Origin of the sequence: Prescottella subtropica (genome assembly GCF_005434945.1) — a bacterium.
Taxonomy (GTDB): domain Bacteria; phylum Actinomycetota; class Actinomycetes; order Mycobacteriales; family Mycobacteriaceae; genus Prescottella; species Prescottella subtropica.
The window spans coordinates 229,916-343,459 of sequence record NZ_SKCH01000002.1 but is presented as its reverse complement, the minus strand read 5'-3'; the positions used below and the strand labels follow the sequence as shown (position 1 = coordinate 343,459).

Here is a 113,544-nt window from a genome sequence, read left to right as displayed (position 1 = left end):
CCGCGACCTGCACGACAACGTCATCCAGCAGCTGTTCGCGACGGGGATGAGCCTGCAGTCCCTGCTGCTCGACGAATCCTGCCCCGTCCCCGAATCCGCGGCGGCCACACTCTCCCAGACGGTGACACAGCTGGATCGGACGATCAGCGAGATCCGCACCACGATCTTCGATCTGCACACCGCCGGTTCGGAGGCGTCGACGAGCCTGCGCCGACGCCTCCTCGACGCGATCGGCGACCTCACCACCCGCTCCACACTGACCCCGAACGTGCAGTTCACCGGCGCGATCGACACCCTGGTCCCGGCCCGGATCCATCCGCACGCCGAGGCGGTGCTGCGGGAAGGACTGAGCAATGCACTACGGCACGCCGGCGCCACCACGATCACCGTCGCAATCGACGCCGACGACCACCTCACCCTCCGTATCTGCGACGACGGCATCGGCGGCGTCCCCGACAATCCGCGCCGCAGCGGCCTCGCCAACCTGGCCCGCCGCGCCGAACAGTGCGGCGGCAGCTGCACCGTTCTACCGTCCGACACCGGTGGCACGGAACTGACCTGGCGGGTGCCGTTGCGATAGGTGCTGTGCGCCTTTTTGGTAGTAGCTACTACCAAAAAGGCGCACAGGTGCGTCAGCGCCTCGTGTTCTTCAGTTCCGTCGCGAGGACCGCGGCCTGGGTGCGGCGTTGCATGCCGAGTTTGGCGAGCAGGCGGGAGACGTAGTTCTTGATGGTCTTCTCGGCGAGGAAGAGGCGTTCGGCGATCTCACGGTTGGTGAGGCCCTCACCAATCAGTTCGAACACGGCCCGTTCCTGGTCGGACAGGTCGGCGAGCGGGTCGACGGTGCGTTCGGAGCGGATGCGCTGCATGAGGGCGGCGGTGGCGCGGCTGTCGAGGAGCGACCCGCCGGCGCCGACGGTGCGGACCGCGGAGATCAGGTCGGTACCGAGGATCTGCTTGAGCACGAACCCGGACGCCCCGGCCATGACGGCGTCGAACAGGGCTTCGTCGTCGGCGTACGACGTGAGCATGAGGCACCGCAGATCCGGGAGCACGGCCCGCAGGTCGCGGCACAGTTCGACGCCGTTGCCGTCGGGAAGCCGCACATCGAGGACGGCGACGTCGGCGCCGCTCCCGGGGATCCGGGCCATCGCCTCCCCCACCGATGCGGCCTCGCCGACCACCGTCAGGTCGGGGGCACTGCCCAGGAGATCGACCAGTCCGCGTCGGACGATCTCGTGATCGTCGACCAGAAAGACCCGTGTCATCGGTGCCACCTTCCGTGAACGCTCGGCACTCTCGACGAAAACGCTACCGTGCCTGTTTCGGCCGGTCGGCCCCGGTCTCTCCCACTACGTGGAATCGGCCGCGGGCGATGTGCGGACGCCGGCTCTGCGGCACAGTTTCGTCACGATCGGAGCATCGCTGCTCACCGCCGGGTGACCTACGATTTTCGGTATGACCACGGGTATCGAACAGCACGAGTTCCAGACGGAGACACGCCAGATCCTGGATCTGATGATCCATTCGGTGTACTCCAACAAGGACACCTTCCTGCGCGAGTTGGTCTCCAACTCGTCCGACGCACTCGACAAGCTCAAGCTCGAGGCGTTCCGCGACAAGGACCTCGAGGCCGACGTCTCGGATCTGCACATCGAACTGGTTCCGGACACCGAGGCGCGCACACTCACGGTGCGCGACAACGGGATCGGCATGTCCCGCGACGAGGTGATCGATCTGATCGGCACGCTCGCCAAGTCCGGGACGAACGAGCTACGGCACAAGCTGCGCGAAGCGCAGGATGCCGCAGCCTCGGAAGCCTTGATCGGGCAGTTCGGTATCGGCTTCTACTCGACGTTCATGGTCGCCGACAGGGTGACGCTGTTGACCCGCAAGGCCGGCGAGAAGCATGCGACGCGATGGGAGTCGTCCGGCGACGCCACCTACACGATCGAGACCGTCGACGACGCCCCGCAGGGCACGTCGGTGACACTGCACCTCAAGCCCGTCGACACCGACGACCACATGCACGACTACACGGCCGCGTCGACACTGCGCGAGATCGTCAAGCGCTACTCGGATTTCATCTCGTACCCGGTGCGGATGCAGGTCGAGGACGCCACCGAGGCGCTGAACTCGATGAAGGCGCTGTGGGCCCGCCCGCGCAGCGAGGTCACCGACGAGGAGTACAACGAGTTCTACAAGCACGTCAGCCATTCGTGGGACGATCCGCTCGAGATCGTCCCGATGAAGGCCGAGGGCACGTTCGAGTACCAGGCGCTGCTGTTCGTGCCGTCGCACGCGCCGTTCGACTTGTTCTCCCGCGAGCACCGGTCCGGTATCCACCTGTACGTCAAGCGGGTGTTCATCATGGACGACTGCGCGGAACTCATGCCCGAGTACCTGCGTTTCGTCACCGGTGTCGTCGACGCGCAGGACCTGTCGCTCAACGTGTCCCGCGAAATCCTGCAGCAGGATCGGCAGATCCGGGCGATCCGCCGCCGGCTCACCAAGAAGGTGCTCACCACGATCCGGGATCTGCAGTCGTCCGACGACAAGCAGACCCGCGACAAGTACACGACGCTGTGGTCGCAGTTCGGTCGGGTCCTCAAGGAGGGCCTGCTGTCGGACTTCGACAATCGTGAACTGCTGCTGGAGATCTCGTCGTTCCCGTCGACACACAGCGAGGACGAGCAGACCACGCTCGCACAGTACGTCGAGCGCATGCCCGACGGACAGGATCAGATCTACTTCCTCACCGGCGAGTCCCGCCAGCAGCTCGAGTCGTCGCCGCACATGGAGGCGTTCCGGGCCCGCGGACTCGAGGTGCTGCTGCTCACCGACCCGGTCGACGAGATGTGGGTGACATCGGTCCCCGAGTTCGACGGCCGGCCGCTGCAGTCGATCGCGCAGGGTGAGGTGGAGTTGGGTACCGACGAGGAGAAGAAGGAGGCCGAAGCCCAGCGCGAGGAGCAGGGCAAGGAATTCGCCGACGTCCTGGCGTGGCTGACGACGACCCTCGACGACCACGTCAAGCAGGTGCGGCTGTCGACGCGACTGACCGATTCCCCCGCGTGCATCGTCGGCGACGAGTTCGGCATGACCCCGGCCCTCGAACGCATGTATCGGGCGTCGGGACAGCAGGTTCCGCACTTCAAGCGGATCCTCGAACTGAACCCGACGCACCCGCTGGTCGAGGGCCTGCGGGCCGCGCACGCCGACCGCAGCGACGATCCGAGCCTCGCCGAGACCGCCGAACTGCTGTACGGCACCGCGCTTCTCGCGGAAGGCGGCGAACTCGAGGATCCGGCGCACTTCGCGAAGCTGCTCGCGAACCGGTTGGCGCGCACCGTCTGACGGAGCGTGCCCGGACCTGCACCGCTACCGGTGCGGGTCCGGGCACGGCCGGTCATCGGCTCAGCAGTCCCGGCGACGCGTCCACGCCGCACCCGCGCCCGCCGCAACGGTAAGGGCCAGCGCGGCACCGACGAGTACCCCCTCGATGTCGGCCGGGCCGCGTGTCACCGGCCCGCCACCGGCTTCGACCGCACCGGCCGGGACGACCGCGACCTGGCCGCCGCCGCGCGGAACATTCGGTGCCACTTCCTCACCGGGGCCGCCCTCGCCACCGGGGCCCTCGCCACCGGGGCCCTCGCCACCGGGGCCCTCGCCACCGGGACCGGGTGCGCCGGGGCCGCCCGGTCCGGGAATACCGGGTCCGCCGGAACCACCCGATCCGCCGGAGCCGCCGGAGCCGAGTGCCCCGCTCCCGAGGAGTGCACTGCCGAGCAGTGCGCTGCCGCCGCCCCCGTTGACGCTGCCGACACTACCGAGACTGCCACCACTGCCGACGCTACCGAGACTCCCGAGCAACGGCAGCGAACCGATCAACCCGAGGCTCCCGTCGTCGAGGCTCCCGACACCGCCGCTCCCGGTCACGCTCCCATCGCTCCCGGTCAAACTTCCGTCGCTCCCGGTCACGCTCCCGTCGCTCCCGGTCAAACTTCCGTCGCTCCCGGTCACGCTCCCGTCGCTCCCGGTGGAGGACACCGAATCGGCGTGTCCGACGGCCGGCGAGACGATCGCGAGTGCGGCGACAGCCGTTGCCGCACACATGATGCGGCTCTTCTTCTTCCGAGCGCAGGGGCTTTCCTTCGTGTACGTCGACATCGTGATAAGACCTCCTCGATCGTCCTGCATCGATGATGTGTTGACGCTGCGCCCACATCGCATGAAGTCGAGGAAATCGAAAGGCTGCCCTCGTTCGCACGAAACCCGCCGCCCCGACCGAACGGATGACGCTCCCCCACACGTACAGGCGACGTCACCGTAACATTCAGACCGGTCAATTTTGTGGAGTTGTCCATGCACACAACAATATTGACGGATATAGCGGATTCGAGCAGGAGTTCGGGAATGTACCGGCTGCCGGGTCCGGTCAGTTCTCCCGGGAGTCCGTCGACGGCACGATCATCACCGGGCAGTCGGCGGTGTGCAGCATGGCGCGACTGGTGGAGCCGAGCAGCATGCCGGTGAAGCCGCCGCGGCCGCGGGTGCCGACGACGATCAGCTGGGCCTGTTCGGCATATTCGCTGAGCACCCGCACCGGACGGTCCCGGGCCACGACCCGTTCGATGTCGACGTCCGGGTAGCGCTCCTGCCAGCCGGCCAGCCGTTCGGCGAGCACCACTTCCTCCCCGGACTGGATCCGGCTCCAGTGCGGGTCGTCGGGGGTGGCGCCGAGTGACGGCTGGACGCTCACATCGCTCCACACGTTGACGGCGACGAGGCCGGCGCTGCGTGTCGACGCCTCCTCGAACGCGGCCGCGACCGCGGGCCGGCACGATTCGGATCCGTCGACGCCGACGACGATCGGGCCCTCGGTCGGCGGGAGTCCGTCGAGGGTGCGGCCGCGGACCACCACGACCGGGCATGCGGCGTGGGCGGCGACGGCGGCGGTGACGGAACCGACGATCAGGCCGGCGATCTCGCCGTGCCCGTGCGAGCCGAGCACCAGTCGCCATGCCCGCGCCGACATCTCGATCAGTGTCGGTGCGGGACGCCCGTCGACCGCCTCGGTGGTGACGTCGATCGGTCCGACCGGCTCGGCGGACTGCCGGGCCAGTACCTGGGCGCTGTCGAGCCGTGCACGGGCGGTGTCGCGCAGCTCGTCCTGGAAGCTGCGCGCCAGGTACGGCTCGGAGTAGTAGAACGCCGGAATGTGGACGGCGGTGACGATGTGCAGGCGACGCCGGTGGAGTGCGGCGGAGCGCGCCGCCCACACCACCGCGTTCGACGCCGCCTCGGATCCGTCGACGGCGACGACGATCGCCTCGGTTGCGCTCGCTTCGGTTGCGCTCATGGGTGCGGGTTTCTCCTTCTCCGGTCGCGGCCGTCAGTCGGCGATCGCGCGCAGTTTCTCGATCTGGGCGACACGGCCCGCACGGTCGGCGGCGAGCGGGGTCACGTTGAGGGTGGTGACCCCGGCGGCCGCGAACGCCGCGACGCGTTCCTTCACGAAATCCTCGGTGCCGATGAGGGAGATGGCGCGCACCAGTTCGTCCGGGACGGCGGCCGCGGCCTCGTCCTTCTTGCCGGCGAGGTAGAGGTCCTGGATCTTCTCGGCCTCCGCCTCGTAGCCGTATCGGCAGGCGAGGTCGTTGTAGAAGTTCTTGCCCTTGGCGCCCATGCCGCCGATGTACAGCGCCAGATGCGGTTTGATCCACTGCAGCATCGGTTCGACGTCGTCGCCGATCGCGAGGGTGGGGCTCGCGTAGACCTGCAGGTCACCGAGGCTCGGATCGCGTTTGGCCTTACCGGCAGCGAGGGCCTCACCCCACACCGCGTCCGCCTTCTCCGGATGGAAGAAGATCGGCTCCCAGCCCTCGGCGATCTCCGCGGTCATCGCGACGTTCTTCGGACCGAGGGACGCGATGACGACCGGGATACGTTCGCGCACCGGGTGATTGATGAGCTTGAGCGGCTTGCCCAGCCCCGTGCCCTGCTCGGCGGGCAGCGGGATCTGGTAGTAGCGCCCCTGGTGCTCGACCTTCTCGCGGCGCCACACCTGGCGGCAGATGTCGACCAGTTCGCGGGTGCGACCGAGGGGGGCGTCGTACTTGACGCCGTGGAAGCCCTCGATCACCTGCGGCCCGGACGCGCCGATGCCCATGACGAAGCGGCCGTTCGAGACGTAGTCCAGTCCGGCCGCGGTCATCGCCGTCAGGCTCGGGGTGCGGGTGTAGATCTGGAAGATGCCCGACGCGAGCTCCACCGTCGACGTCTTCGCCGCGAGGAATCCGATCTGGCTGACCGCGTCGAACGAGTACGCCTCGGGGACGAACACGATGTCCAGCCCGGCTCGTTCCAGATCGGCGACCTCGTCGGCGGTCTCGGTGAATCCACCGCTGTAGTTCAAGCCCATACCGATACGCATCGGCGACCCCATTCCGTGATTCCTGTGACGGACGTTACAACCGGTTCGAACTCTACGACCGTGCGGGACGAACCACCATCACCGGGCACTGCGCCTTCTGGACCAGTTCGTTGCTGGTGGAACCGAGCAGCAGTCCCCGGAATCCGCCGCGGCCACGGCTGCCGACGACCACCAGCTGCGCCTTCTGCGACCACGCGAGCAGGTGGGTGCGCGGGCCGTCGACGTACAACTCCCGCCGGATCTCGACGTCCGGGTAGCGATCGGACCAGCCGGCGAGTCGCTCGGAGAGCACCTCGTGTTCGGCGTCCTCGAACCCCCGCGGATCGCGGATCGCACTGCGCTCGCCGGCGAGGGTGCCGTGCGGGGTGTCGCTCCACGCATGGATCGCGACGAGCGGCACCCCGCGCCGCGCGGCCTCCTCGAACGCGACGGCGGTGGCCCGCTCGCTGGTGGGGCTGCCGTCGATACCGACGACGACCGGCCCGCTGTCCGGGACCGCGCCGTCCCGCTGGTGCACCACCACCACCGGGCACACGCCGTGGCTGGCCGCATTGACGGCCGTCGACCCGATACCGCCGGCAGCGCCGCGGCCGGACGCCCCGAGCACGAGGGCCCGCGAGTCCTCGGACAGCGACACCAGCCAGCGGGCGCCGCCCATCGTGGAGATCTCGGTGGAGATGTCGAGGTCGGCGGACACCTGCCGCGCGGATTCGGCTGCCGCAGTGACGATGTCCTTGCCCTGCACCTCCATCCAGTCGTAGATACCGGCGACGTCGAGGTACGGGGCACCGTAGGTGTACGGCGAGAAGTTCAGGGCGTGGATGATCCGCAGTGACAGCTTCCGGGCGGCGCACATGCGGGCAGCCCACACGACAGCGGCCTGTGCGGCGGCCGAGCCGTCGACACCCACCACCACCGAATTCGCGTCCCGCGCGGTCGACGGTTCGTCGACGCCGTACTGAATCCCCTCGGCGGCCATCCCGCTCACCCACTTCCGTTGCGACGATCCGGTGTCGTCTCCGACGTTAGTCACTCACCCGGGCCCGCGGGTGGATGCGCAGGTCCCGGGCGGTTCGGGACCAAGGTCCCGGCCGCCTGGGGCCAAGGTCGGAACATGATCACCGGCGCCGCGACGCGCGTCACATTTAATTGTCATCCGACATGACAATTTTCTACGGTCGTGTCATGCAGTTGACGCAGTTCACCGATCTGGGCTTGCGGATCGTGATGCGCCTGGCGGCCGAACCGGTCGCCGGCGCACCCGCCGAGCCCGGTACCCGCGTGATCGCGCAGCAACTCGCAGTGTCGTACAGCCACGCCACGAAAGTGGTTGCCCGGCTGGGTGAACTCGAGGTCCTCACCACGCGCAGGGGGCGTGGTGGTGGCCTCGCGATCACCGATCTGGGACGGAGTGCGTCCCTCGGCTGGCTCACCCGTCAACTCGAGGGCGACGCCGAGGTCGTGACGTGCGAAGGCGACAATCCTTGCCCGTTTCGACACGCTTGTCGGCTACGCTCCGCCCTGCGTGACGCCCAGAACGCGTTCTACGACGCACTGGACACCCTGACGGTCCGCGACCTCACCGCCGCCGGATCGTCCACCGAGAACCTGCTGTTGACACTCACCGTGCCGGCAGCGAAGTAGAACCCCACCACAACCCGACCGAACAGGAGAATCCGATGCTCTCGGAGGCCTCGAAGGAAACCGTCCGCGCCACCCTGCCCGCCGTGGGTGCGGCGATCGGCGACATCACGACACTCTTCTACCAGAAGCTGTTCACCGCCAACCCGACCCTCGAGACCGATCTGTTCAACCGCGGCAACCAGCAGCAGGGCGAGCAGCAGAAGGCTCTCGCCGGCGCCATCGCCGCGTTCGCGACGCTGCAACTCGACCCCGACGAGGAACGCGTGCAGACCATCCTGTCGCGCATCGCACACAAGCACGCGTCGCTCGGCATCACCGCCGACCAGTACTGGGTCGTCCACAAGCACCTGTTCGAGGCGATCGTCGAGGTCCTCGGCGAGGCCGTGACGCCGGAGGTCGCCTCCGCCTGGGACGAGGTGTACTGGCTGATGGCCAACACCCTCATCGCGATGGAGAAGGACCTGTACGCGGGTGCCGGTGTCGAGGCGGGCGACGTGTGGCGGACCGTGAAGGTGGCGCTGCGTACCCACCAGTCGGCCGACACCGTGTCGTTCACGCTGGCCTCCCTCGACGGTTCGGCCCTGCCGACCTTCGCTCCCGGCCAGTACATCTCGGTGCAGGTGGAGTTGCCGGACGGCGCCCACCAGATCCGCCAGTACAGCCTGGCGTGCGAGCCGACGGACGCCGAGTGGCGGATCACCGTCAAGCGGATCAGCGCCCTGACCCGGGCCGACGGATCCACCGTCCCGGCCGGCGAGGTGTCGAACTTCCTGTACGACAACCTCTTCGAGGGCGACGAGCTGAAGGTATCGCTGCCGTTCGGTGACCTGACGCTGCCCGAGGACGACGCACCGCTGCTGCTCATCTCTGCCGGCATCGGCTGCACCCCGATGATCGGCATGCTCGAGCACCTCGCGTCGACGGACGACACGCGCGCCGTCTCGGTGCTGCACGCCGACCGTTCGGCCGCGCAGCACGCCCACCGCGCCGAGCTCGCCGAGCTCGTCGACCGCCTGCCCTCGGGTGTCGTGCACCGCTGGTACGAGGATCTGGGTGCGCGTGAGGCGTTCGCCGGAACCCGTCTGGGCCGTGCGGATCTGACCGACATCGTCATCGAGCCCGGTACCCGCGCGTTCCTGTGCGGCCCGCTGCCGTTCATGCTCGCGATGAAGGAGTCGCTCATCGCCCGCAACGTCCCGGCCGAGAACATCCACTACGAGGTGTTCGGCCCGGACAGCTGGTCCGGCGCGAGCGCGTAGCCCCCAGCCCGACCCGCGACCGCCGGCGACATGATGTCGCCGGCGGTCGCGGCTTTTCCGGCGTCCGGGGCCGGGGTGATCTACGGTGAGGTGTGGCCCGATCACAGTTGATCCTGACGCCGCTCACCCCCGCGGCGATCTTCCTCGTGTTCACCGTCGACGAGGGCGGCGAGGGCACTGTCCGTGATCTGCTCGCCGATGTGGACGGGCTCCGCAAGTCCGTCGGATTCCGGGTTCCCGGATCGGGATTGGTGTGCGTCACCTCGATCGGCTCGTCCGCGTGGGACCGGCTGTTCGACGGGCCCCGTCCCGCCCAGCTGCACGAGTTCGTCGCGCTCGACGGGGGACGCCACCGCGCACCGTCGACGCCCGGCGACCTGATGTTCCACATCCGCGCGGTATCGACGGACCTGTGCTTCGAGCTCGCGTCGAAGATCGTGGACCGGTTGCGCGGTGCGGCCACCGTCGTCGACGAGACCCACGGTTTCCGCTACTTCGAACAGCGCGACCTGCTCGGCTTCGTCGACGGCACCGAGAACCCCGAGGACATCGAGGCCGCGGAGGCAGCCCTGGTCGGCGACGAGGATCCCGGCTTCACCGGGGGCAGTTACGTGATCGTGCAGAAGTATCTGCACGACATGGACTCCTGGAACGCGATCTCCACCGAGGAGCAGGAACGCGTCATCGGCCGCACCAAACTCGACGACATCGAACTCGACGACGACGTGAAACCGTCGAATTCCCATGTCGCCCTGAACACGATCACCGACGACGCCGGCGGCGAGCGTCGGATCCTGCGTGTCAACATGCCGTTCGGCAGCCTCGGCGCCGGCGAGTTCGGCACCTACTTCATCGGATACGCGGCCACCCCGGCGGTGACGGAGGAGATGCTGCGCAACATGTTCGTCGGCGTACCCGTGGGCAACACCGACCGCATCCTCGACTTCTCCACGGCCGTCACCGGCGGCCTGTTCTTCTCCCCCACCCTCGAGTTCCTCGACGACCTCCCGTCCGCGCCGAACGTCCGGCCCGCCGTCACCGACGACACGAGCCCGTCCCCCGCCACGGACGGATCACTCGGAATCGGCAGCCTGAGAAGGAGTTCCACACGATGAACAATCTCTATCGCGGTCTCGCCCCCGTCACCGACGCCGCGTGGGCGTCGATCGAGGAGGAAGCTGCCCGCACCTTCAAACGACACATCGCCGGCCGCACCGTCGTCGACGTCTCCGGCCCGCACGGCACCGACTTCTCCGCGGTCGGCCTGGGCCGCACCACGGCGATCGACGCACCCGCGTCCGGTGTGCTGGCCCGGCAGCGGACGGTGGCCCCGCTCGTGGAGTTGCGGGTGCCGTTCACCCTGTCCCGCGAAGAGATCGACAACGTCGAACGCGGCGCACAGGACGCCGACTGGGATGCGGTGAAGGAAGCCGCGAAGAAGATCGCGTTCGCCGAGGACCGGGCGATCTTCGAGGGCTACACGGCCGCCGGGATCGTCGGCATCCGCGCGAACTCGTCGAACCCGCCGCTGCGGCTGCCCGACGACGTGCGCGACGTCCCCGAAGCGATCAGCCAGGCCCTGTCCGAGTTGCGGCTCGCCGGTGTCGACGGCCCCTACTCGGTGCTGCTGAGCGCCGACGCGTACACCCAGGTCAGCGAGACGTCCGATCACGGCTACCCGATCCGGGAGCACATCCGACGGCTCGTCGACGGCGACATCATCTGGGCGCCGGCGATCGACGGGGCGTTCGTGCTCAGTACCCGGGGCGGCGACTTCGACCTGCAGATCGGGCAGGACCTGTCGATCGGCTACCTGTCGCACGATTCGGAGACCGTCGAGCTGTACTTCCAGGAGTCGCTGACGTTCCTGAACTACACCGCGGAAGCCTCGGTCGCCCTGGCCCGCGGCTGACGTTCGACGGGTCCGTCACATGGTGGTGGAGGCGCCGCGCCACGTGACCGCGACACCGCGCTCCTCGAGCCACGACGACGGATCGGCCTTGGTGCCGGAGCTGTCCCACACCTCGAAGTGCAGGTGCGGTCCGGTGGACTGGCCGCGGTTGCCGACCGTGGCGATCTGCTGACCCGCGGTCACCCGCTGGCCGGCACTCACCTGGTAGTCGTTGACGTGGCCGTAGACGGTGGTGGTGCCGTCGTCGTGCAGGACCCGCACCCACAGGCCGAAGCCCGACGCCGGACCGGCGTCGACGACGACACCGTCGGCGGCCGCGAACACGGGAGTGCCGATCGGGGCGGCGATGTCGAGGCCGCTGTGCCGGACACCCCAGCGCGGACCGAAGTCGGAAGTGAGGGTGCCGGAGACGGGCTTGACGGCGCGCGGCGCGAGGCTGCCGGCGGAGCCGGTGGACCCCAACTGGGCCTCGGCGGTGGCGACGGCGGCGCGGATCGCGTCCTGCACCTGCGGCAGTTCGGCGGGAATCGGGGCGGCCTTGACGCTGTCGACGATCTGCTGCGCAGTCGGCAGCGCGGGCAGCACCGGCAGGGCCGGAAGTTCGGGCAGGGCCGGAAGTTCCGGCAGCTGGATCTGGGTGCCGGGAATCGTGGCGGCAGCGGCCGAGCCGGCACCGAGCTGCGCACCCGCGGTCAGGATCGCGCCGGTAGCGGCGGCGACGGTAGCGGCCTTGACACCCGCGCTGGGGCCCGGGGTTGCAAGGCGATGGCGTCCCACAGTTACTACCTCGTCAATCGTTTCTTCGGCCGCGCACTGCGCCAGTGCACTCGATCTTGCTGACGAGCCAAGGTAACAAATTCATATAGTCCGTGACCAGCGTTACTCGTTCTTTATTTTCGGCGAACCGAATCGCGGACCCGGCGACCTCGTCCGATTCATCGCCGGGCCACGCGGACCGCTACACTCACTGACTGCGGCAGGCGCACCGAATCGCGTCCACCCCGCCCCCGCCCTCGTAGCTCAGGGGATAGAGCACGGCTCTCCTAAAGCCGGTGTCGCAGGTTCGAATCCTGCCGAGGGCACAACAGCTCAGCCGGCCGCGCGACTCCGCATCGCGTCGACGAACACGCCGGGGATCTCCGCGGGGTTGCGGGCGATGTGGCTGGTGCCGCCGGTGGCGGCGGAAATCTTCTGCAGGACGGCGGCGTCGGCGTCCTCGGTGACACCGATGGTGACGATGATGACGGGGCGGGCCGGGTCCTGTTCCTTCTTCAGCGTCGCGAGCAGTTCGTCGAGCGTGATGCTCGACGGGTCCTCGTCGGCGCCGTCGGTGAGCAGGATGACGCTGTTGACCGCGGCCGGGTCGTAGCCCTCCTTGACCCTCCGGAACGCGGCGAGCGTCGTGTCGTAGAGTCCGGTGCCGCCCTTGACGAGGGTGGGGAGGGTGCGGACCGCGTCGGTCAGTTCCTGCCGTTGGGTGACGCCGTCGACGGTCTCGTCGAGCCGACGGATCGGGACGAGTTCGCGGTAGTCCTTGCCGCCACCCCCGAGGCCGATCGAGAACGCCCACAGCCCGAGTTGGGCGTTGTCGGGGAACAGTTTCGCACCGGTCTCGCTGGCCTGCACCGTGAGCGCGATCCGGGTGTCCGGGCCGGCCTTCTCGGCCATCGACCCGGACACGTCCTCGACGACGAGCGCCCGCGACGGCAACGCGAGCACCGCATAGCGTTTCAGTGCCTGCGCGGCCGCGACCGGATCCGACGGGGTCAGCACCGGAATGTCGCCGACACCACGCCCGCCGTCCAGAGAGGAACGCCCCGGGCTGCGGAAACCGGTGCGGGACAGCGCACTACGTCCGGTCTCGGACGCCATCACCGTAGCGAGGGCGACCCCGGCGTCCTTCACTGCGGTGTGGTCGGTGCCGGACGTGGTCACCACCACCGGGTAGTCGAGGAACACCGCACCCGAGTCGGGCACCGTCGTCGTCACTGCCGTGTCGCCGACCACCTGCTGTTCGGTGACGATCGCGATGCCGCCGTCGGATGCCACGGCTGCCAGTCGCTGCGCGGCGTCGGCCTGGTGCATGTTCGCGGCCTGCGCCTGCGCGAGCGGCACGAGTGCCGCCGGAACCGCGTCGGCAGCAACAATTCCCGCGCCGGCCTCGGCGAGCGCACCGACGATCGGGGCGTTCGAGACACTGCTGGTGAGCGGGTCACCGATCCGCAGTCCGTGCAGTCGCAACACGTCGAGCCAGGTCGCGAACGACGGCATCTCACCGGCGCGGGACGCGATCACCACCGGAGTGGTGGCGATCGACGGGAAGGCCACGTCGAACGGGGTGCCCGACCCGGCGGTGGCCTTCGCGACCCACTGCGTCGAATCGGGAATCCACAGGTCGGGTCGGTTGGGGTCGCCGGGGGCACCGAGTCCGTCGGCGCCGGGTGCCGCGGTGATCGTGAACGACCGGCAGCCGAGATCCTCGGCCGACGCCGACGCCGTGACCTCGGTGAGGATCGGTGCGATCGACGGGTCCGTCGCCACCCGGTACTCGCTCACCGTGTCGCAGCCGCCACTGCGGTCGACAAACACGTAGGCGCCGGTACCGACGGCCGCCGCGGCGACGAGACCGATCGCGCCGTACGCGACGGCGGGCCGGCGCGAGCGCGGTGCAGTGTGACGACCGGGCATCTTCCCGAGACCTCCCCGGATCAGGTGTAGAGGGTGACGAACTTCTGCAGGGAACTCTCGATGTCACCGCGCAGGGCCCGCGCGACACCGGACCCGATCGGCCCGAACAGCGGCGCGCCGCCGAGTTCGATGTCGAGGATCACCTTCGCGCCCGCGGCCACCTGTTCGACACCGAGGATCAGTCCGAGTTTGATGCCGCCCTTGCCGTCGCCCTTCAGCACGAGGCTGCGCGGCGGATCGTATTTCTTCAGGGTCCAGGTGACCCGGTTCCGCAACCCCTTGACGGACACGATCGAGCTGACGGTGGTGCCGGCCCGCAGTTCGGTGGGCAGTTCGCTGCGCCACGCCTCGTGGATGCTGAGCCACTCGTCGAAACCCGTCAGATCCGACGCTCGTTTCCACGCGTCCTCGGGACTCATGGGGACGTCGACGGACACCTTCAGCTTGGCCATCGTCGGATCGTAGCCGCCGAGAAACGCGACGTACAGGACCGTACGGGACGCCGCTGCGCCCCGCGTCGGGGGACGCGGGGCGCAGCGGGACCGGGTTTGCTAGTGCGCGACGGCCTTCTCCACACCGACACCGGTGAGCGAGCGGACCTCCATCTCGGCCTGCTTGGCCGGGTCCTCGAGCTTGCGTCGGCCCACGTAGGTGCCGACGATGCCGAGCAGGAAGGCCAGCGGGATGGACACGATGCCCGGGTTGGACAGCGGGAACCAGGCGAAGTCGGCGTTCGGGAACATCGAACTCTTCGCACCGGAGACGGCCGGCGAGAACACGATCAGCACGAGGCAGCTGATCAGGCCGCCGTAGATGCTCCACAGGGCGCCGGTGGTGTTGAAGTCCTTCCAGAACAGCGAGTACAGCAGCGTCGGCAGGTTCGCCGACGCGGCCACCGCGAACGCCAGGGCGACGAGGAACGCGATGTTCTGGCCCATCGCCAGGATGCCGAGCACGATCGACGCGAGACCGATCACCACGACGGTGATCCGGGAGACCCGCACCTGCTCCTCCTCGGATACCTTGCCGCGCTTGATGACACTGGCGTAGATGTCGTGGGCGAACGAGGCCGACGCGGTGATCGCGAGGCCGGCGACGACCGCGAGGATCGTCGCGAACGCGACCGCGGAGATGATCGACAGGAACAGGGTGCCGCCGAGTTCGAAGGCGAGCAGCGGGGCGGCCGCGTTCTCCTTGCCGGGGGCGCCGAGGATCTTGTCGGGGCCGACCATCCGGGCGGCGCCGTAGCCGAGGACCAGGGTGAACAGGTAGAACGCACCGATCAGGCCGATCGCCCACGTCACCGAGCGGCGGGCCTCCTTCGCGGTGGGCACCGTGTAGAAGCGCATGAGCACGTGCGGCAGGCCCGCGGTGCCGAGGACCAGGGCGATGCCGAGAGAGATGAAGTCCAGCCGGGTCATCCCACTGATGCCGTACTTGGCACCCGGCGCGAGGATGTCGCGGCTCGCGACGGCGTCGTTCGTGGACTGGGAGACGGTGTTCTGGGCGTCGGCGAGCAACTGGGAGAAGTTGCCGCGCACCGCGAGCAGCACGAGCACGAACATGATGGCGGCCCCGGCGATGAGCAGGACGGCCTTGACCATCTGCACGTACGTGGTGCCCTTCATGCCGCCGACGAGGACGTACACGATCATCAGCACACCGACGACGGCGACGACGATCGCCTGACCGGCCTTGTCGTGGATGTCGAGCAGCAGCGCGACCAGTCCGCCGGCACCGGCCATCTGGGCGAGCAGGTAGAACAGCGACACGACGAGCGTGGACAGTGCCGCAGCCATGCGGACCGGACGCTGTTTCAGCCGGAAGCTGAGCACGTCGGCCATCGTGAATCGTCCGGTGTTGCGCAGGAGTTCGGCCACCAGCAGCAGCGCGACGAGCCACGCGACGAGGAAGCCGATCGAGTACAGGAAGCCGTCGTAGCCGTACACGGCGATCGCCCCGGCGATACCGAGGAACGACGCCGCCGACAGGTAGTCGCCGGCGATCGCGACACCGTTCTGCGGGCCGGAGAACTGGCCGCCGCCGGTGTAGAAGTCGGACGCCTTCTTGGTGGTGCGGCTCGCCCGGATCACGATGCCCATCGTGATCACCACGAACGCCACGAAGATGGCGATGTTGAGGACCGGGTTGCCGACCTGGGAACCCTCCGCCGCGAGAATCGTCGTCACTTGACCGGTCCTTCCAACTCGTCGCGGATCGCCGCGGCACGGGGATCGAGTTCACGGTTCGCGAACTTCACGTACAGCGCGGTGATCACGAACGTCGACACGAACTGGCCGAGCCCGAGGACGATGCCGATGTTGACGTGACCGATCACCTCGGTGGCCATGAAGCCCGACGCGTACGTCGCGAGCAGCACGTAGATCGCGTACCACGCGAGGAAGAACGCGGCCATCGGGAACACGAAGCGCCGCAAGCGAGTCCGCAACTCCTGGAACTGCGGACTGGCCTGCATGTCGAGGAAGGCCTGCGCGTCGGGGGCACTGCGCTGCGGCGGTACCCCCGAACCGAGGTCGGTGGTGGTCATGGTCGGCTCCTGGGACGTGGCGACCGCATCGCGAACGCTGGTGCGGTGGTTGCGATGCGACGTTAGTGAGAGCCAGGTCACAACCGAAGGGTGTGCTGCCGCTCACACGCCGAATTGCCCGACTGTGCGCCGAACGGTCGTCCGGCGACGACGAACGGTCGGCGATCAGTCCTCGTGCGGCAGTCGCCGCGGGCCGGGCCCGTCCGCGCCGAGCCGGTCCCCCGGGTTGAGGACCGCGCACCGCTGCAGCGACAGGCAGCCGCAGCCGATGCAACCGGTGATCTCGCGTTCGAGCTGCTCGAGTTCCCGTCGCCGCGCCTCGAGGTGCGCGGCCCACCGCCGGGAGATCCGCTCCCAGTCCTGCTGGCCGGGCATCCGGTCGTGCGGCAGATCCGCGAACACGTCCGCGACCTCCGACAGCGGGATACCGAGCCGTTTCGCGACGAGGATCAACGACAACCGTCGCAGCACGTGCCGCCGATAGCGGCGCTGATTCCCGGACGTGCGCTCCGACTCGATCAGCCCCTGATCCTCGTAGAACCGGATCGCCGACGACGCGATCCCGGCACGCTCGGCGACCTGGCCGATCGTCAGGAGGTCAGTTGCCGCGGGCATCCGGGCCCCTCCGAACCCCTGCCGGCGCCGGCACCCCACCGAACCATTCGGCCGGCCCCGAACGGGTGGCGCGTCCGTAGGCCCGGGTCTCGGGGGCCCGCACGTACACCTGTCCGTCGCGTTCTTCGGTGGGCCACACCCGCAGCGGTGTCGGTTTCGGGGAGCCGCCGACGCACTTCCCGGCCCCGTTCCACCGCCACTGGTGTGCCGGACAGTCGAGGTGGTCACCGACGACGCGGCCACGGCTCAGGTCGGCGCCCATGTGCGGGCAGCGGGCGTCGAAGATGTGGACGGCGCCGGCCCGGTCGGCGAACGCCACCAGGTCGGTGTCGAACGCGCGGACCGCGTGCGCGGCGCCGTCCCGGAAGTCGTCGGCCGCCCCGACACACTGCCATTCGGTCACGAGTTCTCCTTCGGTGGAAGCGGATCCGTCAGCTCGACCGCAGGTCCCGCTCCCGGTCGCGGCCCATGCCGAGCCGTTCCGGGGCGTGCATGCGGGTGAAGATCCGGCCCACGTCGCGCGGCACCTGCCGGCGGGTGAGGAGGCTGACGACGACCATCGTCGCGAACGCGAGCGGCACGCTCACCGCGGCCGGGTAGCCGAGAAGCACCGCCGGCCAGCCGTGCCACGCGTCGACGGGCACCACGTCGGCGACGGCGATCAGTGCCGCCCCGCCGGCTGCGACGATCCCGGCGATCAGGCCGGCCGCGGCCCCGGCCGGGGTGAGGCGACGCCACCAGATGCCGAGCACCAGCAGCGGGCACAGGGTGGATGCGGCGACCGCGAGGACGAGGCCCACCGATCGGGACAGGTCGAACGACGACGCCGCGAGCGCGAGAGCCATCGGCACGATGCTCGCGAGCAGCACCGCGACCCGGAAGTCGCGGACCCGGCCGCGCAGCACGTCGGTGCTCAGGACGCCGGCGATGCTCACCAGCAGACCCGACGACGTCGACAGGAACGCCGCGATCGCGCCCGCGGCGACCACCCCGGCGAGCAACTGCCCGGCCCACCCGGACAGCACCGACCCGGGCAGCAGCAGGACCGCGGCGTCGGAGGTGCCGGTGATGAGCAGCTGCGGCACGTACATGCGGGCGAACACCCCGAGCAGCACCGGGAACAGATAGAACCCGCCGACGAGCGCGATCACGACGAGCGACGTCATGCGGGCCGCCCGCCCGTCCGGGTTGGTGTAGAAGCGGACCAGCACGTGCGGCAGCCCCATCGCACCGAGGAACGTCGCCAGGATCAGCGAATACACCTGGTAGCGCGGGTGCGGGTCACCGAATCCGCCTCCGGGCAGCAGCCACTCGGCGCCGTCGGCGGGGGCGCCCGCGACGACGGGGACGTGGGATCCGGCGGGCAGGACGAGGGTGGTGCCGGCGCCGAGTTCGTGGCGTCCGGTGCCCAGGTGCACGGTCCCGACGGTGGGGCGTCCGTCGAGGGTGCCGTCGAGGGCCGCGTCGATCGGGGTGGCGACCTGCACGACGACGTCGGTGGTGACGTCGACGGTGGTCTGCTCGGCGACGGTCGGGGGTGCGGGCTGGCCGACGGGCTGTCGGTCGGCGGCGTAGTGGACGGTGAGGACGAGGGCGGGGATCGCGACCGCGGACAGTTTGAGCCAGTACTGGAACGCCTGCACGAACGTGATCGACCGCATGCCGCCGCCGACGACGTTGCCGATGACGATGGCACCCACCACCACGACGCCCACCCAGCCGGGGACGCCGAGCAGGATGTTCAGGGTCAGTCCGGCGCCCTGGAACTGCGGCACCATGTACAGCGTGCACACGAGCGCGACCACGACCATCGACAGTCGTCGCACCGGGACCGAGCCGAGCCGGAACTCCGCGAAGTCCGGGACCGTGTACGCGCCCGATCGACGCAGCGGTGCCGCCACGAACAGCAGCAGCCCCAGATAGCCGGCGGTGAACCCGATCGGATACCACAGGGCGTCCGCCCCGTACTTGGCGATCAGTCCGGCGACACCGAGAAACGATGCGGCCGAAAGGTATTCACCGGAGATCGCGGCGGCGTTCCAGCCGGGCCCGACGCTGCGGGACGCGACGAGGAAGTCGGAGGTGGTACGCGCCATCCGCACCCCGTAGAAGCCGATGCCGACGGTCGCGACGGCCGCGGCGACCAACGCCAGCAGAGTCATCACGGGTAGGGGTTGTCCGAGCACGCGGGCGTACCTCAGTCCTCGACCAGGTCGGTGAAGTCCTGCTCGTTGCGTTCGGCGGCGCGCACGTAGAACCAGCCGGCGCCGGTGAGGACCGGGACCGCCAGCACTGCGGTGAGCAGCCACGGCAACCGGATGCCGGCGACCGACAGGTCCGCGAACCCGGGGAACGCGATGCCGAGCAGCGGCACTGCCCCGAACAGCAGCACCACGACGGCGGCGACCCGCACCGCGAGCCCGAGCTGCGCCCGGACGAGGCCGCGGATCAGCGCGTCCCCGACCTCGGTCTGCTCCTCCACCTCGACGCGGGTGCGGACCATGCGGGCGCCGCGCCGGGTGGCGAGCACCACCCGCTCGCGCGGCGGCGGTGCCGCCCCGTGTCTCGGCGGCGGTGCCGGGGTCGTCATCTCGACGTCCAGGCCTGACGTGGGCCGCGGATGAGCCGGTCCTTGAGTTCGCGGGTGTGCCGGCGGCTGACGGGCAGTTCCACGGCGGGGGCGTCGCCCTGCGGTCGCAGGCACACCACCAGCCCGGAGCCGACGCTGCGGATGCCGGTGACCTCGGCGAGTGACACCAGGTATGAGCGGTGCACCCGCAGGAAACCGGCGTCGGCCCAGCGGTTCTCCAGCGACGAGATCGGGATCCGCACCAGGTGCGATCCGGTGGCGGTGTGCAGGCGCGCGTAGTCACCGTCGGCCTCGACCCATTTGACGGTCGATCGTGGCACCAGCGTGGTGACACCACCGAGTTCGACGGGGATCACCTCGTCGGCCGACGCGTCGTCGGTGCTCTCCTCGCGGGCACGGCGTCGGCGTTCGACGATCCGCCGCACCGCCTCGGCGAGGCGTTCCTCGCGCAGCGGTTTGAGCAGGTAGTCGACGGCCCCGAGGTCGAACGCCGCGACGGCCCGGTCCTCGTGCGCGGTCACGAACACCACCGACGGTGGGCTCGCGAACTGGCCGAGGATCCCGGCCAGCTCGAGACCGTCGAGTCCGGGCATGTTGATGTCGAGGAACACCGCGTCGACGCCGCCGTCACGCAGGATCCGCAGCGCCGTCGTCGCATCGCCGGCGGTGCGGGTCTCCCCGATCTCGTCGCGGGCACGCAGCAGGAAGGCGAGTTCGTCGAGGGCGGGCCGCTCGTCGTCGACCGCCAGCACCGTCAGGGGGCCGTCCACGGGCCCGTCAGAAGTTTCTTTCACAACGGATCCATCGTGCCATGCCCACTGTTCGGGCCGGAGCGGTCACGCCCGGATCCCCGGCCGGAACTTCGGCACCCGCATGCTCACCTTGGTGCCGGCGCCGGGCGCCGTCTCCACGACCAGGCCGTAGTCGTTGCCGAACGCGGCCCGCAGCCGGTCGTCGACGTTCGCCAGACCCACGTGCGCGGCCTCGGAAATGTTCGAGTCGTGGCTTCCTTCAGCACCCGGGACGACCGCGTCCAACTCCCCGGAACGCAGCAGTTCCGGGTCCATGCCGACGCCGTCGTCCTCGACGCTGATGACGGCGTCCGGTCCCGCGTCGGCGGCGACGATCGTGACGGTGCCGCCGTCCGCTCGGCCGGACAGCCCGTGCCGGACGGCGTTCTCGACGAGCGGCTGCAACGCCAGGAACGGCAGCACCACGCTGAGCACCTCGGGCGCCACCTGCAGTCGCACCTCCAGCTGGTCTCCGAACCGGGCCCGCTCGAGCGTGAGATAGCGGTCGATGTTGCGCAGTTCGTCGGCGAGGACGGTGTATTCGCCGGCCGCCCGGAACGAGTAGCGGGTGAAGTCGGCGAACTCGAGCACCAGTTCCCGGGCCCGGTCCGGGTCGGTCCGCACGAACGACGCGATCGTGCCGAGCGCGTTGTAGATGAAGTGCGGGCTGATCTGGGCGCGCAGGGCCCGCACCTCGGCGCGATCCAGGCGGGCGCGGGACGCGTCCAGCTCCGCCAGCGCGAGCTGCCCGCACACGTACCGGGCCACCTCGGTGAGCGCACCGAGCATCGCCGGGCCGGGTTCGCTCGTGGTCACCACCGCGAGAACCCCGACGACGTCGGTGTCGTCGACCAGCAGCGGCTGCGCGACGACGGCCCGCACCACCTGATCGGCGGGGTCGCGCACCAGGTCGCCGTGCGCCACCAGCACCCGGCGGCGGCCGTCGATCGCCCGCACCGCCGCAGCGGACACCTGCCCGGCCAGCGCCTCGTGCGGGCCCGTCCAGGCGAGCACGTCGCCGTCGGGGCCGAGGATCGCGAGCGCCTGGGTACCGGTCAGCAGCCGCAGATGCGGGGCCGCCTCGGCCGCCGAGTCCGCGTCGAGCCCGCCGCGCAGCGGCCGGGCCGCGAGGGACGCGGTGTGCAGGGTGTCGTGGACGGCACGTTCGGCGGGGGTGGTGAGGACGCGGCGGGTCCGCACGACGACGGCGGTCGCGACCACCGCGACCGCCACCAGCAGCACCCCCCACGCGACCGCGCTCACGGCGCCGCCTCCCCCGCACACGTGTTCACCACGGGCGCCCCGGTGAACCGGCCGGTGAGCCAGTCGACCGCGCCGGGCATCGCGCGGGAGTCGGCGTGCACGTCGTCGGCGCGGTACCGCATCTCGATCACGTCCCCGATCCCGCACGCCCGGCCGACCGCAGCGATCGTCCAGTCGGCGCGAATGAGGTTGTCGCGTCCGGCGATCACCACCAGCATCGGCGCCGACGCCGGTTGCTGCGGCAGCGCGTCCCGGGCCAGCCACTCCCGCATCCGGGCGACGTCGTCGTCGCTGCGCGGCAGCGTGTCCGCCGGGGTGAGACTCAGTGCCACCGACAGTTTCCGGGCCTTGAGCGGTCCGGTGCACGCGCGCAGCACGTCCCGGTTCTCGGTGAGCGGGCCCCGAATGTAGGCGCTCGCATCGAGGTCGGGATGCGACATCTCCAGCCCGTCGAGCAGGATCGGCAGGAACATCTGTTGCGGCAGATCCAGATTCGGTGGACCGTCGGAGACGATGGGGCTCAGGTCGGCGGGCGGCGACAGTGCGGCGGAACCGACCAGTTCGAGACCGTCACCGTAGTCGGCCGCCTGCTCGGCCGCCGCCCACGCCGCCTGCCCGCCCTGCGACACCCCGATCGCCGCCCACCGCGGCGAGACGTCCGGGATCAGGAACCGGGCGGCCCGCACCGCGTCGATCACGTTGCGGGCGGCGGTGATCGGCTCGAGATACGGGTGCGGCCCGTCGGTGCCGAGACCCTCGTAATCGGTGACGGCGACGACGAAACCACGGCCCAGCAGGTCCCGCACCAACCCGGCCTCGCCCAGCAGGTTCGGGTGCCGCGACGGCGCGCACTCGTCGAGCAGGCCCGTCGTCGGATGCCCGACGCTCACCACCGGCCACCCACCCGCCGGCGGCGTGCCCGCCGGGGCGAACACCGTCCCGGACACCTCGGTGCCGCGGCCGTCGATCCCCGACGTCGACCGGTAGAGGATCTTCTGCCCCACCAGACCGTCCGTGCCGGTGAACGGCTCCGCCGCAGTGACGATCCCCCGCTCGGTGGGGTCCGGGAGCGGGGCGGCCGAGGTCGTTTCGGACGGCGACACCGTCGTGTCGGGGGCGGCCGACGGGGTGGCCGGGCCGCCGCAACCGGCGGTCACCGCAGCCGCGGCGAGCAGGGCAAGGGCCGTCCGGGATCGGGTCACGGGTCGATTGTGCCCGGAGGGGGCGGCGGTACGCATCCGACGGAGGTGTCCGGTGGGCGGGAGAAGGTGGTTATTTTTCCGATTCGCACTGTCTACCGTCCGATCCCAGTCCGCTACCCCAACCGGAAGGATCGACCGTGACCCGACATCGCCCCAGGATCGCCGCCGCCGTACTCGCAGGGAGTCTGTTGTGGACGGGCCTCGGTGTCGCCGCCGCAGGTACCACCGGAGCTGCTTCTGCAGAATCACCTTCCATTGCTTCCCTTTTCGGAACCGGTTCACTCGATGTCGGCAGCCTCGACGCCCCGGCACCGGATGCTCCACGGCTGCCGAGCGTGGCGAACTTCCGCGACGTGTCCGGCACCGGCGCGGGATACACCGGCGCCGGTGGCGCCCACCTGAACAAGGGGCTCTTCTACCGGTCCGACGCGATCGTGCCGGACGATGCGGACCTGGCGACGCTCGGGAAGTTGGGGCTGTCGACGATCTACGACCTGCGCAGCGACGACGAGGTCGCGGACAAGCCGAACCGACTGCCCGACGGCGTCGACTACGTCCGCATCCCGATCCTCTCCGGCAACGTCGGCGAGATGGTCGACCAGATCCGGGTGCCCGAGGATGCGCGAAACATGATGCGCGGGATGAACCGTGACTTCGTCACGGGCGCCGCCGAGCGCGCCGGATTCGCAACGCTGCTCACCGCGATGGCGGACACCGACGGCGGCCAGGTCTTCCACTGCACGGCCGGCAAGGACCGCACCGGCTGGACCGCGATGCTGCTGCAGCACATCGCCGGTGTCGACGACGCCACGATCATGCAGGACTACCTGCTCACCAACGAGTACAACAAGGAGTGGGTGGCCAAGACCCGCGCCTACCTCGTCGCCACCCAGGGCGAGGCGGCCGCCGCACTGCTCGAGCCGCTGTTCGGTGTCGAGGCGAGCTACCTGCAGGCCGGTCTGGACGAACTCGCCGCCACCTACGGCACCGTCGACGCCTACCTCACCGAGGGCCTCGGGCTGAGCGCCGACATGATCGGCACGCTCCGGACCAAACTGCTCGGCTGACCGTCCCGCTCTCACACGAAAGCAGAACCATGACCCGCACCTATCTCGTCACCGGCAGCGCCTCCGGAATCGGCGCCGCCACCACGTCCCACCTGCGCGCCCAGGGGGCCCGTGTCATCGGCGCCGACCTGCGCGACGCCGACATCACCGCCGACCTCGCCACCGCTCACGGGCGCGCCGCACTGGTCGAACAGGCCTACGAGTTGTCCGGCGGCTCCCTCGACGGCGTGATCGCGTGCGCCGGTGTCGCCCTGTTCGACCCGCTCACGATCAAGGTCAACTACTTCGGTGCGGTCGCCACCCTGGAGGGGATGCGACCGCTACTCGCAGCATCGGAACATCCTCGTGCCGTAGTCATCTCGTCGGTCGCATCGGTGCACCCGAACGACCCGGCGATCGTCGACGCCGCCCTCGCCGGCGACGAAGACGCGGCCACCACCGCCGCGCAGGCCGCCGTGCAGCGCGGTGACGGCGCGCTCGTGTACGCGTCGTCGAAAACCGCGATCGCCCGCTGGGTCCGGCACACCGCGATCACTCCCGAGTGGGCCGGCGCCGGTATCCCACTCAACGCCATCGCCCCCGGCACGATCGTCACCCCGATGATCCAGGCGATGCTCGACTCCCCCGAAGCCTGCGCCGTCATCGACAGCGCCGTGCCCATGCCGCTCGCCGGTCACGCCCGCCCCGAACAGGTCGCACCCCTCCTGTCCTGGCTCACATCCGAACAGAACTCGCACGTCACCGGACAGGTCGTCTTCGTCGACGGCGGAGCCGACGCGGTCCTGCGCGGCGACGGCGTCTGGTAGGCGTCTCACCTGCTCACCCGCCCCGTCGCCGCAGCACTCGTTGTTCGGCGGCGGCTTCCTCGATGTCGCGGGCCTCGAGTTCGGCGCGTAGGACTTCGTCGTCGAGTCGGCCGTCGTCGCGGGCTGTGATGAGGGCGCGGCGTTGTTCTTCGAGGACGAGGCGGCGGATTCCGTCGAACAGTAGTCCGGCGCGTCGTGCGGTGATGCGGCTGTCGTCCTCTTCGGCCTCCTCGACCTGGGCTTGGGCGCGTACCGAGATGCGGACCCGGTTCATGACGCGGACGAACTCGTCGGGGTCGGTGCCGGCCGGTGGGGTCGCGGCGACGTCTGCGAGGGCCCGGTCGGCGGCGTCGGCGCTGATGCGTCGGGCGAGTTCGGTCTGGTTCCGTCCGCGTTCGGCCTCGGCCGGGTCGGCGATGTCGAGGCGCCGGATCAGCAGTGGAATGGTGGCGCCCTGGATCAGCAGGGTGCCGGTCGCGACGACGAACGCGACGGCCTGGATGACGCCGCGGCCGGGGAACGGGTCACCGGCCGCGGTCAGCACCGGGATACCGCCGGCGGCTGCGAGGGTGACGACACCGCGCATCCCGGCCCACGACACCACGAGTTTCTGCCGCCAGTTCAGTGCGGTGCGTTCAGGTTTCAGGCGGAGCCGACCCCAGTTGAGGAACACCCACAGCGGCCGCACCGCGATCACCACCGCCAGGATCGCGAACGCGTACGCGAACACGTGATGCACCGGGAGGCCGTCGGCAGCGACGTCGTCGATGACGAATTTCAGCTGCAATCCCATGTACGCGAACACGAACATCTCGAGCAGCAGGTCGAGGGTCGTCCACAGCGACCGCTCCTGGATGCGGGTGGGGACGGACGCGTTGGTGGCGTGATGCCCCATGACGAATCCGGCGACCACGACGGCCAGGACCCCGGAGGTGCCGATCTCTTCGGCCGCCAGGTAGGCCGCGAACGGAAGTACCAGTCCCAGCACGGTTTCCAGTGGGGAGTCGAACATGCGGTCGCGGACGAGTCGGACGACGGTGGCCAGGACGAAACCGATCGCGACACCGCCGGCGACCTCGTAGAAGAAGAACAGCACCGGCTGCTCGACCACCACCCGGGTGCCGGCGACGGCCGCGACACCGACCGTGAACAGGGTGAGCGCGGTGGCGTCGTTGACCAGCCCCTCACCGGTGAGGATCGCCAGCACCCGTTTGGGCAGACCGAGTTTGCGGCCGACGCTCACGGCACTGACCGCGTCGGTCGGCGAGACGACGGCCCCGAGCACCAGGGCGGCCCCCAACGTCAGTTCGGGAACCAGCCAGTCGGAGAAGAATCCGACCGCGAACGCGGTCACCAGGACCAGCCCGACCCCGAGTCGCAGAATGGGGGCGATGTTGCGGCGCAGGCTCGCGATCGAAAAATCCAACGCGGCCGAATACAGCAGGGGCGGAAGAACCACCCCGAGAATGACCTCGGGGGCGAGTTCGAGCCGCGGCATCCCCGGAACGAACGATGCCGCGGACCCGAACGCGACGAGCACGAGCGGCACCTGCAGGTCCCGCCGTTTCGCCAGACCCGTCACCGCGACGGCCGCGATCATGACGAGCAGTACGAGTGTCGGAGTCACCCGTCGATTGTGCCGCTCACGCGGTCACGACTCACTCCTTCGGCGGCACAACCTTCTTCGCGGCCTCCGCAGCCTTGTCGATGTGCTCGCTGTACTTGCCGCCGGTCTTCTCGTCCGCGATGTCCGCGGCCTTGTCGATGACGTCCTCGACCTTGTCGGCGTGCTCGGCGGCGAGCTCCTGACCCTTTTCGACGAGGCCCTTGACGTTGTCCATGAATCCCATGACGTCATTCTCCCCTATCCGGACCGGGAATCACTCACCACCGGCGTCGGTCGCACCCGCACCGGTCACGGACCCGCGGGCCCACTTGGGCAGGATGAAGACGCCCTCGGCCTCCACACAGACCCCGTCCGCGTCGGAGAGTCGGCCCGCGACGAACGTCTTGACGCCTTCGACGCGGTCGACGCACGCCTCGAGGTGCAGCGCACCGAGGGGTGTCGGCTTGCGGTACCGCAGACTCAGGGTGCCGGTCATGCCGGGTGCGCCACCGTGCTCGGCGGCCTCCCCGAGCACCTGGTCGAGCAGCAGCGCCGAGATACCGCCGTGGGTCAGGCCCGCCGGACCTTCGTACTGCATGCCCACGGTGACGTCCGCCCATACCCGGCCGTCGTCCTCGCGGTGGATCTTCAACGGCGGGGCGACCGCGTTGCGGAGTCCGACGACCGCATTGCCCCACGCCCGCCGACTCCCCGACGCGTTGAACCGCACGCCGTACGGGTGCGGCCGGGTGCGGCGGGCCAGCAGCTCCTTGGCCGCCTCGAGGTGCTCGTGGGCGCGGCGGATGTCGTCGTCGTCGGATTCCGTCGCCAGGGCGAGTTCCACCAGGTCCCGGACGGTGTCCGTCACTCCCCCGTAGAGATCCGCTTCCCGCGCGATCTGCTCCTCGCTCACGTCCTCGAACACGTAGAGGGACTTCTGCTCGCCCGGTCCGGTCACTGTTCCTCGCTCACGCCGATCGTCCGGTGTGCACCACACACCTGATGTGCACCCTACATATTGCTCAGTGCACGCCCGGCAGGTCGTCGCTCGACGCGAACAGTCGACGGTGCTCGCCGTGGATGCGCCCGGTGACCCACCACGAGACCTCCACCAGCACCACACCCACCGCGCCGATCACGAACGCGACGGTGGTGGCCGCGACGTTCGACGGATCGAGCTTGAAGAACTCGCGGGCCAGCGGCACCGAGAACAGCACCACGTAGCCGAGCACCGAACCGGCCAGCAGCACGAGCTTCCACCACACGTACGGGCGGGCGACCACCGCGAGCACCCACAACGCGATCATGATGAGCGTGATCAGCGCGGTGGTGCCGGCCTGCTCGACCTGCTGCGGCGTGGCGTCCGGGCCGGCGTAGACGAGCAGGTACGACACGTACGTCGCGACGCCGATGATGACGCCGGACGGCACCGCGAGCCGCATCACGCGGGCCACGAACCCGGTGCGGGCCCGCTCGTTGTTGGGGGCCAACGACAGGATGAACGCCGGGATGCCGATCGTGAACCACGCCGCGATCGTCACGTGCCGCGGCAGGAACGGGTACGGCAGCGGATCGAAACCGAAGAGTTGCGCGGCCACCCCGGAGACACCGATGAGGAACGCCAGCAGCACCGAGTACACGGTCTTCGTCAGGAACAGGTTCGAGACACGTTCGATGTTGCCGATCACCCGGCGGCCCTCGCCGACCACGTACGGCAGGGTTGCGAACTTGTTGTCCAGCAGCACGATCTGCGCGACCGCACGGGTCGCGGGACTGCCCGACCCCATCGCGACCCCGATGTCGGCGTCCTTGAGGGCGAGGACGTCGTTGACGCCGTCGCCGGTCATCGCGACCGTGTGGCCGCGGGACTGCAGGGCCCCGACCATCGCCCGTTTCTGGTCGGGACGGACCCGGCCGAACGTGGTGGCGGTGTCGAGGGTGTCGGCGAGCTTCTCCGGGTCCTCCGGCAGCTCGCGGGCGTCGATCGCGTTGTCGCCGCCGGGCAGGCCCAGCGACGTGGCGACCGCACCGACCGAGACCGCGTTGTCGCCGGAGATGACCTTGACGTCGACCTTCTGGCTCGCGAAGTACTCGAGCGTCTCGCGGGCGTCGGGCCGCACCTTCTGATCCAGGATCACCAGTGCCCGCGGGGTGACCTCGCCGGGCGCGTCGGGGGCGTTGACGGGCCGGTCGCTGCTGCCGAGCAGCAGCACCCGCAGCCCCTGCGCGCCGATCTCCTCGGCCTGCCGGGCCATGTCGCTGCCCGGGTCGAGCAGGACGTCGGGGGCGCCGAGCAGCCAGTTGCCGTGCTCGCCGTACGACTGCCCGCTCCACTTCTTCGCCGACGAGAACGGGGCCACCGCGGTGGCCGTCCAGCCGGGGGCGTCGGTGAGGGCGTCGCGGATCGCGAGCATGCTCGCGTTGGGGCGCGGATCGTCGGCGGCCAGCGCGGCCAGCGCGTCCGACGCCTGCGCGTCGTCGGGTCGCGCGGTGCGCAGCTCGACGAGCTTCATACCGTTCTCGGTGAGGGTGCCGGTCTTGTCGGCGCACACGACGTCGACGCGGGCCAGGCCCTCGATCGCGGGCAGCTCCTGCACCAGGCACTGGCGGCGGCCGAGCCGGACGACACCGACCGCGAACGCGATCGACGTCATGAGCACCAGGCCCTCGGGAACCATCGGGACGAGAGCGGCGACCATGCCGTTGAGCGCGGGGCCGAGAGCCTGCCCGCTCGAGAACAACTGGTTGTAGATGATGAGCAGACCCGCCGGGATCATCAGGTAGGTGATGAACTTGAGGATCTTGTCGATGCCGGAACGCAGCTCCGAATGCACCAGCGTGAACTTGCTGGCCTCCTCGGCGAGCTTCGCGGCGTACGCCTCCTGCCCGACCCGGGTGGCCCGGTAGGCGCCGCTGCCGGCGACGACGTAACTGCCCGAGAGCACCTGCGCGCCGACCGGCTTGTGCACGGCGTCGGCCTCACCGGTGAGCAGCGACTCGTCGACCTCGAGCGCCGACGCGGTGACGACGATGCCGTCGACGACGATCTGGTCGCCGGGCCCGAGTTCGATGATGTCGTCGAGGACGACGTCATTGGGGGCCAGCGGCGCGGCGGACCCGTCGCGGCGGACCACCGGTTTGGCCTGACTGACGATCGCCAACTGGTCGAGCGTTCGTTTGGCGCGGATCTCCTGGATGATGCCGATCGCACTGTTCGCCACGATCAGCAGACCGAACATGCCGTCGACGATCGACCCCGTCGACAGCACGATGACCAGCAGCACGCCGAGGATCGCGTTGATCCGGGTGAACACGTTCGCGCGGACGATGTCCTTCACCGAGCGACTCGCCCGGTCGGGGACATCGTTGGTCTGCCCACCGGCGACGCGTTGCGCCACCTGATCGGCAGTCAGTCCGTACTCGATGTGCCGAGGATCGGTGTCCAGGGTGCCGACTGCGCCGCCGTCGTCGGTCGGCTCGTCCGTTGCCATGTCAGCAAGAATAGGGCGGCAGGCCCGAACAGGACGTCACCGCCACCAGTACATCGTCTCCGGTGGCCGCAGTCCGTCGATCCGCTGACCGGCCATCGGCACCGCCACCCGGACCCCGACGGACCGGGCCGCGTCGAGCAACCGGTCGACCGGTTCGCCCCACGGATGGAACGCGAGATTGAACGTGGCCCAGTGGATCGGAACCAGCAGCCCGCCATCGACATCGACGTGGGTGCGGACCGCCTCCTCCGGCGTCATGTGGATGTCGGGCCAGCGTGCGTCGTACGCGCCGATCGGCAGCAGGGTGACGTCGAACGGCCCGTACCGGCGACCGAGGTCGGCGAACCGCGGTGTGTACCCGGAATCGCCGCCGAAGAACACCGTCCGGCGCGGTCCGGCGATCACCCACGACGCCCACAGTGTCGTGTCGCGGGCCAGGCCGCGTCCGGAGAAGTGCCGGGCCTCGGTGCACGTGAGGGTCAGTCCGGCCACGTCGACGCTCTCGTCCCAGTCCAGTTCGACGATCCGCTCGCCCGGGACGTGCCAGCGTCGCAGGTGCGCACCCACCCCGAGGGGGACGACGAACGTCGTGTCGCGGGTGCGGGCCAGGGCGGTGATCGTGGCCCGGTCCAGGTGGTCGTAGTGGTCGTGGGAGATCACGACCGCGTCGACGTCCGGCAGGCCCGACAGCGTCATCGGCATCGGATGCAGGCGGGCCGGTCCGACGACGTCCGACGGTGACACCCGCTCGCTCCACACCGGGTCGGTGAGCACCCGGCGGCCGTCGATCTCGAGCAGCACACTCGCGTGCCCCAGCCACGTGACGGCGAGGTCCCCCGCCTCGGTGGGGGCGAGCAGGGTGGCGAGCGGGACCGGCCGCTGCGGCCGGCCGAGTCCGCCGCGGGTGAGGAACGCCTTCGTCAACCCGGACTGGGATCCCTCCGGCAGCGACGACCCGGAATCGGAATTGTGGAATCGGTTGTCGCGGTAGTGCGGTGACGCCGCCGCGTACGGCCGGATCGCGGACCGGGACGCACCGATCGCGGGCACGACGCCCCACGCGGCGCGGGCCACCCAGCCGGCGACGACGGCCGCCGCCGCGGCCAGCAGTTTCTTCCCGCGCATCACCGCCCCCGGAATTGCGGTGCCCGCTTCTCGGCCCGCGCGGCCCGCGCCTCCTGCGCGTCCTCGCTGCCCCACGCCGCGAACAGGGCCGCCAACTGCTCCTCGGACTGCGGTTCGGTGGTGTTGTCGTCGTTGAAGACGAGTTTGAGGTGCCGCAGTGACAGCGGTGCGAGTTCGGCGATGCTGCGCGCCCACTCCTGCGCGACCGCGAGATCACCGACCTTGTTTGCCAGTCCGCGCGCGAAAGCCTCGTCTGCGGATAGTATTTCGGCACCGAGCAGCATCGTGCGCGCCGGGCCGCCACCGATGAGCGACACCAGCCGGCGCACCGTCCACTTGTCGACGGTGATACCGAGTTTCGCGGCCGGGATCCCGAACCGCGCCTCGGGTGCGACGACCCGCAGATCCGACGCCAGCGCCAGTTGTGTGCCGGCACCGACCGCCGGCCCGTTGATCGCGGCGATCACCGGGATCGGAATCGAGTCGATCGTGTGCAGCATCGCGAGCAGGTGATCGGTGAAGCCCTCGGCGTACACGTCACCGGACAGGTCGGCGCCCGCGCAGAACGCGGTGCCCTGCCCGGTCAGCACGATCACTCGGGCATCGTCCGCGACGGCCTGCTCGAGCGCCTCCCGCAACGCGATACACAGTGCGGCGCTGAGGGCGTTGCGCCGGTCCGGGCGCTGCAATTCGAGGGTGACCACATGGCCGTCACGGCTGGTCCCGATCATCCGACTCACTCGCTTTCTCGGTGTGCGGGACGTCCCGGATGGACGGTCCGCGGCGGGTGCACCGAGAAGACTATCTGTGACACTGCATGCACAGGAACGGCGGCGTCAGTTCAGCTGGCGGCCTTCATGATCGACACGATGCGGGTCGAGCAGTGCACCGCGACGGCGTCGGCGGGCAGTACGCCCGGCCAGCCCGGCGGAACCAGCACGTAGCGTCGCCGCACATGCCGGTCCAGGTAGGTGACGTCGTCGGTCCACGCGTCGGCGCAGCGCACCACGATGTCGTCGTCGGACACGTCCGGTACGTCGAGCATCATGGGTCCGACACCGAGGTCGTAAACACGCGCCCCGACAAGCGATTCGGCGCCTTCGACCGAATCCGTACCAACGTCCGAATCTCCACTCGGGTGGGTCATGTGGACCATTCCACCATCACCTCCGCTGCTTCGCTCGCGATACGCACACTTTGCCGTCAACATGGTCTCGTGACAGACATTCCGGCGTGGGCCGAATCCCTGGAACTCGCACCGCACCCCGAGGGCGGTTGGTACCGAGAGACGTGGCGCAGCGACATCGAACTGCCGGGCGTCGCGCTGCCGAACATGTTCGCCGGCTCCCGCGCCGCGGGCACGGCGATCCTGTTCCTGCTCGGGGCCGGGCAGCGGTCGGCGTGGCACGCGGTCCGCGGCACCGAACTGTGGCTGTACCACCGCGGCAGCCCACTGCTGCTCGAACTCGGCGGCAGCGGCAGCGAGCCCGGCGACGTCACCCGGCACGTCCTCGGCGCGGACGTGTCCGCCGGGCAGAGTCCGCAGGTGGTCGTGCCCCCGTGCACGTGGCAGCGGGCCCGCCCCATCGACGACGACGCCACCCTGGCGAGCTGCGTCGTCGTCCCCGGTTTCGACTTCGCCGACTTCCGGCTCGACGGCCAGGACTATCCGATGCCGGCGCCGGCGCGGTTCTGACGGGCATCGTCCCGACGCGCCGCGGGCGGTTGCTGTGAACTCCTCTCGGTGTTCTGCACAGCAACCGCCCGCGTCGGGGGGTCAGCGCCCGTCCGTGTCAGCTCCGCGCCGTGACGGCCTCGGTGTCGCCGTCCGGAGTCGTCGACGCTTCGGGCGCCGCGGATCCGGCGCGCGGATTGACGAAGAACAGCACCACCGCGAAGCCGAGCATGAGCACGGCCGCCGGCAGCATCGCCGACTGCGCCATCGCCTGGGAGAACGGTTCGCGCACCATCTCCGGGAGCTGACCGTGGAAGCCCTCGCTGATCTTCGAGCCGGCCGAGACGCCGACCGTGGACAGTTCGGCGGTGATCCGGGACGTCATGAGCGCACCCATCGCGGCGCTGCCGAGCACGGCGCCGATCTGCCGGGTGGTGTTGTAGACGCCGGACCCGGCGCCGGCCCGCTCCGGCGGCAGGTTGCGGGTCGCGGTCGCCGCGAGCGGCGCCCAGATGAACGCGTTGGACGCACCGATCAGTGCCATCGCCAGCAGGATCTCCCAGATCGCAGTCGACGGGGTGAGCCGCGTCGCCAGCCAGGCGGTGGCGAGCGCGAACACCAGGAAACCCGGTCCGGCGATCATCCGCGGATGCGCCCGGTCCACCAGCCGTCCGACGAACGGGGCGATCACCCCGGTCACCACCGCCATCGGCGCCATCAGCAGCGCCGACCGCGTCGGGGACAGCCCGGTGACGGACTGCGCGTAGAACATGAACGGCAGCATCACGCCGGTGATCGAGAAACCCATCGTCGCGATGCCGATGTTGGCGACCGAGAAGTTGCGGTCCTTGAACAGGCCCAACGGCACCAGCGGCTCGCTGCGGTTGACGCTCTGCCACCACACGAACACACCCATGACGACGACACCGGCGGCGATCAGCCCCCACGTGCGGCCGTCCCAGTCGTACGAATTGCCTTCCTGCAGGCCGAACACGATGCAGAACAGGCCGATCGCGCTGAGTGCGACACCGACCATGTCGAACTTGTGGTTGCTGGTCGGCAGCGCCGGCACCAGCTTCCACGCGAGCACGAACGCGACGACACCGACCGGGACGTTGACGAAGAAGATCCACTCCCAGCCGAGATTGTCGACGAGGACACCGCCGAGGATCGGGCCGACGAGCATCGCGACACCGGCCACCGACCCCCACAGGCCCATCGCCGTGCCGCGCTTGTCGGGCGGGAAGATCCGGGTGATGACGGACATCGTCTGCGGCGTCATCAGCGCGGCACCGAGCCCCTGGAACACGCGGGCCACGATGAGCATCTCGATGCCGCCGGCCAGGCCACACCACAGCGAGGCCAGCGTGAACACGGTCAGGCCGATCAGGTACATGTTCTTCGGGCCGAACCGGTCGCCGAGCCGTCCGGTCACCAGCAGCGGCACCGCGTACGCGAGCAGGTACGCGCTCGTCACCCAGATGACCGCGTTGACGTCGGCGCCCAGGTCCGCGGTGATGACCGGGTTCGCGACGGCGACGATCGTGCTGTCGACGAGGATCATGAAGAAGCCCAGGCACAGGGCCCAGAGGGCCGGCCACGGCCTGCTTACGGTAGTCATCGAGTGCCCTTCAGATCGGTGAACTCCAGTGATGCGAGATGGGGGTCGGTGACCCACGGCACGTCGCCGGCGCGGACACGTTCGACGAACGTACGCAGCCAGTCCGACTCGGCCCGGACCATCGCCCGGGTGTACGCGAACGGGACGGTGAACAGTTCCGGGACGTCCCGAGAGAGCGCCGCCAACTCCTCGAAGTCGGCGAGCTGCGCGGCCAGTGCGGCGATGCGCTCGTCGAGCAGCGTGAGCGCCTCCCCCGACGGCAGGTTGTGCAGTTCGGACAGCCCGAGCGTGAACCGCGGGTACTCGAGCGCGGGAACCCGCACGGTGTCCGCCACCCACTGCCGGACGGCATCCCTGCCGGACGCGGTGATCTCGTAGACCGTCCGCTCCGGACGATTGCCCTGCCGGTCGACACCCGTGACGGCGACGAGTTCGTCCCGTTCGAGTCGTTCGACCGCGTGGTAGAGCGACCCCGGCCGCACCTTGACGATCCGATCCTTGCTGCGGTCGCGGAGGACCTGCCACATCTCGTACGGATGCATGGGCCGCTCGAACAGCAGCGCGAGCACCGAGACGCCGAGCGAGGTGACCGATCGCGGCAGCATCGCCACCCCCACTTTCTCGTCGAATATTCGGTGTGGAATATACGAGCGGGGTCCGACACGGGCAATGCCGTTCACCGCATGTGACCAGAGACACCGGCGGCCGGGGTCGGTGTCGACCTGGGATGATCTGCGGGTGACTGCCACTCTGCGAATCTCCGGCCTCTCCGCATCCCGCGGCGAACGCACCCTCTTCACCGACCTCGATCTGACGGTCGCCCCCGGCGACGTGATCGGTCTGGTCGGCGCGAACGGGGCCGGCAAGTCGACGCTGCTCACGGCCCTCGCGGGGGTCGGGGACGCCGACGTCGACGGCACGATCACCCTGAGCCCGCCGGACGCGACCGTCGGCTACCTTGCGCAGGAGCCCGACCGGATTCCCGGTGAGACGATCCTCGGGTTCCTCGGCCGCCGCACCGGCGTCGCCGCGGCGGAGGAGACGATGAACGCGGCCGCCGAATCCCTCGCCGACGGCGGCGACGACCTCTACTCCCCCGCCCTCGACCGGTGGCTCGCGCTCGGCGGCGCGGACCTGGCCGAGCGGGCCGAACAGGTCCTCGCCGACCTGGGCCTGGGTGTCACCGGCGACGCCCTGATGACAGACCTGTCCGGTGGGCAGGCCGCCCGCGCCGGTCTGGCGTCGCTACTGCTGTCCCGCTACGACGTGCTGCTGCTCGACGAGCCGACCAACGACCTCGACCTGCCCGGACTCGAGCAGCTCGAACAGTTCGTCGCCGAGACCCGCACCGCACTGGTCGTCGTCAGTCACGACCGGGAGTTCCTGGCCCGCACCGTGACCGGGATCGTCGAACTCGATCTCGTGCAGCAGCAGATCGCCGTGTACGACGGCGGCTACGAGGCGTACCTCGTCGAACGCGAAGTGTCCCGGCGACATGCCCGCGAGGCGTACGACGAGTACGCCGGGAACCTGTCGTCGCTGCAGGATCGTGCTCAGATGCAACGCAACTGGCTCGAGCACGGGGTCCGCAACACCCGCCGCAAGGCCAAGAACGGCGATTCCGACAAGATGGGCCGCAAGGCCCGCGCCGAATCCACCGAGAAGCAGGCCGCGAAGGCCCGGCAGACGCAGCGTCGCATCGAACGCCTCGAAGCGGTCGAGGAGCCGCGCAAGGAGTGGGAGCTGCGGATGGAGATCGCGCCCGCACCGCGCAGCGGGGCCGTGGTCGCCACCCTGAGCGGTGCCGTCGTGCACCGGGATTCGTTCACGTTCGGGCCGGTCAGCACCCAGGTCGACTGGGGTGACCGGATCCTCGTCACCGGCCCCAACGGATCCGGGAAGTCGACGCTACTGAAGGTGCTGCTCGGCAAACTCACCCCCGACGAGGGCACCGCCACCCTCGGGTCCGGTGTCGCCGTCGGTGAAATCGACCAGGCGCGTGGACTGTTCGAGGGCGACGACGCCCTCTCCGACGCGTTCGCCGCGCAGGTCCCCGACTGGCCCGACGCCGACGTCCGCACCCTGCTCGCCAAGTACGGCCTCAAGGGCCACCACGTGCTGCGGCCCGCGTCGTCGCTGTCGCCGGGCGAACGCACCCGCGCCGCCCTGGCCCTGCTGCAGGCCCGCGGCGTCAACCTGCTGGTCCTCGACGAACCCACCAACCATCTCGACCTGCCCGCCATCGAACAGCTCGAACAGGCGATGGAATCGTTCACCGGCACCCTGCTGCTCGTCACCCACGACCGCCGCATGCTCGGCACCATGCGCCACACCCGGCACTGGCGGATGGAGGCAGGGCAGCTGCGCTGCCTGTGAGCCTTTTTGGTAGCTGCTACTACCAAAAAGGCGCACAGGTGCGGAGCGCCTACCCGAGAACCCCCTGCCCCAGGTACTCGCCGTCGCGGCAGCCGGGTGGGATCGCGAACACCGCGGAGCCGACGGGGATCGACCAGCGGTTGAACATGTCGCCGTCGGCGAGGCGTTGTTGGACGGGCAGGTACTGGCGGGTGACGTCGGCCTGATAGGTGACGAAGATCAGGCCGGAGTCGGAGATGCCGGCGGCGTCGGGGTGCTCGTCGTAGTTGTAGCCGCGGCGTAGGAACCGTTCATCGGATGCCATCGGCCGGGCCCGCGCGACGTGCGAGAACTCGGGGATGATCGGCAGTCCGCCGGCGTTGACGGCCTCGAAATCCGGTGCGTCGAACTCGGATTCACCTGTCAGGGGTGCGCCGGTGGATTGGCGGCGTCCCATCACCTCGTCGCGGACAGGGGTGTCGAGTTCGTCCCAGCCGTCGAGGTCGAGGTGGATGCGACGGATGACGATCGATGTGCCGCCCGCCAGCCACGGCTGTTCGGTGCCGTCGTTCCACACGACCCGGTCGAAGTCGTCGGTCCCGGCTTCCGGGTTGATCGTGCCGTCGACCTGCCCCATGAGGTTGCGCATCGTGGTGCCGGCGGCTTCGCTGCCGCGGGCCCGGCGGAAGCCGCGCTGCGTCCAGCGGACGGTGGCGGTACCCCGGGACGCCTTGAGCAGCACCCGCAGCGTGTGCGCGATCGTGACGGGGTCGTCGGACCCGATCTGCAGCAGCAGGTCGCCGTCGCTCCATCGCGGTTCGAGCCGGTCGATCTCGAACGGCGGCAACGGGGTACACCACGACGGCCGACGGCCGTCGAGGCCGGCGACTCGGAACAGGCCGGGGCCGAACCCGACGGTGACGGTGAGTCGGGCCGGCACGACCGCCAGGTCCGGTTCGGTGTCGGCGAGGGCGCCCCGGCCGGCGGTGAGGCGGGCGGCGTCGTCGGTCCACACCCGCATGAGCCGGACCAGGGCGGCCCGGTCGATGCCGGGCCGCAGGTCGAGGCCGACGAACGTGGTGTGTGCGGGCGGTGGCGTCTCGATACCGGCCTGATGGTCGCCGCGGAACGGCACCGTCGCCGGTACCGGCCCGGCCTGGGCGGGCCGCCCCGTGAGCACGCCCGCGCCGAGGCCGAGGCCGGCACCGCCGACCGCGGCGGCGGCCCCGACCCCGAACAGCCGGCGTCGGCTCAGGTCAGCCATCGTGCGACTCGCCGTGCGTGCCGTAGTCCTCGCGGGCTCCGGTGAAATCCCGTACCTGGGAGGTGAACTCGGTGGTGGCACCGTCGGCGAACTCGAACGTGAACGTCACGTCGGCGCCGGCCTGCACGGGCGCCGGCAGGTCGAACAGCATGATGTGGTCGCCGCCGGGGGCGAGTTCGTAGCTGTCGTGGGCGGCAACAGTGACGCCGCCGTCCTTCTGCCGCATCTTCATGGCACCGGTGCCGTCGGGTGCGGTCTCGTGCAGTTCGACGCGCGGCGAGACGGTCGTCGTCACCGAGGTGAGGGTGACGGCGTCGTCGGAGTCGTTGACGATCGTGCCGAACATCGCGGTGACGCCGCTGTCGGCGGCCTTGACCCACGAGTCCTGCAGCGAGATCGCCGCGGTGTCGGTCGTGTTCGGGGTGTCACTGCTACAACCGGTGAGGGCGAGTCCGACGGCGGCGGCCGCACCGACGGCGACGGCGACGATGCGGGTACGGGCGAACCGTGTCATGTGTGTTGCCTTTCGAGGCATAGGGGAATGCGCGTCGACGGCAGCCGGGCCGGACGCGGTGAGGTACAGAGGGATGTCAGACGACGGCGGGTGGGCCGCGGCGGGCGATCGATCCGACCCCGAGGTGCACGACCACCGGACGTACGTCGGCGATCACGTGCGGCCGGGACGGTTCGAGCCGGACCGGCAGTGCGGCGAGCAGTCGCGGCAGGATCCGGTGCAGGGCCGCGAGCGCGCGGGGGCCGATCCGTTCGGCGGCCGCGATGAGCGACGCGCACAGCAGCACGGCCACGGTGTGGGTGAGCAGCATCGGCACGCTCGCATGCGTGCCGGTGTGCGATCCGTGCGCGTCCCCGAGTGTCAGCGCGAGGTGTGAGAGGACCTGCCCGGTCGCCAGGACCGGGACGAGTCCGGCCGGCCGGGTGGCGAGTGAGGGGATCGCCGTGACGACCGCCGCCAGGATCGCGGCGACACCGCCGAGCATCAGCAGGGTCACGCCGTGGGGGAGGCTGCCACCGGCCAGTCCGTGCGCCCCCACGCCGAGGGCGACGACGGATCCGGCGACGGCGAGGCCACGCACATGACGTGCAAGCTCCTCACCTGGCCCGGACCGCATGAACGAAGATTACTACAGGGCGTCGTACCGGCCCGGTCACGACTGTCCTGGACCGCCGTTCAACTTGACAACTTGTTGGGTTTTCCCAACACTCCGATGCGTGAGTCCGGTGCGACGGGGAGCAGGCCTCCCCATCTTCAATCGCATCGCCGTGCTGCGTGCGGAACGGAAGATGAGCCGCGCCCAGCTCGCCGAGGCGATCGACGTGAACCCGCAGACCGTCGGCGCCCTCGAACGGGGGGACCACTACCCCAGCCTCGACCTCGCCCTGCGGATCTGCACGGTGTTCGAGCTTCCCGTCGAGGCGGTGTTCTCCCGCACCGAGTTCGGGCCGCTGAGCACCGAGTTGTACCGATCCGACACAGACGACCGACAGGAGATGGAATGACCGGTCAGACACTCGCTTTCGACGGCATCGCGAAACGGTACGGCGACGTCGTCGCACTCGAGGGCCTGAGTTTCGAGGTCCGCCCCGGCGAGATCTTCGGGTTCGTCGGTAGCAACGGCGCCGGCAAGACGACGACGATGCGGATCGCGCTCGGTGTGCTCGCCGCGGACGCCGGTGAAGTGCGGCTCGGCGGCCGGCCCGTCGACCTCGAGGTGCGCCGTTCGATCGGCTACATGCCCGAGGAACGCGGCCTGTACCCGAAGATGAAGGTCGGCGAGCAGCTCACCTATTTCGCGGAGCTGCACGGGCTTTCACGGAAAGAGGCCGCCGACGCCACCCACCGGTGGACGGAACGCCTCGGCATCGCCGCCCGCACGAACGACACCGTCGACGCCCTGAGCCTGGGCAACCAGCAACGGGTACAGCTCGCCGCCGCCCTGGTGCACGATCCGGCGGTCCTCATCCTCGACGAGCCGTTCTCGGGCCTGGACCCGGTCGCCGTCGACGTCATGAGCGACGTGCTGGTGGAGAAGGCGAACACCGGTGTCCCGGTGATCTTCTCGAGCCATCAGCTGGATCTGGTGCAGCGCCTGTGCGACCGTGTCGGCATCATCTCGAAGGGCCGGATGACCTCGATCGGCACCGTCGACGAACTGCGCGGCAGCGGCGACGTCCTCCTGGAAGTGCATGCACCGAACGCGCCGGCCGGCTGGGCCGACCATCTGTTCGGGGTGACGGTCGTCAGCCACGACACCGGCCGCACCGTGCTGTCGATGAGCGGCGCCGCCGACGACCAGGCGGTCCTGCAGGCCGCACTGAAGACCGGGCCCGTGCACGAGTTCGCGGTCCGTAAACCGTCCCTGACCGAACTGTTCCGAGAGGTGGTCTCCGCATGAGCGACCGGACCGGCCTGAGCCCGATCCGGGCGATCGCACTCGTCGCGCGCCGCGAGTTCCTGACCCAGGTGCGCAAGAAGAGCTTCCTGATCAGCAACGTGATCGTGCTGATCGCGATCGTCGGCGGCCTGATCGCCGTCTCGATCTTCTCCGGCAGCGACGACGAGTCCCGCGCGAAGGTCGGCCTGGTCGGCGACCAGTCGCTCAGCGCCGTTCTCGTCGCGACCGGCGACGCGGCCGGCAACCCGGTCGAGGTCACCGAGGTGAGCGACGAGGAGACCGCCCGCACCCGCGTCGAGGACGGCGACCTCGACGTCGCGCTCGTACCGAACGCCGACGGTGGCGCCACCGCGATCACGAAGTCGGAGATCGCCGGCGGGCTGCGGGTGGTGCTCGACGGCGCGGTCGCCGCGCAGGCCCAGTCGGCAGCGCTGGCCGCCCGCGGCGTCGACGCCGCGAAGCTCGCTGCGTCCACGTCCGCGGCGGTCGTCACCGTCGACCCCATCGACCCGCCGGATCCGGAGAAGGGGCAGCGGGTGGCGCTGTCGATGGCCGTCGTCGTGCTGCTGTACATGCAGATCCTGGCGTTCGGCATGTACGTCGCGATGGGTGTGGTCGAGGAGAAGTCGTCGCGGGTGGTCGAGCTGCTGCTGTCGACGCTGCGCCCCCTGCAGCTGTTGTGGGGCAAGGTGATCGGTATCGGCGCGGTCGGACTCGCGCAGCTGACCGCGTACGGCGCCGTCGGTGTCGGTACCGGTGTCGCGACCGGTGTCCTCACCCTCGGCGGCACCGCGTGGGGCACCCTCGCCGGCACGCTGGGCTGGTTCGTCCTCGGCTTCGCGTTCTTCGCGGTGCTGTACGCGGCGACCGGGTCGATGGTCTCCCGGCAGGAGGACGTGAACTCCACCGCGATGCCGTTGACGATCCTGATCATGGCGATGTTCTTCGCGTCGTTCAGCGCGGTGCAGAGCCCCGACGGAACCCTGTCGAACGTGCTCAGCTGGATTCCGCCGTTCTCGGCGATCCTCATGCCGTTGCGTATCGCCGCGGGTGTCGCGAGCGGCACCCAGATCGTGGCGACCGTCGCCCTGATGCTCGTCGTCACCGTCGGCATGTCGGCGGTCGCGGCCCGCATCTACCAGCGGTCGATCCTGCGGATCGGCAAGACCGTGTCGTGGCGCGAAGCCCTGTCCCGGTAGCCCGCACCCGGTAACGTCGACAACCCACGAGGGAAGGAAAGCCCATGGCCCACACCCGGATCTCGGCCCGATACCTGATCACACGGGTGTTCGACGCGGGCAGCTTCGTCTCGTGGGACGCGACCCCGGTCGACGTCGCACCGGATCCGCGGTACCGGGCCGAACTCGACACCGCCACAACCACATCCGGGGTCGACGAGTCGGTCCTCACCGGTACCGCGCTGCTCGGCGGGCGTCGGGTCGCGGTGATCGCGTGCGAGTTCTCCTTCCTCGCCGGCTCGATCGGGGTGGCCGCCGCCGAACGGATCACCGCCGCGATCGAGCGGGCCACCACGGAAGGGCTGCCGCTGTTGGCGTCACCGACGTCGGGTGGCACCCGCATGCAGGAGGGCACCGTCGCCTTCGTACAGATGGTGAAGATCGCGGCGGCCGTCGCCGCACACAAGGCGGCGCACCTGCCGTACCTGGTGTACCTGCGCGACCCCACGACCGGCGGAGTCTTCGCGTCGTGGGGGTCGCTCGGGCACGTGACGATCGCCGAACCCGGCGCCCTCGTCGGCTTCCTCGGGCCGCGCGTCTACCGGGCGCTGTACGGCACCGACTTCCCGGCCGGGGTGCAGACGTCGGAGAACCTGTACGGCAAGGGCGTCATCGACGGGGTCGCGTCCGTCGAGCAACTCCGTGACCTCGTCGACCGGGCACTGCACGTCCTCGTCGATCCCGCCGACGACCTCGATCCGGCCGCCGACAGCGCCGACACCCCGGAGATCCCGGACGCCCCGGCGTGGCAGTCGGTGTTGGTGTCCCGGCACGACGACCGGCCGGGCGTCCGGGAGGTGGTGCGGCACGCCACCTCCACCCGGGTACCGCTCAGCGGCACCGGGCAGGGCGAGGCGGATTCGACGGTCCTGTTGTCGCTCACCAGGTTCGACGGTCAGCCGTGCGTGCTGTTCGGACAGGACCGGGCCGGCCAGTCCGCGCTGACCACGATGGGACCGGGGGCGCTGAGGGAGGCGCGCCGCGGCATGCGGATGGCCGCCGAACTGCGTCTGCCGCTGGTGCTGGTGATCGACACGCTCGGGGCGGCCCTGTCCCAGGAGGCGGAGGAACGGGGCATGGCCCCCGAGATCGCCCGCTGCATCTCCGACCTCGTCACCCTCGACACCCCGACGGTGTCGGTGTTGCTCGGCCAGGGCACCGGCGGCGGCGCCCTGGCGTTGCTGCCCGCGGACCGCGTCCTCGCCGCCCGGAACGGTTGGCTCGCGCCACTTCCCCCGGAGGGGGCGAGTGCGATCGTGCACCGCGACACCGCGCACGCCCCGCAGATGGCGTCCGCGCAGGGCATCCGGTCGATCGACCTGCTGCGCGACGGCGTCGTCGACGTGGTCGTCCCGGAACTGCCCGACGCGGCCCTCGAACCCGTCGAGTTCTCCCGCCGGATCGGGTCGGCGATCGCCCGGGAACTCGCGGCACTGCGGCAACTACCGGCCGGCGACCGACTCGACGCCCGGCTCACGCGATACCGGACCCTGGGGCTGCCGTCGCGGTGAGCGCTTCGACAAAACCGTCCACACCTCGCATCGCAGGCTGCTAGCGTTCCCTCAGCGCCCGTACCGCCGCAACGAAAGAGGCGGCAGTGCAGGCCCGTTCGGCTCGACCGCAGTTTCGATCCGCTGTTTCCGCTGTTTCCGTCGGCTCCGCCGACCCACGGACAAGGACCTCCGAATGCGTCTGGCTCTCACCCCTACTCGTCCCCGCCTGCTCACCGCCGCCGGAGCGCTGGCCGCGGCCGTGGCCGCGTTCGCACCGGCAACGGCCGCGGCCGACACCGTCACGGCGACGATCCCGGTCGGCCTCGCACCGAGCGCCGTCGCCGTCAGCCCGGACAGTTCCCGCGCCTACGTCGCCAACGAGGGCAGCGACTCGGTGTCGGTGATCGACACCGCGAACGACACCGTCACCGGGTCGGTCACCGTCGGTGACGCCCCGCTCGGTATCGCGGTGGCCCCGAACGGTGCCCGCGCGTACGTCACCAACAGCGCCGACGGCACCGTCTCGGTGGTCGCCACCGCGTCGGGCACGGTCGTCGCGACGGTTCCGGTCGGATCGTCACCGGCCGGGGTGGCGGTATCCCCCGACGGGACCCGCGTCTACGTCGTCAACCAGAGCAGCAACACGGTGACGGTCCTCGACGCCACCTCGAACGCGAACGTCGGCACGATCCCGGTCGGGTCGTCGCCGTACGGCGTCACGGTGTCCCCGGACAGTTCCCGCGCCTACGTCACGAACGTCGCCGACGGCACGGTCAGCGTGATCGCGACCGCCGCGAACACCGTCGTCGGGACGATCTCCATCGGCCCGGACACGACCGGGATCGCCGTCACCCCGGACGGCGGCCGCCTGTACGTCACCCGGTACTACTCGGACGGGCTGAGCATCGTCGACCTCGCCACCACGATCGTGGCCGGTGTTCCCAGCGGCGGCGATCTGCCGTTCCTCGTCGCGCTGAGCCCGGACGGGACCCGCCTGTACGTCACCAACCAGGGCAGCAACACGGTGTCGATCGTCGGGACCGGGACCGGTGTCGTGAGCGAGAACATTCCCGTCGGCCAGTTCCCGTCCGGGGTGGCGGTCGCCCCCGACGGCCGGCACGCGTACGTGGCCAACGCGGACTCGAACACCGTGTCGGTCCTCGAGGTCGACGACAACGGCGGCGGCACCGGTTCCCTGGGTTCCCTGGGCACCGGGTCGCTCGGCGGCGGGTCCACCGGGTCGCACGTCGGCGCCGGGTCACACGCCGGAACCGGGTCGCAGTCCGGCAGCTGAACCCCCATGTTGACTCGCCGGTAACAACGTCGCTGCCGTTCGTCGACCGTTCGGTGCCGCCGGTCGCAGAATCCGCACGCCCGGACCTCGAGTCGAGTTGTGGTGGCGCACACGTCCCCTAGGGTGTCAGGTGCATCACAGATGCACGGTAGGAACCCGAGAGGACACGAATCGATGAGCATCGTCGAGCAGTCGACCGGCGCAGCCACAGGCGCCTACGCCGCAGCATTCCGCGAGAGCGTGGAGAGCCCGGACACCTTCTGGCTCGCGGCCGCGAAGGCCGTCGACTGGGACGTGGCCCCGGTACGCGCCCTGGACGACTCGAACGCGCCGATGTACCGCTGGTTCCCCGACGCCACCCTCAACACGTGCTTCAACGCGCTCGACCGGCACGTGCGGGACGGGCGCGGCGATCAGGCGGCGCTGATCTGGGATTCGGCGATGGTGCCGGCCCAGCGGACCTACACGTACCACGAACTGCTCGCCGAGGTCTCCCGGTTCGCGGGGGTGCTGTCCGCGCAGGGTGTCGTCGCCGGCGACCGGGTCGTGATCTACATGCCGATGATCCCCGAGGCCGCGATCGCGATGCTCGCGTGCGCCCGTATCGGCGCGGTGCATTCGGTGGTGTTCGGCGGGTTCGCCGCCAAGGAACTCGCCACCCGCATCGACGACGCCCAGCCGGTGGTGCTGGTGACCACGTCCGGTGGTCTCGAGCCGGGACGCACCATCGAGTATCTGCCGATGGTCGATCAGGCGCTCGACATGTCGGCGCATCCGCCGCACACGGTGATCGTGAAGAACCGCGACGCCGTCCCCGGCAGCGCCGCCGACTACCGCGACCGTGGTGCCGCCTGGTTCGACTGGGACGAGTTGGTCGCCGACGCCGTCGACGCCGATCCGGTGCCGGTGGCGGCCACCGATCCGCTGTACATCCTGTACACGTCGGGCACCACCGGGAAGCCCAAGGGTGTGGTCCGCGACAACGGCGGTCACGCGGTCGCGCTGACGTGGTCGATGCGCAACATCTACGACATCGGTCCCGGCCAGGTGTGGTGGACGGCGTCGGATGTCGGCTGGGTCGTCGGCCACTCGTACATCGTGTACGCGCCGCTGCTCGTCGGTGCGACCACGGTCATGTACGAGGGCAAGCCGGTCGGCACACCGGACGCGGGCGCGTTCTGGCGGATCGTCGAGGAGCACAGGGTGTCGGCACTGTTCACGGCGCCGACCGCGATCCGGGCGATCCGCAAGGCCGACCCGGAGGCCACCGAACTCGACAAGTACGACGTGTCGTCGATGGTGACACTGTTCGCGGCCGGTGAGCGCCTGGACCCGGACACGTACGTGTGGGCGTCGGAGAAGCTCGGTGTCCCGGTGATCGACCACTGGTGGCAGACCGAGACGGGCTGGGCGATCTGCGGCAACCTGCGTGGTCTTGAGCCGATGCCGGTCAAGGCGGGCTCCCCCACCGTCGCCGTCCCCGGCTACCGCGTCGACATCGTCGACGGCACCGGCGCACCGGTCCCGGCGGGCACCGAGGGCAACATCGTGATCGGGCTGCCGCTGCCTCCCGGCACACTCTCCGGCCTGTGGCGGGACGAGGACCGGTACGTCAAGTCGTATCTGGACACGTTCGACGGCTACTATCTGACAGGGGACTCCGGCTACATCGACGAGGACGGCTACGTGTTCGTCCTGGGCCGCAGCGACGACGTCATCAACGTGGCCGGTCACCGGTTGTCGACGGGCAGCATGGAGGCGATCGTGGCGTCGCATCCGGCGGTCGCCGAGTGCGCGGTGATCGGTATCCACGACGCCCTCAAGGGGCAGCGTCCCAGCGGCTACGTGGTCCTCAAGGCCGGCGCGGACATCGCCGAGGAGGTGCTGCGCAAGGAGTTGGTCGCGATGGTCCGCGAGCAGATCGGCGCGGTCGCCACGTTCCGGGACGTCACCGTCGTGCAGGCGCTGCCGAAGACCCGTTCGGGCAAGATCCTGCGCAAGACGATGCGGCAGATCGCCGACAACGACGAGTACACGGTGCCGTCGACGATCGAGGATCCGTCGGTGCTCGACGACCTCGAGAAGGTCATGCGCGGCTGACCTGCACCGCCCGATATGTAAAGACCCCGCATCCCTCGGATGCGGGGTCTTTCCCATTTCGAACAATGCGAACAAAACCGATATTCACCCCAAATTTCTCAAACGAACAATTAAGTTAAACGGACATACCTGCTGGTCAACGACATTTTCGACGTTGACGGTCACAGTGTGGTCACGGTATGTTCACGTCAGTACGTCAGCGGTGCGTGAACGGAGCACCAGCGGAATACCATCTGCACACCACCGAAGAGTCAACGGATCCACAATTCGGTCTCCATTCTTCACGTCACCCCGAGGGGGAGCATTGTCCGTCGTCGCCACACCGTCGGCCCACACCCTGATCCGCGACCTCGTCGCGAACAGCGAACGCCGCCACTTCCTCGACGACCCCGAGGGCATCGAGATGTCGAACCAGGCGGCGCTCATGCGCGAGGTCGTCGTCACGGTGCAGGCCTGCCTCGCGTCGGACCTCGACGCCACCCGCGCCGCCGAACGGCAGGCCCGGTCCGCGGACCTGTTCTGGTCCGACGGCCCCGGACTGCGCCTGACCGCCGCGATCGCGCAGTACGACGAGATCCTCGCAACACTGCTCGACGCGTCCGGCATGCTCGAGAACGGCCGCACCACCACGACCTGGACGCTGCTCGGTTCCGCCGCCGACCGCCTGCGCATCCTGCTCGACCTCGAGTCGCCGTCCGGCCCGGAAACGGCCCGGCGGGTGGCGCTCGCGTCGGCCCACGCCCGGGACCGACTCACCGCCGCGGCGTCGGACGACTACCTCGACCTCGGCCTGCCGGATGCCTTCGTACCGTCGGACGTGGTTGCCGCGGAACAGGTTCCGCTGTCACTGCCGCGCCCGGCCGCCGAACTCGACGAGGCCGCGACACTGATCGACCTCGTCGCACTCGGTGCCGCGACGTGCCGCGACGGCGGACCGCTGGGCGTGCTGTCGCTGCACGGACCCGACGCCGCCGGCTACGACCACCTCGCCACCATCGGCGGCTACCAGTTCCACCTGGTACTCGACATCGTCCGGACCGCAACCGATTCACTGTGCGCGACCGCCGGACTGCTCACCGGCGAAGACGTGTGGGCCGGGTGGTCCGACGACGTCCGGGCGGCCGTCGAGTTCGCGTGGGACTGCATCTGAGCCGTCCGACGACGCTCAGGACCGTGGTGCCAGCGACCCGGTGCCCCCACCGGACCCCGTCACGGGCGGCACTTCGGGAACGGCCGCCTCGACGGCCAGCGAATGGGCGGTGCCCGCCGCGACGGCACGGTAACCGGAACCGGTCGGGGCACCCTCGAGCTGACCGTGGTCGTTCTTGCCCCACACGGTGATCCGGCCGTCCTTGCCGAGCGCGACGGAGTACGTCTCACCGCCGTCGACCGCGGTGAATCCCGTTCCGGGCGGAACGCCACGATCCATCCCGTCGCCCCAGGCCACGACCCGACCGTCCTTCGTCAACGCCAGGCCGTGGTACTCGCCCGCCGCGATCGCGGTGAACTCGCCGGACGGTACCGAGCTGGTCTGCCCGAACTCGTCGCTGCCGCCCCAGGCCACGATGCGGCCGGTCTTCGTCAACGCCAGCGAGAAGTCGAAGCCGGCTGCGACGGCGATGAATCCACTTTCCTTCGGCGCGTCGCCGACCTGGCCGAACTCGTCGTCGCCCCAGGCCACGACATGCCCGTCACGGGTGAGGGCCAGCGAGTGGAATCCTCCGGCGGAGACCGCGGCGAAGCCACCGCCCACCGGCGTGTCGGTCACCTGCCCGTAGCCGTCGTCACCCCACGACACGACCCGGCCGTCGCCGCGCAGCGCCGCCGAGTGCCAGCGTCCGGCGGAAACCGCCGTGAACCCGTCCTCGGTCGGGGTGCCGCTCACCTGCCGATCGCCATCCGATCCCCACGACACGACATGCCCGTCCCTGGTCAGGGCTACCGAATGGGCGTCCCCCGCAGAAACTTTCACGAAGTCACCGGCGGGGACTCCACTCACCTGCCCGTCCGTGTCCTCACCCCACGCGACCACACGCGACACGTCCGGCGCCGGCGCGGCGACCGCCACAGAGGTTGCCGCGGAGACCGCCACCACCCCGATCGCCAACATTGCGCAGAATCGCCGGACACCACGGGCGCGGAGACCGCGAGTTACCTTCATTCGTCCTCGAACTTTCTCGTCGGGGTGACATGATCGGTGCCGTCCTCGCTCCGGCGACGCACGATCCGCACCGCCGTCGCGGCGAACGCCACCAGAACCAAGATCAGGAGCACCGTAGCGTCGGACAGGGTCCGCGCCCACTCCCCGAGGGTGACCTGCAGGGAGAACTGGTCGTCGACGCCCATCGCGCCGCCGAGGTTCGCGGTGCCGTCGGTGGCCAGGAACAGCACACCGATCGCGACGAACAGCAGGCCCGACACCAGTGACGTGGTGTGGGTGCGCAGCGGCCCGAGGGTGATCTCCCGGCCGCGCAGCCAACTGCGCCGGCCCAGGTCGAACCGGTCCCACAGCAGTGCGAGCAGGAACAGCGGAATCGTCATGCCCAGCGCGTACACCGCCATGAGCAGGCCACCGTACGCGGCGCCGCCCCCGGCGATCGCGATCGTCAGGACACTGCCGAGCAGTGGGCCGGAACAGAATCCGGCGAACCCGTACACCGCGCCGAGCGCGAACACCGACAGCGTGCCGGAGATGCGGATCGATCCGGCGGCCCGCTGGGCGGGGGTGACCGTGAACCCGCGTCCGAGCACCGTCGCGACACCGAACACGACGAGCACCAGCCCGCTGACGGTGGTGACCGTCGAACGGTATTGCGTCAGCAGCGATCCCATCGCGCCGAGCCCGGCACCGAGCGGGATCAGCACCACCGCGAGACCCGCGTAGAACACCGCGGTGCGGGCGGCGAGCCGACCGGCACCGTCGAACGCGTACGCGAAGAACGACGGCAACAGTAGCGCCGAGCACGGGCTCACCAGCGACAGCAGTCCGCCCAGGAACGCGCCGAGCAGTCCGATGTCGGTCACGGCTGCCGCCCGGCCGCCTTCTCGATCGTCGTGGTGAACGCGTCGAACGGTTGCGCGCCCAGGATCGGGTAACCGTTGACGACGAACGCCGGCGTGCTCGACACGCCGAGCATCTTCGCCTCGAGGAGGTCGGAGCCGACGGCGCGGTCGAAGTCGGCACTTGCGGCGTCCCGATCAAACCGGTCCAGATCCGGGACACCGGCCCGCTCCGCGAACCCACGGAGGGTCGCGGTGTCGAACTCCGGATGACCGCGGTCGGGGGCGGCCGCGTAGAGCGCCGAGTTGAACTCCCAGAACTTGCCCTGCGCGCCGGCCGCGCGACCGGCGACGGCGGCGGCCCGTGACTGCTCGCCGAACAGCGGCAGGTCGCGCCACTCGATCCGCAGCTGTCCCGAGTTCACGTACTTCTCGACGAGCTGCGGTTCGGTGTCGCGGCTGAACTTCGCGCAGAACGGGCAGCGGTAGTCGGAGAAGACCACCATCGTCACGGGCGCGTCGATCGTGCCGCGCGCGAGCGGGTCGCCGTCGATCCGGCGCGCCAGGTCACCGACCGGGCCGAACGTCGGCTCGGTCGACTGTCCCGACTCCGGCCCCGATGCGGCCGGTGCGGTGTCGGACCCGCGGCCCACCACGAGGAATCCTGCCAGCACTATCGCGGCGACGCCCAGCACGGCGAGGAGCCACACGTCTCGCCTGATCCCGAACAGTCTGCCCCGCGCCGCCATGATCTCCCCGCATCCAATCCGGTCAATTCACCCACAAACCCAACGATCGGCCATGGTACCCGGCGCCGACGGCGCCCCCGGAGCGTTCGTGTCCGGCATTCCCGATGAATTAGCATCGCCTCCGTGCCCGCACCCTCCGACTGTCACGCCCACCTGGAGGTGTGACGACAATGCACGGATCCACCGCCGCGGGCGGGCACAATGCTCGGATGACCGTGACCCCCACCGTCCTGGTCGTGGATGACGACGCCGACGTGCTCGCCTCCCTCGAGCGCGGACTGCGTCTGTCCGGATTCGACGTCCTCACCGCCGCCGACGGCGCCGCGGCCCTGCGCGTGGTGGCGGACGCCGCCCCGGACGCCGTGGTCCTCGACATGAACATGCCCGTCCTCGACGGGACCGGTGTGGTCACCACCCTGCGGTCGCAGGGCAACGAGATCCCGATCTGTGTCCTCAGTGCGCGCAGTTCGGTCGACGACCGCATCGCCGGGCTCGAATCCGGCGCCGACGACTACCTCGTCAAACCGTTCGTCCTCGCCGAACTGGTGGCCCGGATCCGCGCGATGCTGCGCCGCCGATCGACACCGGCCGCCACGAACAGCGCCGACGGCATCGACCCCCCGATCACGGTCGGCCCCCTGTCCGTCGACGTCGACGGCAGGCGGGTGCTCGTCGACGGCACCGAGATCTCCCTCACCAAAAGAGAATTCGAGCTCATCGAGGTGCTGGCCCGCAACGCCGGGGTGGTCCTGAGCCGCGAGCGGCTACTGGATCTGGTGTGGGGCTACGATTTTGCGGATTTCGCGCCCGACACCAACGTCGTCGACGTGTTCGTCGGCTACCTGCGCCGCAAGTTCGAGGCCGGCGGCACCCCCCGGATCGTGCACACCGTCCGCGGCGTGGGTTTCGTCGTGCGGGAACCCGCATGATGCGGCCGCATTCGCTGCGGGCCCGCGTCGCCGCTGCGACCGCGCTCGGCGCGACCATCGTCGTCGCCGCGGTCGGCGTCTACCTGGCGCTCGCGATCGCGCGCAACAACCTCCAGCAGCTCGACCAGCGGCTCGAGACCGCGTCCCGGGTCCTGGTCGTCAATGCCGGTGCGGCAGCACCGTTCCTGAACATCCTCGGTGACGCGGGCGCGTTCGCCGTGACCATCCGCGCCGGCGGCGACGTCGTCGCGAGCACGTCCAGCCGGCTACCCGAACTCGGCGCCGGATCACGCACCGTCGACGTGGCCGGCACCCCGTTCCGCACGTTCACCGCCCCCGTCGGCCCGGGCGCACCCGAGATGCTGTCGGTGGCGGTCCCGCTCGCCGAAGCGAAGGACCCCACCACCGACCAGCAGCGACAGGTCGCGCTCGTCGGGGTCCTCGCGATCGTCGCGGCCAGCGGGCTCGGCTGGCTGTTCGGCGGGCACGCCGTCCGACCACTGGTCGAGTTGACGCGACGGGTCACCCGCCGGGAACCCGACCTGACGCCGGCCGCGTCCGGGGTCCGGGAGGCCGACGCGCTCGCCGGTGCCGTCGAAGCCATGTTGCAGGACGTCTCCGATGCGCAGGCCCGCACCGCCGCCGCCCTCGAGACGGCCCGCGACTTCGCAGCCGCGTCCGCCCACGAACTGCGCACCCCGCTGACCGCGATGCGCACCGACCTCGAGGTCGTCACCACCCTCGAGCTGTCCGACGAACAGCGCCGCGAGGTCCTCTCCGACATCGCGCGCACGCAGGGACGGCTCGAGGCCACCCTCACGGCGCTCGAACGGCTGGCGTCCGGGGAACTGTCGAGCGAGAGCGACCACGTCGACGTCGATCTGACGGAACTGTGCGACCTGGCCGCGTCCGACGCGCAGCGTCAGTACCGCGGGCTGACCGTGACCGTCGACGCCCCACCCGGACTGGTGGTCCACGGGCTACCGGCCGGGTTGCGGCTCGCAGTCGACAACGCGATCACCAACGCCGTCCGGCACGGCCGTGCCCGGCACGTGACGATCGGCGTGCACCGCGGCACCGACGACGGCGTCACCCTGACCGTCGACGACGACGGCATCGGCATCCCCGAACCCGAGCGGGCCGCGGTGTTCGAGCGGTTCCGTCGGGGCAGCAGCGCCGCCCGGACCGGGTCCGGCCTGGGACTGGCGCTGGTGGCACAGCAGGCCGGACTGCACGGCGGCAGCGCCCGCTTCGAGGACAGCGCTCTCGGCGGCGCACGGCTGGTGGTGACCCTTGAAAGTTGACGGACGAGACATCCCGGTCACCGGCAGCCTGCTGCAGCCGCTGACCCGGCGGACCAGCGACATCCTGCGGGTGGTGTTCGCGCTCGTGGGCCTCGGCGCGGTCATCGCCGGATCGGTGATCACCCGCAGCGAATGGGACGCCCTCGAGACGTCGGTGTCCGACATCGTCGGCATCCTGTCACCGGGCGTCGCCGACACCGTCTACCTGCTGTACGGCATCGCGATCCTGGCGTTGCCGTTCGCGATCCTCATCCAACTGGTCGTCGGACGCCGGTGGAAACTGCTCGCCGGCTACGCGGCGGCCGCGTTCATCGCCGGTATCGCACTGTCGATCACCGGATCCGGGTTCGCGGCCCCCCAATGGCACCTCGACGTCTCCGACCGTGCCGACACTTTCCTGTCCCAGTTCCTCGACGATCCCCGCTGGATCGCGATGCTCGCCGCGGTCCTGACCGTGTCGGGGCCGTGGCTGCCGAAACGCTGGCGCCGGCTGTGGTGGGTCCTGCTGCTGCTGTTCGCGCCGATCCACCTGGTGGTCAGCTCGATCGTGCCGGCCCGGTCGATGCTGGGCCTGGCCGTCGGCTACCTGGTGGGCGCGGTCATCGTGCTCGTCGTGGGCACCCCCGCACTCGAGGTTCCGCTCGACTCCGCCGTCGAGACACTGGGCCGACTGGGGCACCGCGTCACCGCGTTCCGGGTGATCGCCCCGGCCGGCAGCGGCCCACTCGTCCTGGCCGCCGACCGTGACGGCGAACCCGAGACGATCGTCGAACTGTACGGCCAGAACCAGCGCAGCCGCGGCGCGATCCGCCAGTTCGCGAACTGGTTGACGCTACGCAGCAGCGAGAGCACGCCGGCGCACGCGTCACTCGCCCGCGCCGTCGAACATCGCGCGCTCATGGGGATCGCCGTCGGCGACACCCGCCGGGCCGCGTCCAAGCCGATCGCGGTGAGCGCCCTCGACCGCGGCTGGCAGCTCATCGTCCGCCCCGTGTCCCGCGGTGTCCCGATCGCGTCCCTCACCCCGGCCGACGCCGCACCGCGCGATCGACTGCTCGCGATGGCGTGGGCGGGTCTCGGCGACCTGCACGCCCGCCAGATCACGCACGGCGACCTACGCGCGTCGGAGATCCGGATCGACGACGACCGGGCCCTGTTCGACGGCTTCGGCTACGCCGAACTCGGCGTGTCCGAGGCGCAGATCCAATCCGACACCGCGCAACTGCTCCTCACGACGGCGGCCCTGTTCGGGGTCGAGCCGGCGGTACGGGCCGCGCTCGACGCACACGGACGCGACCGGGTGCTCGCCGCGTCCGGGCGACTCACGAAGACCGCGATGCCGTCCCGGCTGCGCCGCCCGATCCACGACTCCGCAGCCCTGCTCGGACGGATCCGCGACGAGGTCGGCCGGCAGACCGACATCGACAAGATCGCCCCCGAACAGGTCACCCGCTTCACCCGCAACCAGGCCATCCAGCTCGTGCTGCTGATCGGCCTGGTCTACGTGGCGTACCCGTTCATCAGCCAGGTACCGGCGTTCCTCACCGAGCTGCGGACCGCGAACTGGTGGTGGGCGCTCGCCGGCCTCGTCGTCTCCGCGCTCACCTACGTCGGGGCCGCGGCCGCCCTGTGGGCGTGCGCGTCCGAACTGGTGCGCTACCGGCACCTGGTGGTCATGCAGGTGGCCAACACGTTCGCGGCCACCACCACCCCGGCCGGGGTCGGCGGACTCGCCCTGAGCGTGCGGTTCCTGCAGAAGGGCGGACTCGGCACCGTCCGTGCGACCGCCGCCGTCGCACTGCAGCAGACGGTGCAGGTGGTCACCCACGTCGCACTGCTCATCTTCTTCAGCGTCGCGGCCGGACGCGACGCCGACCTGTCGCACTTCGTACCCCGCGGCACCATGCTCTACCTCATCGCCGGCATCGCGCTCGGCGCCGTCGGCACGTTCATGTTCATCCCCAAGGCCCGCCGCTGGCTGCGCACCGAGGTGCGCCCCCAGCTGACCGAGGTGATGGCGTCCCTCTCCCAGTTGGCCCGCAACCCGGGCCGCTTCCTGCTCATCGTGCTCGGCAGCGCCGGCACCACCCTCGGCGCCGCACTCGCGCTGTGGGCGAGTGTGGAGGCGTTCGGCGGCGGCACCACCTTCGTGACCGTGACGATCGTGACGATGATCGGCGGCACCCTCGCGTCGGCCGCCCCCACCCCCGGCGGTGTGGGCGCCGTCGAGGCCGCCCTCATCGGCGGCCTGACCGCATTCGGTCTTCCCGTCGGCATCGCGGTACCGTCCGTGCTGCTCTACCGGGTACTCACCTGCTGGCTGCCGGTATTCTGCGGTTGGCCGACTCTGCGCTGGTTACAGAAAAACGACATGGTCTGACGGTTTATGACCGATAATTCGGGAACGTCTCGAGAACTTTCGGGCAACCGGTAGCGAAACGAGACGTACACCCGATAGCCGAAGTGATATACACGATCGACTCCGGGGGACGCGGCCGCGTTCCCCGGCCGACCGCCCCGAAGGTGAGAAAGCATGCGCGTTACCAAGAAGTCCCGCCGGCTCAAAGCGTTGATCGGCGCCACGGCGACGGTCGCCGTCCTGCCCGCCGTCCTCGGAACCGGTGTGGCCTCTGCGGCACCGGCCGATGCCGATCAGGTGGCGGCAACCAAGGCATCGAACGGCGACACCAAACTGGTGAACGCGGTCTCGACCGGTCCCAACAAGCTGCGCCTGACCGTGCACTCCGCGTCGATGAACCGCAACATCCCGATCGACGTGGTCCGCCCGGCGGACACGTCGAAGAAGGCTCCCACCCTGTACCTGCTCAACGGTGCCGGCGGCGGCGAGGACTCCGCGTCGTGGCAGCGCCAGGCCAACATCGGTGAGTTCTTCGCCGGCAAGCAGGTCAACGTCGTCACCCCGATGGAGGGCGCGTTCACCTACTACACCGACTGGAAGCAGGCCGAGCCGGCGCTGCACGGCGTCAACAAGTGGGAGACGTTCCTCACCAAGGAACTGCCGCCGGTCATCGACAAGGCGCTGAACACCACGGGTGTCAACACGCTCGCCGGTATCTCCACGTCGGGCACCTCGGTGTTCAACCTCGCGCTCGCCGACAAGAACCTGTACAAGGCCGTCGGCGCGTACAGCGGCTGCGCCGACACCGCGACGCCGGTGGGCCAGACCTACATCCAGATCGTCATCGCCGCCCGCGGCGACGCCGACGTCGAGAAGATGTGGGGCCCGGTCGGCAGCCCCGACTGGATCAAGCACGATCCGATCATCAACATCGGTCAGCTCAAGGGCGGCCCCAAGCTGTACGTGTCCAACGCGTCCGGCCTGCCGGGCCCGCACGACACCCTCGACAGCCCGGGCATCAACGGCAACATGGCGACCCTGGCCAACCAGGTGGTCGTCGGCGGCATCATCGAGGCCGCCACCAACGAGTGCACGCACCGCCTGTTCAACGCGGTCAACGCGAACGGCATGGGCGATCAGGCCTTCTTCGACTTCAAGCCGGCCGGCACCCACTCGTGGGGCTACTGGCGTGACGACCTGAACAACTCGTGGCCGATGCTCGCCGACGCCATGAATACCCCGCGGTAACCCTGCGCCGGTAGTTCACCCTCGCTGAACGGACTCGGGCCCCACACCGAAAGGTGTGGGGCCCGAGTTCTTTTCGTTCTACCGGCTACTTGGTGCCGAGCAGGTCGATGACGAACACCAGCGTCTTACCGGACAGCTGGTGGCCGCTACCGGCCGGACCGTACGCGAGCTCCGGCGGAACCGTGAGCTTGCGGCGTCCGCCGACCTTCATGCCGGGGATACCTTCCTGCCAGCCGGGGATGAGCCGGTTCAGCGGGAACACGACGGAGTCGCCGCGCAGGAACGACGAGTCGAACACCTGGTTCGAGTCGAACTCGACACCGTGGTAGTGGACGTCCACGACGGCACCCGGCTGGGCCTCCGCGCCGTCGCCGACGGTGATGTCCTCGATGACGAGTTCGGCCGGGGCCGGGCCGGTGGCCGGTTCGATGACCGGGGGCTCCGGCGGGACGACCACGTCGAGCAGGTCGATGACGAACACCAGCGTCTTGCCGGACAGCTGGTGGCCGCCGCCCGCCGGACCGTAGGCGAGCTCCGGCGGGATCGTCAGCTGACGACGTCCGCCGACCTTCATGCCCGGGATGCCCTCCTGCCAGCCGGCGATGAGGCCCTGCAGCGGGAAGGTGATGGATTCGCCGCGGCCCCACGACGAGTCGAACTCCTCGCCGGAGTCGAATTCGACGCCGACGTAGTGGACCTCGACCTTGGCGCCGGGGGTGGCCTCGGCGCCGTCACCGACGACGATGTCCTTGATGACGAGTTCGGTGGGCGCGGGGCCGTCCTGGAACTCGATCTCGGGCTTGGTGCTCATGATGGGTGTCCGATCTGTTGGAGTCGGGCAGACGGGTCAGCGCTGCTCAGCGGCCCGACAGGTCCACGTAGTCACGCTGCGTGTAGCCGGTGTAGATCTGACGCGGGCGACCGATCTTGGTGGCCGGATCCTCGTGCATCTCACGCCAGTGCGCGATCCAGCCGGGCAGCCGGCCGAGCGCGAACAGGACCGTGAACATGCGCGTCGGGAAGCCCATCGCGCGGTAGATCAGGCCCGTGTAGAAGTCCACGTTCGGGTACAGCTTGCGCGCGATGAAGTACTCGTCGGTGAGCGCGGCCTCCTCGAGCGCCTTCGCGATCTGGAGGAGTTCGTCGTCGCCGCCCAGCTTGGCGAGGATGGTGTCCGCCGCCTTCTTGGCGATCGCCGCGCGCGGGTCGTAGTTGCGGTAGACGCGGTGCCCGAAGCCCATGAGCTTCACGCCGTCTTCCTTGTTCTTGACCTTGCGGACGAACTCCGTGACGTCGCCGCCGCCGGCCTTGATCTCGTCGAGCATCTCGAGCACGGCCTGGTTGGCGCCGCCGTGCAGCGGGCCCCACAGTGCGTTGATGCCGGCGGAGACCGACGTGAACAGGTTGGCGTCCGACGAACCGACCATGCGCACCGTCGACGTCGAGCAGTTCTGCTCGTGGTCGGCGTGCAGGATCAGCAGCATGTCGAGGGCCTTGGCGACCTCGGGGTCGACCTCGTACGGCTCGGCGGGGAAGCCGAACGTCATCCGCAGGAAGTTCTCGACCAGGCTCAGCGAGTTGTCCGGGTACAGGAACGGCTGACCGACGGACTTCTTGTACGCGTACGCCGCGATGGTCGGCAGCTTCGCGAGCAGCCGGATCGTGGACAGCTCGACCTGCTCCGGATCGTCCGGGTCCAGCGAGTCCTGGTAGTAGGCGGACAGCGCGTTGACGGCGCTCGACAGGACCGGCATCGGGTGCGCGTTGCGCGGGAAGCCGTCGAAGAACCGCTTGAGGTCCTCGTGCAGCAGCGTGTGGCGACGGATCTTGTCCGTGAACACGTCCAGCTGGGCCTGGGTGGGCAGCTCGCCGTAGATCAGCAGGTAGCTGACCTCGATGAACGTCGAGCGCTCGGCGAGCTCCTCGATCGGGTACCCGCGGTAGCGCAGGATGCCCTCGTCGCCGTCGATATAGGTGATAGCGGAACTCGTGGACGCGGTGTTCACGAAGCCCGGGTCGAGCGTCGTGTAACCCGTGTCGGCAAGGAGCTTGCCCAGCTCGATGCCGTCGTTCCCTTCAGTCGCCTTGGCGATGGACATCGTGTGCTCGCCACCGGGGTAGCTGAGTGTCGGCTTGTTGTCATTCTCAGCGGGCACGAAAGGATCCCTCTCAAACTCAGACCAGTGAGTAACTTCGTAACATTCAAGTAGAAACTAGCCGCCCGTGAGCCGGGTCGCCCACGGAGGGTCCGCCCCGGGCCGTGAAACGGTGATCGCCGTCGCGCGGGTCAGGCATGTTCGGGCCGTCCGGACGCGTCGACCCGATACCGCAGGAACATCGGGAAGAGCAGCACCGAGATCACCACACCGATCACCACGAGCAGTCCACCGCCGGCCGAAGCGACCACGGTTCCGAGGTAGTACGCGCCGAGACCGTGCAGGACGTCGCCGATGCGCGGGCCGCCCGCGACGACGACGGTGAACACGCCCTGCAGGCGTCCGCGCATGTCGTCGGTGGCGACCTGCTGCAGCATCGTCGAGCGCAGCGCGGCGGAGATCATGTCGACGGCGCCGCCGATCGCGAGGAACGCGAGCGCCGCCCACAGCAGCAGCGCCGGACTGTCCGGCGTCGAGAAACCGACGACGACCCCGAACCCGATCATGGCGACACCCCACGCCGCGATGCACACGACGACGACCCGGCCCTGGTAGCGGATGCGGGGCAGCCACCCGGAGAACACACCGCCGAGGACCGCGCCCGCCGACATGGCCGCGAACAGCAGACCGAGGGCGATGCCGCCGTCGAGGGGATCACCGAACGATTCGTGCGCGATCTGCGGGAACAGGGCCCGCGGCATCCCGAACACCATCGCCACGATGTCGACGACGAACGACGCCAGCAACACCTTCTGGGTGGCGAGATACGTGAAGCCCTCCCCCACCGCTTTCAGCCCGGCGCGGCGGGCCGGTCCGGTCGGCGGCAGCGCCGGCAGTCGTATCACCGCCCATAGCGTCGCGAGCAGCGCGACCGCGTCGATCAGGTAGACGGTCGCCAGCCCGGCCACCGGGATGAGCACGCCCGCCAGCAGCGGCCCGGCGATGGCCCCGAACTGGAACACCGTCATGTTCAGCGAGTTCGCGGCCGGCATGTCCTTCAACGGCAGCAGCCGCGGGATGATCGCGCTGCGGGTCGGCGAGTTGATCGCGAAGAACACCTGCTGCAGCGAGAACAGGCACAGCAGCAGCCACACGTTGTCGACGTGCGCGGCCGCCTGCACCCACAACAGCACGGACGTGCCGATCAGCCCGAGTGTCGTGACGATGATGAGCTTGCGCCGGTCCATGACGTCGGCGAGCGCACCGCCCCACAGTCCGAACACCACGAGCGGCACCAGCCCGAACAGACCCGCGAGCCCGACGTACGCCGAGTTCTGGGTGATCGCGAAGATCTGCAACGGCACTGCGACGACGGTCAACTGGGCGCCGACGACGGTGACGATGCCACTCGTCCACAGTCGCCGGTAGTCGGGGTTGCGGAGCGGGGTGACGTCGGCGAGCAGCGACCGCATCACGGCTGCAGGCGTTCGACGACCCGGATCCCGTCGACCAGACGCGCCCGGATCCGGTTGTGCATGCGGTTTGGCCGGCCCTGCCAGAACTCGACCACCTCGGGCCGGATCCGGAAACCACCCCAGTGTTCGGGCACGGGGATGTCGGTGCCGACCGGGAACCGGGCGCCGGCGTCGACGAGTTGCGCCTCGAGGTCCGCGCGGGACACGGCCGGACGCGACTGCTGCGACGCCCACGCCCCGAGCCGCGAGCCGCGGGGGCGGCTGTCCCAGTAGGCGAGAGTCGTATCCGCACCGACTCTCTCCACAGGTCCGCGGACCGTCAGCTGGTGCGCCAGCGCAATCCAGGTGAACGTCACCGACGCGTACGGGGTGGCCGCGAGTTGGCGGCCCTTGTCGGAGTCGTAGTTGGTGAAGAACTGCACACCGTCGGCGTCGAGCGCCTTGCACAGCACCGTCCGCGTGCACGGATGCCCGTCGGCGTCGACGGTGCCGAGCACCATCGCATTGGGTTCCGGCAGTCCGGCGTCGATCGCCTCCTCCACCCACTGCCGCGCCAGCGCCGCCCACCCGTCGTCCAGCCACGACGGCTCGAGATCGGGTTCGACGACGGGCCGCTGCGGACCGATCTCCCCGTAGCTCACCCGCATGACGGAGAGATCGGATTTCCGGGAGCCCCGTCTCGGTGCATCTGACGGCTGGGAATCTGACGACACAGCAGCAGACGCTACCGGTACGCGGCGACCGGACCGACGGTCCGACCGGCTAGAGTTCCGGTGAGGACCGAGCAGTCGATGACCCCAGTCAGTGCAAGGTAGTGCGGCTCCGACGGGCAGCACTCGGATGAGGAGAGTCCAGGAGCAATGGCACCCAGCGCTGCAGTACCCGAGGATTTCGTCAGCGGCCTCGAAGGCGTCGTCGCCTTCACCACCGACATCGCCGAGCCGGACAAGGACGGCGGCTCGCTGCGCTACCGGGGTGTCGACATCGAGGATCTCGTCGGCCGCCGCATCACGTTCGGCAACGTGTGGGCGCTGCTGGTCGACGGCAAGTTCGGCCGCGGCCTGCCCCCGGCCGAGCCGTTCCCGCTGCCCGTCCACACCGGTGACGTCCGCGTCGACGTGCAGGCCGGCCTCGCGATGCTCGCACCGATCTGGGGTTACCAGCCGCTGCTCGACATCGACGACGAGACCGCCCGCGAGAACCTCGCCCGCGCATCGGTGATGGCCCTGTCGTACGTCGCACAGTCCGCGCGCGGCATCTACCAGCCGGCTGTCCCGCAGAAAGTCATCGACGAATGCCCCACCGTCACAGCACGTTTCATGACGCGCTGGAAGGGTGACCCGGATCCGCGGCACATCGAGGCCATCGACGCGTACTGGGTGTCCGCCGCCGAGCACGGCATGAACGCCTCCACGTTCACCGCGCGCGTCATCGCGTCCACCGGCGCCGACGTCGCGGCGTCGCTGTCCGGCGCGATCGGCGCGATGTCCGGCCCGCTGCACGGCGGCGCCCCCGCCCGCGTGCTGCCGATGATCACCGAGACCGAGCGCACCGGCGACGCCCGCGCACTCGTCAAGGGCATCCTCGACCGCAAGGAGAAGCTCATGGGCTTCGGGCACCGGGTGTACCGGGCCGAGGACCCGCGGGCCCGGGTGCTGCGGGACACCGCCAAACGGCTGAACGCGCCCCGCTACGAGGTGGCCGCCGCACTCGAGCAGGCCGCACTCGCCGAACTGCGGGAACGTCGCCCCGATCGCGCGATCGAGACCAACGTCGAATTCTGGGCGGCGGTGATCCTCGACTTCGCCGAGGTTCCCGCGCACATGATGCCCGCGATGTTCACGTGCGGCCGCACCGCCGGCTGGTGCGCGCACATCATGGAGCAGAAGCGTCTGGGCAAGCTCGTCCGCCCCGCCGCGATCTACACCGGCCCGGATCCCCGCACCCCCGACACCGTCGAGGGCTGGGACCAGATCTCGCACAGCTGACCGGCTGCGCCACCACCACAACCGAGAAGGACAACTCGCACGATGAGCACCCCGATCATCCCCGCCGACCTCCTGCCCGTCGACGGCCGCTTCGGTTGCGGACCGTCGAAGGTCCGCCCCGAGCAGCTGCAGTCCCTGGTCGACGTCGGTGCGTCGGTGTTCGGCACCAGCCACCGGCAGAAGCCCGTCAAGGACGTCGTCGGCCGCGTGCGTTCGGGCCTGCGTGACCTGTTCTCGCTGCCCGAGGGCTACGAGGTCGTCCTCGGCAACGGCGGCACCACCGCGTTCTGGGACGCAGCCGCGTTCGGCCTGATCCGTGAGCGGTCGCAGCACTTCACGTACGGCGAGTTCTCGTCGAAGTTCGCGTCCGTCGCCAAGGGCAACCCGTTCATCGGCGACCCGATCGTCGTGTCGAGCGATCCGGGCACCGCCCCGGAGATCGTCGCCGACGGCTCCGTCGACCTCATCGGCTGGGCGCACAACGAGACCTCGACCGGTGTCGCGGTTCCGGTGTCGCGTCCGGCGGGCTCGGAGAACGCACTCATCGCGATCGACGCCACCTCCGGCGCCGGCGGCCTGCCGGTGAACTCGGCCGACGCCGACGTCTACTACTTCGCGCCGCAGAAGTGCTTCGCCGCCGACGGTGGCCTGTGGATCGCGCTGATGAGCCCGGCCGCGCTCGAGCGTGTCGCCGAGATCAAGGCGTCGAACCGCTGGACCCCGGACTTCCTGTCGCTGCCGATCGCGGTCGACAACTCGTCGAAGGACCAGACGTACAACACGCCGGCCCTCGCGACGCTGCTGCTGTTCGCCGACCAGATCGAGTGGATGAACTCGGGCGGTGGCCTGGACTGGACCACCGGCCGCACCAAGGATTCGTCGTCGCGCCTGTACCAGTGGGCCGAGGCCTCCGAGTACGCGACGCCGTTCGTCACCGACCCGGCGCTGCGCTCGCAGGTCGTCGGCACCATCGACTTCGCGGAGTCGGTGGACGCCGCCGCGGTCGCGAAGGTGCTGCGCGCCAACGGCATCCTCGACACCGAGCCGTACCGCAAGCTGGGCCGCAACCAGCTGCGCATCGGCATGTTCCCGGCGATCGACCCCGAGGACGTCACGCGGCTGACCAAGAGCATCGACTGGGTCGTCTCCCAGCTCGGCTAGTTCTTCCCCGGGGAAGGGACGGGTGCGCGTCAGCGCCATCCGTCCCTTCCCGCGTTTTGCGCACTTGTCGCGCGCATCACACCGCGACGCCGCGTGGTAAGTGCGCAAATCGCGGGACCGGGGTGATATACGGCGCGCGTGTCTTTCCGGGCGCACAGGTCACCGATGAATTACAGTCATGTCCGTGCAATCGCGAATCGGCGCGATGAGGAGGACGAACGTGCGAGAGCTGCGAGTGATCGGTCTCGAACCTGGCGGCGCGCACGTGGTGTGTTCGGACCCGGACTCCGGCGAGAAGTTCCGCATCCCCGCCGACGACAGACTGCGGGCCGCCGCGCGTGGCGACATCGCCCGGCTCGGTCAGATCGAGATCGAGACCGACTGCCGGATGCGCCCCAGGGAGATCCAGGCCCGGATCCGGGGCGGTGCGTCCGTCGACCAGGTGGCCGACGAGGCGGGTGTCCCCCGCTCCAAGGTCGACCGGTTCGCGTACCCGGTGCTGCTCGAACGGTCCCGTGCCGCGGGCATGGCGCAGGCCGGTCACCCGGTCCGCCCGGACGGTCCGGCCGTCATGACGCTCGCCGAGGTCGTATCGCTCGCGTTCCGCACCCGCGGGCACGACCTCGAGGTCGCGACGTGGGACGCGTGGAAGGACGAGGAAGGCCACTGGGTCGCGCAGTTGCAGTGGCAGGCCGGGTGCACCACCAACGCGGCGCACTGGCGTTTCCAGCCCGACGCGCACGGCGGCACCGTCACCGCGCTCGACGACACCGCGGCACAGCTGATCGACCCCGATTTCGGACGGCCCCTCCGCGGCCTCACGCCCGTGCCCAGTGAGGGCATCTACGGGCCTGCCGACGTGGAATCGGATCACGACAGCACCGACGACACGTCGATCATGCTGGCGAACACCGTGATCGACGACGTCGAGGCCGTCGGGAACCAGGTCGGCGCTCCGGACGACGACGCCGAGTCCACGCCCGCACCGCAGGCCGCACCCGGCCGGGACAAGCGCGGTAAGCCGGCGCTGCCGTCGTGGGACGACGTCCTGCTCGGTGTCCGGAGCAACGGACGCGGCTGACGCCGGTGTCGGGGGGCAACGCTTCCACGCTCTGGTACGTCGACGACGTCGATCCCGCCGTCGTCCTGCGGGATGCGGCAAACGATCGTTCCGGTGCACACGCACTTGCCGCGACACTGCACCGAGGTCTCGACGTGTCTCCTCTCGGTGAGGAACCGCTTTCCGCGGCAACGGAGCTCGGGGACGGTGAGATCGTCGTCGGATGTTTCCCCGGTGTCGTGGTGGTGCGTACCGCCGAGTCGTTGCCGCCGGTGCCGTCGTCTCTGGTCGAGCGCTGGATCCGTCCGACCGGTGCCCGGCACACCTACCTGTGTTCGTCGAGTCCGGTGACATCGGCCGGGTCGTGGGGTGCGTTCGCGCACTGGGACGGGGCGCGACTCGAACGGTCGTTCAGTGCGACACCCGTGCACATCGTCGAGGACGTCGGACTGCCCCAACTGTGGGAGCGCCCGTTCTGGTCCGGCGCACATCCGGCCCGGCCCCGCATGGACGTGCTCCCGGACCCGCAGATCCTGCCGTTCGATCCGGGCGAGTTCGCGGAGGCCGCGCTGCGGTCCTGGCTGGGCCGCGACCTGGACACGTCGCCGATCACGGTCTCGCGCTTCGCGATCCACCCGGCCGGACAGGGGCCCGCATCTACACCGTGATGGACAGGACGATCCAGCCCGTCGCGACCCCGGCGCCGACCCCGTAGACCGCCCACCGCCACACCGGGACACGGCGCCAGCGCCACACCGTCGGCGCCGCACCACCGACCGCGACGAGATTGAACACGATCGCGAGCAGTGGGTGGATGTCGGTGAGCGCGGACCCGAACGCGACGACGCCGACGACCGTGGCCAGCGCGGAGAACGCGGTGACGAGCAGACCGGTCGCCCACGGGGTGGGTTCGCCGGCGGTCACGCCCCGGTCCGGATCCGCTCGTAGAACGCCATCGCGGCCGCGGTCGCGACGTTGAGGGAATCGGTGCCGGGAGCCATCGGGATACGTGCGCGAACGTCGGTGGCCTGCATGGCCTGTTCGGTCAGCCCGGGACCCTCCGCACCGAGCAGGACGGCGACCCTCTCCCCTGTCATCGCCTGCGCGAGCGGCACAGCCGCCGGGTTCGGGGTGAGCGAGATCAGCTGGAAGCCCCTGTCCCGCAGAATGCTCAGCCCGCGCGGCCAGTCCGGGATCTGCGCGAACGGCACCCGCAGCACATGCCCCATCGACACCCGCACCGCACGACGGTAGAGCGGGTCGGCACATGCCCCGCCGAACAGGATCGCGTCGACGCCGAGACCGGCGGCGTTGCGGAACATCGAGCCGATGTTCTCGTGATCGTTGACGCCCTCGAGCACCGCGACCGTGCGGGCGTCGCGCAGCAGATCCTCGGGGTCGAGGGCCGGCGGCCGGTGAGCCGCAGCCAGCACACCGCGGTTGAGGTGGAAGCCGACCACCTCGGCCATGACATCGGCGGTGGTCCGGTAGAACGGCACGTCCACGCCGTCGAGATCGGTGGACAACTCTGCGAGCCGGCGGTCCACCCCGAGCAGGCTGATCGGCGCGAACCGGGACGTGAACATCCGCTGCGCGACGAGCACCCCCTCCGCGATCACCAGACCCTTGCCGCCGGGCAGGTCGGGTCGGCGATCGGACGAGTTGAGGTCGCGATAGTCGTCGAGTCGGGGGTCGGCGGGATCTGCGATGTCGATGACGTGAACCACCGGTCCATCGTGCCGTATCCCGCCCGGCCGGCCGCCGGGCGGTGCAGCTCAGTCGTTCTCGACGAGATCGGTGATGATGACGACAGCGGCACGCAAGGTGTCGAGGTCGGTGTCCGTCAGGTGTGAGAGCTTCTCGGTCATCCACGCCTCACGGGCCTGCGTCTCACTGTCCATGAGGTCGCGCCCGGACTCCGACAGCGACACGATGATCTGGCGTCCGTCGGTGGGATGCGGTGCGCGGTCGACGAGTCCGAGATCGGCGAGGGACGCGACGACCCGCGTCATCGACGGCGGCTGCACCTTCTCGCGGGCCGCGAGTGCACCCGGGGTCATGGAGCCCTCGGCGCTCAGCGAGGCGAGCGCCGACAGCTGTGTCAACGACACCTTGGCGTCGTTCCGGCGCCCCCGCAGATGGCGCGTCAAACGCACCACTGAGAGAGACAGATCGCTGGCCAGGGCGCGAGTATCCGATGTCACAGATGCAAACTGTACGGGAACTCGCGCCCCGTCCCTCACGTAATGGCGTCGGTGATGGGGCCGACCGCGAAGAAGGCCACGAACAGTGCCGCGACGACCCACAGCAGCGGGTGCACCTTCTTGGCGTTGCCGCCCGCGACCGCGAGCACCACGTAGGAGATGAAGCCGACGCCGATGCCGTTGGCGATCGAGTACGTGAACGGCATCGTGACGATCGTCAGGAACGCCGGCAGCGCGACCGAGAACTTGCCGAAGTCGATGTCACGGACCTGCCCGATCATCAACGCGCCCACCACGACCAGCGCCGGCGCGGCCGCCTCGATCGGCACCACCGAGTACAGCGGGGTGAGGAACATCGCGGCCAGGAACAGCAGACCGGTGACGACGTTCGCGAGACCGGTGCGGGCGCCCTCGGCGATACCGGCCGCGGAGTCGACGAAGACGGTGTTGGACGACGCGGACGCGCCACCACCGACGACGGCACCGGCACCCTCGACGATGAGCGCCTTGCCCATGTCGGGGAGGTTACCGTCCTTGTCGGCGAGACCGGCTTCCTTGCCGAGCCCGGTCATGGTGCCCATCGCGTCGAAGAAGTTGGCGAGCACGAGCGTGAACACGAGCAGGCTCGCCGCGAGGACACCGACACGAGTGAACGCACCGAACAGGCTGAACTCGCCGACGAGACTCAGGTCCGGCAACTGCGCGAGCACGTCGGGCATCGCCGGCACCGCCAGGTTCCAGCCCGTGGGGTCCACGCCCTTGGACGCGCCGACGTGGAACACTGCCTCGACGATCGCGGCCAGCACGGTGGTGACGACGATGCCGATGAGCAGGCCGCCACGCACCTTGCGCACCACGAGGATGCCCATGAGCAGGACACCGAAGACGAAGACAGCGGTCGGCCACGCGCCGATCGACCCGTTGATGCCCAGGCCGACGGGGACGGTGGTGCCGGCGGCGTCGGGAATACGGCGGACGAAGCCGGCGTCGACCAGTCCGATGAACGCGATGAACATGCCGATGCCGACGGCGATCGCGGCCTTGAGTTCACGGGGGATGGCGTTGAAGACCGCCGTCCGGAAGCCCGTCACGGCCAACGCCACGATGATGAGGCCGTCGATGACGACCAGGCCCATCGCCTCGGGCCACGTCACCTGCGGTGCGATCGACACGGCGAGCAGGCTGTTGATGCCCAGGCCGGCGGCGATACCGAACGGATAGTTCGCGATGATGCCGAAGGCGATGCTCATCAGACCCGCGACCAGCGCGGTCACGGCGGCGACCTGGCCGACCGGCAGGATGTTGCCGAGGACGTCGGTCTTCGCGGCGGCATCGTCGGCGGAGAAGCTACCGAGGATCAGCGGGTTGAGGACGACGATGTACGCCATGGCCACGAACGTGACCAGACCGCCACGGACCTCCTGGCCGACACTCGACCCCCGCTCGGTGATCTTGAAGTAGTTGTCGAGCAGCCGCGACGACTTCGTCGGCTCTGGGGTTTTCTCGGTTACCGCCATGTCGCAGTTCGGTCCAATCGCCGGAAGGTAGGGGTTTCGCACCTGGCAGAGTAGGGCACCGACGGGCGGGTACCTTAATTCTGTGACCGAAATCCATAGCACGCCGACGCTCGTCGAACGGTTGTCCGATCCGCGGCCGGTACTCGCGACAGCGACTCTGGCATGGATCGTAACGACCGTCGTCGTGATGCTCGCGGGCGACCGCTGGGCCGATGCACTCCCGGTCTGCTACGCCGGAACCGCCCTCGGTGTCGCGGGTTTCGGCCTGTTCCTCGTGCAACGACGGGCAGCCCGGAACGGCAGGCGCGGCGCGCAACGCGGACTCGACTGAACCGAGGAAAAGACCCGACACCGACACCGTTCCGCGTGCGGCATCTCACACACTGTTCGCGTGTGTCGCGGCGGCGGCGCGGCGGCCGATCACCACGATCCACAGCGCCGCCCACACCACTCCGAGCGTCCAGCCGGCGAGGACGTCGGTGAGCCAGTGCGCCGCCAGGTACACCCGGGACAGGCCGACCGCGAGGGTGTACGACGCGAGGATCGCGAGCAGCACGATCCGGCGGGTACCCGCCGCCACGACGCGCAGCACGACCGCGGCGAGGACGCACACGAGGATCGCGGTCGTCATCGCGTGCCCGGACGGCATCGAGTACGAGTCGAGCAGGATCAGCCGTTCCGGGATCGGGGGTCGCGCCCGGCCGAACAGATGTTTGAGACCGGCCATGAGCGCCCAGCCCGTGAGCATCGCCCCGGCCACGACGGCGGCGTCGGCGGTGCGGCGGTAGGCCAGGAGCACGAGTGTCACGACGGTCGTCGCGGCGAACACCGCGATCGTGCCGCCGGTGTGGGTGATCGCGGTGACGACGTCGGTGAGCCACGGGGTGCGGTGGTCGACCACCCACTGCAGCACCGACCGGTCGACACTCATGCGCGACCCCAGCTGCGGCGGATGTGGGTGTGTCCGGCGTCGTCCACCCACCACGGCACCGCGACGTCCCCGGTGACCGCGCCGGACACCCGGACGACGAGGTCGTCGTGGACGGTCACCCCGCCGGACGGCAGGTCGAGTCCGAGAGCGGCGCACGCGAGGATCGCGCCGGGTTCCCGATCCCACACACTCGTCTCCCCGACGCCGGTGACGGTGGCGTGGACGGCCGTCGACGCGACCGGCAGGTCCAGCAGGTCGGCGAGCGCGGCCGCGGTGTCGAATGCGCCGAACACGATCCGCTCGGCCGGGACGACGGCCGCCAGGTGCGGGCGGTCGAGGACGAGGGCCGTCCCGGCGTCGACGACGACACCGGTGAGGGCCCGTACCCGCGCCGGCACCTCCAGGTCGTCGAGGTCGAGTACGCCGCGGTCCGCGGCCGCCGCGAGCAGGCGGTGTGTGCGGGTCGAGGCCGCCGGGGTGACGTCGCGCTGCGGGTCGGCGAGCCGGCCCAGCAGGACGGCAGCCAACTCGGTGTCGTCGACGGACGTCGGGGCCAGCGCGGGCGCGAGTATCGCCGCGGCCGGATGGTCGAGGACGTCGATCAGGCCCGTGAACGTGGCGTCGTCGGGTGCGCGCAGCACGCCGAGCGGGCGGCCGTCGATCTCGGCGTGCCGGCGCAGCCACCACGCGGTGTAGCCGCCGCGGTCGGCGAGCGCGGCCGCGGTGTCCGGGTCGCCGGCGAGCAGGCTCAGGGCCTGCGGCCAGCGGGACGGGTCGACGAGGTCGAGGTCGCGGACCGCGATCAGCGTCTCGGGATCGTCGGTGAGCGTGTCCCACCACGTGCCCTCGTCGTCGAGGTCGTGGTCGGGTCCGGTGGGCAGGTCGGCGCGCAGCACCGTGAATCCCCAGCCGACACCGACCGCACGCAACGCCTCCGCCCCCACCCGGGTCACCAGGTCAGGGTCGACGGTCGCGAACGGCGAGTCGGCGACGAGGACGTCGGCGAGCGGGGAGCCGGGCAGCAGCAGTTCGTCGGCGGGCACGAGGTCACCGTCGGCGTCGGGCAGCGGCAGCTCCCCGAGCCACTCCGGTCGTGTCCCGGGGCCGGCCGATCCGACGAGCCCGAGCACGACGGACGCCAATTCCGTTGCGGCATCGAGGTCGTCGTAGTCGACGTCCTCGATCCGCGCCTGCAGCACCGGGTCGGCGAGCAGGTCACCGGCGGTGACCGTGGCCGCGCCGAGCCGGTTCAGCAGCGGATGCGCCGCGTCGGGGTGGACGAGCCGCACCCAGTCCAGGGCCGCCGCGGCATCGCCCACCGTCGCACCGAGATCGATGCCGGTGACGGTGGTACGCGGACCGGTGACGGTGCGGCCGTCGACGAGCGGAACCGGAACAGCGGCAAGCTCTTCCACCGCGATCGCGTCGACGACGAGCGGTTCGAGCGCCGCGTACAGGGCGTGCCACCACTCCGGCGGGCGCTGATGCCCGCCGAGGAGATCGGCGATGCGCGCGAGTCCGATCCGGTGCACGTCGACGGCCGCGAGCGCCGGCGCGTACCGCGGCCCGGACAGTTGCGGATCGACCAGATCGGGGACGACGTCGGCGAGCGCGTCGGCCAACTCCGGGGTGAGCCCGGTGACGACGGTGGCCCGGGCCGGCACGAGATCGGCGGCAGGGTCCGGGGCAGCGGGATCGGCGGCCGCGGGCAGCCACGGCGACGTGCGCAGTTCCCGCACGACCGCCTCCCGCAGCACGGTGTCGGCCTCGCTGCGCGCGAATCCCGGCACCGGGACCAGACCGGGACGCTGCTCGCGCGGCACCGCCGCCACGAAATCCGCGTACCCGGCGACGACGTCGGTCAGCGGGGCTCCGGGCAGCAGACGGCGGCGGTCCGGTTGCATCGGCACGTCGGCGATCAGCAGCGCCGGCAGCGACAGTTCCTCGTCGGAGCGGGTCGGGGCCCGCAGCACGTCACCGGTGACCGGGCGGAGGTGCCCGTCGTCGACCGGGACCAGCCAGCGGGCGGCCGCGGTCCGGTACTGCCACCAGGTCTTCGCGCCGATCGTGATCTCGGTGAGGCCGTTCCCGAGACTGCGTTCGATGCGGCGCAGCACCACCCCGTCGACCTCGATCGAGGCGAGTGCGGGCAGTTCGAGCAGCAGGTCGACGGCCTCGGCCACGAACGCGGCCGGCAGTGCGCCGCCGTCGATTCCGGGACGGAGTCGCAGCACCACCTCGGTGTCGTACCCGGTGGCCGGCTCGGCGTCGGTGGGCCACGCCAACCGCAGTGCGGGCACTCCGATCGCGGGCGCGTCGAGTCCGGCGGCCGCGATCTCGGCGCGGGTGCGTTCAGCCGAGAACGCCACGGAGCCTGTGCCCGACCGTATTTCGATGTCGTCGGCGACGGCGAGGACGGCGGTGAAACCGACACCGAACCGTCCGACGCCGGTGGATTTCCCGGATGCCCGCAGCGCGACGAGCGCCTGGACGCCGTCACGGTCGAGGGGGGCACCGGTGTTCGCGACGTGCAGCCGGTCGCCGTCCACCCGGATCAGCAGCGTCCCGGGCACCCCGGCCCGTGCGGCGGCGTCGGCCGCATTCTGGGCGAGTTCGGTCAGGATCCGGTCGCGGTAGCCGGCCCGCACGAGATCGGCCTCGGCGGCCGCGTCCTCACGCAGGCGTGTCGGCGAACTCCGCCAGGCGACGAGCGTGCCCTCGCGGAGCGCGGCGGTGCCGAAGGGATCGGTCAGAGCTCGCCCTCGGGCTCGGACTCGGGCTCGGACCCGGACGTCGGCCGGTCCACGATCTCGACCGCGGCATCGTCGTACGCGTCGAAGCGCGGGCTGCCGGCACCGGTGGGCAGGGTGGTGTCGGAGTGGGCGCCGCACCCGTAGGTGGCGGTCACGACGTGCCCGTCGGCGGCCATCTCGTTGCCGCACACACCGAATGCGGCGTGCAGCGACCCGGCGAGCGGCAGGTAGAAGCCGCACAGTTCACACGTCGACGGTGCCGCCTTGGCCATGTCCGAGTCCGGCCCGTGGTCGCCGTCGTACCAGCGCTCCGCGCAGTCCAGACGTCCGTCACGGCTCATCACCTGCTTGCGGCCGAACCCCACCGCGAAGGCGACGTCGTCGATCTCCGGGTCGCCGGTGGCGACGTAGCCGGGCACGAGACGCGGATCGTCCTGCGGCGGCGCCAGCAGGTCACCGGGTGACAGGTCGCCGGGCCGGATCCGCTGATCCCACGGCAACCATTCGGGTGCGACGAGCGACTCCGGACCGGGCAGCAGGGCGAGCTCGCTGACCGTCACGTGCTCGGTGCCGGGCACCGACGCCACGACGACCGCCCACTGCCACCCGTGATAGCCGGGCAGGTCGGCGGCGAACCGGTGGGTGGCGGCGCACTCGTCGTCGGCAGTGACACCGAGGTGCCTCCCCACGGCGCCTTCGTTCAGGTCGACGAGCGCCTCGCGGGCGCGGTCGACGGCTCGAGCGAGGACGGGGCGCACGACGGCGCTCTCGGGAGACGACGCAACACTCACGGCGTCCATCTTGCCGCACCCGGTCCCTTCTGCGCGCGTCCGGGCTGTCGTCGGCTGTCATGCTGGTCGGGTGAACCGGCGCCGCCCCCTGTCCTGCCTCGTACTCGCGGCGGCGATCGTCGTACCGGTCGCCGGGTGCGCGGCCGACACGCCGGCGGCGGGCGCGGTCGTCGCCGAGGTGCAGAGTCCGGAGATCGTGCGCGAGGTGCCGCACGACGCCGACGCGTTCACGCAGGGCCTCGAGATCTCCGACGGCGTCCTGTACGAGGGCACCGGCCGAGTCGGGCACTCGTGGGTGCGGGCCACCGATCTGGCGTCCGGCACCGAACTGGCCCGCGCCGACCTGGCGCGGCCGATGTTCGGGGAGGGCATCACCGTCACCGGTGGCACGCTGTGGCAGATCACGTGGAAGGACGGTGTGGCGATCGAACGGGACCGCGGCACCCTCGCGCCCCGCCGGCAGGTCGGCTACGACGGCGAGGGCTGGGGGCTGTGCACGCAGGCCGACCGGCTGGTGATGAGCGACGGCTCGGACACGCTGACGTTCCGGGATCCGGCCACGTTCGACGCCGTCGGCACCGTCGACGTCACCCTCGACGGCCGCTCCCTGGACCGGCTCAACGAACTCGAGTGCGCCGACGACGGTTTCGTGTACGCCAACGTGTGGCAGACGGACCGGATCGTGAAGATCGATCCGGCGACCGGGGTGGTGGTGACGCGGATCGACGCGTCGAACCTGAAGGACGCGCTGCCCGCCGACACCGGCGGCGTCGACGTACTCAACGGCATCGCGCAGATCCCCGGTACCGACCGGTTCCTCGTCACCGGGAAGCTGTGGCCGCGCATGTTCGAGGTCCGATTCGTCGCGTAAGCGACACACGGGCCGCCCGTCTCGTGCGTTCTCCGGGTCCTAGGACAGAATTGGGGGGTGACCGGACCCCGCGAACCGCACGACGCCCACGGGCGTGAGCAGGCGCCGCGCGACCGGGCGCCTCGGCAGCACCCCGGCTACGGCAACTATCCCCCGCCGCCGCAGCGGCGTCCCGCTGCCCGGCGGACCCCGTTGCCGCCGCTGCATCCGCCGTCGACACGGCCGCTCCCGCGACCGCAGCCGGAGTCGGAGCCGGGGTCGGAGCCGCGTGAGGCGTTCGACGACCGCGCCCCCGAACCGCCGCCGATGCCGCGGAAACTGACGGTGACGCGCGTCGCGGCGATGCGCAGCCGGGAACTGACGAACAAGGGCATCGCGACGTTCCGCCGGGCCGCAACCGCCGACGGCGCCGACAAGTCGGGGCTGACGGCGCTGACGTATGCGGTGATGGCGAACTTCGCGACCGACGCGACGATCGCCGTCGCCCTCGCCAACACACTGTTCTTCTCGGCGGCGACCGGCGAGGACAAGACGAAGGTCGCGCTGTACCTGCTGATCACGATCGCCCCGTTCGCGCTGATCGCACCGCTGATCGGGCCGGCGCTCGACCGGTTGCAGCGCGGCCGGCGGATCGCGTTGGCCTCCTCGTTCGTGCTGCGGACGGTGCTGGCACTGGTGCTGGTCTTCAACTTCGACAGTTGGGCGCTGTACCCGTGCGCGCTGGGCATGATGGTGCTCAGCAAATCGTTCTCGGTCCTCAAGAGCGCGGTGACACCACGCGTGCTGCCACCGGAGATCGACCTGGTGCGGGTGAACTCGCGGCTGACGGTGTTCGGCCTGGTCGGCGGCACGATCGGGGCGGGCGCGCTCGCGGGCGCGCTCGCGTTCGTGACCGGCTCGACGGGCGTGCTCTGCCTGACGGCGATCATCACCGCGCTCGGCGCCTACCTGTGCATGCGTATCCCGGCGTGGGTCGAGGTCACCGAGGGCGAGGTCCCGGCGACCCTCACCTTCCACGGCGACGACTCCCCCACCGAACTGATCGACGTGCGCGGCGGCCCGTCCGCCGCAGCCCCCGGCAAGTCCGGGAAACGACGGCAACCCCTGGGCCGCGTCGTCGTGACCGGACTGTGGGGCAACGGCACCATCCGGGTCCTCACCGGTTTCCTCACGCTGTACATCGCGTTCGTCGCGAAGGCCAACACCGACCACGAACCGCTGATGCAGGCGCTGACACTCGGCCTGGTCGGCGCGGCCGCCGGTATCGGCAACTTCGCCGGCAACGCTGCCGGCGCCCGCCTCGAACTGGGCCGCCCGGCGATGATGGTGTTGCGCTGCACGATCGCGTCCACCGTCGTCGCGGTCCTCGTCGCACTCACCGGCAACCTGCCGGCCGCCGCGCTGGCGGCGCTGGTGGCGTCCGGGGCGAGCGCGCTCGCGAAGGTGTCGCTGGACGCGTCGCTGCAGCAGGATCTGCCCGAGGAGTCCATCGCGTCCGGGTTCGGACGGTCGGAGACGGTGCTGCAGCTCAGCTGGGTTCTCGGCGGCACCCTCGGTGTCCTGCTGCCCACCGAACTGTGGATCGGTTTCACCGTCGTGGCCGTGGTCCTTACGATCGGACTGGTCCAGACGATCTTGACGTACCGCGGCGCGACCCTGCTTCCGGGTCTCGGCGGTAGACGCCCCGAACACGTCAACCCCCAGACCGACGCACGACCCACGGTCGGCCACAGCCCCCGTGCCGACTGATCCGCCGAACCAGAAACGGAATCCATGATGCAAGCCCGGACGAAACAGATTGTTGCGCTGATCGCGGCGGTGGTACTGGTGGCCGCGGCCGGTCTGGGCACGGTGGTGACCCTCCTCGTCCGCAACGCACCCGAGTCGCTGCCGGTCGTCACCGCCTACGCGCACGGCACGTCGGTCGACGTCGCCGGCGGCGCGTGCGACGCGCAACTCAACTGCGTCGGCCTCGACATCGCCGAACTCCATGTGCCCGAGGGGAACCCCCTGCAGCTGTCGCTGCCGCCGGAGGTCGCCGACTCGAACTGGCGTCTGAACGTGCAGATCGGCAACCCGAAGACCGGTGAGATCTTCGAGGGCTACCGCGACTACACACCCGGTGAGGCGTACGCGGTGACCGTCCCCGGCAACGAGGGCGAGCAGCTGATCAGCGCGATCATCCAGCTCCCCGCGAAGAACGGGCTGGCGCAGGTGTGGGCGTTCCAGACGATGCCGATGCCCGGCGGCGGCACCATCGCGCCCGCGCAGTAACACCCGATACGACGACGGGAGCCCATCGGCACTGTGGCCGGTGGGCTCCCGTCGTACGTGCCGGGCGTGTCAGCTGTCGAGTTCGCGGGCGACGGCCCGGACGACCTCGGAGATCCGCTGCGCGATCTTGCGGTCCGGGTAGCGGCCCTTGCGCAGGTCCGGCTGGATCGTCTTCTCGAGCAGCGTGATCATGTCCTCGACCATGCCGTGCAGCTCGTCCGGCGAATGCTTGCGCGGCGCACCCGCATCACGGCGACCGCCGCCCTGACCCTGACGCACCGACGGCGCCGGATCGAGCACGGTGACACTGAGCGCCTGCGGACCGCGGCGACCGGCAGCCATCCCGAACTCGACACGCTGACCGGCCTTGAGGCCCTCGGCTCCGTCCGGCAGCGCGGACGCCCGGACGTAGACGTCCTCCCCCTCGTCCTGCGAGAGGAAGCCGAAGCCCTTCTCGACGTCGTACCACTTCACCTTGCCGGTAGGCACCGCGTTCACCCGCTCATCTGACTGCCGCACTCGCCGCCCGAGTACGTACGTGGATATAGACAACGCGCCCCGCACGGAGGGCGGGACGCGTGATGCGGCCAGTGTACCCGCCGGGGTAGGCGGGGAACTTCGATGTTTTCGGCACACCGATGACCTGACGAAAGTCCCTATCCGGACAACCCCGGCGGCTGAACCGATCCGGGACGAAAAAACTTCTGGACAATTGACCAGTTTTCCTTCCGGACAACCCTCGCAGGTGCTACAAAGTTCTCGGCGTAGCGCGGGGGCTTCGCCGACAGCACGGCCATCTTCTCGGGTGCCCGACGGATCCACGTCCAATGCACCCTCCTCACCTCGCCCACGCCACAGGGCCAGAAGAACGCGAGAACAACGCATGAACAAGAAGACCAAGGGCGCCATCGCCGCCGGTGCAGCAGCACTCCTCCTCGCCGGAGGCGCCAGCACGTTTGCCGCGTGGAACGACACCGAGACCGTTACCGGTGGCACCATCAATTCCGGCAAGCTGCAGTTCGTCGACGGTACGGCCGCCGGCACGTGGTACGACGGAGCGACCGCGATCTCCGACGTCAGTGCCTACCGGATCGTTCCGGGCCAGACGCTGACCTACAAGGCGTCGCCGAAGGTCCTCCTGGAGGGCAACAACCTCACCGCCACGATCACCGCATCCGCTGGTACTGCCACGGGCGACCTCGTGGGCCTCCTGAATATCGGCACACCCACCATCAGCGGCCCGGGCGTGACCGGAACCACGATCGGCACGGCCGCGAACGACAAGACGCTCGACGTCTCGGTCCCGGTGACGTTCAAAGCCGACACGACCGGACTGACCGGCCAGGGCGCAACGGCCGTGCTGGGCACCATCACGCTGAACCTGCAGCAGCAGTAGAACCTTGTCGAAGAACCACCGCTGGTGGGCTCTTGCAGCGGCGCCGGCTGTCGGGCTGATTTTCTTTTCGGCCCAGCAGACCGGCGCCCTGTGGAGTGACACCGAGACGCTTCCCGGCGCGACGATCACCGCCGGAACCTTGAACATCGGCGTCGGCGCCGGGTCTTTCACGCTCGACTCGTTCGGGAAGACCGGGCTTGCCGCGGGCGGGTATTCGCAGACGCCGTTGACGGTGAAGAACACCGGTGATGTGCCGACGCAGTACCGGTTGTCGAACGTGACACAGTCCGACGCTGCGCTTCCGTTGACGTTGAAGGTGTGGGAGGTCGCGAACGAGGCGTCCTGCCCGGCCACCGGGGATCCGACGGGTACGCCGACACAGATCTACGACGGGAACATGATCGGCGCGAGCACCGCGCTGCGGCCTGCGCTGCAGTCGGGTGCCGAGACGGTGCTGTGCCTGCGCGGCACGGTCGCCACCGGGGCCGGCGCCGGCCTCACCTCGACCACCACGTTCACGTTCGACGCATCCCAGGTCTGACGTGAGCCACGCCGCCGCCCCCGCCGACGAGCCGACCACCGCATGGTGGTGGGTCAAGTCGGTCGTTTCGTGGGTTCTGCTCATCGTGATGGTGGGACTCCTGGCGTCGACGATCGTCGTTCCCCGTCTCACCGGCTCGACGCCCTACACGGTTCTCACCGGGTCGATGAAGCCGACGTATCCGCCGGGCACGCTCGTCGTCGTCGAGCCGGTGGACGCCGGAACTCTGGGGGTCGGTGACGCGGTCACGTTCCAGTGGGAGTCCGGCAAGGTCGACGTCGTCACGCACCGCATCACCGCGGTGCAGTACTCGGCGAAGGGTGAGCTGCGGTTCACCACGCAGGGTGACGCCAACCCGGCCCCCGACGAGCGTCCCGTCGTTCCCGAGCAGATCCGCGGCCGGGTCTGGTATGCCGTCCCGTACGTCGGCTACATCAACAACGTCATCTCCGGTCAGCAGCGTTCGACCCTCCTCATGGTGGTCGTCGGCGGCCTGGTGATCTATGCGGCAACGATGTTCGTCAGTTCCGGTCGGGACAAGCGCCGACAGCGGCACACACAGACACCGCCGGACGACGACGCCACGGACGTGTTTCCTGTGATCGACGCCGATTCCTCGACAACCTCGAAGTAAGAAGGGCCCCTTCATGTCTCGCGACGAGATCTCGACCTCGACTCCCCGCGTCGGTGCACGCATGCGCCGGGTGCTGGGCAGCGGCCGGGTTCGGGCCGCACTGTCCCTCGGTATGGTCCTCGGCCTCGGATCGGTGGGCACGATGGCCGCGTGGAGCACCACAGCCACCGCAACCTCCGGCGCGTTCGGTACCGCCACCTCCACCCCGATCGCGGTGAAACTCGGACCGTCGGGACAAGCGAGCAAGGAATTCCCGTTCGCTGCCCTGACCAAGGGTGGCCTGCTCCCGGGATCCTCCGTCGATGCGGTTCTGCCGGTGCAGAACACCGGCGACACGGCCTTCACGTACGGGATGACGGCGCAGGCGGCCGGCGATGCCGCCGTGGCCGGCCAGATCACGATCAGCGTGTATCCGGGTAACACGTGCACGGGAACCGCACTCGGCAGTGGCGACCTCTCCGTGGCGCGGACGGTCGTCACCAATCGTGGAGTTGTCGCGGCCGGTGCTACCGACAACCTCTGCGTGCGCGCCACCGCCGGAAACAGTTTGACGAAGACCATGCAGAACAAGTCGATCACCGTGAAGTTCACCGTCACCGCCACCTCGCAGTAGACACCCGGCCATGACAACCACCATGACCTCACCGAAGCCCCGGGCGTCCGGCGCACACCGTGTCCGCGAGACCGCCCTGACCGTCGGGGCGATCGCGGGACTGATCTGCATCGCGGCAACCGTGGCGGGACTGCTGTTCCACATCAAACCGCTGATCTTCCAGTCCGGTTCGATGGCGCCGGAGATCACGACCGGTTCGCTCGCATTCTCCCGGACCGTGCCGGTCGGCAACCTGTCGATCGGTGACGTGGTCAGCGTGGAGAACGCGTACGGCACCCGGATCACGCACCGCGTGTACGGCATTCAGCCGGCGGGTGACGGCACTGCCACGGTCGTACTGAAGGGTGACGCCAACAACGCGCCGGACGTCGAACCGTATGCAATCACCGAGGCGGACCGCGTCTTCTGGAGTGTTCCCGGCCTCGGCTACGTCGCCGCATGGCTGTCCAGTTCGACAGCCGTGTTCCTCGGCGGCGTGTTCGCCGGAGTGCTGCTCATGCTCGTCGCCAAACCGTCCGGGCACCGCGGCGACGATCGACCGAATACCGACCCGGACAACGATATTCCGCATGGGGGAAGGACCCAGACGCCGTGACCACTCGATTCTCGCCCGAACCCGAACAGCCACATCGGTCGCGGCGCTCCGCATGGAAGTCCGCACGCCCCACCCTCGCCGCCGGTGCCGTCGCACTGTCCGTGCTCGGACTCTCCCAGATCAGCACGACCAGCGCCTCGTTCCAGGACACCGCGGCAGCGACCAGTGGTGGGCTGACCGTGGCGGGGAATGTGCTGCCGGCGGTTGCGAGTGTTGCAGGAGCAAACTCGACCTGGAAATGGGTATTAACGAACATCGACAAGTGCGTACTGAGTTGGACCCACTTGAATGCCGCATACAAGTATCACGTCATCGTGGCCGGTACTGGCCAGAACTGGGATGTCACTCCTTCCTCGAATCAAGTGGGGCAACAGGTTTCGACGGATATCTGGAAAGACAACACCCCCAACGCGGGTAACGGCAGTCAGACTCATACGGTGGAAATCCACACGGTGAATACCGCCACCGGCGAAGAGTCCACCGATTGGCGCGGCTATACCGTCAAGAGGCAGGGCGCGAGCGCATGGCATGTCACTTGTGGGTCCGCTACCTCCAATGTCAATAACGCACGCATGGCCCCCGACTCGAGCCCTGTGGACGAGAAGCCTGCGGCAGTCGAGACCGCTCCCACCACTGCGCCGTCGACCACCGACACGTCGTCGACGAAGCCCACGGACGCAACGGCGGCAACGACAACTACGCCATCGCCGACCACCACCACTACGTCGACCACCACCCCGGCCGACACTCCGCTCGAGGATGCGCAGAAGTCGCCATCCGGCTACACGGCGACGCTGGTGCAGTCTGCCGAGTCGGGGGCCGCGATCGTGATCGAGGATGCGAACAGCAATGAGCTGCAGCGTATTTCCGTGTCGGTGTCGGCGACGTACGAGTGGGACGAGTCGACCGACACATTGTGGATCACGGACGGCGGAAAGCAGTACAAGGCCTCGGGTTCGTCGTGGACCAAGACCGTCGTCGAACAGCCGTCCGACGAGACCTCGTCCGACGCCGCGCCGGCCGCCGACACCGCACCGACCGCTGACACGGCCCTGACCGAATGACATCGTCGACATCCAGGCATGTCGCTCGAGGGGAACGGAAGACACACCGAATGAACACACACACCCGGGCCGTCAAGGTCGCGGTCGCCGCACTGGCCCTCGGCTCCACCCTGACGCTGACCGCATGCGACTTCGGCAGCCTCGGCGCCGGCAGCAGCGGCGGCAGCTCAGGCAGTAGCGGCGGTTCCACCTCGACCGTCCCACCCACGACGACCGTCCCGCCGACGACCACGCCGGGCGGTGGCGGATCGGGGTCGATCACCGAGGTCACCGCCCCTACGTGGAAGGACCGGAACGGGCCGGTCGACATCGCGTCGTTCCGCATCGTGCCCGGCGACGTCCTCACCTACGCGGGCAGCTACAAGGTCACGCTCACCGGCGCGGACACGAAGGCCCGACTCACCGTCGGCAATGTCGCCTTCACCAGCGGCGGCCAGCTCACCGGACAGCTGCAACCCACCGTGACCGCGACGATCGACGGTGCGTCGACCCCGGCCGTCCTCGACCGGAGCTTCGACGGCAAGACCGTCGACGTCACGGCCACCTTCACGTTCGATCCGCAGACGTCGGGGCTGGTCGGCCAGTCCGACACCGCGAACTTCGACGACATCGCGGTCCGGCTGGAGCAGTCCCTGTCCTGACACCTCCGCGCGAACGGGCGGTTGTCCGAGCATCGGCCGAGAGCCGTGCCCGGCAACCGCCCGTTCGACGGTCGTGGCCTACCGTTGACACCGTGACGAACGAACCGCAGCGCAACCAGTCCGACCACTCCGGCAAGGGCCTGTTCTATGCCGCCCTCGCCTGCTTCTTCGTCGGTATCGCGGCGATCGTCGCGGTGTTCTTCGTGCATTCGCTGTCCGAGGGCGATCCGGGTCTCGCGCTCTACTTCCTCACGCTCGCCTGCCCGATCGGATTCGTCCTGGCCATCGCCTACGCCCTGCGTTCCGGCCGCCGGAACCGCTGAGACGCCCCCGGAAGGACCACCGTGCGGACACTGCTCAACATCATCTGGTTGATCTTCGGTGGCCTGTGGCTGGCGTTGGGCTACTTCCTGGCCGGCATCCTGATGTGCATCCTGATCGTCACCATCCCGTTCGGGATCGCGGCGTTCCGGATCGGCGTCTACGCCCTGTGGCCGTTCGGTAAAACGGTCGTCGGCAAGCCCACTGCCGGTGTCGGTTCACTGGTCGGCAACGTGATCTGGCTGCTCCTGTCGGGGATCTGGCTCGCGATCGGGCACGTCGTGTCGGCGGTCGCGATGGCGATCACCGTCATCGGAATCCCCCTCGCGATCGCGAACCTGAAGATGATCCCGATCTCGTTGATGCCGCTCGGCAAGGACATCGTCGACGTGGGCCGTCCCGGACCGGCCGGACGGTCCGCCACCTGACGGATCCGGAACAGCCGAAACCACCCACGCCTACATGTGATCTCCATCACATAACGGCAGAGTAACGGAGCGGCGTCGACTCGTGACCGAATCCCGCGCAGCCCGACTAGCAGGGGCGACGGCGACCACGCCCGATTCGTCCCATGACCACCGCTCGACTCGCCGCGTTACCAACTAGTGACGTTCGGCCCCGGATCGTCGTACCGTCGTTCCCGGCCGGTACCACGGCCACATCCGGGCCCACCGCGCCAAACCCCGTCCAGCGGGTCCGGAAACCACGAACCATCCATGGACGGGGACGGGGGACCCACCGGTCCTCCGGGGAACACAGTCCCGCCAGGGACTACCCCGCAGGGCAACGGGAGAGCGATCTCCCTGGGGGTGAAGCCAGACCCGCTCGAGCCATGAGCGGCGAGGCCGGGCGACCTCTCAGTCCGAACCCGACAGCTGACCTCGCAGGCGCGTACGGAGAGGAACCCACCGACATGAGCGGACGCCATCGCAAGCCGACCACCACCGGCCGCACCGTCGCCAAGGTTGCCGTCACCGGCGCCATCATGGGCGTGAGCGGCGTCGCCCTCGCCGGCACCGCCAACGCGGCCCCCGATTCCGACTGGGACCGCCTGGCGCAGTGCGAGGCCGGCGGCAACTGGGGCATCAACACCGGCAACGGCTACCAGGGCGGCCTGCAGTTCTCGCCGAGCACGTGGACGGCGCACGGCGGCAGCGAGTTCGCCGCGACCGCGAACACCGCCACCCGCGAGCAGCAGATCGTCGTCGCCGAGCGGGTGCTCGCCAACCAGGGCTGGGGCGCATGGCCGTCCTGCTCCTCCAAGCTCGGCCTGAGCAGCGGCGCGACGCAGCGCAACGCCCCGGCCGCCACCCCGGCACCGAAGGCCGTCACCCCCGCACCGGCACCCGCCGCCGAAGCCCCGGCTGCGGCGCATCCCGCGCAGGGCGTCTTCGACCACATCGATTCGCTCCTCGACGCCGCCCACACCCAGGGCTTCGCGGTCGACCAGCAGATCCTCGACGCCTACGCGGCCGCCAAGTCGTTCGACCTGGGCGCGCTGAACCTGCAGGACATCGCGGGCACCGTCGCCGGCACGTCGCAGAGCTGAGCCGCGACACCCCGAACATGACAGAGGGTCCCTCACCGAACGGTGAGGGACCCTCTTCGTCGTCTGTGCGTCAGCGGTTGATCACCGTGTGCGGGTGCACGTAGGGCAGGGACTCCACCGGAAGCGGGAACTCCATCTCCTCGCCGAACGGCGAGAGATTGCCTGCACGGCTGGACGACAGCTCGGTCACCGCGTGATCTCCGTCCGCGACGTCCGGCCACCCTGGATCGACATACTGCTTCTTCGAATTGTTAGCCACGCCGCCCATCTTGGCAGGAGCCGACGCCGTGGTACAGCCCAGGTCACTAATCTCATAAACGATGCCTTCTTCTCCTGACGCCGCGGGTGCCCCCGCAACCCCGGCCCCCGTGACCGCACCGACCCTCACCGGCTGGTTGACCGACCGCAAGGACGCCGAACTCGTCGCCCTGCTGCGACTGCGCCCCGACCTGGCGGTGCCGCCGCCCGCGACGTGCACGGTGCTGGCCGGGCGGGCCGGGCAGCGGGCGTCGGTCGTGCGGGCCGCCGACACCCTCGACACCCTCGAGTTCGGGATTCTCGAGGTGCTGGTCCTCGCCCACGCCGATCAGGCACCCGTGCCGCGGGCGGCCGTGACCGACGTGTTCACGGGCCGCGCCCCGAAACGGTCCGTGGACCGGGCGTTGACGCGGCTGCGGGCGCTCGCACTGGTGTGGGGCGACGACGAGCACCTGCGGATCGTCGCGGCCGCGGCGGAGACGATCCCGTGGCGGGTGGGCCGCACGGCGACGGCGTCGGACGCCCTGGACGAGGCCGGGGTCCGGTCCGCCCTGGACGGCATCGAACCGGCCGAACGCGACCTGCTGACGACGCTGGCGCGGTCGTCCCCGATCGGACGCACCCGCGACGCCGCGCCCGGTACGTCCCCGGACCGGCCGGTGCAGCGTCTGCTCGCGTGCGGGCTGCTGCACTGGATCGACGCCGAAACCGTGGAACTGCCGACGACCGTGGGTCAGGTTCTGCGCGGCGAGGCCGTCCACGACCCGGCCTCCCCCACTCCGCCTGCCTGGACGGGACGCAAACGTGCGCCCGCGGACGTCAACGCGGCCGCGGCCGGCGAGGCCCTGGAACTGGTGCGGCACTGCGAGGATCTGATCGCCGCGCTCGGCGCCACGCCCGCGCCGACCCTCAAGGCCGGCGGTCTGGGGGTGCGGGAGTTGCGACGGCTGGCCAAGAGCACCGGCGTCGACGAGGCCCGGATCGGGCTGCTGCTCGAACTGCTCGCGGGCGCCGGGCTGATCGCGTCCGGGCTGCCGGACCCGGCGCCGGCGACCGATGTCGAGGGTCACTGGGCGCCGACGGTCGCGGTGGACGGCTGGCTGAACTCGGACCCGGCGCGACGGTGGGCGACACTGGCCGGGGCGTGGCTGACGCTGCCGCGGCGGCCGTGGCTGATCGGGCATCGGGACGCCGCCGACAAACCGATCGCGACGCTGTCCGACGAGGTCCGCTCCCCCAGCTCCCCGCAGGAGCGTCGACTGCTGCTCGAACTGCTCGCCGACGCCGGTGGCCGGGACGTGCCGGCGGACGAAGCGGCACGGCTGCTGGCGTGGCGTCGGCCCCGGTGGTCGGGCCGGCTCGGACCGCACGTCGTCGAACGCACCCTCGACGAGGCCCGGACACTCGGTCTGGTCGCGTACGGCGCGCTGTCGTCCCCCGGTAAGGCGCTGCTGCACGGCGGCGATCCCGAGACCGAGATGGATGCCGCCCTGCCCGAACCGATCGATTACGTGCTGGTGCAGGCCGATCTCACCGTCGTCGCCCCCGGCCCGCTGGTCCCGGACCTGCTCGAGCAGATCACGCTCGTCGCCGACATCGAATCCGCGGGTGCCGCGTCGATGTACCGGATCAGCGAGGCCAGTATCCGGCGGGCGCTCGACGCCGGACTCGGCGCGTCCGAACTGCAGGCGCTGTTCGCGACCCGGTCGAAGACACCGGTCCCGCAGTCGCTGACGTATCTCATCGACGACGTCGCCCGCCGGCACGGGCGGCTGCGGGTGGGGATCGCGGCGTCGTTCGTCCGGTGCGAGGATCCGGCACTGCTCGTCGAGGTGCTGTCGTCGCCGGTGGCCGAACAGCTCGCACTGCGGGCGCTGGCACCGACCGTCGTCATCTCGCAGGCACCACTGTCGGAGGTGCTCAGCGAACTACGGGCCGCCGGGTTCGCGCCTGCCGGCGAGGATTCCAGCGGCACGATCGTCGATCTGCGCTCGCGCGGTGCCCGGGTTCCGGCGGCGCGGGTGTCCCGCACCCGGGTGCCCGCCGTACCCACCGACGAGCAGCTCACGACGGTGGTGCGATCGCTGCGCTCCGGGGATCGGGCGGCGGCGTCGACCGGGGCGATGCTGCGCAGCGACGGCAGCCGGGCGTCCCTCGCCGCGACGATGACCCTGCTGCAGACCGCCGCCCAGGTGCGTCGCACCGTGACGATCGGCTACGTCGACGCGCAGGGCGTCGCATCGCAACGCATCGTCGCCCCGGTGTCCGTCGGCGGCGGCCGACTCGACGCCCGCGACCCCGACACCGGCGAGCTCCGCCAGTACACGCTGCACCGGATCACGTCGGTGGCACTGACGTAGGCGCCTTCGGCGCCTGTGCGCCTTTTTGGTAGCTCCCACTACCAAAAAGGCGCACAGGCGCGCAGCGCCCGACTGGACTTTCCCGGGAAATAGACTATGGTCTCGTTTCAGTGATTGCCACTTCGAATTCAGGAGCGACAATGGCAGAGCGAAAATCCGGTAAAAGTTTGCGAAAATCCGGACAGTCGATCAAGGAAAAGCGCGCGGAGAAAAGGGAACGGGCCGCCGCGGCAGGAGAGTTCATCAAGAAGCGCAAGCGGCACTGACGGGCGGCCCCTGATGCGCGAGCACACTCCCACCACCCTCGACGACCTGCACCGCATGTTGACGTCTCTGGTCCCGGACGGCCCTGCGGCATCCTCCCGGTCCGCCGGCTTCCGCTCGGCGCTCACGTCGGCACGCATTTTCGTCCTCGACGAACGGGCCCGAGCATGAAACGCACATTACTGGCCCTGGATCGCATCCAGGCGCGACTGGAAAACGAGCTCGACACCGTCGCCGGACACACGGAAAAAGAGGCGGGATATCGCGCCGGAATTTCCGAAGCACTCGTGCAGGTGCGCAGCGTCCGGCAGTCCCTCGTGGCACGGTGACCCGGATAGGCCACGCCACACCGTGTGGCGTGGCCTCCTCCCGGTCTGGACAATGGTCTGGTTCCCGTTTGCTCAGATCGTTGCCAGGAGGCACACGTGACCGACGGCCCGCTGATCGTCCAGTCCGACAAGACCCTGCTGCTCGAGGTCGACCACGAGCGCGCCGGTGAGGCCCGGCAGGCGATCGCCCCGTTCGCGGAGTTGGAGCGGGCCCCCGAGCACGTGCACACGTACCGGATCACGCCGCTGGCGTTGTGGAATGCGCGGGCGGCGGGGCACGACGCCGAGCAGGTGGTCGATGCGCTGGTGAACTTCTCCCGGTTCGCGGTGCCGCAGCCCCTGCTGGTCGACATCGTCGACACGATGGCCCGGTACGGTCGGCTGCAGTTGGTGAAGAGCCCGGTGCACGGGTTGACGCTGGTGAGCCTGGATCGGGCGGTGCTCACCGAGGTGATGCGGCACAAGAAGATCGCCCCGATGCTGGGCGCGAAGGTCGACGACGACACCGTGATCGTGCATGCGTCCGAACGTGGGCATCTCAAGCAGATGCTGCTCAAGATCGGCTGGCCGGCCGAGGATCTCGCCGGGTACGTCGACGGGGAGGCGCATCCGATCGACCTCGCGTTCGAGGAGGGCCACTGGGAGTTGCGCGACTACCAGGAGATGGCGGCCGACTCTTTCTGGGCGGGTGGTTCCGGCGTGGTGGTGCTGCCGTGCGGCGCCGGCAAGACGATGGTCGGTGCGGCCGCGATGGCGAAGGCGAAGGCGACGACGCTGATCCTGGTGACCAATACCGTCGCCGGCCGGCAGTGGAAGCGGGAGCTGATCGCGCGCACGTCGCTCACCGAGGACGAGATCGGCGAGTACTCGGGCGAGAAGAAGGAGATCCGCCCGGTCACGATCGCGACGTACCAGGTGATCACCCGCAAGTCGAAGGGCGAGTACAAGCACCTCGAGCTGTTCGATTCCCGCGACTGGGGTCTGGTGATCTACGACGAGGTACATCTGCTGCCGGCGCCGGTGTTCCGGATGACGGCCGATCTGCAGTCCCGTCGACGCCTGGGGTTGACGGCGACTCTGGTCCGCGAGGACGGTCGTGAGGGCGACGTGTTCTCGCTGATCGGACCGAAGCGGTACGACGCGCCGTGGAAGGACATCGAGGCGCAGGGCTGGATCGCACCCGCCGAGTGCATCGAGGTGCGGGTGACGCTCACCGACGCCGAGCGGATGGCGTACGCCACCGCCGAACCGGAGGAACGCTACAAGCTGTGCTCGACGGCGCGGACCAAGCACGCCGTCGTGAAATCCATCCTGGACCGGCATCCCGACGCGCCGACCCTGGTGATCGGCGCCTACCTCGACCAGCTCGAGGAACTCGGTGCGGAACTGGGCGCCCCCGTCATCCAGGGTTCCACGCGGAACAAGGAAAGGGAGGCCCTGTTCGACCGTTTCCGGGCCGGGGAGATCCGGACACTGGTGGTGAGCAAGGTCGCGAACTTCTCGATCGACCTGCCGGAGGCGTCGGTGGCGGTGCAGGTGTCGGGCACGTTCGGGTCGCGTCAGGAGGAGGCGCAGCGGCTGGGACGGCTCCTGCGTCCGAAGCACGACGGCGGTCAGGCACACTTCTACTCGGTGGTCGCTCGGGACACGCTCGACGCCGAGTACGCCGCCCACCGTCAACGTTTCCTCGCCGAACAGGGTTACGCGTACCGGATCACGGACGCCGACGACCTGCTCGGCCCGACCATCGGATAGGACCCTTCCCCGTGCGACGTTTCGAGTTCCCGGTCGACAAGCATCACGCCAAGGCCGTCAACGAGACCCTCGGTGATCTGCGCCGGTTGCAGTGGTCGGCGGCACTGATGGCCGTGCTCCTCGGCGGCGGCGCGGCGTGGCTGTTCGTGCTGGCGCAGCCGTGGTCGTACATCCTGGGGGTGGTGCTGGCGATCACCGCGCTGGTGTCGCTGTTCATGGTGGTGTGGACGCCCCGGAAGGTGGGCAGCATCGAGGATCTGTACGCCAAGGGTGATCTGGTTCCGGCGGTGGTGTCGGAGGTGCATCCGCGTGGTCTGACGCTGCTGGCGCTGGTCGACGTCGCCAAGCCGGATGCCGGCGCACCGCACTACGCGTTCGCGGCCCGCACCGTGCGGGCACTGCCGGGGCAGGATCACAAGGTCGGGAAGAAGGTGCCGTCGGTGTCGGTGCTCGGGGACCGCACGTCCCTCACCGACACCACGACGTGGCAGATGGCGAGTTTCATGCCGGTCTCCTGGGGCACCCGGGACGGCAAGGTTCTCACCAAGGCCACCGCGCAGATCCCCGGATACGAGTGGACCCTGGTGGAGAAGAACCTGGCGATGTCGGAGAAGGTGCGCGGCGCGGACGGGCAGTTCGTGCTGCTCGACCCGTCCGAGTTGCCCGACGAGCTGCGCTGACGGATCCGCCCGGTTCGGGACCGCTCAGATCAGCAGGGCCGCGAGACCGACACCGCCTGCGGTGATCAGCCCGGTCGTCAGTGCGACGAGCGCCGACCCCATGAAGACGAGCGCCGCGACCGCCGGCACCGCTGCGACGACGACCAGCAGGGTGGCCCACCAGAGCAGTACGGCGACGTTCCCGGTCCCGTCCGAGCGGAGTTCCGTCGAGTGACGTTCCATGGGACGACCTCCTGTCGTGGGGTCGCCCCAGTGTGGCGCAGCGCCGCGGTTTCCGCAGGAAACTGCCGAACTGCGCCCGCATCGACCGCTGTGTCGTGATCGCCGGGTCACGCCGGTGGGACGATGCCCATCAGTGTCGCGAGTTGCGTCGCAATCGGGTTGAGGTTCAACGCATCCGGGGCCCGCTTCGGGATGGTGTCCCACGGTTGCGGGATCGCCGGGTCGGCCAGGACCGCCCGCTCGGCGCTGCGCACCCCGGTGGGACTGCCCTGTGGTGCGAGGCAGCGGACGTCCGTCGAGAACGGGAAGTCGTCACGACTGTCGTCGAAATCCGGGTTGTTCCTGCGCATGTCGTCGAGGGTGCGGTAGGTGCTCTCGTAGCCGAGTGTGCACGGCGCGGGATTGTTCGTTTCGAGGACGAGTCCGAAGTGGATGGTGCCGTCGCCGGGCGCGACGGCCCTCGCCGCCACCGGAAGTGCGGGCAGCAGCTGTAATCCGCTCTGCAGGAATGCCTCTCGCCCCGGCGCGAGCGACGTCACCTGTCGCGTGTTCGTCAGGACCGTCGTGAGGTCGGCGCCGCTGTCGCGGACGAGTGCGCCGACGGCGCCGGCCGCGTGCGTGCCGGCGCCGATCAACCGGCGCACGTCCGGATCGCTCGACCGCAACTGCGCGGCGAGGGTGTCGAGGTCCGCGCTGAACGACCGGATCGCGGACGATTGTTCCGCCTGACTGCCCAGGACGGTCCGGCCGCCCGAGACCAGGTCGAGTGTCCGAGGCAGTGCGTCGGACGCCTCCCGGGTGAGCGCGTTCAGTGAGTCGACGATCGTGCGCAGGTCGTCGCCCCGACCGTCGAACGCCCTGCCGAGTTCGGTGACCACGGTGTGCAGGCCGTCGACGGGAACCGATCGGGCGAGGGAGTCGACGGATGCGATCAGATCCTCGACCGGGGTGGGGACGGTGGTGTCGGCACGCTCGATCACCGCACCGGCGGCGAGATAGGGGCCGCCGCCGGTGTCGCCGGGGGCGGGTTGCAGGTCCACGTACTGTTCGCCGATCGCGGACCGGTTGGCGACCACCGCGGCCGCGGATTCCGGGACGCGGGGGGCGTCGTCGTCGAGCAGCAGTTCCACCCGGACACCGTCGGACGTCAGTTCCAGTTCGCCGACCCGCCCGACCGGCACGCCGCGGTAGGTGACCTCGGCGTTGGGGAAGATGCCACCGGACGCGGCCAGGTCGACGTAGACGGGGTAGTGGCCGAAACCGAGGAGATGGTCGAGCCGGACGTACCGGGCGCCGACGAACACGACACTGACGATGCCGAGGACCAGGAAGGCCACGAGCTGCCGCCGAGCCAGCTTCGACACCATGTTCACGCCGCCGGGCCCTCCGTCCTGCAGTTGTCCGGTCTGCAGCTCGACACTGACCGTTACCGCAAATCACACCAATTGTGATCAGCGTAACAAATTGAACAAATGTCCGACCGACGCCTCTCGCGTTTCGCGCACTTACCGCGGTCCAGGACGCGGGATTCCGCGCGGCAAGTGCGCGAAACGCGGGGGCGGCGGAGCAGTCGGAGCAGTCGGAGCAGTCATAGGATCGCGGTATGGGCGCGACGACACTCGTGGACTCGTTCGAGGAACACCGCCGGCACCTGCTGTCCGCGGCGTACCGCCTCACCGGCAGTGTGAGTGACGCCGAGGACGCCGTGCAGGAGACGTGGCTGCGGTTCTCCGACACCGACACCGCCGCGATCCGGGATCTGCGGGCCTGGTTGACGACGGTGGTGGGCCGGATCTGCCTGGACCGGTTGCGGTCGGCGGCGGTGCGGCGGGAGACGTACGTCGGGCAGTGGCTGCCCGAACCGATCGTCACGGACCCGACACCGTCCCGCACCCCGGATCCGCTGGAATTCGTTGTGCGGCAAGAAGACAACAGGATGGCGGCGATGGTGGTACTCGATACGCTCACCCCGGACCAGCGGGTGGCGTTCGTCCTGCACGACGGGTTCGCGGTGCCGTTCGACGAGATCGCCCCGATCCTGTCGGTGAGTGTGCCGGCTGCCCGGCAGCTTGCGTCCCGGGCCCGTCGGGCCGTGGCCGCCGCTCCCCCACCGGCGTCGGAGTCCGAACACGACCAGGCGGTGGGCCGGTTGATGGCGGCGCTCGCGAGCGGCGACCTCGCGGCGGTGGTCGCGGCGCTGCATCCGGACGCGGTCACGGTCGGCGACGCGAACGGCACCACCCGTACCGCGGTCAACGTCGTCACCGGCGCCGACCGCTCGGCCCGGTTCTTCCTCGGGCTGGCCCGCAAGTACGGCCTCGACGCCCTGCTGTCGGCCACCCCGGTGCTGGTCAACGGCCGGCTCGGGTTCCTCGGCGACGGCGCCCCGGGCGACAGCACCCACCCGGGGTTCCCGCGCCGGGTCACCGCGTTCACCGTCCGTGACGGCCGCGTGTGGGCGGCCTACGACATCGCGAATCCCGAAAAACTCGGCGGCGTCAGGGTTTCCGCGCGTCCGGGTCCGTAGCCCAGGGCACCCGGCACGCGTCGCCGGAGTTGAATCCCTGGTCGTGGATGCCGAGCGCCGAGTTCATCCGGGCCCGCATGTTCTCGATCCCGATCTGGTAGGTGAGTTCGACGACGCCGTCGCGGCCGAACCGGCGTTCGAGGTCGGCGACCTGGTCGTCGGTGGCGGTCGTCGGGGTCGCGGTCATCGCGTCGGCGTAGGCGATCGCGGCGCGTTCGTCGTCGCTGTACAACTCGGATGTCTCGTACTCGCCGATGTGCTGGAGTCGGTCGATGTCGAGGCCCTCGAGCCGTTGCAGCATGGTGCCGAAGTCGACGCACCACGAGCAGCCGACGGTCCAGGCCACCCGGTACACGGCGATGTCGCGGACGTCGGCCGGCAGCACCGTCGACGCCTTCTCCACGCCCATCTCGTGCGCCGAGGAGAGCAGGAAGAGTTTCCGATGGTTGGCGTACACGGCCATCGGTTCGGGGACTTCCCCGTACCGGCGTCCGGCGTACCGGTAGGCGGCCTTGACCAGCGGGCCGGCCTCGCGCGGGGTGACCGCGTGGATACGAGCCATGTCGTCCTCCGTTCCCGGTCGGCGCACCCGGCGTGTGCCGTCCGGAGTGTGGACGAGACAGCGCCCGTAAACGTGACACGGCCCGGATCCCGACACCTTCGCGTCGCCGCTACGCTGGACAAATGCCCCGCGTCTCACCTTCACGCACCGTGTCGCGACTCCAGCCGTTCACGTCGACGATCTTCGCGGAGATGACGGCTCTCGCCACCGCGCACGACGCGATCAATCTGGGTCAGGGGTTCCCCGACACGGACGGTCCCGCGTCGATGCTCGAGGCCGCGCAGCGCGCGATCGCCGAGGGCCTGAACCAGTATCCGCCCGGCCCCGGCATGCCGGTGTTGCGGCGGGCGATCGCCGACGACCGGGCCCGACGGTACGGGATCGTCCACGACCCGGACCGTGAGGTGCTGGTGACGGTCGGGGCGACCGAGGCGATCAGTGCCGCGATCCTCGGGCTGGTCGAGCCGGGCGACGAGGTGGTGCTGATCGAGCCGTACTACGACTCGTACGCCGCATCGGTCGCACTCGCCGGTGCGACCCGCCGGTCGGTGCCGATGGTGCGGGGCGGCGACCGGTACGTGCTCGACCTCGACGCGTTGCGGGCCGCGGTCACGCCGCGGACCCGGATGCTCGTGGTGAACTCCCCGCACAACCCGACGGGCACCGTGCTCACCGACGCCGAACTGCGGTCGGTCGCGGAATTGGCGTGTGAGCGTGACCTTCTGGTGCTCAGCGACGAGGTGTACGAACATCTCGTGTTCGACGGCCGCACCCACACCCCGATGGCGTCACTACCCGGCATGTACGAGCGCACCGTCACCGTGTCGAGTGCCGCGAAGACGTTCAACGTGACCGGCTGGAAGACCGGGTGGGCGTGTGGTCCGGCCGATCTCGTCGACGCCGTCCGTACCGCGAAACAGTTCATGTCGTTCGTGGCGGGCGGCCCGTTCCAGCCGGCCGTCGCGCACGCCCTCGACCACGAGCAGGCCTGGGTGGTCGACATGCGGAACGGGTTGCAGCGCAAGCGGGATCTGCTCGCCGACGCTCTGTGCGACGCCGGTTTCGGGGTGTACTCCGGCGGCGGCACCTATTTCCTGTGCGCCGACATCACGAACCTGGGTACCCGCGACGGCATGGAGTTCTGCCGGACGCTGCCCGAGCGGATCGGGGTGGCCGCCGTACCGATCAGCGTGTTCACCGACCATCCCGATCAGTGGAATCATCTGGTGCGCTTCGCCTTCTGTAAACGTGACGAGGTCCTCACGGAGGCTGCGCAGCGGCTGCGCCGGTTCGAGGTGTCGAGATGAGTTCGGCGACGGTCCCGTCGGATTTCCTGCGTCGGGCACGGCATCTCGCCGAGGTGACCGGTACCGATCCGACGTCGATCCTCGCGGCGTCGGGTATCGATCTCGCGTCGCTCGACGACCCGCGAGGCCGGTTGACCCCGGACCAGGTCACGGCGTTCATGCAGGAGGCGTGGCACCTCACCGACGACGAACTGTTCGGGCTCGGTGCCGATCCGGTGCCGCGCGGCACGTTCCGGTTGATCTGTCTGACGCTGATCCATCAACCGGATCTCGGGAGCGCACTCGAACGGATGGTGGACGTGACCCGGGTGCTGCCGGTGCCGCCGCTCATGCTCGTCCCGGGTGAGGCGTCGACGCGGCTCGAGGTGCGGGTGGACGTGCGCGGTGACGACTACGCGCCGGAGTTCGCCGACGAGGCGTTCCGGCTCGTCACCGATTTCGAGTTGATCCTGCTGCACCGGTTCGCCGCCTGGCTCGTGGGCCGTCGGGTCGAACTCCGGTCGGTGCGGATCCCCTACCCGGAACCGGACCACCGGTTCGCGAAACACTACGACGCGATCTTCGGGGTACCGGTCACCTTCGACGCGCCGGTCGCCGCGCTCGAGTTCGACAACGCGATCCTGCGCGCACCGCTCGTCCAGGACGAGGACAGTCTCGCCTCCTACCTGCGCGAGTCACCGAATCGTCTTCTCTCCGAACGGGACTACGACAGTAGCGCGTCGGCGCAGGTCCGTCGGGTACTCGAGACGGGGGTTCGTGGACGCACCAGCACCGCCGACGAGATCGCCGAGATGCTGTCGATCAGTGTCCCGCACCTGCGGCGGCTGCTGCGCCACGAGGGGACGTCACTGGGCCACCTGCGCGAGGAGGTGTTACGCAATGCCGCGGTCGCCGCGCTGCGCCGGGGCGAACCGGTCGACGAGTTGTCGGCCCGACTGGGTTTCTCCGAACCGAGCGCATTCCGTCGCGCGTTCAAACGATGGACCGGCACCACACCCGGCGCGTACCGCTAGACCTCGGCGGAGGGTTCCGCGGGCGGTGCGGGGGCTGCGAGACCGCTGAGCAGCTTCGCGAGCGCGTCGATCGCCGCCTCCACCTCGTCCGCTCTGTTGTCGATGAGCCAACTGATGGAGAAGCCCTGGACGACGATCACGATGATGCGGATGAGGACCGGGACCGGCACGGTCCACTCGACTCCCGAGGTCTCGGCCAATTTGGCCAGGAAATCGTCGGTGGCCGTGGTGTGCTCGTTGTTCTGCCAGTCGCTGATGTCCTGCCGACCCGCCGCCCGTAGACCACCGACGGTCAGCTCGTAGAACGCGAGGAGGCGTCCGGGGTCGGCGCTGGCGACCTGCCACACCGCCATGAGACCCTCGCGCATCGACGTCTCGACGTCGACTCCCGGCGCGAGGAACTTCAGCGCCGACTCCTGGTACTGCATGACCACCTCACGGGTGAGTTCCCGCAGCAGTTCCTCCTTCGACGCGAAGCAGTAGTGGAACACGCTCTGCTGCACGCCGGCCTCCGCGCAGATCGCGCGGGTACTCGCGGCAGCCAACCCGACGTCGGACACGACCCGGATCGCCGCCGCGATCAACTCCCGACGCCGCTGCTCCACCGACACGTACGACATCCCACCTCTTCCCCGACGACTCCCCACGAGCCCCCCGACCTGCCCGGCAGCATAATGCCCGGCCGGTCGGCGCTCCAAGGCTAGGCTCGGTGATCGGGACTCGGGAGAGGACGACCATCCATGGGCAACAGCATGCTCGACACCGCACTCGAATCGGTGGTGCGGACCGCGGCCACTGTCGCCGGTAACCTGCCAGGTCCGGTGCAGCGTCTCCTCGCGGGCCGACCGGTCCGGGTCGACGGCCAGGAACTGGACACGGAGATCCAGTTGATGCTGCGCATGCTGGCACTGCTTCCGGACTCGGATTTCGAGCAGCTTCCGCTCGCCCGGTCCCGCGCCCAGATCGACATGGAATCGCGGCTCGTCAGCGGACGCCCCCTCCCCATGGACGTACGGCCGGTGACGATCCCCGGACCGGACGGGTCGATCCGGGCGCGCATGTTCCGGCCCGACGGGCTACCCGCCGCGGCACCGCTGCTCGTGTACTTCCACGGCGGCGGGTTCGTCCTCGGCAGCCTCGACAGCCACGACTCGGTGTGCCGATTCCTGGCCCGGCACGCCGACGTCGCGGTGCTCGCGGTGGACTACCGTCTCGCCCCGGAGAATCCGTTCCCGGCGGCCGCGGACGACGCGGTCGCTGCCTTCCGGTACGCCGTCGAACACGCAGCGGAACTGGGTATCGACCCCGGCAGGGTCGCCGTCGCGGGTGACAGTGCCGGCGGCAATCTCGCGGCGGTGGTCTCCCTGCTGACCCGCGCGGACGCCGTGCGTCCGGCGTTCCAGTTGCTGTTCTTCCCGTGGCTCGACATGACCTCCAAGCGCGACTCGTACCGATCGTTCGGTGACGGATACTTCCTGACCGAGGCCCAGATGGACTGGTACACCGGCCATTACGTTCCGGAGGTGGCCGACCGCACCGATCCGCGGGCGTCGCCGCTGCTCGCCGACGACCTCACCGGACTACCGCCCGCGTATCTGGCGCTGTCCGGGTTCGACGTCCTGCGCGACGAGGGCATCGAGTACGCCGAACGACTGAGGTCTGCGGGTGTGCCGACCACGCTGCGCGTGCACGACGGCCTGGTCCACGCGTTCGTGAACCTCACCGGTTACGGACGCGCCGGGACCGACGCCCTCCGCGAGGCCGCGAGCGCGCTCCGCACCGGGCTGTCGTTCGCACCGCACCACGCACCGGGTCCGCTCGCCGCGGCGGACTGACCGGTCAGGACACGCAGAACTCGTTGCCCTCCGGGTCGGTCATCGTGATCCACGTGCTCGGCCCCACCTGCCCGCGGTGCAGGACCGACGCCCCGGCCTCGGACAGGTCCGCGGCGACCTCCTCACGGCGGTCACCGACCCGGATGTCGAAGTGCAGACGGTTCTTCACCGACTTTCCCTCCGGTACGAGTTGGAACAGCACGCGGGGCCGCTGCGGTTGAGCGGGGTCGCTGATCGCGGCGCCCTCCCGCCAGACGAGGACGCCGTCGAAGACGGTGGTGTCCTCTTCCCGCGCGTGGCCGGCCGCGACGAGTCCGCGGATGAAGTCCTCGTCGCTGGGTTCGACCTGCCACCCCAGCGTGCGCGCCCACCACTGTGCCTGCCGGTGAGGATCTTTCGCGTCGACGGTGATCTGAATTTCGTATCCCATGCGCCGACGCTACGTCGCACCACCGACAGAAACGTGCCGCCCCGCGGCGGAGGCCACGGGGCGGCGCGTTTCGGTGCGGGATCAACTGCCGTGCGGGATCAACTGCCCTGCGAACCCGACGAGCCGAGGGATCCGGAGTGGACGAGGGATCCTGTGTGGGTGAGCGACCCGAACGGATCGAGCGAGCCCAGGGAAGCCAGCGACCCGGACGACTGCGGTGTGAGCGCGAAGTCGACGTCGTTCGCGTCACCGCTGCTCAGGTCCACGGTCCGGGTGAGCGGATCACCGGTGCAGCCCTGCGGCGGCACGACCTCGACGACGTACCCGGGCAGCGCCGTCTTGTACTGGAAGAAGTACCAGCCGTTGGGGTTGGTCGCCGTCGTCGCGATGACCGCGTCCGCGGCGTTCCGCAGGTTGACGGTCACGTTCTGCGTCGGATCACCCGTGCCCGACGGGCATCCGGTGACGAAGCCGTAGATGCTGAACACCTTCACCATCTCGAGGTGCAGTCCGGTGACCGGATTGCCACTGGTGGTGTCGGCGACCACGTCGTTCGGGACCGACCCGCATCCGGCGGGCGGATAGAGCCGGACGGTGTAGTTTCCGGGCGGAACGTTCTGGAACTGGAACGCGCCGGTGGCATCGGTGGTCATCGACGCAACGTCTGCGTTGGTCGCCGTGTTTCGCACGATCACCCACGCGCCCGCCGGATTCCCGTCGGCGGCACAGGTGTTGGTCATCGTTCCCGCGATCACGGGATCCGGGGCGGCCTGGGCCACACCCTGGATTCCGTAGGTGCCGAGTATCAGTCCCACGAACAACGTCACCGCCGAGAGCAGTCTTCGTCTCACGTCCGAGCCTCCTCGAGTTCTGCGATCGATTACGGAAGAGGATGCTACGCAGAGGAATTCACATCCCTCTGCGCAAATCGAATTCCCGTACCGTTCACGGCTATTGCGCGAGTTCACCGCGTCCTGAATTACGGAAAACTGCCGATACCGCGACACGAACCCGTCGACGGAACGAACGCGCGGGAACGCCCCCGAACTTCCCGGAGGACGTTCCCGCGTGCGTTCACTTGCCGGTGCGACGCTCCGCGACAGCCGCGGCGAGGCGATCGAGCGTCGTCGCGGTGGTGTCCCAGTCGATGCACGCGTCGGTGATGGACTGCCCGTAGGTGAGGTCGTCGGCCTGCCCGAGGGTCAGGTCCTGACGTCCGGCCTCGATGAAGCTCTCGAGCATGAGCCCGACGATCGCACGGTCGCCGGCCGCGATGCGCTCGGCGACGTCGACGGCGACGTCGACCTGCTTGTTGTGGTCCTTGCGGCTGTTGCCGTGGCTCGCGTCGATCACCACACGCTCGGCCAAGCCGGCCTTGCGCAGTCGCGCCGTCGTGTCGGCGACGGTCTCGGCGTCGTAGTTCGGCCCGTCGGTGCCGCCGCGCAGGATGACGTGGCAGTCCGGGTTGCCGACGGTGTGGACGAGCGCGACCTGCCCGTCGAGGTCGGTACCGGGGAACACGTGGCTCGCACCGGCCGCCCGGACGCCGTCGACCGCGACCTGGACGTCACCCTCGGTGGAGTTCTTGATACCCACCGGCATCGACAGCGCGCTGCACAACTGACGGTGCACCTGGCTGGCGGCGGTACGGGCGCCGATCGCGCCGTACGTGACGAGGTCCGCGATGTACTGCGGGAGTATCGGATCGAGGAACTCACAGCCGACCGGCAGTCCCAGGCCGGAGATGTCGAGCAGCAACTTGCGGCCGATACCGAGACCGGTGTTGATGTCGTACGTGCCGTCGAGGTGCGGATCGTTGAGCAGCCCCTTCCAACCGAGCGTGGTACGCGGCTTCTCGAAGTAGACCCGCATCACGATCTGCAGGTCGTCACGCAGTTCCTCGGCCTTCGCGGCCAGGCGGCGGGCGTAGTCGATCGCGGCCTCGGGATCGTGCACAGAGCACGGCCCGACCACCACGACGAGACGGTCGTCGGTGCCGTCGAGAATCGCGACGGTCTCGGCGCGGCCCGACCGCACCGTCGCGGCCGCGACCTCGTCGGGGGCATGTTCGCGCCGTACGACGGACGGCGCCAACAGGGGGCTGATGCTGACGGTGCGCTGCTCGTCGAGACGCTGATCGTGTGCGGTAACGCTCATCTTCGGTTCGTTTCCTGTTCTCAGGCCGACCCTCGAAGACTTCTACAGAATCCCAGTGAGCCGGTCCGTCATCCGGCTCTGGGGTGGATTGTCAGCGCGTGGTTACGCCGACCGACCCACCCGGGGCCGGCCTGCTAAACCAGAAATAGGTCGCTGACACGAGAGTCAGGGTAACCCGCCCCTGCCGGACTCGCAGCACACCCCCTCCGAAAGAGACGACCGTCACAGCAGGAGGTCGTGTCGGCGCCTACGCTGGTTCGTGCAGCTGGTTCTCTTCTACGTCTGCCGGCGGTGACCATCCACGCATCGAACGATGAGGAGAACACCGTGACCCGACCGTTCACCGCAACCGTCCTGGGATCCCCGCGTATCGGCCCGCACCGCGAACTGAAGAAGGCCGTCGAGTCCTACTGGGCCGGGAACCTCGACGCCGCCGCCCTCGACGCGGTCGGCAAGGCCCTGCGCCGACGTTCCTGGTCCGAGCTCGTCGACGCCGGGATCGATTCGGTTCCCGTCTGCACCTTCTCGTACTACGACCAGATGCTCGACGCCGCCGTCATGCTCGGCGCCCTACCCGGGCGGTTCACCGGGATCGCCGACCACCTGGACCGCTACTTCGCAGCCGCCCGCGGCACCGCCGACGTCGCACCGCTCGAGATGACGAAGTGGTTCGACACCAACTACCACTACCTGGTCCCCGAGATCGACCCGGCAACAGCATTCGCACTGGATCCGACGAAGGTTCTCGGTGAGGTCGCGGAGGCCCGGGAGCTCGGTGTTCCCGCGAGGCCGGTCGTGATCGGGCCGATCACATTCCTGCTGCTGTCCAAGTTCACCGATCTCGACCCCCTGGAACGACTCGACGACCTGGTGCCGCTGTACGCGGACCTGCTGGGGCGACTCGCCGATGCCGGCGTCGAGTGGGTACAGATCGACGAACCCGCACTGGTCACCGACCGAACCGAGGCCGACCTGGCCGCGACCGAGTCCGTGTACCAACAGCTCTCGGCCGTCGAACACCGTCCCGCGATCCTGGTGGCGTCGTACTTCGGAGACCCGGGCGGCGCCCTGCCGGCCCTCGTCGGCACCGGCATCGAGGGCGTCGCCGTCGATCTCGTCGCGGGCTCCGTCGACGCAGTGGCCTCGACGCCCGGTATCGAACGCAAGCTCCTCGTCGCGGGTGTCGTCGACGGCCGCAACATCTGGCGCAACCGCCTCGACGCCTCACTCGACGTGCTCGACGCACTCCGCGGACGCGGCTGCTCGGTGGCGGTGTCCACGTCGTGCTCGCTGCTGCACACGCCCTACACGCTCGAGGGGGAGGACGGACTCGACCGCGCACTGCGCTCGTGGCTGGCGTTCGGGTCCGAGAAGATCCACGAAGTATCCACGCTCGCAACCGCATTGCGATCCGGCAGGGAAACGATTGCCGGCGAGCTCACCGAGTCCCGGGCCGCAGCCGCGACCCGCGCCGCCGACCCCCGCCTACGTGACGACCTCGTCCGCGGCCGGCTTTCGGCACTGACCGCCGGCGACCGACACCGCCCGCCCGCGGCGACGCGCCGACCGGTGCAGGCGGCTGCGCTGCCTCTGCCGCCGTTGCCGACCACGACGATCGGCTCGTACCCGCAGACCACCGCGATCCGGGTGGCCCGCGCGGATCTGCGGGCCGGGCGGATCGACGAGACCGAGTACGTCCACCGGATGCGCGGCGAGATCGCGGACGTGATCGCGTTGCAGGAGGATCTGGGTCTCGACGTGCTGGTGCACGGCGAACCGGAACGCAGCGACATGGTGCAGTACTTCGCCGAACAACTCGACGGCTTCGCGGCGACCACGAACGGCTGGGTGCAGTCGTACGGCAGCCGGTGCGTCCGGCCGCCGATCCTGTTCGGTGACGTCCGCCGTCGGGCGCCGATGACCGTCGACTGGATCTCGTACGCGCAGTCGCTCACGGACCGGCCGGTCAAGGGCATGCTCACCGGACCGGTCACGATCCTGGCGTGGTCGTTCGTGCGCGACGACCAACCACTCGCCGTGTCCGCCGACCAGGTCGCGCTCGCGATCCGCGACGAGACCGCCGACCTGGAAACCGCCGGCATACAGGTCGTCCAGGTGGACGAGCCCGCGCTGCGGGAGTTGTTGCCGCTGCGGGAGACCGATCGCCCCGACTACCTGGACTGGGCGATCGGGGCGTTCCGGCTCGCAACGTCGGGGGTCGCGGACGCGACCGCGATCCACACCCACCTGTGTTATTCGGAGTTCGGTGAGGTCATCGGTGCGATCGCCGACCTCGACGCGGACGTCACGTCGATCGAGGCGGCCCGCTCACACATGGAGGTCCTCGCCGATCTCGACGCGGTCGGATTCGATCTGGGTGTCGGGCCCGGCGTCTACGACATCCACTCCCCCCGCGTTCCGTCCGTCGACGAGATCGCCGGCGCCCTCCGCACCGCATTGAAGGTCGTTCCACCGCAACGACTCTGGGTCAACCCGGACTGCGGATTGAAGACCCGCGGCCATACCGAGGTCGAGGCGTCGCTGCGCAACCTCGTCGCGGCGGCGCGATTGGTGCGCGCCGAACTGTAGAGCGAGTCGCCCGTGCTCCCCGACGCATCGGGGAGCACGGGCGTGCGTTCACACCAGGTCTTCGCCGGTGCGGCGCGCCTCCGCCCACTCCGTGAAGAACGCGCGGGTGACGGTGAACAGCACGCCGGCGACGAGAACCGGCCAGATGAGGACGTAGAACGTCAGAGCGACTGTGGACATGTGGTTCTCCTGTCAGCGTTGCAGATCGAGTTCTCGGGGATCGTCGTTGCCGGACGGGTCGAAGTCGCCGACCCGGTCCTTGATGGTGTCGAAGTCGAAGTCGTCCCGGTTCCCGACGGACATCCCCCAGCACACGATCGTGCTGACCGCGTAGGCGACGAGCGACGCCGTCAGCGTGGCGTAGTCGTGGATCGACCCGAGCGCGAACGGGGTACACACGATCACCGCGACGGCACCGACGATCCTGGCGACCTTCAGCCCGAAGAAGCCGAACGCCATGAGACCGGCGATCACACCGACACCGACGATCGCGATCACGTCGACGACCCAACCGGCGACGCCGTCGACCGAGAACCAACCGAACCGCACCGGAACGAACACGGCCAGCGCCACCAGCACCGATGTGGTGAACGCCCGGTTGGTGACCTTGCCCCAGTAGAAACTGGCGATCACCGGGAACACCAGGGCGCCCCACAGTGCACCGACGAACACCAGCAGGTCCAGGATGTTCAGGCGCATACTCGCGAACGCGATCGCCAGTGCCGTCGCCACCACCATCGTGACGCGGCCGACGAACAGCATCCGCCGCGGATCCACCTTGCCGCGCCCGGCCACGTTCTGCCCGTACACGTCGGTCATCACGATCGAGGCCAGGGCCGCGAGGTCGGAATCGGCGGTCGACGACAGCGATCCGATGATCATCACGAAGAACAGCACGATGAGGATCGCCGGCAGATAGGTCGCCGCCATCTGCGGGACGAGGTTGTTGAGGTCGCCGTCGACTGGATCGATTCCGAGATAGAGCGCGAGCACACCGAACATGCCGATACCGATGACGGTGGCGCCGTAGCCGATCGTGGCGGTGACGAACGTCGGCTTGATGAGGTCCTCCCGCACCGCGAAGAGCCGCTGCGCGATCGTCTGGTTGCCGATCGCATACGCGAGCACGGCCGCGATGTACGGCGCACCCTGGTTCAGGAACGCCTCACTCGAGAAGAAGTTTCCCTGCTCCGCAGTGAGATTCGCGGCGCCGGTCTCGAACGCGGCCGGGAACCCCGCAGCGAAGAACACCACCGGGATGAGCACGACGACGGCACCGAGCATCGCGACGACCTGCATGAAGTCGGTGAGCACCGACGCCCGGAACCCGGACCACAGCGTGTAGGCGAGCACACCGAGCGCCACGAACAGCACACCCTGGACGAACGTGAACGGCGAGAGCATCGAGATGAGCACCCCGCCGGCGATGAAGTTCGACATCAGACTGATGACACTGCCGACGACGTTCGATCCGGCGAGCATCAGCTGACTCGAACGTCCGTGCCGCGCGTACATGACCTCGGCGAGTGTGTGCGCCTTGGGCGCGACCTTCCGGATGCGCTTGCCGAACGGGTAGATGAACAGAATCATCAACGCACCCCAGAGCCCGTAGTGGATGGGCCCCGAAATGCCGTACGTGTACCCGGAGGTGGCGGACGCGTACAGCGACGACGCCCAGATCCACGTCGCCGTCATACTGGCGGCCGCGATACCGAATCCGACGCGGTTGCCCGCCGTCATGTAGCCGTCCGCGTTCTCCTGCTTCTTGCCGATACGCATCGAGACGAACAGTGTGCCGCCGTAGAACACCAGCAGCAACAGCACGATCGTCGGCGCACCGAGCTCGACCATCTCGTTCAAAGAGGTACTACTCCTTCGCATCCGGTCCGTCACGCAGGCAGCACACGGCCGGCGCGCACAGGAGCGCACCCGACAGCCACCTCGGTCCGGGTCCGGCAGGCAGTCGTCGTCCCGTCGGGACGGATGCGCGCGGAACTCGGCACACGGATATCCGATTGTTCGTTGTGGACGCCACTTCGGGACGTTCCCACCGACGTGCACGGGGCACCGCACCGGGACGGCCACGTGATGTCGTGCACGGCCCCAGCGCATTACAGGTCGAATCGTCGGTGCGCACGGACGCACCGAACCTGATGCCGATCGAACCGGCGCGTGGATCATTCAGCACGCCAGGACGATTCGATCAGTCGGCGTCTTGCACCGTAGCACGACGTCCGATTCGACCGGTCCGGATCGCCTTGAGACCACGAATCCGGAGCACCTACTCGCCGGCCACTGGAGAGATGTGGCTCACACTGCTACATTCTCACCACTTGATTGAACGCTTGCTCAATGAGTGGTGGATGTACACCGTACGGAGGTCCGGAACTGCATGGCGACAGAAGCGCACTCCCCGATCGCGGTCATCGACCGCGTGGCCGTCCTGCTCGACGCGTTCCAGGACGTCGACCGCCTGACTCTGTCCGAGCTGTCTCGGCGCTCAGGTCTCCCCCGGTCGTCGACACATCGGATGCTCGTCCAACTGGTACGGCTCGGATGGGTGCGGCGACACGGGCACGCCTACGAACTGGGCATGAAGATGCTCGAACTCGGCTCGCTCGCCCAGCATCACGACCGGGTCCATCGGGCGGCACTGCCCGTACTCCACGAACTACACAACGCCACCGGTCTCGTCGTCCATCTCGCCGTCCTCGACGGGACGGACGTCCTCTACCTCGAGAAACTCGGCGGACGGTTCACTCTCGCGGTACCGTCGCGCGTCGGCGGCCGGCAACCCGCCCACCGCACCGCGATCGGCAAGGCACTCCTCGCGCACTCCCGGATCGACGCCGCGGCAGTACTTCCGGCACCGGTCGCCGGACCGACACCGCACTCGATCAACGACGCCGCCCGGCTCCGTGTCGAACTCGCCCGGATCCGTGAGCAGAGCATCGCCCAGGACCGGGACGAGACGGCGGTCGGCGTGTCGTGCGTCGCGGCTGCCATCGGCGATGCGCGGCACACGGTCGGGGCGATCTCAGTGTGCGGCCCGACGGCGAGCATCAACAGTTCCGCTCTCGTCGCACCCGTCCGCATGGCGGCACTCGCCACGTGGCGACATCTGTCGGGAACCCGTGAGCGTCACCCGGTTCCTGCCTGAATTTCCTCCGAAAACGGCGGTGCCCCTACCGATCCGGTAGGGGCACCGCCGTCTGCGCACGACCGATCACACGTCGGCGACCGCCTCGGTCGGAGTGACGCCGGCAGCAACGTTCTGCGCCACCTCCGAACGCCAATTCTGCTGGGCGCGAGTGGTGTCGACCTCGAACTCGAAACGTCGGGTCATGTCCTCGGTGACGTCCTCGACGTCGACGTAGAACTGCTGGTACCACCGGCGCAGCTGGTAGACGGGGCCGTCTTCCTCGGTGAGCAGGGGATTCTCGATGCGGCTCTTGTGCTGCCAGATCGCGATGTCCTGCTTGAACTGATGTTCGACACCCTCGGTGAACTGGTCGGCCATGGCCGCGGCATCGGCGTCGGACAGCCCGTCGGTCCGCCTGACGATCGTGCCCCACTGCAGCAGGAACGAGTTGTTCGTGATCGGGTAGTGGCAGTTGATCAGTTTCGTCTCGACCTTCACGTCCCCGGCGACCGTGTAGACGGTGTCGATCATGAAAGACGGTCCGTAGTACGACGCATCCGAAAGGGTCTCGGCCTCAGCCATTCCCAGCTGGACGCCGGTCTGGATGTCGTCACGTCCACCCGACCGCATCACCTGCGTCGCCACGTGACCCTCGAAGATGTTCTTGAAGTAGGTCGGGATCTGGAAGTGCACGTAGAAGAAGTGCGCCATGTCGACGACGTTGTCGACGATCTCCCGGCAGTGCGATCCCTCGACGTAGTAGGTGTTCCAGCTCCAGTCGCTCCACTGCCCGTCGTCGTAGCCGTCGATGTCCGGGATCGTGACGTCCTCCGGCGGCGGGGTGCCCTGCGGGTCGTTCCACACGAACAACAGACCGTTGCGCTCGAGCGTCGCCCAGGCGCGGGTCTTGGCGACCGGCGGCACCCGGCGGGCGTAGGGGATGTCCGTGCACCGCCCCTTCCCGTTCCAGCGCCAGTCGTGGAACGGGCACGCAATGCTGTCGCCCTTGACCTCGCCCATCGCGAGATTGCCGCCCATGTGCCGGCAGTACGCGTCGAGCACGGAAAGCTTCCCCGCGCTGTCCGCGAACACCACCAGATCGGTACCGAAAATCTTTACCTGGTGGGGCTTTCCGTCACGGAAGTCGCCCTGCCGGCCGATGCAATGCCAGCCCCGCGCGAACCTCTCGGGGTTCACCCCCGCCTCGATCTCCCGAACCTCGACGTCCTCGACGATCTCGGTCATGGTGTCTCCTTGCCTGGTAGTGGGCGCCGCCGCGGTGCACGGCGACGCGAGTGTTCCCGGAACGGCGACGCGTTCCACTCGGTCACGTATATGCGCGGACCTCGCATGTCGACCCGGATATTGGAACGGTCCTGGGCGACTCCACGATTCGCCCCTCGGTGACAGCGGCATCGATACTCGCGTCGAGCGCCCCGCACGACCGCAGAAGGTCGACAGGAACCCCCGCTGCGGTCCGGCGTCGGAACTCCGCACACGCGGTCGTCGCCTCGTCGAGCCACTGGGTACTGGTGTGCGTCGGACTGTACTTCTCGACGAGTACCCGGTTACCGCACATTCCGCATTCGACAGGTTGCACTGCACATCCCCTCTGCTGTCGTCGGTCCTTCGAGCGTAGAGAGACGCTCACCGACTCCGGAACATGATTTCCGTTGAACGGTAACGATTTCCGTCCACAGTCACCGAAGGTGCGCCTGACCGCCGTCTACCGGCAATGCATGCCCGGTGATGTACCGGGCGGCAGGACTGCACAGGAACACCACGGCCGGCCCGATGTCCGTCTCCGGGTCCCCCAGCCGGCCGAGCGGCACACCCCGCAGATACTCGTCGTGGGCCTGTGGATCGAGTTCCGCCCACTCGTCCATCGCGGGCGACGATGCCAGCGGCAGGATCGCGTTGACGCGGATCCCGTCCCCGCCCCACTCGCACGCCGCGGTCCGCGTGAGCACACGCACCGCCTCCTTCGCCGCCGCGTAGAGGCCCGACCCGGACGGGTCCGACCGCATCCCGGCCGCGGAACCCATGTTCACGATCGATCCGCGCCCCGACAGGTGCGGGTGGCAGGCGCGCATGAGACGCCAGGCCGCGAGCGGACCCGAGTCCATTCCGTCGCGATAGGCGCTCTCGTCGGCGTCGAGAAGCCTGCCGTGGGCCGGAATCTGGGCATTGTTGACGAGAATGGAGAGGCCGCCGTAGGTCTCGACGACCGCCGACACCGTCTCGTCGATCTGCCGTGCGTCGGTCACGTCGCAGCGTAGGGCGACGGCGTTACCGCCACGGCGGTCGATCTCGCGGGCGGTTTCGGCCACCGTGGACAGCGTCCGACCGACGACCGCGACCCGCGCCCCCTCCGCCGCCAGCGCCAGCGCGATTCCGCGTCCGATACCCCGCCCGGCGCCGGTGACCAGCGCCACGTCCCCGTCGAGCACTCCCATACCGATACCCCACTCTCCTCGCCCGATGCGGATCATTGTGATCCACGACACGATATTGAGCAAGCGATCAATCAATATAGAATCGGGCAAACCTCACGACCGGTCTCCGTGCTCGGTACCATGAGGCGCCCACGCATCCGGCTCCGATACAGGGAGACACCCACATGGACCCGCAGGAACGACGGCGGCAGATACTCGAGCGTTCCGGGGAGATCTTCGCGGCCAAGGGCATCCCCTCGACGACGGTCCGCGAGATCGCCGAGGCGTGCGGGGTCTACTCCGGCACGCTCTACCACTACTTTCCGTCCAAGGACGCGATCGTCACCGAGATCATCCGCGTCTACGTAGCGGAACTGCACGAGCGGTGCTCCGAGGTCGTCGACCGCCGTCTGCCCCCGATCGAGCGGCTCGAGGCCCTCGTGCTGGTCGCGATCGACACGGCCGAACACCATCCGCACGCGACGGCGATCTGGCAGGTCGAGACCGACTACATGCGCACCATCATGGATCAGGCCAGCCTCGCCGAGAAGGGCGACTTCGCGGCGGCCCTGTGGCTACAGTGCATCACCGAGGCGCGGGACACCGGACAACTACGCGCAGACGTCGACCCCGCAACCTTCTACCAGCTCATGCGCGACGCGGTCTGGATGACGAACCGCTGGTTCACCGCCACGCCGAGTAAAACGAATACCGACTTCGCCCGCGAGATCACCTCGATCTTCGTCGACGGACTACGGCTGCGCTGACCGCACCCTCCTCCCCCTCCTCCTCGCGTTTTGCGCACTTGTCGCGCCGAAAACGGCCCCGCCGGGCGCGACAAGTGCGCAAAACGCGCGACCGGACAGGGGTGAGCGGACGGGGCGAGTGGACGGGGTGCGGGTGTGGGTGCGGTCGGGGTCTCAGCCGCGCAGTCGGGCGCGCGCGGAATGCACCCGCTCCCACAGGTGCCGGTCGGTGCGCGGGCCGCCGTGGGTGCCGGCACCGTAGCGGGCGATCTCGGCAGCGATGTCGAGGGGGCGCGTCGGCGGGCGGGCGGGGACGAGTTCGTCGATCGCGAGCGCGTCGGGGACCAGCCAGCACACCTCGAACTCGATGCCGTCCGGGTCGGCCGCGTACAGCGCCTTGGTGGAGCAGTGGTTGCTCGCCCCGGTGAGCGCACCGGCCGCGACGAGGCGGTCCCGCATCGCGGCGAGCGCGCCGAGGGTGTCGACCTCCCACGCCAGGTGGTACAGCCCGACGTTGCCGGGCGTCACCCGGCTCGCCGGGTCCGGGCTCTGGAACAGGCCCAGGTCGTGGTCGTTCGCCGAGTCGGGGGCCTGCAGGAACGCCGCACCCGGGAATCCGCCGGGCAGCACCGTGAACCCGAGCACGTCCCGATAGAACGTGACACTGTGCTGCAGGTCGGACACGAACAGGACGGCGTGGTTGAGTCGCTCGATCGCCACCGCGGATCAGCCTCCGAAGTCGTAGGTGATGCCGGTCAGACGTTCCGACAACGACCACAATTCTCGCGCAACGGATTCGTCGTGCGAACGCCGGTTCGACGACGCCCGCGTCGGATACCCGCGCGTGCCGAACATCGACCCTGGGCCGTAGTAGCTGCCGCCGGCGGCGTCGGGGACCGTGGCCGCGTACAGCATCGGCAGTGCGCCCATCTCCGCGGGCTGCGCGACGAACGGGCCGGCCAGTTCCATGATCCGACTCGAGATCGACTCGGTGTGCGACTGCAGGTTGGTCGACGCGTACCCGGGATGCGACGCGAGGGACCGGATCGGCGCCCCGGCCGCCGCCAGTCGGCGCTGCAACTCGTACGCGAACAGCAGGTTCGCGAGCTTCGACTGCCCGTAGGCGCGCCAGCGCCCGTACCGTCGGTGCTGCCAGTTCAGGTCCGCGAGGTCGATACGGCCGATCTGGTGCATCGCACTCGACATCGTCACCACCCGGTCCCGAACCTTGCCGAGCAGCAGTCCGGTGAGCGCGAAATGCCCGAGATGGTTGGTGCCGATCTGCATCTCGAACCCGTCGACGGTGCGACGCAGTGGGACGGCCATGACGCCGGCGTTGTTCACCAGGATGTCGACCGCGTCGACCGAGTCCGCGAACTCGCGGATCGACGCCAGGTCCGCGAGGTCGAGGCGGCGGACCTCGGCACGTTCCCCCAGTCGTGCCGCGACGTCGTTCCCCTTGCCGACGTCGCGGCACGCCAGGATCACGTGTGCTCCCGCACCCACGAGCGCCTTCGCGGCCTCCGCACCGAGACCGCTGTTCGCGCCGGTCACGACGAACGTGCGGCCCTGCTGATCGACGATGTCCCCTGCCGTCCATGTGGTCATGGCGACCAGGCTACGGAAATCCGGTGTCGCAGTGGGTCGATCGTCACGGAAGAGTCGTCACCATGCGTTCAGGGCGTCGAGGATCTGCGGTCGCGCCTGCCACAATTCCCCGGACCAGTACGGCCACGAGTGGATTCCGGTGCCGTTGAACCGGAACGTGACGGGCAGATCGAGTGCCGCGGCGCGGATCTGGAAGGCCCGCGACGTGACCATCGACAGGAACTCGAGACCCATCCCCATCGCGGTGTTCCAGTAGCCGACGACATCGCCCGGGTGGTCGTACACGCCGGGAATACCGTTGCCGGACGACACGTACAGCGACATGCCCCGCAGCTGCGGCGCCGACACGAACGGGTCGTTGCGCTGCCACGCCGGATCCCACGGGAAGCCCCACATGGAGTCGGCGTTGTAGCGGCCGGCGTCGAGCATCGCGACACGGATGGCGGTCCGCATCCCGGGTGCGGTGGTGTGTAGGTAACCGGAGAGCGATCCGGCGAACCGGAACTGGTCACGGTGGTACGCGGCGAGTGTCATGGCGGCGGTGCCGCCCATCGAGATCCCTACGACGCCGGTGTTCGTCCGGTCGACGCCGTACCGCGCCAGGTAGTCGGGCAACTCCCGGGTCAGGAACGTCTCCCACTTGTAGGTGAAGGGCTGCGCATTGAAATTGCTGGGGTTGTACCAATCGGAATAGAAACTCGATTCACCACCGACCGGCATCACCAGCGTGACGTTGTCGACCGCGAATTGCTGCATCGCATTCGTCTCGAAACTCCACGCATTACGGTCGTTGCGGGCCCGCATTCCGTCGAGCAGATAGAGCGACGCACTGCCGCCCCGCGACGCCCACTGGACTTGCACCTTGATGTCCCCCATGGTCGACGGCACCCACAGTTCCTGGTAACCGCCGTGCGGCACGGCACGCGTTCCCGGCGTGTCCGCGGCTGCCATCGGCGCCGCGACCAGCATGATCAGTGCCGCGAGCACTGTCGTCAGGACCCGTGTCACCGACCCCCTGCGATTCCCCCGCCTTCCTCGTACGACATCCATCGGTTCTTCTTCCCGTTCTGCTTCCCACCGAACGCGGCGGCGACGCTTCGGACATATCGATCACCGATGTCATCCCCTCCCCCACGCCGATCGTTAGCCGACAAAAGGTGTGTCGAATGTCTCGAGAATTTCGATCATGAGAGTTCTCTGAGGAATTTCCGGATTTCACAATTGTCGTGCTACTCCGACAGCAGGGCCCGGACCAGCGACTTCCGGACACACGACGCCCGGTACCGTCGAATCGTGCCCGCCGCCCCGCTGCCCGTCCGTGACGGACTCAACCCGACCAGGCTGCGCCTCCCGAACGCGGGCACGTGGCCCACCGCACTCGCCTACCTCCTCGACCGTTTCCCGGCGGACACCGCCCGCCTGCGCGAGAAGGTCGACGGCGGTGAGGTCGTCGACGAGCGCAGTATCCCGATCGACACCGCGTCGCCGTTCCGGCCGAACAGTTTCCTGTACCTGTACCGCGACCCGCCGATCGAGAAGCGGGTGCCGTTCGAGATCGACATCCTGCACCGCGACGAGAACCTTCTCGTGGTCGACAAGCCGCACTTCCTCGCGAGCACCCCGCGCGGCGCGTACGTCGTCGAATCCGCGCTGGTGCGGTTGCGCCGCGACCTCGACCTGCCCGACCTGGTCCCGGCACACCGGTTGGACCGCGTCACCGCCGGCGTCCTGGTCTTCACCGTCCGCCCGGCGGCCCGCCGGCCCTACCAGTCGCTGTTCGATGCACGCCGGGTGACCAAGATGTACGAGGCCCTCGCCCCGGTCGACCCGACACTGTCCCTCCCCCGCACCGTGCGCAGCCGTATCGTCAAGGAACGCGGCGTCCTCCAGTCGCTCGAGGTGCCCGGAGAACCCAACGCGGAGAGCCGGATCGAGCTGATCGAGGCGGCAGACGGTATCGGCCGCTACCGTCTGTCCCCGCGCACCGGCAAGACACACCAGTTGCGTCTGCACATGAGTTCGCTGGGCATCCCGATCCTCGGTGACAACTTCTATCCCGACTTCTACGACGTGGCCCCCGACGACTATTCGACGCCGCTGCAACTGTTGGCCCGCAGCATCGGGTTCGACGACCCGTTCACCGGCGAGCAGCGGCGGTTCGAGAGCCGTCGACGCCTGACGATTCCTCCCGCTGGGTGAGCCGAACCCACCCCGAATCAACCAAGCAACTGCTAGGTTTCGACGAGATCGTCCACCGCACACGGGAGTCCGCTATGAGCACCTCGCCGCAGAGTCCGTCGCCGTCCACCGCCCTCGTCACCGGTGGGACCGGCGGCATCGGTGCCGCCGTCGTCCGGGCGCTCGCCGCCCGCGGGCACAACGTGGTGCTGACCTACCGGTCGAACACCGAGGCGGCCGCGAAACTCGTTGCCGAGATCGAAGAATCCGGTGTGCGTGGCGCCGCGCACGCGGTGGATCTGTGCGACAGAGAGGCGGTCGCCGACGTCGTCGGATCGACGGTCCGGGACTTCGGGGACCTGTCGATCCTCGTGCACGCCGCCGGCCCGCACATTCCGATGGTGCACCTGTCCCGTGTCGAACCGTCCACGTACGCACGTCATCTCAACGACGAGGCGACCACGTTCTTCACCGTCGTGCATGCGTGTCTGCCCGCGCTGCGGGACGCGGCCGGGTCGGTCGTCGCCGTCACCACCGCGGCCACCGACCGTTTCCCTGTCCGGGACGGACTGTCCGCCGGCACCAAGGGCGCAGTGGAGGCGCTGGTGCGCGGGTTCGCCGCCGAAGAAGGCCGGTTCGGGGTGCGATTCAACGCGGTGGGACCGGGGATGCTCACCGACGGCATGGCCGAACGTCTGATCGGCTCCCGCGAACTCGACCAGCGCGCCCTGGACGTCACGATGAGCCGAATCCCGTTGCAGCGGTTCGGTACCGCCGTCGACATCGCGGAGGCCGTGTGCTTCCTGACCAGCGAGCAGGCGGGCTTCGTCACCGGCCAGAAACTGAACGTCGACGGCGGCTACACGGTCTGACGGCGCCCACCGGTCACGGCAGCATCCGTCGCGCGGACGCCTCGAGCCGATCCGCGATGTGCAGGTACGAGCCGTAGCCCATTCCCGCACGCAACAGCGCCCCCGCGTACAGCATCTCGAGCCCCTCGAGCAGATCCTGGTCGTCCTCCCCGTCCGACTCCAGTGCCGCGAGCAGGCGCTTGCGGATCTCGATGCCGATCCGCATCCGCAGATGCTCGACGTCGGGGTCGCGTCCGAGCAGCGCAGTCGTGACCGCGGCCGCGAGTTCCGGCTCGTCCGACACCAGCAACGCGACACTACGCAGCACGGTCACCACGCGGGTCGTGCGACTCTCCGCAGTGTCCGGCTCGTCCGGCATCGCCGACAGTCGTCGCCAGAACACCTCGGCGACGAGGTGTTCCTTCGACGAGAAGTAGGTGTAGGCCGTCGCCGGGGCCACCCCGGCCTGCGCCGCGACCAAACGAACGGTCAGCCCGGCGAACCCCTTGTCGCGGAGCACCTCGACGGCGCAGTGGGTGAGCCGGGCGACCGTCTCGGCTTGCTTGGTCGTCAGACGGCGGCGTGTGGATTCGTAATTGCCAGACACATGTCCGGAGGCTACGCGACGTCGTCAGTACCCGCGACGACGGCCCCTGCCCTGCGTCCCGAGTAGACGCAGTCCGCGATCGACAGGCCGCTGACGTAGGACTCCGAGCAGATACCCACGGCGTTCCGTCCGGCCGCGTACAGGCCGGGCACGGCAGCACCGTCCGCGGCGGTCACCGCGCCGGTCCACTCGTCGACGGTGAGACCGCCGAGGGTGAGCACCGGGCACGGGAATCCGGCCTGGATCTTGATGGAGCAGTCGATCGCATAGAACGGGCCGTCGACGAGCGGCGTGACGTGCGCGGGATCCTTGCCCATCGCGTCGGGTCGGCCGTCGCGCCGGTCGGTGTCGTACTGCGCGAGGGTGCGGGCGAGACCGGCCGGGTCGATACCGGTGCGGCGGGCGAGCTGCTCGGCGGTCGCACCCTTCTTGTGGCCGACACTGAACAGATAGGTGGTCTGCAGTCGCTGGAACCACAGCGTCTGCTCGGGCACCTGCCGCTTGGCGTCGGCGAGCATCCGCGAGTCGATGATCAGGTACGCCGACACGTCGGCCTGGTCGGCGATGTGCTCGCCGATCTTGGCTCCGTACAGGGTTTCGTTGCAGATGCGTTCGCCGGCCTTGTTGACGAGCACACCCTCGGTCATCACGATCGGCGGGTTGAAGAACCGCCACGCGGACACCCGGTCCATCCGGTCGGTACCGCCACCTGCGGACTGCCCCAACCGGATCCCGCTGCCGTCGTCGCCGATCGTGCCGAGTCCGGTGCCGTTCAGGTAGCGCGGTGCGTGCTCGGCGAGCATGGCCCGGTCGAACACGAATCCACCGGCGGCCAGGACCACACCCTTGCGTGCACGGTACCGGCGCACCACCGCATGCCCGCCCTCGATCCGGCGGATCGGGCCGTCCATGAGCTTGCCGATCGGGCGGTAGTAGAGGTTCATCTTGCGGTTCGCCGACCCCAGTACCCGGTGCAGGCGGCGCAGCACCGCAGCCCGCGGATCCACCTCCCGGCACTCGATTCCGATCACGGTGCCGGCGTCGTCGGTGATCAGCGATGTCACGGTGGTCTGCCGGCGCACGTCGATCCGCCGTTTCGCGGCCGCCTTCGCGAGCGCCGAGAAGAAC

115 protein-coding genes, 1 tRNA gene, 2 pseudogenes and 1 riboswitch (2 of these 119 only partly in view) are annotated in these 113,544 nt (G+C 69.4%); of the genes and pseudogenes, 55 read left to right on the top strand and 63 right to left on the bottom strand.

Features of this window, described 5'->3' with window-relative positions; genetic code table 11:
- Positions 1–580: the final stretch of a GAF domain-containing sensor histidine kinase gene (locus E0497_RS03950; RefSeq protein ID WP_137723466.1), read on the top strand. Its footprint begins 1,094 nt before the window's first position; 580 of the gene's 1,674 nt are visible here — the last part of the coding sequence; its start codon lies beyond the left edge, outside the window; its stop codon occupies positions 578–580.
- 52 nt (positions 581–632) lie between these two features.
- Here the strand turns inward: E0497_RS03950 and E0497_RS03945 are convergent, their stop codons facing one another.
- Complete coding sequence (locus E0497_RS03945; protein WP_137723465.1) at positions 633–1,268, bottom strand: response regulator transcription factor; 636 nt, start codon at positions 1,266–1,268, stop codon at positions 633–635.
- Between the two features lie 190 nt (positions 1,269–1,458).
- Here E0497_RS03945 and htpG point away from each other — a divergent pair, with 190 nt between their 5' ends.
- On the top strand, positions 1,459–3,357 hold the full coding sequence (gene htpG, locus E0497_RS03940; RefSeq protein ID WP_137723464.1) for a molecular chaperone HtpG: 1,899 nt from the start codon (positions 1,459–1,461) through the stop codon (positions 3,355–3,357).
- A 60-nt stretch (positions 3,358–3,417) separates the two neighbouring features.
- Here the strand turns inward: htpG and E0497_RS03935 are convergent, their stop codons facing one another.
- The 4 genes from E0497_RS03935 to E0497_RS03920 form a co-directional block, all read right to left on the bottom strand.
- Complete coding sequence (locus E0497_RS03935) at positions 3,418–3,939, bottom strand: hypothetical protein (RefSeq protein ID WP_137723463.1); 522 nt, start codon at positions 3,937–3,939, stop codon at positions 3,418–3,420.
- A 499-nt stretch (positions 3,940–4,438) separates the two neighbouring features.
- Positions 4,439–5,362 (bottom strand): universal stress protein, encoded by a 924-nt coding sequence (locus E0497_RS03930; RefSeq protein WP_137723462.1) that lies wholly within the window; start codon positions 5,360–5,362, stop codon positions 4,439–4,441.
- A gap of 33 nt (positions 5,363–5,395) precedes the next feature.
- Positions 5,396–6,436, bottom strand: a complete 1,041-nt coding sequence (locus E0497_RS03925) for an LLM class F420-dependent oxidoreductase (RefSeq protein ID WP_137723577.1) — start codon at positions 6,434–6,436, stop codon at positions 5,396–5,398.
- A gap of 52 nt (positions 6,437–6,488) precedes the next feature.
- Complete coding sequence (locus E0497_RS03920; protein ID WP_137723461.1) at positions 6,489–7,415, bottom strand: universal stress protein; 927 nt, start codon at positions 7,413–7,415, stop codon at positions 6,489–6,491.
- 206 nt (positions 7,416–7,621) lie between these two features.
- On the opposite strand from E0497_RS03920, the gene E0497_RS03915 reads away from it, so the two are divergent.
- From E0497_RS03915 to E0497_RS03900, 4 genes are all read left to right on the top strand, one after another.
- Positions 7,622–8,080 (top strand): RrF2 family transcriptional regulator, encoded by a 459-nt coding sequence (locus E0497_RS03915; RefSeq protein WP_137723576.1) that lies wholly within the window; start codon positions 7,622–7,624, stop codon positions 8,078–8,080.
- A gap of 35 nt (positions 8,081–8,115) precedes the next feature.
- The gene (locus tag E0497_RS03910; protein ID WP_137723460.1) at positions 8,116–9,339 is read left to right on the top strand and encodes a globin domain-containing protein; all 1,224 of its coding nucleotides are present in this window, start codon (positions 8,116–8,118) and stop codon (positions 9,337–9,339) included.
- Positions 9,340–9,431: 92 nt separating this feature from the next.
- Complete coding sequence (locus E0497_RS03905; RefSeq protein WP_137723459.1) at positions 9,432–10,454, top strand: Dyp-type peroxidase; 1,023 nt, start codon at positions 9,432–9,434, stop codon at positions 10,452–10,454.
- A complete protein-coding gene (locus tag E0497_RS03900) occupies positions 10,451–11,251 on the top strand; it encodes a family 1 encapsulin nanocompartment shell protein (protein WP_137723458.1) in 801 nt (266 codons plus the stop codon). The genes E0497_RS03905 and E0497_RS03900 overlap by 4 nt, the downstream gene beginning before the upstream one ends.
- A gap of 15 nt (positions 11,252–11,266) precedes the next feature.
- On the opposite strand, the gene E0497_RS03895 is transcribed toward E0497_RS03900, so the two are convergent.
- Positions 11,267–12,073, bottom strand: coding sequence for a M23 family metallopeptidase (locus tag E0497_RS03895; RefSeq protein WP_137723457.1), 807 nt, complete (start codon positions 12,071–12,073; stop codon positions 11,267–11,269).
- Between the two features lie 187 nt (positions 12,074–12,260).
- Here E0497_RS03895 and E0497_RS03890 point away from each other — a divergent pair.
- Positions 12,261–12,333 (top strand) — tRNA-Arg (locus E0497_RS03890).
- Between the two features lie 7 nt (positions 12,334–12,340).
- Here the strand turns inward: E0497_RS03890 and E0497_RS03885 are convergent.
- The 11 genes from E0497_RS03885 to E0497_RS03835 all read right to left on the bottom strand — a co-directional run bounded on the left by E0497_RS03885 (position 12,341) and on the right by E0497_RS03835 (position 22,984).
- Positions 12,341–13,939, bottom strand: coding sequence for a substrate-binding domain-containing protein (locus tag E0497_RS03885; protein WP_137723456.1), 1,599 nt, complete (start codon positions 13,937–13,939; stop codon positions 12,341–12,343).
- A 20-nt stretch (positions 13,940–13,959) separates the two neighbouring features.
- Positions 13,960–14,391, bottom strand: a complete 432-nt coding sequence (locus E0497_RS03880; protein ID WP_137723455.1) for a type II toxin-antitoxin system Rv0910 family toxin — start codon at positions 14,389–14,391, stop codon at positions 13,960–13,962.
- A 99-nt stretch (positions 14,392–14,490) separates the two neighbouring features.
- On the bottom strand, positions 14,491–16,128 hold the full coding sequence (locus E0497_RS03875) for a solute symporter family protein (protein WP_137723454.1): 1,638 nt from the start codon (positions 16,126–16,128) through the stop codon (positions 14,491–14,493).
- On the bottom strand, positions 16,125–16,487 hold the full coding sequence (locus tag E0497_RS03870) for a DUF485 domain-containing protein (RefSeq protein ID WP_137723453.1): 363 nt from the start codon (positions 16,485–16,487) through the stop codon (positions 16,125–16,127). The genes E0497_RS03875 and E0497_RS03870 overlap by 4 nt, the downstream gene beginning before the upstream one ends.
- A gap of 165 nt (positions 16,488–16,652) precedes the next feature.
- Positions 16,653–17,102 carry a redox-sensitive transcriptional activator SoxR gene (gene soxR, locus E0497_RS03865; RefSeq protein ID WP_137723452.1) on the bottom strand — a complete coding sequence of 150 codons (450 nt, stop codon included), beginning with the start codon at positions 17,100–17,102 and terminating at the stop codon, positions 16,653–16,655.
- A complete protein-coding gene (locus tag E0497_RS03860; protein WP_137723451.1) occupies positions 17,086–17,505 on the bottom strand; it encodes a Rieske 2Fe-2S domain-containing protein in 420 nt (139 codons plus the stop codon). Before E0497_RS03860 ends, soxR begins: the two co-directional genes overlap by 17 nt.
- A gap of 28 nt (positions 17,506–17,533) precedes the next feature.
- Positions 17,534–19,264: a sodium/solute symporter gene (locus tag E0497_RS03855; RefSeq protein ID WP_137723575.1), complete on the bottom strand. Its 1,731-nt coding sequence runs from the start codon at positions 19,262–19,264 to the stop codon at positions 17,534–17,536.
- Between the two features lie 35 nt (positions 19,265–19,299).
- Complete coding sequence (locus E0497_RS03850; RefSeq protein ID WP_137723450.1) at positions 19,300–19,692, bottom strand: hypothetical protein; 393 nt, start codon at positions 19,690–19,692, stop codon at positions 19,300–19,302.
- Positions 19,689–20,486, bottom strand: a complete 798-nt coding sequence (locus E0497_RS03845; protein ID WP_137723449.1) for a LytR/AlgR family response regulator transcription factor — start codon at positions 20,484–20,486, stop codon at positions 19,689–19,691. Before E0497_RS03845 ends, E0497_RS03850 begins: the two co-directional genes overlap by 4 nt.
- Before the next feature lie 42 nt (positions 20,487–20,528).
- Complete coding sequence (locus tag E0497_RS03840; protein ID WP_137723448.1) at positions 20,529–21,746, bottom strand: histidine kinase; 1,218 nt, start codon at positions 21,744–21,746, stop codon at positions 20,529–20,531.
- Positions 21,743–22,984 carry a lipase family protein gene (locus E0497_RS03835; RefSeq protein WP_170312855.1) on the bottom strand — a complete coding sequence of 414 codons (1,242 nt, stop codon included), beginning with the start codon at positions 22,982–22,984 and terminating at the stop codon, positions 21,743–21,745. Before E0497_RS03835 ends, E0497_RS03840 begins: the two co-directional genes overlap by 4 nt.
- Positions 22,985–23,283: 299 nt before the next feature.
- On the opposite strand from E0497_RS03835, the gene E0497_RS03830 reads away from it, so the two are divergent.
- Together E0497_RS03830 and E0497_RS03825 are read left to right on the top strand one after the other, a co-directional pair.
- Entirely contained in the window at positions 23,284–24,015 is a 732-nt protein-coding gene (locus tag E0497_RS03830; RefSeq protein WP_241665691.1) for a tyrosine-protein phosphatase, read from the top strand.
- A gap of 29 nt (positions 24,016–24,044) precedes the next feature.
- On the top strand, positions 24,045–24,821 hold the full coding sequence (locus E0497_RS03825; RefSeq protein ID WP_137723446.1) for an SDR family oxidoreductase: 777 nt from the start codon (positions 24,045–24,047) through the stop codon (positions 24,819–24,821).
- Positions 24,822–24,834: 13 nt separating this feature from the next.
- Here E0497_RS03825 and E0497_RS03820 read toward each other — a convergent pair whose 3' ends face one another.
- From E0497_RS03820 to E0497_RS03790, 7 genes are all read right to left on the bottom strand, one after another.
- The gene (locus E0497_RS03820; protein ID WP_137723445.1) at positions 24,835–26,448 is read right to left on the bottom strand and encodes a Na+/H+ antiporter; all 1,614 of its coding nucleotides are present in this window, start codon (positions 26,446–26,448) and stop codon (positions 24,835–24,837) included.
- Positions 26,449–26,479: 31 nt separating this feature from the next.
- Positions 26,480–26,671 carry an antitoxin gene (locus tag E0497_RS03815; protein ID WP_137723444.1) on the bottom strand — a complete coding sequence of 64 codons (192 nt, stop codon included), beginning with the start codon at positions 26,669–26,671 and terminating at the stop codon, positions 26,480–26,482.
- Positions 26,672–26,701: 30 nt separating this feature from the next.
- Positions 26,702–27,385, bottom strand: a complete 684-nt coding sequence (locus E0497_RS03810) for a PaaI family thioesterase (protein WP_137723443.1) — start codon at positions 27,383–27,385, stop codon at positions 26,702–26,704.
- Between the two features lie 64 nt (positions 27,386–27,449).
- Positions 27,450–29,918, bottom strand: a complete 2,469-nt coding sequence (locus E0497_RS03805) for an HAD-IC family P-type ATPase (protein WP_137723442.1) — start codon at positions 29,916–29,918, stop codon at positions 27,450–27,452.
- A 36-nt stretch (positions 29,919–29,954) separates the two neighbouring features.
- A complete protein-coding gene (locus E0497_RS03800; RefSeq protein WP_137723441.1) occupies positions 29,955–31,043 on the bottom strand; it encodes an MBL fold metallo-hydrolase in 1,089 nt (362 codons plus the stop codon).
- Complete coding sequence (locus E0497_RS03795) at positions 31,043–31,774, bottom strand: enoyl-CoA hydratase (RefSeq protein WP_137723440.1); 732 nt, start codon at positions 31,772–31,774, stop codon at positions 31,043–31,045. The genes E0497_RS03800 and E0497_RS03795 overlap by 1 nt, the downstream gene beginning before the upstream one ends.
- A gap of 110 nt (positions 31,775–31,884) precedes the next feature.
- On the bottom strand, positions 31,885–32,190 hold the full coding sequence (locus E0497_RS03790; RefSeq protein ID WP_137723439.1) for a DUF1254 domain-containing protein: 306 nt from the start codon (positions 32,188–32,190) through the stop codon (positions 31,885–31,887).
- Positions 32,191–32,259: 69 nt separating this feature from the next.
- Here E0497_RS03790 and E0497_RS03785 point away from each other — a divergent pair, with 69 nt between their 5' ends.
- Complete coding sequence (locus E0497_RS03785) at positions 32,260–32,739, top strand: cupin domain-containing protein (protein ID WP_137723438.1); 480 nt, start codon at positions 32,260–32,262, stop codon at positions 32,737–32,739.
- 97 nt (positions 32,740–32,836) lie between these two features.
- Here E0497_RS03785 and E0497_RS03780 read toward each other — a convergent pair whose 3' ends face one another.
- Both E0497_RS03780 and E0497_RS03775 read right to left on the bottom strand, forming a co-directional pair.
- Positions 32,837–34,339 (bottom strand): DHA2 family efflux MFS transporter permease subunit, encoded by a 1,503-nt coding sequence (locus E0497_RS03780; protein WP_137723437.1) that lies wholly within the window; start codon positions 34,337–34,339, stop codon positions 32,837–32,839.
- Positions 34,336–34,944: a PadR family transcriptional regulator gene (locus tag E0497_RS03775; RefSeq protein WP_137723436.1), complete on the bottom strand. Its 609-nt coding sequence runs from the start codon at positions 34,942–34,944 to the stop codon at positions 34,336–34,338. Before E0497_RS03775 ends, E0497_RS03780 begins: the two co-directional genes overlap by 4 nt.
- 133 nt (positions 34,945–35,077) lie before the next feature.
- On the opposite strand from E0497_RS03775, the gene E0497_RS03770 reads away from it, so the two are divergent.
- On the top strand, positions 35,078–36,715 hold the full coding sequence (locus E0497_RS03770; RefSeq protein ID WP_137723435.1) for an ABC-F family ATP-binding cassette domain-containing protein: 1,638 nt from the start codon (positions 35,078–35,080) through the stop codon (positions 36,713–36,715).
- 49 nt (positions 36,716–36,764) lie between these two features.
- Here the strand turns inward: E0497_RS03770 and E0497_RS03765 are convergent, their stop codons facing one another.
- The 3 genes from E0497_RS03765 to E0497_RS03755 all read right to left on the bottom strand — a co-directional run bounded on the left by E0497_RS03765 (position 36,765) and on the right by E0497_RS03755 (position 39,052).
- Positions 36,765–37,958 carry a Dyp-type peroxidase gene (locus tag E0497_RS03765; protein WP_137723434.1) on the bottom strand — a complete coding sequence of 398 codons (1,194 nt, stop codon included), beginning with the start codon at positions 37,956–37,958 and terminating at the stop codon, positions 36,765–36,767.
- Complete coding sequence (locus E0497_RS03760) at positions 37,951–38,472, bottom strand: copper chaperone PCu(A)C (RefSeq protein WP_137723433.1); 522 nt, start codon at positions 38,470–38,472, stop codon at positions 37,951–37,953. The genes E0497_RS03765 and E0497_RS03760 overlap by 8 nt, the downstream gene beginning before the upstream one ends.
- Before the next feature lie 76 nt (positions 38,473–38,548).
- Entirely contained in the window at positions 38,549–39,052 is a 504-nt protein-coding gene (locus E0497_RS03755; RefSeq protein WP_241665689.1) for a hypothetical protein, read from the bottom strand.
- A gap of 136 nt (positions 39,053–39,188) precedes the next feature.
- On the opposite strand from E0497_RS03755, the gene E0497_RS03750 reads away from it, so the two are divergent.
- From E0497_RS03750 to E0497_RS03720, 7 genes are all read left to right on the top strand, one after another.
- A complete protein-coding gene (locus E0497_RS03750; protein ID WP_137723431.1) occupies positions 39,189–39,476 on the top strand; it encodes a helix-turn-helix transcriptional regulator in 288 nt (95 codons plus the stop codon).
- Positions 39,473–40,372, top strand: coding sequence for an ABC transporter ATP-binding protein (locus tag E0497_RS03745; RefSeq protein ID WP_137723430.1), 900 nt, complete (start codon positions 39,473–39,475; stop codon positions 40,370–40,372). The genes E0497_RS03750 and E0497_RS03745 overlap by 4 nt, the downstream gene beginning before the upstream one ends.
- A complete protein-coding gene (locus E0497_RS03740) occupies positions 40,369–41,571 on the top strand; it encodes an ABC transporter permease (protein ID WP_137723429.1) in 1,203 nt (400 codons plus the stop codon). Before E0497_RS03745 ends, E0497_RS03740 begins: the two co-directional genes overlap by 4 nt.
- A gap of 44 nt (positions 41,572–41,615) precedes the next feature.
- Positions 41,616–43,121 carry an acetyl-coenzyme A carboxylase carboxyl transferase subunits beta/alpha gene (locus tag E0497_RS03735; protein ID WP_137723428.1) on the top strand — a complete coding sequence of 502 codons (1,506 nt, stop codon included), beginning with the start codon at positions 41,616–41,618 and terminating at the stop codon, positions 43,119–43,121.
- Between the two features lie 175 nt (positions 43,122–43,296).
- Positions 43,297–44,397: a beta-propeller fold lactonase family protein gene (locus E0497_RS03730; RefSeq protein ID WP_137723427.1), complete on the top strand. Its 1,101-nt coding sequence runs from the start codon at positions 43,297–43,299 to the stop codon at positions 44,395–44,397.
- A gap of 174 nt (positions 44,398–44,571) precedes the next feature.
- Complete coding sequence (locus E0497_RS03725; protein WP_137723426.1) at positions 44,572–46,497, top strand: propionyl-CoA synthetase; 1,926 nt, start codon at positions 44,572–44,574, stop codon at positions 46,495–46,497.
- 304 nt (positions 46,498–46,801) lie between these two features.
- The gene (locus E0497_RS03720; protein WP_137723425.1) at positions 46,802–47,647 is read left to right on the top strand and encodes a hypothetical protein; all 846 of its coding nucleotides are present in this window, start codon (positions 46,802–46,804) and stop codon (positions 47,645–47,647) included.
- A gap of 15 nt (positions 47,648–47,662) precedes the next feature.
- On the opposite strand, the gene E0497_RS03715 is transcribed toward E0497_RS03720, so the two are convergent.
- From E0497_RS03715 to E0497_RS03705, 4 genes and pseudogenes are all read right to left on the bottom strand, one after another.
- The gene (locus tag E0497_RS03715; RefSeq protein WP_241665688.1) at positions 47,663–48,382 is read right to left on the bottom strand and encodes an RCC1 domain-containing protein; all 720 of its coding nucleotides are present in this window, start codon (positions 48,380–48,382) and stop codon (positions 47,663–47,665) included.
- Between the two features lie 12 nt (positions 48,383–48,394).
- A pseudogene (locus E0497_RS21065) lies at positions 48,395–48,607 on the bottom strand (RCC1-like domain-containing protein); the annotation flags it as partial.
- Positions 48,608–48,654: 47 nt separating this feature from the next.
- Entirely contained in the window at positions 48,655–49,521 is an 867-nt protein-coding gene (locus E0497_RS03710; RefSeq protein ID WP_137723423.1) for a cytochrome c biogenesis CcdA family protein, read from the bottom strand.
- On the bottom strand, positions 49,518–50,246 hold the full coding sequence (locus E0497_RS03705) for a DsbA family protein (protein WP_137723422.1): 729 nt from the start codon (positions 50,244–50,246) through the stop codon (positions 49,518–49,520). The genes E0497_RS03710 and E0497_RS03705 overlap by 4 nt, the downstream gene beginning before the upstream one ends.
- A 209-nt stretch (positions 50,247–50,455) precedes the next feature.
- On the opposite strand from E0497_RS03705, the gene E0497_RS03700 reads away from it, so the two are divergent.
- The 4 genes from E0497_RS03700 (at position 50,456) to E0497_RS03685 (ending at position 56,086) form a co-directional block, all read left to right on the top strand.
- Positions 50,456–51,175 carry a response regulator transcription factor gene (locus E0497_RS03700; RefSeq protein ID WP_137723421.1) on the top strand — a complete coding sequence of 240 codons (720 nt, stop codon included), beginning with the start codon at positions 50,456–50,458 and terminating at the stop codon, positions 51,173–51,175.
- Entirely contained in the window at positions 51,172–52,479 is a 1,308-nt protein-coding gene (locus E0497_RS03695) for a sensor histidine kinase (protein ID WP_137723420.1), read from the top strand. The genes E0497_RS03700 and E0497_RS03695 overlap by 4 nt, the downstream gene beginning before the upstream one ends.
- Positions 52,469–54,859: a lysylphosphatidylglycerol synthase transmembrane domain-containing protein gene (locus tag E0497_RS03690; RefSeq protein WP_137723419.1), complete on the top strand. Its 2,391-nt coding sequence runs from the start codon at positions 52,469–52,471 to the stop codon at positions 54,857–54,859. The genes E0497_RS03695 and E0497_RS03690 overlap by 11 nt, the downstream gene beginning before the upstream one ends.
- 153 nt (positions 54,860–55,012) lie before the next feature.
- The gene (locus E0497_RS03685; RefSeq protein ID WP_137723418.1) at positions 55,013–56,086 is read left to right on the top strand and encodes an alpha/beta hydrolase; all 1,074 of its coding nucleotides are present in this window, start codon (positions 55,013–55,015) and stop codon (positions 56,084–56,086) included.
- An 85-nt stretch (positions 56,087–56,171) separates the two neighbouring features.
- On the opposite strand, the gene E0497_RS20750 is transcribed toward E0497_RS03685, so the two are convergent.
- The 5 genes and pseudogenes from E0497_RS20750 to pdxH form a co-directional block, all read right to left on the bottom strand.
- Entirely contained in the window at positions 56,172–56,543 is a 372-nt protein-coding gene (locus E0497_RS20750; protein WP_277751664.1) for an FKBP-type peptidyl-prolyl cis-trans isomerase, read from the bottom strand.
- Between the two features lie 3 nt (positions 56,544–56,546).
- Positions 56,547–56,897: pseudogene (locus tag E0497_RS20745) on the bottom strand (FKBP-type peptidyl-prolyl cis-trans isomerase); the annotation flags it as partial.
- 46 nt (positions 56,898–56,943) lie between these two features.
- Positions 56,944–58,242, bottom strand: a complete 1,299-nt coding sequence (locus E0497_RS03675; protein WP_137723416.1) for a citrate synthase — start codon at positions 58,240–58,242, stop codon at positions 56,944–56,946.
- A gap of 131 nt (positions 58,243–58,373) precedes the next feature.
- Entirely contained in the window at positions 58,374–59,654 is a 1,281-nt protein-coding gene (locus tag E0497_RS03670) for an MFS transporter (protein ID WP_137723573.1), read from the bottom strand.
- Complete coding sequence (gene pdxH / locus E0497_RS03665; RefSeq protein WP_137723415.1) at positions 59,654–60,304, bottom strand: pyridoxamine 5'-phosphate oxidase; 651 nt, start codon at positions 60,302–60,304, stop codon at positions 59,654–59,656. The genes E0497_RS03670 and pdxH overlap by 1 nt, the downstream gene beginning before the upstream one ends.
- Before the next feature lie 213 nt (positions 60,305–60,517).
- Between pdxH and E0497_RS03660 the strand changes: the two genes are divergently transcribed.
- From E0497_RS03660 to E0497_RS03645, 4 genes are all read left to right on the top strand, one after another.
- A complete protein-coding gene (locus E0497_RS03660; RefSeq protein WP_137723414.1) occupies positions 60,518–61,645 on the top strand; it encodes a citrate synthase 2 in 1,128 nt (375 codons plus the stop codon).
- A 42-nt stretch (positions 61,646–61,687) separates the two neighbouring features.
- Positions 61,688–62,806, top strand: a complete 1,119-nt coding sequence (serC, locus tag E0497_RS03655) for a phosphoserine transaminase (RefSeq protein WP_137723413.1) — start codon at positions 61,688–61,690, stop codon at positions 62,804–62,806.
- Positions 62,807–63,026: 220 nt separating this feature from the next.
- Positions 63,027–63,887 (top strand): septation protein SepH, encoded by an 861-nt coding sequence (gene sepH, locus E0497_RS03650; protein WP_194150305.1) that lies wholly within the window; start codon positions 63,027–63,029, stop codon positions 63,885–63,887.
- Positions 63,842–64,534 carry a DUF6928 family protein gene (locus E0497_RS03645; protein ID WP_421958299.1) on the top strand — a complete coding sequence of 231 codons (693 nt, stop codon included), beginning with the start codon at positions 63,842–63,844 and terminating at the stop codon, positions 64,532–64,534. The genes sepH and E0497_RS03645 overlap by 46 nt, the downstream gene beginning before the upstream one ends.
- Here the strand turns inward: E0497_RS03645 and E0497_RS03640 are convergent.
- Genes E0497_RS03640 through E0497_RS03625 form a run of 4 tightly spaced genes read right to left on the bottom strand, consistent with a single transcriptional unit; the run spans position 64,524 to position 67,587 of the window.
- The gene (locus E0497_RS03640) at positions 64,524–64,790 is read right to left on the bottom strand and encodes a DUF2537 domain-containing protein (RefSeq protein ID WP_137723411.1); all 267 of its coding nucleotides are present in this window, start codon (positions 64,788–64,790) and stop codon (positions 64,524–64,526) included. The genes E0497_RS03645 and E0497_RS03640 overlap by 11 nt on opposite strands.
- A complete protein-coding gene (locus E0497_RS03635) occupies positions 64,787–65,593 on the bottom strand; it encodes a TrmH family RNA methyltransferase (protein WP_137723410.1) in 807 nt (268 codons plus the stop codon). The genes E0497_RS03640 and E0497_RS03635 overlap by 4 nt, the downstream gene beginning before the upstream one ends.
- Before the next feature lie 48 nt (positions 65,594–65,641).
- Complete coding sequence (locus E0497_RS03630) at positions 65,642–66,070, bottom strand: MarR family winged helix-turn-helix transcriptional regulator (RefSeq protein ID WP_137723409.1); 429 nt, start codon at positions 66,068–66,070, stop codon at positions 65,642–65,644.
- Between the two features lie 35 nt (positions 66,071–66,105).
- Positions 66,106–67,587 (bottom strand): NCS2 family permease, encoded by a 1,482-nt coding sequence (locus tag E0497_RS03625; protein WP_137723408.1) that lies wholly within the window; start codon positions 67,585–67,587, stop codon positions 66,106–66,108.
- Positions 67,588–67,669: 82 nt separating this feature from the next.
- Between E0497_RS03625 and E0497_RS03620 the strand changes: the two genes are divergently transcribed.
- Positions 67,670–67,918 (top strand): DUF2530 domain-containing protein, encoded by a 249-nt coding sequence (locus E0497_RS03620; RefSeq protein WP_137723407.1) that lies wholly within the window; start codon positions 67,670–67,672, stop codon positions 67,916–67,918.
- 45 nt (positions 67,919–67,963) lie between these two features.
- On the opposite strand, the gene E0497_RS03615 is transcribed toward E0497_RS03620, so the two are convergent.
- From E0497_RS03615 to E0497_RS03605, 3 genes are read right to left on the bottom strand one after another with little or no spacing between them, the layout of a single operon-like run.
- Positions 67,964–68,518, bottom strand: coding sequence for a phosphatase PAP2 family protein (locus E0497_RS03615; protein WP_137723406.1), 555 nt, complete (start codon positions 68,516–68,518; stop codon positions 67,964–67,966).
- On the bottom strand, positions 68,515–71,271 hold the full coding sequence (locus tag E0497_RS03610) for a sacsin N-terminal ATP-binding-like domain-containing protein (protein ID WP_137723571.1): 2,757 nt from the start codon (positions 71,269–71,271) through the stop codon (positions 68,515–68,517). The genes E0497_RS03615 and E0497_RS03610 overlap by 4 nt, the downstream gene beginning before the upstream one ends.
- Positions 71,268–72,071 (bottom strand): DUF3027 domain-containing protein, encoded by an 804-nt coding sequence (locus tag E0497_RS03605; RefSeq protein WP_137723405.1) that lies wholly within the window; start codon positions 72,069–72,071, stop codon positions 71,268–71,270. The genes E0497_RS03610 and E0497_RS03605 overlap by 4 nt, the downstream gene beginning before the upstream one ends.
- 61 nt (positions 72,072–72,132) lie before the next feature.
- On the opposite strand from E0497_RS03605, the gene E0497_RS03600 reads away from it, so the two are divergent.
- The 3 genes from E0497_RS03600 to E0497_RS03590 are packed head-to-tail and all read left to right on the top strand — an operon-like array spanning position 72,133 to position 75,207.
- The gene (locus tag E0497_RS03600; RefSeq protein ID WP_137723404.1) at positions 72,133–72,933 is read left to right on the top strand and encodes a glutaminyl-peptide cyclotransferase; all 801 of its coding nucleotides are present in this window, start codon (positions 72,133–72,135) and stop codon (positions 72,931–72,933) included.
- Positions 72,934–72,990: 57 nt separating this feature from the next.
- Positions 72,991–74,682 (top strand): MFS transporter, encoded by a 1,692-nt coding sequence (locus E0497_RS03595; protein ID WP_137723403.1) that lies wholly within the window; start codon positions 72,991–72,993, stop codon positions 74,680–74,682.
- Positions 74,683–74,706: 24 nt separating this feature from the next.
- Positions 74,707–75,207: a DUF2771 family protein gene (locus E0497_RS03590; RefSeq protein WP_137723402.1), complete on the top strand. Its 501-nt coding sequence runs from the start codon at positions 74,707–74,709 to the stop codon at positions 75,205–75,207.
- Between the two features lie 69 nt (positions 75,208–75,276).
- Here the strand turns inward: E0497_RS03590 and E0497_RS03585 are convergent, their stop codons facing one another.
- On the bottom strand, positions 75,277–75,696 hold the full coding sequence (locus E0497_RS03585; RefSeq protein ID WP_137723570.1) for a cold-shock protein: 420 nt from the start codon (positions 75,694–75,696) through the stop codon (positions 75,277–75,279).
- A 394-nt stretch (positions 75,697–76,090) separates the two neighbouring features.
- On the opposite strand from E0497_RS03585, the gene E0497_RS03580 reads away from it, so the two are divergent.
- The 10 genes from E0497_RS03580 to E0497_RS03535 all read left to right on the top strand — a co-directional run bounded on the left by E0497_RS03580 (position 76,091) and on the right by E0497_RS03535 (position 82,561).
- Positions 76,091–76,603 carry an alternate-type signal peptide domain-containing protein gene (locus tag E0497_RS03580; RefSeq protein ID WP_137723401.1) on the top strand — a complete coding sequence of 171 codons (513 nt, stop codon included), beginning with the start codon at positions 76,091–76,093 and terminating at the stop codon, positions 76,601–76,603.
- Between the two features lie 4 nt (positions 76,604–76,607).
- Positions 76,608–77,144 carry a hypothetical protein gene (locus E0497_RS03575; RefSeq protein WP_137723400.1) on the top strand — a complete coding sequence of 179 codons (537 nt, stop codon included), beginning with the start codon at positions 76,608–76,610 and terminating at the stop codon, positions 77,142–77,144.
- A gap of 1 nt (position 77,145) precedes the next feature.
- The gene (locus tag E0497_RS03570; protein ID WP_241665687.1) at positions 77,146–77,778 is read left to right on the top strand and encodes a signal peptidase I; all 633 of its coding nucleotides are present in this window, start codon (positions 77,146–77,148) and stop codon (positions 77,776–77,778) included.
- Between the two features lie 13 nt (positions 77,779–77,791).
- Positions 77,792–78,391, top strand: a complete 600-nt coding sequence (locus E0497_RS03565) for a hypothetical protein (protein ID WP_137723399.1) — start codon at positions 77,792–77,794, stop codon at positions 78,389–78,391.
- A 10-nt stretch (positions 78,392–78,401) separates the two neighbouring features.
- Entirely contained in the window at positions 78,402–78,986 is a 585-nt protein-coding gene (locus E0497_RS03560; RefSeq protein WP_241665686.1) for a signal peptidase I, read from the top strand.
- Positions 78,983–80,050: a hypothetical protein gene (locus tag E0497_RS03555; RefSeq protein WP_137723398.1), complete on the top strand. Its 1,068-nt coding sequence runs from the start codon at positions 78,983–78,985 to the stop codon at positions 80,048–80,050. Before E0497_RS03560 ends, E0497_RS03555 begins: the two co-directional genes overlap by 4 nt.
- Positions 80,051–80,100: 50 nt before the next feature.
- Positions 80,101–80,691 (top strand): alternate-type signal peptide domain-containing protein, encoded by a 591-nt coding sequence (locus E0497_RS03550; protein ID WP_241665685.1) that lies wholly within the window; start codon positions 80,101–80,103, stop codon positions 80,689–80,691.
- A gap of 92 nt (positions 80,692–80,783) precedes the next feature.
- On the top strand, positions 80,784–81,014 hold the full coding sequence (locus E0497_RS03545; RefSeq protein WP_137723396.1) for a hypothetical protein: 231 nt from the start codon (positions 80,784–80,786) through the stop codon (positions 81,012–81,014).
- A 21-nt stretch (positions 81,015–81,035) separates the two neighbouring features.
- Positions 81,036–81,440: a YccF domain-containing protein gene (locus E0497_RS03540; protein ID WP_137723395.1), complete on the top strand. Its 405-nt coding sequence runs from the start codon at positions 81,036–81,038 to the stop codon at positions 81,438–81,440.
- 324 nt (positions 81,441–81,764) lie between these two features.
- Positions 81,765–81,918: riboswitch (cyclic di-AMP (ydaO/yuaA leader) on the top strand.
- Positions 81,919–81,925: 7 nt separating this feature from the next.
- Positions 81,926–82,561 (top strand): transglycosylase family protein, encoded by a 636-nt coding sequence (locus E0497_RS03535; RefSeq protein WP_137723394.1) that lies wholly within the window; start codon positions 81,926–81,928, stop codon positions 82,559–82,561.
- A gap of 70 nt (positions 82,562–82,631) precedes the next feature.
- On the opposite strand, the gene E0497_RS03530 is transcribed toward E0497_RS03535, so the two are convergent.
- The gene (locus E0497_RS03530; RefSeq protein WP_137723393.1) at positions 82,632–82,820 is read right to left on the bottom strand and encodes a hypothetical protein; all 189 of its coding nucleotides are present in this window, start codon (positions 82,818–82,820) and stop codon (positions 82,632–82,634) included.
- A gap of 61 nt (positions 82,821–82,881) precedes the next feature.
- Between E0497_RS03530 and E0497_RS03525 the strand changes: the two genes are divergently transcribed.
- The 6 genes from E0497_RS03525 to E0497_RS03515 all read left to right on the top strand — a co-directional run bounded on the left by E0497_RS03525 (position 82,882) and on the right by E0497_RS03515 (position 88,207).
- Positions 82,882–85,179 carry a helicase-associated domain-containing protein gene (locus tag E0497_RS03525; RefSeq protein WP_137723392.1) on the top strand — a complete coding sequence of 766 codons (2,298 nt, stop codon included), beginning with the start codon at positions 82,882–82,884 and terminating at the stop codon, positions 85,177–85,179.
- Between the two features lie 140 nt (positions 85,180–85,319).
- The gene (locus tag E0497_RS20950; RefSeq protein ID WP_277751662.1) at positions 85,320–85,445 is read left to right on the top strand and encodes a hypothetical protein; all 126 of its coding nucleotides are present in this window, start codon (positions 85,320–85,322) and stop codon (positions 85,443–85,445) included.
- A gap of 13 nt (positions 85,446–85,458) precedes the next feature.
- Positions 85,459–85,614 (top strand): hypothetical protein, encoded by a 156-nt coding sequence (locus E0497_RS20380; RefSeq protein WP_161987383.1) that lies wholly within the window; start codon positions 85,459–85,461, stop codon positions 85,612–85,614.
- Positions 85,611–85,772: a hypothetical protein gene (locus E0497_RS20585; protein ID WP_170312854.1), complete on the top strand. Its 162-nt coding sequence runs from the start codon at positions 85,611–85,613 to the stop codon at positions 85,770–85,772. The genes E0497_RS20380 and E0497_RS20585 overlap by 4 nt, the downstream gene beginning before the upstream one ends.
- Before the next feature lie 96 nt (positions 85,773–85,868).
- Positions 85,869–87,527 carry a DNA repair helicase XPB gene (locus tag E0497_RS03520; protein WP_137723391.1) on the top strand — a complete coding sequence of 553 codons (1,659 nt, stop codon included), beginning with the start codon at positions 85,869–85,871 and terminating at the stop codon, positions 87,525–87,527.
- 11 nt (positions 87,528–87,538) lie between these two features.
- Entirely contained in the window at positions 87,539–88,207 is a 669-nt protein-coding gene (locus E0497_RS03515; protein WP_137723390.1) for a DUF3239 domain-containing protein, read from the top strand.
- 24 nt (positions 88,208–88,231) lie between these two features.
- Here the strand turns inward: E0497_RS03515 and E0497_RS03510 are convergent, their stop codons facing one another.
- Both E0497_RS03510 and E0497_RS03505 read right to left on the bottom strand, forming a co-directional pair.
- Positions 88,232–88,429, bottom strand: coding sequence for a hypothetical protein (locus E0497_RS03510; RefSeq protein ID WP_137723389.1), 198 nt, complete (start codon positions 88,427–88,429; stop codon positions 88,232–88,234).
- Positions 88,430–88,536: 107 nt separating this feature from the next.
- On the bottom strand, positions 88,537–89,796 hold the full coding sequence (locus tag E0497_RS03505) for an MCE family protein (protein WP_170312863.1): 1,260 nt from the start codon (positions 89,794–89,796) through the stop codon (positions 88,537–88,539).
- Positions 89,797–90,032: 236 nt separating this feature from the next.
- Between E0497_RS03505 and E0497_RS03500 the strand changes: the two genes are divergently transcribed.
- Entirely contained in the window at positions 90,033–90,956 is a 924-nt protein-coding gene (locus E0497_RS03500) for a sigma-70 family RNA polymerase sigma factor (RefSeq protein ID WP_137723387.1), read from the top strand.
- Here the strand turns inward: E0497_RS03500 and E0497_RS03495 are convergent.
- Complete coding sequence (locus E0497_RS03495; RefSeq protein WP_137723386.1) at positions 90,928–91,518, bottom strand: carboxymuconolactone decarboxylase family protein; 591 nt, start codon at positions 91,516–91,518, stop codon at positions 90,928–90,930. The two genes, E0497_RS03500 and E0497_RS03495, sit on opposite strands and share 29 nt — an antisense overlap.
- Positions 91,519–91,640: 122 nt before the next feature.
- On the opposite strand from E0497_RS03495, the gene E0497_RS03490 reads away from it, so the two are divergent.
- Together E0497_RS03490 and E0497_RS03485 are read left to right on the top strand one after the other, a co-directional pair.
- Entirely contained in the window at positions 91,641–92,825 is a 1,185-nt protein-coding gene (locus tag E0497_RS03490; protein ID WP_137723385.1) for a pyridoxal phosphate-dependent aminotransferase, read from the top strand.
- Positions 92,822–93,838, top strand: coding sequence for an AraC family transcriptional regulator (locus E0497_RS03485; protein ID WP_137723384.1), 1,017 nt, complete (start codon positions 92,822–92,824; stop codon positions 93,836–93,838). The genes E0497_RS03490 and E0497_RS03485 overlap by 4 nt, the downstream gene beginning before the upstream one ends.
- Here E0497_RS03485 and E0497_RS03480 read toward each other — a convergent pair.
- Positions 93,835–94,458, bottom strand: coding sequence for a TetR/AcrR family transcriptional regulator (locus E0497_RS03480; RefSeq protein ID WP_137723383.1), 624 nt, complete (start codon positions 94,456–94,458; stop codon positions 93,835–93,837). The genes E0497_RS03485 and E0497_RS03480 overlap by 4 nt on opposite strands.
- 120 nt (positions 94,459–94,578) lie before the next feature.
- Between E0497_RS03480 and E0497_RS03475 the strand changes: the two genes are divergently transcribed.
- Positions 94,579–95,673, top strand: a complete 1,095-nt coding sequence (locus E0497_RS03475; RefSeq protein ID WP_170312853.1) for an alpha/beta hydrolase — start codon at positions 94,579–94,581, stop codon at positions 95,671–95,673.
- A 4-nt stretch (positions 95,674–95,677) separates the two neighbouring features.
- On the opposite strand, the gene E0497_RS03470 is transcribed toward E0497_RS03475, so the two are convergent.
- The 3 genes from E0497_RS03470 to E0497_RS03460 all read right to left on the bottom strand — a co-directional run bounded on the left by E0497_RS03470 (position 95,678) and on the right by E0497_RS03460 (position 98,260).
- The gene (locus E0497_RS03470) at positions 95,678–96,103 is read right to left on the bottom strand and encodes a VOC family protein (protein WP_137723382.1); all 426 of its coding nucleotides are present in this window, start codon (positions 96,101–96,103) and stop codon (positions 95,678–95,680) included.
- A gap of 98 nt (positions 96,104–96,201) precedes the next feature.
- Positions 96,202–96,954 (bottom strand): carboxypeptidase regulatory-like domain-containing protein, encoded by a 753-nt coding sequence (locus tag E0497_RS03465; RefSeq protein ID WP_137723381.1) that lies wholly within the window; start codon positions 96,952–96,954, stop codon positions 96,202–96,204.
- Between the two features lie 223 nt (positions 96,955–97,177).
- Positions 97,178–98,260 (bottom strand): 3-deoxy-7-phosphoheptulonate synthase, encoded by a 1,083-nt coding sequence (locus E0497_RS03460; RefSeq protein ID WP_137723380.1) that lies wholly within the window; start codon positions 98,258–98,260, stop codon positions 97,178–97,180.
- A gap of 327 nt (positions 98,261–98,587) precedes the next feature.
- Between E0497_RS03460 and metE the strand changes: the two genes are divergently transcribed.
- A complete protein-coding gene (metE, locus tag E0497_RS03455; RefSeq protein ID WP_137723379.1) occupies positions 98,588–100,849 on the top strand; it encodes a 5-methyltetrahydropteroyltriglutamate--homocysteine S-methyltransferase in 2,262 nt (753 codons plus the stop codon).
- Between the two features lie 48 nt (positions 100,850–100,897).
- Here metE and E0497_RS20740 read toward each other — a convergent pair whose 3' ends face one another.
- Positions 100,898–101,029 carry a putative transporter small subunit gene (locus E0497_RS20740; RefSeq protein ID WP_241665684.1) on the bottom strand — a complete coding sequence of 44 codons (132 nt, stop codon included), beginning with the start codon at positions 101,027–101,029 and terminating at the stop codon, positions 100,898–100,900.
- Positions 101,030–101,041: 12 nt separating this feature from the next.
- Positions 101,042–102,700, bottom strand: a complete 1,659-nt coding sequence (locus E0497_RS03450) for a sodium:solute symporter family protein (RefSeq protein WP_241665699.1) — start codon at positions 102,698–102,700, stop codon at positions 101,042–101,044.
- Positions 102,701–103,241: 541 nt separating this feature from the next.
- Here E0497_RS03450 and E0497_RS03445 point away from each other — a divergent pair.
- A complete protein-coding gene (locus E0497_RS03445) occupies positions 103,242–104,009 on the top strand; it encodes an IclR family transcriptional regulator (RefSeq protein WP_137723377.1) in 768 nt (255 codons plus the stop codon).
- Positions 104,010–104,075: 66 nt separating this feature from the next.
- On the opposite strand, the gene E0497_RS03440 is transcribed toward E0497_RS03445, so the two are convergent.
- Entirely contained in the window at positions 104,076–105,236 is a 1,161-nt protein-coding gene (locus E0497_RS03440) for a 3-ketosteroid-9-alpha-monooxygenase, oxygenase component (protein ID WP_137723376.1), read from the bottom strand.
- Positions 105,237–105,691: 455 nt separating this feature from the next.
- Positions 105,692–106,447 (bottom strand): SDR family NAD(P)-dependent oxidoreductase, encoded by a 756-nt coding sequence (locus E0497_RS03430; RefSeq protein WP_137723374.1) that lies wholly within the window; start codon positions 106,445–106,447, stop codon positions 105,692–105,694.
- Positions 106,448–106,611: 164 nt separating this feature from the next.
- On the opposite strand from E0497_RS03430, the gene E0497_RS03425 reads away from it, so the two are divergent.
- Positions 106,612–107,193, top strand: a complete 582-nt coding sequence (locus E0497_RS03425; RefSeq protein ID WP_137723373.1) for a TetR/AcrR family transcriptional regulator — start codon at positions 106,612–106,614, stop codon at positions 107,191–107,193.
- A gap of 153 nt (positions 107,194–107,346) precedes the next feature.
- Here E0497_RS03425 and E0497_RS03420 read toward each other — a convergent pair whose 3' ends face one another.
- Genes E0497_RS03420 through E0497_RS03410 form a run of 3 tightly spaced genes read right to left on the bottom strand, consistent with a single transcriptional unit; the run spans position 107,347 to position 109,830 of the window.
- Positions 107,347–107,892 (bottom strand): VOC family protein, encoded by a 546-nt coding sequence (locus E0497_RS03420; RefSeq protein WP_137723372.1) that lies wholly within the window; start codon positions 107,890–107,892, stop codon positions 107,347–107,349.
- A gap of 6 nt (positions 107,893–107,898) precedes the next feature.
- Positions 107,899–108,780: an oxidoreductase gene (locus E0497_RS03415; protein ID WP_137723371.1), complete on the bottom strand. Its 882-nt coding sequence runs from the start codon at positions 108,778–108,780 to the stop codon at positions 107,899–107,901.
- Positions 108,781–108,837: 57 nt separating this feature from the next.
- Positions 108,838–109,830 (bottom strand): alpha/beta hydrolase, encoded by a 993-nt coding sequence (locus tag E0497_RS03410; RefSeq protein ID WP_137723370.1) that lies wholly within the window; start codon positions 109,828–109,830, stop codon positions 108,838–108,840.
- Positions 109,831–110,073: 243 nt separating this feature from the next.
- Between E0497_RS03410 and E0497_RS03405 the strand changes: the two genes are divergently transcribed.
- Positions 110,074–110,979 (top strand): RluA family pseudouridine synthase, encoded by a 906-nt coding sequence (locus E0497_RS03405; protein WP_137723369.1) that lies wholly within the window; start codon positions 110,074–110,076, stop codon positions 110,977–110,979.
- 74 nt (positions 110,980–111,053) lie between these two features.
- Positions 111,054–111,830: an SDR family NAD(P)-dependent oxidoreductase gene (locus tag E0497_RS03400; RefSeq protein WP_137723368.1), complete on the top strand. Its 777-nt coding sequence runs from the start codon at positions 111,054–111,056 to the stop codon at positions 111,828–111,830.
- Between the two features lie 13 nt (positions 111,831–111,843).
- Here the strand turns inward: E0497_RS03400 and E0497_RS03395 are convergent, their stop codons facing one another.
- A complete protein-coding gene (locus E0497_RS03395; RefSeq protein WP_137723367.1) occupies positions 111,844–112,416 on the bottom strand; it encodes a TetR/AcrR family transcriptional regulator in 573 nt (190 codons plus the stop codon).
- 11 nt (positions 112,417–112,427) lie between these two features.
- Positions 112,428–113,544, bottom strand: partial view of an FAD-binding protein gene (locus E0497_RS03390; protein ID WP_137723366.1) — the 3' portion only. The gene runs 506 nt beyond the window's last position; only the last 1,117 of its 1,623 coding nucleotides appear in the window; its start codon lies off the right edge, out of view — the gene reads right to left on this strand; its stop codon occupies positions 112,428–112,430.

Bases quoted from the DNA above. Each gene is read 5' to 3' on its own strand.
- E0497_RS03945 (WP_137723465.1), bottom strand. From the start codon at position 1,268: ATGACACGGGTCTTTCTGGTCGACGATCACGAGATCGTCCGACGCGGA.
- htpG (WP_137723464.1), top strand. From the start codon at position 1,459: ATGACCACGGGTATCGAACAGCACGAGTTCCAGACGGAGACACGCCAG.
- E0497_RS03930 (WP_137723462.1), bottom strand. From the start codon at position 5,362: ATGAGCGCAACCGAAGCGAGCGCAACCGAGGCGATCGTCGTCGCCGTC.
- E0497_RS03925 (WP_137723577.1), bottom strand. From the start codon at position 6,436: ATGCGTATCGGTATGGGCTTGAACTACAGCGGTGGATTCACCGAGACC.
- E0497_RS03920 (WP_137723461.1), bottom strand. From the start codon at position 7,415: ATGGCCGCCGAGGGGATTCAGTACGGCGTCGACGAACCGTCGACCGCG.
- E0497_RS03915 (WP_137723576.1), top strand. From the start codon at position 7,622: ATGCAGTTGACGCAGTTCACCGATCTGGGCTTGCGGATCGTGATGCGC.
- E0497_RS03910 (WP_137723460.1), top strand. From the start codon at position 8,116: ATGCTCTCGGAGGCCTCGAAGGAAACCGTCCGCGCCACCCTGCCCGCC.
- E0497_RS03900 (WP_137723458.1), top strand. From the start codon at position 10,451: ATGAACAATCTCTATCGCGGTCTCGCCCCCGTCACCGACGCCGCGTGG.
- E0497_RS03885 (WP_137723456.1), bottom strand. From the start codon at position 13,939: ATGCCCGGTCGTCACACTGCACCGCGCTCGCGCCGGCCCGCCGTCGCG.
- E0497_RS03880 (WP_137723455.1), bottom strand. From the start codon at position 14,391: ATGGCCAAGCTGAAGGTGTCCGTCGACGTCCCCATGAGTCCCGAGGAC.
- E0497_RS03870 (WP_137723453.1), bottom strand. From the start codon at position 16,487: ATGACCACCACCGACCTCGGTTCGGGGGTACCGCCGCAGCGCAGTGCC.
- soxR (WP_137723452.1), bottom strand. From the start codon at position 17,102: ATGCCCGCGGCAACTGACCTCCTGACGATCGGCCAGGTCGCCGAGCGT.
- E0497_RS03855 (WP_137723575.1), bottom strand. From the start codon at position 19,264: ATGACTCTGCTGGCGTTGGTCGCCGCGGCCGTCGCGACCGTCGGCATC.
- E0497_RS03850 (WP_137723450.1), bottom strand. From the start codon at position 19,692: ATGACGACCCCGGCACCGCCGCCGAGACACGGGGCGGCACCGCCGCCG.
- E0497_RS03835 (WP_170312855.1), bottom strand. From the start codon at position 22,984: ATGCGTACCGCCGCCCCCTCCGGGCACAATCGACCCGTGACCCGATCC.
- E0497_RS03825 (WP_137723446.1), top strand. From the start codon at position 24,045: ATGACCCGCACCTATCTCGTCACCGGCAGCGCCTCCGGAATCGGCGCC.
- E0497_RS03815 (WP_137723444.1), bottom strand. From the start codon at position 26,671: ATGGGATTCATGGACAACGTCAAGGGCCTCGTCGAAAAGGGTCAGGAG.
- E0497_RS03805 (WP_137723442.1), bottom strand. From the start codon at position 29,918: ATGGCAACGGACGAGCCGACCGACGACGGCGGCGCAGTCGGCACCCTG.
- E0497_RS03800 (WP_137723441.1), bottom strand. From the start codon at position 31,043: ATGCGCGGGAAGAAACTGCTGGCCGCGGCGGCGGCCGTCGTCGCCGGC.
- E0497_RS03795 (WP_137723440.1), bottom strand. From the start codon at position 31,774: ATGATCGGGACCAGCCGTGACGGCCATGTGGTCACCCTCGAATTGCAG.
- E0497_RS03790 (WP_137723439.1), bottom strand. From the start codon at position 32,190: ATGACCCACCCGAGTGGAGATTCGGACGTTGGTACGGATTCGGTCGAA.
- E0497_RS03780 (WP_137723437.1), bottom strand. From the start codon at position 34,339: ATGACTACCGTAAGCAGGCCGTGGCCGGCCCTCTGGGCCCTGTGCCTG.
- E0497_RS03775 (WP_137723436.1), bottom strand. From the start codon at position 34,944: ATGCTGCCGCGATCGGTCACCTCGCTCGGCGTCTCGGTGCTCGCGCTG.
- E0497_RS03765 (WP_137723434.1), bottom strand. From the start codon at position 37,958: ATGGCTGACCTGAGCCGACGCCGGCTGTTCGGGGTCGGGGCCGCCGCC.
- E0497_RS03760 (WP_137723433.1), bottom strand. From the start codon at position 38,472: ATGACACGGTTCGCCCGTACCCGCATCGTCGCCGTCGCCGTCGGTGCG.
- E0497_RS03745 (WP_137723430.1), top strand. From the start codon at position 39,473: ATGACCGGTCAGACACTCGCTTTCGACGGCATCGCGAAACGGTACGGC.
- E0497_RS03740 (WP_137723429.1), top strand. From the start codon at position 40,369: ATGAGCGACCGGACCGGCCTGAGCCCGATCCGGGCGATCGCACTCGTC.
- E0497_RS03735 (WP_137723428.1), top strand. From the start codon at position 41,616: ATGGCCCACACCCGGATCTCGGCCCGATACCTGATCACACGGGTGTTC.
- E0497_RS03730 (WP_137723427.1), top strand. From the start codon at position 43,297: ATGCGTCTGGCTCTCACCCCTACTCGTCCCCGCCTGCTCACCGCCGCC.
- E0497_RS03725 (WP_137723426.1), top strand. From the start codon at position 44,572: ATGAGCATCGTCGAGCAGTCGACCGGCGCAGCCACAGGCGCCTACGCC.
- E0497_RS03705 (WP_137723422.1), bottom strand. From the start codon at position 50,246: ATGGCGGCGCGGGGCAGACTGTTCGGGATCAGGCGAGACGTGTGGCTC.
- E0497_RS03700 (WP_137723421.1), top strand. From the start codon at position 50,456: ATGACCGTGACCCCCACCGTCCTGGTCGTGGATGACGACGCCGACGTG.
- E0497_RS03695 (WP_137723420.1), top strand. From the start codon at position 51,172: ATGATGCGGCCGCATTCGCTGCGGGCCCGCGTCGCCGCTGCGACCGCG.
- E0497_RS03685 (WP_137723418.1), top strand. From the start codon at position 55,013: ATGCGCGTTACCAAGAAGTCCCGCCGGCTCAAAGCGTTGATCGGCGCC.
- E0497_RS03670 (WP_137723573.1), bottom strand. From the start codon at position 59,654: ATGCGGTCGCTGCTCGCCGACGTCACCCCGCTCCGCAACCCCGACTAC.
- pdxH (WP_137723415.1), bottom strand. From the start codon at position 60,304: ATGCGGGTGAGCTACGGGGAGATCGGTCCGCAGCGGCCCGTCGTCGAA.
- E0497_RS03660 (WP_137723414.1), top strand. From the start codon at position 60,518: ATGGCACCCAGCGCTGCAGTACCCGAGGATTTCGTCAGCGGCCTCGAA.
- serC (WP_137723413.1), top strand. From the start codon at position 61,688: ATGAGCACCCCGATCATCCCCGCCGACCTCCTGCCCGTCGACGGCCGC.
- E0497_RS03625 (WP_137723408.1), bottom strand. From the start codon at position 67,587: ATGGCGGTAACCGAGAAAACCCCAGAGCCGACGAAGTCGTCGCGGCTG.
- E0497_RS03615 (WP_137723406.1), bottom strand. From the start codon at position 68,518: ATGAGTGTCGACCGGTCGGTGCTGCAGTGGGTGGTCGACCACCGCACC.
- E0497_RS03605 (WP_137723405.1), bottom strand. From the start codon at position 72,071: ATGGACGCCGTGAGTGTTGCGTCGTCTCCCGAGAGCGCCGTCGTGCGC.
- E0497_RS03590 (WP_137723402.1), top strand. From the start codon at position 74,707: ATGATGCAAGCCCGGACGAAACAGATTGTTGCGCTGATCGCGGCGGTG.
- E0497_RS03580 (WP_137723401.1), top strand. From the start codon at position 76,091: ATGAACAAGAAGACCAAGGGCGCCATCGCCGCCGGTGCAGCAGCACTC.
- E0497_RS03565 (WP_137723399.1), top strand. From the start codon at position 77,792: ATGTCTCGCGACGAGATCTCGACCTCGACTCCCCGCGTCGGTGCACGC.
- E0497_RS03560 (WP_241665686.1), top strand. From the start codon at position 78,402: ATGACAACCACCATGACCTCACCGAAGCCCCGGGCGTCCGGCGCACAC.
- E0497_RS03550 (WP_241665685.1), top strand. From the start codon at position 80,101: ATGAACACACACACCCGGGCCGTCAAGGTCGCGGTCGCCGCACTGGCC.
- E0497_RS03535 (WP_137723394.1), top strand. From the start codon at position 81,926: ATGAGCGGACGCCATCGCAAGCCGACCACCACCGGCCGCACCGTCGCC.
- E0497_RS03525 (WP_137723392.1), top strand. From the start codon at position 82,882: ATGCCTTCTTCTCCTGACGCCGCGGGTGCCCCCGCAACCCCGGCCCCC.
- E0497_RS20950 (WP_277751662.1), top strand. From the start codon at position 85,320: ATGGCAGAGCGAAAATCCGGTAAAAGTTTGCGAAAATCCGGACAGTCG.
- E0497_RS20380 (WP_161987383.1), top strand. From the start codon at position 85,459: ATGCGCGAGCACACTCCCACCACCCTCGACGACCTGCACCGCATGTTG.
- E0497_RS20585 (WP_170312854.1), top strand. From the start codon at position 85,611: ATGAAACGCACATTACTGGCCCTGGATCGCATCCAGGCGCGACTGGAA.
- E0497_RS03510 (WP_137723389.1), bottom strand. From the start codon at position 88,429: ATGGAACGTCACTCGACGGAACTCCGCTCGGACGGGACCGGGAACGTC.
- E0497_RS03505 (WP_170312863.1), bottom strand. From the start codon at position 89,796: ATGGTGTCGAAGCTGGCTCGGCGGCAGCTCGTGGCCTTCCTGGTCCTC.
- E0497_RS03500 (WP_137723387.1), top strand. From the start codon at position 90,033: ATGGGCGCGACGACACTCGTGGACTCGTTCGAGGAACACCGCCGGCAC.
- E0497_RS03495 (WP_137723386.1), bottom strand. From the start codon at position 91,518: ATGGCTCGTATCCACGCGGTCACCCCGCGCGAGGCCGGCCCGCTGGTC.
- E0497_RS03490 (WP_137723385.1), top strand. From the start codon at position 91,641: ATGCCCCGCGTCTCACCTTCACGCACCGTGTCGCGACTCCAGCCGTTC.
- E0497_RS03485 (WP_137723384.1), top strand. From the start codon at position 92,822: ATGAGTTCGGCGACGGTCCCGTCGGATTTCCTGCGTCGGGCACGGCAT.
- E0497_RS03480 (WP_137723383.1), bottom strand. From the start codon at position 94,458: ATGTCGTACGTGTCGGTGGAGCAGCGGCGTCGGGAGTTGATCGCGGCG.
- E0497_RS03475 (WP_170312853.1), top strand. From the start codon at position 94,579: ATGGGCAACAGCATGCTCGACACCGCACTCGAATCGGTGGTGCGGACC.
- E0497_RS03470 (WP_137723382.1), bottom strand. From the start codon at position 96,103: ATGGGATACGAAATTCAGATCACCGTCGACGCGAAAGATCCTCACCGG.
- E0497_RS03460 (WP_137723380.1), bottom strand. From the start codon at position 98,260: ATGAGCGTTACCGCACACGATCAGCGTCTCGACGAGCAGCGCACCGTC.
- E0497_RS20740 (WP_241665684.1), bottom strand. From the start codon at position 101,029: ATGTCCACAGTCGCTCTGACGTTCTACGTCCTCATCTGGCCGGTTCTC.
- E0497_RS03450 (WP_241665699.1), bottom strand. From the start codon at position 102,700: ATGGTCGAGCTCGGTGCGCCGACGATCGTGCTGTTGCTGCTGGTGTTC.
- E0497_RS03445 (WP_137723377.1), top strand. From the start codon at position 103,242: ATGGCGACAGAAGCGCACTCCCCGATCGCGGTCATCGACCGCGTGGCC.
- E0497_RS03440 (WP_137723376.1), bottom strand. From the start codon at position 105,236: ATGACCGAGATCGTCGAGGACGTCGAGGTTCGGGAGATCGAGGCGGGG.
- E0497_RS03430 (WP_137723374.1), bottom strand. From the start codon at position 106,447: ATGGGAGTGCTCGACGGGGACGTGGCGCTGGTCACCGGCGCCGGGCGG.
- E0497_RS03425 (WP_137723373.1), top strand. From the start codon at position 106,612: ATGGACCCGCAGGAACGACGGCGGCAGATACTCGAGCGTTCCGGGGAG.
- E0497_RS03415 (WP_137723371.1), bottom strand. From the start codon at position 108,780: ATGACCACATGGACGGCAGGGGACATCGTCGATCAGCAGGGCCGCACG.
- E0497_RS03410 (WP_137723370.1), bottom strand. From the start codon at position 109,830: ATGGATGTCGTACGAGGAAGGCGGGGGAATCGCAGGGGGTCGGTGACA.
- E0497_RS03400 (WP_137723368.1), top strand. From the start codon at position 111,054: ATGAGCACCTCGCCGCAGAGTCCGTCGCCGTCCACCGCCCTCGTCACC.